This is a genomic window from Clostridium taeniosporum (assembly GCF_001735765.2).
GTDB classification, from domain to species: Bacteria; Bacillota; Clostridia; order Clostridiales; family Clostridiaceae; genus Clostridium; species Clostridium taeniosporum.
Genome location: NZ_CP017253.2, coordinates 1744629 through 1859971 on the forward strand (window position 1 = coordinate 1744629; position 115343 = coordinate 1859971).

Here is a 115343-nt window from a genome sequence, read left to right on the forward strand (position 1 = left end):
AATTATTAAAACTTATATATTAAAAATAGTATTAACACTACACACCTATTATAGGTTGCTCAATATTTCTTTTAGATATAGCTTTTAAACCTCTTAAGATATAATAAGATGAAGCAAGTCCTAATACATTCCCTATATTAATATCTACATTGGGTTTAAGAGAATAAGTAATTTCACCATTAATATATTTTTGATATAAATCATTGTATCTTATAAAACCAACTTCTGTAAATATTGATCGTGAAATAATTCCAAGATTCACCGCTTCTAATATTGGAATATCAGGATTAGGTAATGTGGTAGGATCTACTTCATTTCTATATTTACTATAAACTAGTTCAATACTTTCCAAAATTGATATATAACCAAGTATATCTGCATATATAGATATTATCTGAGCACATTTTTGTATATCTAATAATCTTAATTCCTTTATATCCTCTTGTGTAAAGTTTTCTGTACTGTTTTCTTTCGTATCTTCGTTATCCATTTTGCTATTATAGAAGTTGTTATATTTATGATTTGAATCTTGTCTCAACTCCTTTCAACTCCTCTGCTTTATTGTATTTGATTTATAATAAATAAATTTAAATATACACTAATTTATATGAATACATTCATAATTTAATGATATTTCTAATTTAAATACAATATAACTCTTTCTTTTTTAATATAATCTAAGTTTATTTAAAAAAGAAATAAATAAGTATGTACATAATAACTATACTAGTTAATAACTTAATTAAAGATAAAATAAAATCTTCTAAAGTAAACTTTTTCATCAAATAGCCCTCCATTAAAATCTTTTAATAAATATTAATCTTACATAATCAAAGTACATTATATATTACAAGGTATACATAATTATTAATTTAATATGTCATATTTTATAAGTCTAAATTTAATTAAAGTTAATACTCTAAACATAATAAAAACCACCTAAATACCCTATAGGTATTTAAGTGATTTTTATTTTATATGTTAGTATTATACTTTTAAATTAAATTCATTCATCATATCATTTAAAGTTTCTACTTGAGCAGTTAATTCTTCACTTGTTGCAGCACTTTCTTCAGCTATTGCTGAAGTAGATTGTACAACATCTGCTATTTGTTCAATTCCTTCATTTATTTGTTTTATAGACATTTCTTCATTCTCAGCTGAAATCACTATGTTATTGACTAAATTTGATGTATTTTTAATTTCTTCTACAACTTCAATTAATGACATTGCTGTGTTTTCTGCTATATCTTTCCCTTTGTTTACAGATGTTATTGAATTTTCTATTAACTCAGAAGTTCTTTTAACAGCTACCGAACAACTTTCTGCAAGTTTTCTTACTTCTTCTGCTACCACTGCGAATCCTTTTCCTGCTTCCCCTGCTCTTGCTGCTTCTATTGCTGCATTTAGAGATAAAAGATTTGTCTGGTCTGCTATTGATGCAATTGTAATTATTATATTATTTATGTCATTTGATGCACCTTCCATATCTTCCATTGCACAAAGCATTTCTGTCATTTTCTTGTTACTGTTTTCTACGTTTTTAACTAAATTGTCTGTTATTTTCTTGATTTTTTCAGCACCTTTAGTTGATTCTTGAACTTTTGTATTTATTTCTGATATATTAGCAGTTAATTCTTGTATAGAACTTGCCTCATTTGTAGCACCTTCTGATAACATTTGTGCTACTTTTGAAACTTGACTAGCTTCTCCATTTACTTCTTCAGTAGCACATTGTATTTGATTGAAAGCTATATTTAACGTTTCAATAATATCTTCTAAAGATTCTCTAATTTTAATAAAATCTCCTATGTACTCAATATCTAACTTAACATCTAAATCTTTATTAGATACTTGTTCTAATTTAGATGATATGTCATTAACATATATTTGTAAAGTTTTTATCATATTATCAAATATATTAGCAAATTCTCCAAATTCATCTTTTAAATTTAAATACTCTTTATCTATATTCTCTTTTAAATTTCCATTACCAATATTATTTGCAATATTTTTTAAATACGCTAGTGGATTTATTATAGATTTAGTAACTTTTACTGATATCCTTGAAGCAACTATCGCATTAACTACAAGTAGTATTAAAAAAATAACTATTGAAATTATAACTTTTAAATTTGCATCCCTAGCAAATTCATCTGCATTTTCTTGTGCTTCTTTTTGAATTATTTTTGCTCTATTATACATTTCTTCAAAAGCTGGATAATACTCAGCTTCTAACACTTCTTTAGCAGTATCAAATTCTCCATTTTCTATGCTACCTATTACTTTTTCCCTTACAAGTACAGCTTTGTTATAAGACTCTTCATAATCAATTATTAACTGTTTGTTATCTATTAAAGGTTTAATCTCTTCTAATTTAACCTTTAAAATATTAGTTGATTTATTAAGTGATTCCTTAAATTTATCATAATCTTTATATAATACAATACCTCTAAGTTCTCTTCCTACATTACCAAGATTATCACATATTTCAACTGCATTAACAGCTACCTTATGGCTTTCCTCTTTCATTTTATTTAAAGAATTTCCTACTGAAATCAAGCTAATAATTCCAATAGACATTATGACTATTGTAAATATAATCATTGTATTAAAGCCTTTTTTAAGTCTTTTCTCAACTGATAAATCAGCCAATTTTTTTCGCATAATAAAAATACCTCCTTGTATAATTTATTTGATGGTTTTTCTTTAATATAAAAAACTTTCCTTTATCTACTTCTTTTTACTCGTGGTATATTTTTTAAACTTTAGTTTTTATATATAGCATTTATAGATTTTATACATTTGTTAAAAATATTTATCTAAAACATAATAAACTAATCACTCTGTTTTTACTTTATAAATCCATAATTTTATCTATCTTATAGACCTTATAACATATTTATAAACAAAAAGGCACTCCTGCTTATACAAGAATACCTTTTCATATTTTTCCTGATCTTTATTTAATTAATTTATTTGCTTTCCATTACTTAATTGTTCTACTTTTTATTAAATTTAACAACTAATAATGGTCACAGATTTCTCTTATATTTCTATATTATTTTACCGATAAATATCTATCATCTATATCATCTATAAATTTAGATGGCATACCATTTGATGTTAAAAATAATTTTTCAGTAGCTCTTGTCATACCTACATAAAGTAATTTTCTTTCTCTAAATTCTAACATATCCATATCTTCTTCTTCATTTTTTACTAGACATAAAGGCATAACCTTTGAATTAAGTCCAGCAATTATAACCACCTTAAATTCAAGCCCTTTAACAGAATGCATAGTTACAAGTTTTACTGTTTCTTCTAAAAAATCTATCTCATCATTATCATCAAATATTGAACTTGGTATATTATAAGCTTGTAAAAATTTCTTAATATCTTTTAATTGTTTTTTTAGCCTTGCAATTATAACTATATCTTTCAAATTGTATCCTGATGTAAAATTTTTATTTATTAAATTAACTATATATAATCCTTCTTCTATCTTATTATCGAAGTTTTTGAAACTTGGATATTCCCCCTGCTTGTCTATTAACTTAGGTTTAACTATATTATCTTTTTGAATCATATCTTTATGTGTATCAATTAAACTAAAAGCTGCTTGTGCTATTTGAGTTGTTGTTCTATAATTTTTACTTAGTAAATTAGATTTTCCAGTCATATCATAACCAAGACTAGCAAAAGAACGATTCTTAATAAGCCATGCATGTGGATATATACTTTGAGCTTCATCAGTTATAAAAGTTATACTGGAATAGGCTTTTTTATTATATAAATTTTTTAAAAATTCTAATTCAACCCTAGTTAAATCCTGACTTTCATCAATTAATATATGAGTATACTTTTCTTTTTGATATTGCTTTACTTCCTTTAAAGCTAAAAAGGCTACATCTTGAAAATCAACTTTATTTATTTTCTGTAAATTATCATTATACTTTAATAAAACTTCAAATATTGCCCTTCTTTTGTCTGAGTTTTTTCTAAGCTTTTGTGGACCATCCTTCTTTATATTGCTTATTCTCCCTATTCTATCAACTAGTTGATATTCCTGAAGATTATTATAATTACAAGCTTTTATCCACATTATCTCTTCTTTTATAAATTGAAAATATTTTGAATCTATTATTTCAATATCTTTATATAAACTTCTAACAAAATCGATAGCATTAATTAACTGTATTTTACATTCTTTTCTCGAAGCAATATCTATATTTAAATTATTCTCTTTCTTATGTTTGTTAAAATAGTAAATAAGTATATCATCTATTCTTTCTATGAATAATTTCAAACTATTATCTTCATCAAATAAGTTCACTTGAACATTAACTTTATCTTTAATTTTGTCATATATATTTGATACATATTTTTTTAATGATTTATTATAAGTTACTATTAATACCTTATCATCTTTTTCTGGACAATAATGTCTTAATAATAATGGAATTTTATTTACTGCAACAGTTGTTTTTCCTGAACCTACCACACCCTTTATAAGTGAATGGCCATTTGGCTTATTGGCAATTATTCTTTTTTGTTCTATATTAAGTTGCATTTCTACCCCTCTTTATATTCTTTTTTCTATTTTTTGGAAATTATTTATAATAATTGTACTATAATATGTAGCCTTCTGTAAAGTTTTGATTAATTATAAATTTAAAAATAGTATTGTAATTAAGCTTTAAGAATCTTTAATAAGTATTGTTACATTTACTACTTATGTTAATTTTATATTTAGAATAAACTAAAAAACTGTACTCATTTTAGAATTAATAAATAAAATCATTCTCTTTAATTTATTTATTAACATATCTACATTCTACTAAAACAAAACCAAATAAAAATATCCCCATTAAATAGATAAATTTATATCATATATCTATTTAACAGAGATCTTATTTTAATTTTATCTTTAATTTTAAACTTTCTTAACGAATTCTGACTTTAATTGCATAGCTCCAAATCCATCTATTTTGCAATCAATATTATGATCACCATCAACTAAACGTATATTTTTAACCTTTGTTCCTTTTTTTATAGATGATGAACTACCTTTTACTTTAAGATCCTTAATTACTGTTACAGAATCTCCATCATTTAATATATTTCCATTAGCATCTTTAATCAAATTAGCTTCTGCTGCTTGTTTTTCTGATTCTAAAGTCCATTCATAAGAGCATTCTGGACAAATAAATAAATTTCCATCTTCATAAGTATATTCTGAATTACATTTAGGACAATTAGGTAAATTATTCATAAAATTCATTTCCTCCATTGTTTATTAATTTAATATATTAACCTGTTGCCTATAAGGCAAGTGCTATTTATTTCACACCTGTAAAAAAGAAATAATGCCACACATTAGGTTAAAACATTTTTGCTATATTATTATAAAAATAATAAAGATTATTCTCAATCTTATTTTTAATTGAAATAAAATTATAGATTGTTTAAAATATAATAATCTAATTTATAAATCGCAAAAATTTCTCACAGCTTTATATAATATCATAGTATTATTATATTGACAAACATTTTTAATTTAGTATTAAAATTTTTGTTATATACTATATTTCTTTAAAAACATTAATTTAATACTAAATAAATATGTTTTTATCCTTTTATCTTAAAAATCCATTTAAATCCTTTAAAATAATTATTTTTCCTCGTTCTAAATTTACATATCCATCCTTTTCAAATTTTTTTAACTTTCTACTAACCACTTCCCTAGTAGAATCAATTTCAAAAGCAATTTCTTTATGAGTACTATAAATTATTTTGCTTTTTTTGCTTATAAGCAATTTTATAATTCTAGTTTCTAAAGAATCATGAATTTTTTCTTCTTTCTTTTCTATCACAGTGTTAAATTTATTATATATATCTTTATACATATACTTTAAAAATTCACTATCTTTAAATAAATATTCTGTTACTATCTCAAATGGAATTATACATATTTTTGACTGTTGGAGTGCTCTTCCTATAATATTTAATGATTTAAAATTTAAAAGACAACTTAATGCTTCATGGCATAATTCTCCTTTTCTAATATTAAAAAGATTAGTTTCTTCACCATTCTCATTAATCCTTTGTATTTTTATTGTTCCAGTTATAACAAATATAATTCCTTCACAAGTACAATTTCCAGATGATATATACTCATCTGCACTTAATGTTTTAAATTTTGCTTTTTGACTTATTATTCTATTATTATTTTCATCAATACTCTCTAAAACTGGATAAATATCATAAAATAATTTCAAATTATCTTTTCTATTATTTATTGATTTATTATTTTCCATAATTCCTCCACATAAAATCATAATATTTTTACATTTATCAATTTAAATAATTATATAAAAGCATTGTTTTAAAAATCTAAAACTTCTCATCATTCTTATATATAAGCTTAAACTATATAATAGTTTATTAAAAATTTATATAACTTAGTCATAAATCCTTTTCAAATATTTTTATAAAAATATACTTTAATCTATAATAGTGCAAAAATGCTTGAATAATTTTACAACTGAATAAAATAAAAAAACATTTATGATAAATCCTTGTTATAATTGAGTTCCCACACAACAACGACAGCAAGGAGCTATACATAAATGTTTCAGAACACAATTATATCAGATGAACTATCAATACACAATTTTTTTAAACAACTAAATTTTGATTTATATCTAACTAAGCCACAATTAAATCATCTAGAAAGTATCATGAATGCAATGATTTCAAGAGGTTACAATGGTAAAGTGTCTGATATAGCGGAGCTTGCTTCGCATACGCATCGAACAAGTATCACAAGATTTTTATCAAAGAGTACTTGGAATGAAACACTTTTAAGCAAATCATTGAAGTCCCTAGTTTTACAACTAATATGGAATAAATCAAAAGAAACTAAAAAACCTATATATTTTATTATTGATGACACTATTTCAGAGAAAACTAAGCCCTCGTCAAAGGCTAAAAATATTATTGAAAAGTGTTCATTTCATAATTCTCATTTAAAAGGTAAAACAGTATATGGTCATCAAATTTTAGTTTCATTGCTTTCTTGTGATGGGTTAGTACTTCCTTACTCAATAGATATCTATGATAAAGATTCTATGAGTAAAATAGAATTAACTCAAAATTTAGTTGAATCACTACCTAAACCTGAAAATAAAGGTTATGTTTTGTGCGATAGCTGGTATAGTTGTAAAGCTATTTTTAATAGTTCCATAAAAGCTGGTTACAGCTATATAGGAGCTTTAAAAACTAATAGAGTTATTTATCCCGAAGGACATAAAAGATTAGGAATCAAACTTCACAAATTTGCAACAACTTTAAATATAGATGATTTTAACCTTGTCACCGTTAAAGATAAACAATACTATATTTACAACTATGTTGGTGATTTAAAAGATAGAAAAAATGTTTCAATTGTTCTTAGCTACCCTAAAGATTCATTTCAAAAAGAAGGAGCATTAAAAACATTTATTTCTTTAGATACATCACTAAATCCTTTAGATATCTTAACTCAATATACTGACCGATGGGCGATTGAGCCATTTTTTAGAGATTGTAAATCTTATTTAGGTCTTAATGGATATCAAGTAAGAAGTGAAAAGAGCATCAACAGATATCTTACAATAATGATAATAAATTATACCTATTGTAAATTGTATTCTAATAGCTCATACCACTTTAATACTGGATATAACTGTGCTAAGAAAGATTTAGAAAAATCTAAAATTATATATATCTATAAGGCTGCCGCTAACGGAAAGCCGTTAGACGAAATTTTTAAAACATTAAAAATAGCTTAGAAATCTATTTGGTTATTCAACTGTAAAATTATTCAAGTAAAAATGCACTATCATAGCTTTAATAATAGCAAATTAATAGAATAGTCCTCATTCTATGTTAAATAACTTTAATCTCATTTAAACTACTCACTCAATTTCACTTTTTGTACAATGATTATCAATATTATATCATATCCTTGTATAAATTCTTAAGATACCTTTAAATAATAAAATCGCACCAAAGCAAAATCCTTGGTGCGATTTTATTATTTAAAATTATATTCTGTAACAATACTTTCTCTATTCATAGTCTTATCATTATAATATTCATAAAAAGATAATCCCAAAAAGCTTCCAGTTATGTTATAAACATTAGTAAACCCTAAATTTTGAAGTGCTAAAGTTGCATTATAACTTCTTTGACCTGTTCTACAATGAAGATATACTGGAACATCTTTAGGAATTTCATTTGTTCTATTTCTAAGCTCACTTAATGGTATATTAGTAGAATTTTTTATATGACCATTTTCATATTCTCTTTTTTCTCTAACATCAATTATAAATGCATTACTTTCCACAAGTTCTCTAACCTTATCTATATTAACTTGTTTAAAATCATTATTTAATAGATTTGACCCAACATATCCTACATAATTTACAACATCTTTTGCTGTTGAAAATGGTGGTGCATAACATAATTCTAAATCTTTTAAATCTTCAACTGTTCCATTAAACTTTATAACTGTAGCAATTATATCAATCCTTTTAGTAACATCACCTTTTCCTATTGCTTGAGCACCTAATATTCTTCCTGTTGGTACTTCATAAAGCATTTTAAAGTGCATTGGTGAAGCCTCAGGCATTATTCCAACCTTATCATTAAGTATTACATTTACTATATCATAATTGATATTCATATTAAGTGCCTTTATTAATGATTCATTTAGCCCTGTTGACGCTCCATTGTAATTAAATACTTTTATAGCTGATGATCCTATGTACCCTTTATTTATTGTACTTTTATTATTTATATTATCAGCTACACTTCTTGCTGCTTTTTGAGCTGGACCTGCCAAAGATAATTTTGTCATAGAATTAGTAAGGGAATTATAGACTTCAATTGCATCACCTACTGCATAAATATCATCATCATTAGTTTTATAATTTTTATCTACTTTTATCGCTCCTGTTTCTCCAAGTTGAATTCCAGCTTCTTTAGCCAATTTCACTTCTGGTGCTACACCTATTGCCATAACCACAGCACTTGCTTTTATTTTCTTTCCAGATGATAAAACTACAATATCTTTTTCAAAACTTTCAACTTTATCTCCAACAATTAAATTCACACCATTATCATAAAGTTCCTTATGAAGTATTTGCACCATATCATAATCAAAAGGTTTTAAAATTTGTTTAGTAGCTTCTATAAGAGATACATTAAATCCTGCTTCTCTTAAATTTTCAGCTGCTTCAACACCTATATATCCACCTCCAATTACTGCTACATCATTACTTTCTATTTCTTTTAAATATCTATTTAACTTATCTATATCTACTACATTTCTTATTGTAAAAATTTTCACATTTTCAATACCAGATATATTAGGTACTATAGGATGTGCACCTGGAGATAAAATAAGTTTATCATATGTTTCTTTATAAACTTCTCCACTTACTAAATCTCTTACATCTACAGTGTTATTTTCTCTATCAATTGCTATAACTTCATTATTTACTCTTGCCTTAATATTATATTGTGATATAAATTTTTCCGGACTCATTAAAACTAATCTATTCGGTGAATCTATTACGCCACTTAAATGATAAGGTAGTGCACAATTTGAAAAAGATACATGTGGTCCTCTTTCAAACATTATTATTTCATCCTCTTCACTATTTCTTCTAAGCCTTGCAGCAGCTGATGCTCCTCCTGCTACGCCTCCTACTATTAGTATTTTTTTCTTCATAAGATCATCCTCCTAATTACTAAATAATATAATTTAATCTTTAATTTTACCCTATAGCTATTATAGTATTTTTAATATTACAAATTTATTTTTTTTGATTTCCTGCATAAGATCCAACTCCTCCAGAAACATTTGTAACATTATATCCTTGCTTTCTAAGACTACTACATGCTCTTGAACTTCTTCCACCTGATTGACATATTATATAGTATTCTTTATTTTTATTTAAATATTTACCAGGCTCATTTAAAAGTATACCCATAGGGATATTTTTAGCTGATTTTATACTTCCTCTTTTGTATTCATAATCTTCTCTAATATCAATAAGATTAACTTTTCCTATCAAATCATCAATATCATTTACATTGATTACTTTTCCTATATCTTTTTTTAAAAACCCAAACATATTTTTCCTCCTGTGTTTATGTAAATTTATAAAAAATCAATTCTTCTGTTATTACTTTAATTTCTGTGTTGAATTCATTATATTTAATTAATCCATTTTTTTCTGTGACTTTATCACCTACTTATATAATTAAAAACAAAAAACTCCCTTAGATATTTTGTGTATCTAAAAGAGTTTTTATTTTTAATCAACAAATTTTCTTTTATATATTAATATTAATATTAATAATTTAAATTTACCAATAAGATTCTAGTTAAAATATTTGAACCAATATTTTAGGCAATAATACAGAAATGGCCATTGCATATATTAAGTCAAGCCAAATTATTGATCCATATGCTCCAATATAGATTAATCCAATTACTGGTGTTACTAAAATTTTAACTACTATAGAAACTTCTTTATTTTTTAATATTGATTCAATCATGCTTTTTGCATCCCCTTTACTTGGAAACGCATGCATTAATATAGATATGCCAATCCATGCTAAAAATAAATTTAAAAAACTGTGATTATTCTTAAATTCAAATATTTCTATTGATGCTGGTAACATTATAAACATTCCTAAAATAGTGTTTATTAAAAATGGTCCTATAGAAATAAAAAAAGATTTCAATGGATTATCTACTGGTTCATGCATTACATAACCACATGGATTGCTTAATTGAAAATATTTTACTTCATATACAGGCACTTTCATTAAACGGCAAAAAATTTGATGTGCTAATTCATGTACAATAACACCTGGAAATGTTACTGCTGATATTAAAAAACCTGGTATAAAATACATAATTTAATTCCCCCCATTTATCCTAAATAATAATCATCAATGGTTATTTTTCCATCTAAAAAGTTTCTCATATCCTCATCAAATTCTTGACCATTAGATATATATTCCTTCTTATATTTCTCTGCTTCATCAGATTGTCCATTTGCTGTTAAAGCAATTATTAAAGTTTCTAATACATAATCTTCATTAGGATTAGATATATATGCTTTTTGGGCAAGATTTACTCCTTGCTTATTATTACCTTCAAGCATTTCTATTATAGCTAAACTTCTTAAAGCTCCAGCATTATCATTTTCTCTGTTTAATACTAAATTTAAATTTTCCCTTGCATTAACAAAATCTTTTTCTCTACGTAAAATATTAGCTAATTGTATCTTATTATCTGCTATCTTATTATCTGCTTTAATAGATTTTTTTAAATAATCTTTTGCTACACTATTATCATTAGATACAGATCCTAAATAGTAATATAATAACCCTTTATTTTGACTTGTATCATTTAATAAAAGTTTTAATTGATTTACTAAAATTTGATTTGCTTCTTCTGAATTCATATTTTTATCTAAACTGTCTAAAATTTTTCCAAAAGTATCATATGTATTGTAATATGAATCAAGATATTTAGTATATTTATTAATTTGATTATATATTGAAGTATCTACTTTTTTTCCTGATAAATAAGTATCTATTATGTATCCTGCATAATTATATTTTCCATTGCAATCTTTACACTTTTAACTGCAACATCAATTGATTCTGGATATTGTTCCAGTACATTTTTTAAATTTTCTAATGTATTATTTACATTTCCATCTTTTATATTATATTCTGCATTAAAATATTTCTTATAATTGTTAAATACTTTAGGAAACTTTGTAAGTGAAATTCCTACTAAAATAATAATTCCTATTGCAAAAACCATGAAAATTTTAGGAATTGGATACTTGATTTGTTCTTCCCTACATGTACTACATAATATTGAGTGTTTGCATTTAGAAGTATCAGCATTAACTTGGCCACATTTATGACATATATTATTCTGATAATTCTCTTCATAAGTTAAATTTTCTTGTCCAGTAACTTCTGTCATATTTACTATTCCCCCTTTAATTTTTTATATTTTGACACAATATGTTAAATTTTATAAAATTATTTAAAACATGTAAATTAAAATAATTTATATGAAATTATTTATATTTGTATGAAAGCATATTTTCCTTCAACTACCTTTGTTTCTTTATTAAAGATATAATAGAAAAATTTCACTTAGTTATTATCGTAATATTTTCTAAATAATTGATACTTATATTCTAAATATTTAATTTTAAAAACAATTAAAGCTGGAGCTATAAAAAACTCCAGCTGGTTTATTGTTTAAATAAATTATTAAATTACAATAATTTAGATTAATATTTAGCAATCACATTCAAAATTAAAATAAGCATATTCAGCAAAAGTCTTTAATTTTAATGCAAGTGGATCACATAAATCTGTTTCAAATCCAAAACAGAATCTGAAAGTATGATCTACACATGGTACTCCTGGTGTTGTTGATTCTGGCATACATGCTTCACAAACTTTAAATCTTAAAACGTCTTCTTCCTCTTCATCACATATTAATACTCCTACAGCTACCCTTCTATTTTCACATGCAGTTACTGTTACATCTACAATTAATAATCTTCCCTCACATTTTAAATCAGTAATTTCTACTGGAACATTTTTAGATTCTTCGTAACTTTCAAAGTTTACATCAACAGCTTCAGTACAGCAACAATCACATTCTGATGAGCAATCTGTATTATATCTAACTTGAGCTATAGCAAATCCACCTAAAGGTTCATCTATAGAAATTTCTACTCTATCAAAAGGGCTAGTACAGCATGTTTTAGCTGCAAAAAATGCTGTATTGGGACGTCCTGTTACAGTTTTTTGTATAGTGCCAACTAATTCTTGTCCTGAATAAAAATTAACTACAGAAGTTATAGTTATATTATTAAAATTAGGATCTAATTCAAATCCAAAAGTGCAGCATGGCTTGGATAAAGTTAATGTTAATGAACTAACCCCTGTACCTGTAAATAAAACAGGTGGTGTACTACTTTCAGTAACAGGAGGTGAAGACCATGTTGCCCAAGTAGTTGGTACTTGAAGTCTTGTTAATGGTGTACTAAAGTCCACTGTTAAATTAGCATCACTTATAGAACTATAACTTTGAAACTGAATTAACCCTGAAATATCAATTTTAGTAGTTGAATTTTGGTATTGTTGATTTGGATTGCTAATTTCTTCAAAACATTTCAATGGTAAGCTATTAGCTTTTTCTTTAATATTGGGAATTGTAATATTTTTATAATTATCAAGGTTAAAATTTTCTGGTACATAATCAAAGATATCTGAAATTTTAGTACCTTCTTCTAACTTAGTTTTTATTTTTTCAACATAACTCATATTTTATTCTCCTGTATATTTTATTTCAATATTCTATCTAATACTATATTATGTTCAAATAAAAATTAAGTTCATGTTGCTTTAAATACAAAACAGGTTTACATTAAATTTCCACTCTATACTTGTAACAAGAGACTATTTACTACATAAAATATAGTATTATATGGAGGTGAATACTAGTGCAAACAAAGGAATGTGATATTTCAAATAATGTAAAGCATATTGTATTTCCTAAATGTTGTGATTCTTTAAATGAAAAGATAAAGACATCATTAGATGACACTGGAAAACTGTTACTAGTAAGAGTACATTTAAAAAATGTTTTATATAATAAAACTTTAGCTGTAGGAGTGCTAATTTTTGAAGGACAAGATCTAATATCTTTTAAAGTAAAAAAGCTTTATACCGGATGTTGTTATGGAATGTGTAAATATCATAACATTCAAACTCCTACTTATTACTTTGTTTTTCCAAATAAAGACCATTGTTCAAAGAAAGATTTTACTATTAAAGTAGTAAAAAACTATATAATATAGATGAGTATTATTAATATTTAGATTTATTATATGCTGATTATTATTAATTTAAAAATAAAAAGTATTCTTAAATATAATTAATTTTAAGAATACTTCTTACATAAATTATTAAATAAATGATTTTTGTAATAGTTCATTTACTCCATATACTATTAATGTTAATCTTTTTTATGTATCTTTTTATTATGTTTAATTCCAGAGTTATTAGCTTTCTTTTCTTTTTCTTGCTGACTTGCACAAGAACAATCCTGTTTTTCACTCATAATATTTATCGCTCCTAAATTAAACTACTCACCTACTAAAGTAGGTGGATTTAAGGTATAAATACCTTAGACTGAAAGTCAATGCTCTTTAAGGATTAATCCTTCTGAAAGGACATTAGCTAAAGCAACCTAAAGAGCATTGACTAAAACTCATTCTTCTATCTTAAATATATTTTCGTTATTATTAAGTTCTTGACTTTCTATATATCTTTTTATTGTTTCTTCTGTAACACTTCCAACTGTTGCACAAAAGTATCCTCGTGCCCATAAATGCTGCCCCCAGTATCTCTTTTTTAATTCTGGAAATTCATCTTGTATTAATCTTGATGATCTACCTTTCAAATATTGCACAATTTTACTGGGAGCGATGCTCGGAGAACATCCCAAAAGCATATGCACATGATCTTTTCCAATACTTCCTCTAACAATTGTAATTTGCCTTGCTTCACAGCCTTGTCTTATTAATTCTCTTAATCTAGATGATATATGCTTATTTAATACTTTATATCTATATTTTGTTACCCATATTACATGATATTTTATATCATATACCGTATGACTTCTTTTATTATATTCCTCCATACTAATCACATCCTTTTTAATTAGTATGGTCACATTTATAATTTCTTAAAAGGCTAAAAGCTGATACCGTCTAAAGACGGTGGTTTTAAACCACGCGAATAGAAAATAAATTTTTATTATAATATTTACATTATTATTTTGTTCAAGAGCTAAATATTTATTCTTTATTTTTAATTGTATTATTTTTTAAAAAACTACTATTACTATTTTTAAGTTTAAAAACAAAAGTCTATTCTTAATTATAAATACCAGCAATTATTCTTAAATTTTTTAGCTTTTTATTTTATAATTTATCGGCTAAATTTTCAAGTAAAACAGAAGTATTATTTAATTTATCAATTAGTGATACTATTTCTTTTATCTCTTCTAATTGCTTATTTGACATACTATCTGTATTTTCCACTTTATTATTAATTTTTTCTATTGCACATGAAATATTTTTTATAACAGCTTCAATTTTACCTATAGATTCATTAGATGAATGTGATAATTTTCTAATTTCTTGTGCAACAACATTAAAGCCCTTACCATATTCCCCTGCTCTTGCTGCTTCAATAGATGCATTTAACCCTAAAAGATTAGTTTGAGAAGAAACTCCTTTTATAAAACTTACTATTTCGTCTGTATTATTAGCCATTTTATTAGCATTATTAGTTTCTTGGAGTATTTCATTATTCATATTAGTTAAATAACTAATATCAGAAGAAATACTCGTTATCCCTTCTGATAACTTTGATACTATAGATATTAACTCACTAGTTATACCTGTTACAGCATTTTTCTTAGAAAGACTTTTTCCAATAGCTATAGAACCAACGACAACATTATTTTCTTTTATTGGAATCATGTATGATTTAAAAGCTACTCCCATAAAATCTTCTGGAATGACCTTTATTTCAATTTTTCCCCTATTCATCGCTTCTTTCACAAATTTTCCTGCTTCTGAGCCTTCTTTTATTTTACAATCTATTTCTTTACTACCTTGATAATATAATACCTTTTCTCTATCAGTTAACATTATTTCTATATCATTATCAAAAAAAATATCAATATAAGGAATAACATTATAAACGCTTTTTAATGCATCATTTTTAAAGTCATTTTTAAACATATAACTCTCCCCTACTTAAATATGTAAATTAATTTATTATAAATATTTTAACACAAAAATATTTATAATACTTATATTCATTAAAATTAATAATTATAAAAATTATCACATAATTAATAATCGTTATAAATTATTTAAACTAAAGTAAAATTAAAGTTCCTACTAGAATATTTTCTACATATTAATAATTACTTCTAAAATATTCATTCGGAACTTTGAAAATATAAATTATATTTCGTCTATTTAATTTTAACTAATCTTACTAATAAAATCGGTTAAGTTTACTCATGGCCAATAACTTTGATACTCCTGTCTTTTCCCATTCTTCAACCTGCTCAATAGCTTCTTGAGGGGATTTCCCTAATCCTACAAGTACACCTGATAAAATAAATTCCTGATATAAATGTTCTGGATTAATTCCTGCCTTAGCCTCTGCCAATGCACGATTAACTAATGGTGTAATATATCTAACCCAATCATCTGGAGTAAAGTTAGATTTATCTTCTACCTCACCTCTAATCATAGTTAAAGTATTTATTTTTTTATTTGCTTTAAGTACTCCCACTTTAGGTAATGTACTTAAAAATTTAGGCATTCCATGACATGACTTAAATTCTTCTGTTAAATCTTTACCTGCTACAAGCCCAAAATGTGTTCCATTAGCCCAAACTTCTTTTCCACTTAAATCATAAACTATTCCTTCTATTGCTACATATGCAGGTTTTCCATTAGTTCCATCATACTCAGCTAATTCCCCTAATGTAAATTCTCTTTCTTCTCTATAATTATCTCCTACAAGTTCTCTAATAGTTTTTACATCCAAATATATAGACATATCTGCTCCTTAAATATTTTTTCATCTATAATTAATATATTTAAAACTATAAAATTAGGAACAATTTAAATTTAAAAATTAGTAAAATATTATATAAATAAATTATTATTACACATTTCTATTTACTTTTCTTATATAACAATTTTATTATTAAACATAATATGATTATCACATTTAATCCATAAGATAAAAATTTAGGTACATTTAAAAAACTTGTTATCTTTTAAATTCTAGATATCCATTTTTTCTTAACTTACATGCTGGACATTCTCCACAACCATTACCTATTATTCCATTATAGCAAGTTAAAGTTTCTTCTTTTACTATATTAAGAACTCCTAAATCATCAGCCATTTTCCAAGTTTCAGCTTTATCAATCCACATTAATGGAGTAAGAATTTCAAATTGATAATCCATAGCTAAATTCAATGTAACATTTAAAGATTTTATAAATACATCTCTGCAATCTGGATATCCACTAAAATCGCTTTGAGATACTCCAGTTATAATAGTATTTATTTCTCTTTGCTTTGCAAATACTGCAACAAAAGTTAAAAATAACATATTTCTGCCATCTACAAATGAATTAGGAACACCTTCCTTAGGTGCATCTTTATCAACATTTATATCTTGTCTAGTTAATGAATTAGGGGCTAATTGATTTAATAAATTTAAATCTAAAATATGATGCTCTACATTATATTTTTTACATATATTTTTTGCACATTCTAATTCTAATTTATGTTTTTGATTATAATTAAAAGAAACTGCTATAACTTCTTTGAATCTCTTTTTTGCCCAAAATAAACAAGTTGTACTATCTTGACCGCCACTAAATACTACTATTGCTTTTTCTTTATTCATTTATCAGTACACCATCCTTTAATTATGTAGTTAAATCTTAACTACAATTATTTTTATTATTAAACATATTCTAAAATATTGTTGACATTGTGATATAATGTTTAGCTAACATGGAAATCTACTTTATACTTCAATCTCACCATTTACTTAAATATATTATTATTGACTATAAAGCATCATTAATTTGCTATTTAACATTGGATCACTATTAAATCTTCCTCTTAAAGTAGTTGATATTGTCTTAGCACCTGGTTTTTGTATTCCTCTAGTAGTCATACAACCATGTTCACCTTGTATAATAACTGCAACATCTTCTGATTCAGTTACTTTTTGTAATATTTCAGCTATATCCGTTCCTATTCTTTCTTGAAGCTGCAATCTACGTCCTACCATATCAGCTATTCTTGCTATTTTACTTAATCCAATAACTTTCTTATCTGGAATATAAGCTATTGCAACTTTCATGTTATACATAAGCGCTAAATGATGTTCACAATGGCTAAATATCTCTATGTCTTTCATAAAAACTATATCATTATTATTTTCTTTTAATAACAAATCATCTTCAAAAGTAGTGTTAAACATATTTGCAATTTCATCATTACTGTAACACATACCTTTAAAAATTTCTTCATACATTTTCGCTACACGTTTAGGAGTATCCTTTAATCCTTCTCTATTTGGATCATCTCCTAAAGCTACTAAAATTCCTTTTATATGTTCTTCAATTGCTTTTACATCAATATCCATTTTATACACCTCTCTTGCTTGGTTCCCATATAACCTTATGAAGCTGTATTTGTAAATTGACTTTATTCATATTGTTTTCTTTCATAAATTCTACTATATCATTCATATTAATTTTTCCAAATACAGGACTAATATATACACTAGTTTTGTCTATAAGATTATATTTGTCTATTATATATTTTGCTTTTTTTAAGTCCTCAATACTGCCTGATACAAATTTTACTGTGTCCTTCTCAGTTAAATATTTAAAATTCTCTAATTCCATTTTATCTTCCATATTACTTGAAGGAAGTTTATAATCCATAGTAAAACTCGGTGGATTTTCTATAGTTAAAAACTTGTTTATCAATACGCTTCCATTAGTTTCTATTTCAACATGAATCTTTTTATCCTTTGATAATAATTCTAATAGTTCTATTATTCCATTTTGAAGAAGGGGCTCTCCTCCAGTTAAAGTTATATTTCTAACTTTTGTTGATTTAATATATTCATATATATCCTTAGAAGCCATCCATTCATAAGAAACATTTTTTTCATTTGCCCAAGTTGTATCACAATAGCTACAATCTAAATTACACCCTGCAAATCTTATAAAGACTGCTAATTGTCCACAAAGGGGTCCTTCTCCATTAATGCTTATAAATTTTTCCACCACTTTAAAATTCACTTTAACATCTCTCACTTTCTTCATATACAGCACTATTAGTAGGAGTCTCATAAACTATAGCTCTCTTTACGTTATATCCTTTATTTTTCATTGTTTTAAAGAAAAATGCTGCAAAATTTTCAGCTGTTGGCCTGAAGTTAACTTCTATCACCTTAAATCCATCTTGTTTTATACAGCCTAAGGTTTCTTCTCTCATAGTTTTTTCTTCTATGATAAGTGCATGATCATAATGATCTACCATTTCTTTAACATCTTTTTTCAAATCTCCAAAATCTATAACCATGCCATCAAGTTGACCACCTTTTACTAAAGTGTCTCCCTGTATTTCAATCTCTACTCTCCACCTATGTCCATGAATATTTCCACATTTTCCTTCATAACCTGCAAGAAAATGGGCACTGTCAAAACTATGTTCTGCTTTTAAAATATACATAATTGTTTCCTCCAAAGCTCTGTTTTTAATCTATTGAATATTTTTACAAATCTATGTTTTAACTCAATGTTGATATTATAGTATAAGGACGAAATGACCTTAAAATTTGCTTTTTAGAATTCTTACTAAAGATTAATCAATAGAACCTTACTTCCATAATAGCAACATCCAATTGCTCCATTAAACTGTGGCTCTTTTACTTCTATTACTTCTTCATAATCATTTTTTAGATATTTTTTTATTGAAGTATTATTTGCAACACCACCAGTTAATATTAATTTTTCTCCTCTAAATTTACTTAAAAGAGGGCGTAATCTTTTGTAAAGAGAATAATTAACTCCTGCACATAATCTATCTATACTTATGCCTTCTGCAATTTTTCCAATTAATTCTGATTCAGAAAATACTGCACAAGTTGAATTTAAATCAACAGGATTTTCTGAATATTTACTCATTTCATCAATAGATATTTCAAGTACATTTGCCATATTTTCTAGGTATCTTCCACACGAAGCAGCACATTTTTCATTAAGTTCTAAATCTCCAATAATGCCCTTCTCCACTTTTACTACTTTAACATCTTGACCACCTATATCTAAAAGAATGAAATCTTTCAATTTTGTTTGATAAATCCCCCCATAAATATGGGCTTTTAATTCATTTATAGGAGTAAACAGTTTTAAATCAGTATTATTCTTTCCATAACCTGTTGAAACAGCTCTATCTATTTTTCCTATATTAAGTTTTCCTAAATCAACTACTACTTTTCCATCAAAGTTACAATAATCTCTATAAAAACTCATAGTACTTATTTTTTTCTTTTCTACTATTTTATTATCTTCCATCAAGACAATTTTAACTTCTCTACTTCCAAGATCTATTCCTAGTACTTTCATCTTTTAATCTCCTTTAAATCCAATAGCATATCAAGAAAAGCTTCTAATCTTAGCTTTGTTCTTGCATCTAATGTATTTAATTTATCTCCTTCAATATTTAATATTGGAATATCCAATTGTTTTTTTAATACTATATCCTCAACTGCTCTGTGACAAAATGCTTGAGTGTAATGAATTATTCCATCTAAATTTCTATTCTTAATTTGTTTTTTTAATTCTTTAATTCTAAATTCAGTATTATAAGGATAAGTGTAATCATAATATTGATCAAATATACTTGCTGCTTTATCTGCCCTAGGAAAAGCAAATTCTCTTTGCACTTCATTGTATACAAAATGAGCATTTAAATCTTCAACAAATTCATATATATCACCCGTCATAGGTGGAACACCTATATATCCTAATCTTAATTTTTTATCGGTTGGCTTTCGTTTTTTTATATCGTAAATAATCTTTTTTAAATCTTTTTCAAAAGTATTTAAATCTCCATTAAAATCACTTAAACTTACTTGATATAAATGATTTTCAAAACCAGTAGCTTTATTATGTATATATGTTAATTCATCAATTTCTTTTGATAATGTTCTAATTTCATTTAGCCTTTTTCTAGAGTTTTCAACTTCTTCAATACTTACATTAAATATATCTATAAATTTTCTTATTTCATTTTCTACATCTTCTCTTTTATGACTATGAGGAAATGAAAATGGATAAACCTTAATTCCTTTTAATTGAAGCACTTCAATGAGAGATTTTGTATTAGAACAATCCCCTTCCATAACTCCAACTATCTCTTTAATGTCATTTTCTATACATGCTCCATAAATACCCTTTATCCAAGCACATAAACTTTTTGGGAAACCGTCTCTTTCAGCTATATCTATGTATTTTAAATAATCACTAGATGTTATAAAAAGATTATTTAAATCTATAGGTGTATATCCTGCTGCAATAAGAACTTCAACTGGAACTGTTGTTGTTAATCCTATTTTTTTCATAATTAAAATCTCCTTGCATACTTGATAATTGTTAGAAAATATTATAATTTTATTCTGTCCAACTTTACCTACTCATATCTCAATATTTTATTACAACACAGATTAATAGTTAATTTTTTGCAAATAAAAAAGGACAAAACTGCCCTTAAACAAAAAGAAACTACCTATAAGGGTAGTTATGCCCTAGTTTTGTTTATAGACAGGATGGTTACACGAACTGTCTTTATTATTTTTTTAATATGTTTACAGTTTACTATATATTACAATAGTACGTCAAATTTATTTTAAATCATATATGCTTACATTTATAAATAGAATATTTTCAAGAATTTAAATCGCAATATTTGTAGTACCAGGTTGTAAATAAATCCTAAATTTGAAAACTTTATATAAGTTATTAATCACACTAAATTTATAAATATATAAAATTTTAACAATGAATTTAAATTTATAATAAATTTAAATCTTATAAATCCAAGTGACAATTCAAGGATATTATAGTAAAATATTTTTAAATTGTCACTTTGAAACATCTATTTCTTTTATACATATTTATAAAACAACAAATTAATATACATAAAGTAAAAATCTAAATATTATCATATTTATCTTTATCTAAAATAACTAATGCTTTTGTTAATTCTTCAACATGTTCTTTTTCATCTTTTGTTATTTCTTTTATAAGCTCTATTGCACCTTCATTTTCCAAATTATCAATAAAAAATTCATATAATATTATAGCTTCTAATTCACCTTTTATAGCTTCTCTTATATGAGTAAGTAAATTATTCTTTGTTCCTTTACTATTATAGTCCTTATACTTATCTTTTGATGAAATCTTTACATGTTCATCAACTTCTGCCTGTAACTTAGCTTGCTCTTTATCTACACTTCGTAATGCTTGTAAAAATAATCCATAATGCTCTTTTTCTTCTTCCATTATATGATGAAATATATCTTTTACGTCTTTATTATCTGTTAAACTTATAAAATAACTATAATCGTTTATTGCCACTATTTCAGCTATCATACCTTCCCTAAAAAAAGTTTCAATATTTTTCAAAATACCTTGAGGTTGCCTATTTGTAGTGTAACTCATAAATCTCTCCTTTATTTAATTCCTTATTAACATTTTATTAAATTAAATATTTATTGCTACACCTAGTGAAAATATTATAAGCTAAGCTGATATTATACTATTAATATTTATATTTTTTGCCTTTTGTTAAAGTTTTTAATGACGGTCTCACACTTAATTTGACAATTTATAATTTAGTTAAGCCTATCATTTGTTTAAGAATTCATCATAAAACAAACTAAATTCATCTTTACATAAAGGCTTACTAATATAATATCCCTGTATACAATCACACTTTAAACTCTTTAAGAACTCTAACTGTGTTTCTGTTTCAATTCCTTCACAGATAACATTTAAATTTAAAATATGTGCTAATTTAATTATAGTTTCTATTATTTCAACTGTTTTATCATCATTAGATAAGTTTAATATCAAACTTCTATCAATCTTAATTACATCTAAAGGTAACCTCTTTAAATAATTAAATGAAGAATATCCTGTTCCAAAATCATCTAATGATATATGTATACCTACATTTCTTATATTACTTAATAATTCAATCATATAAGAAATATCATTAATTATTTCATCTTCTGTTATTTCTATTTTTAAGTTTTTAGGTTTTATATTATATTTATTAATATTTTCTAATATTTCATCTAAAAATGTATCCTGCTTTAATAAGCTTAATGATACATTTATAGAAACCTGAAAATCATCTAAACCCTTATCTATAAATTTTTTAACCAATTTACAAGATTCTTTAATCATGATTCTATCTATTTCTAGTATATCTCCTGTTTTTTTAACTATTGGTAAAAATTTACCAGGTAAAATAACTCCATTTTTAGATTTCCATCTTGCTAAAGCTTCTGCTCCAATAATTTTTTTACTTTTAATATGATATATTGGTTGAAAATATGCTTCAAATTCATTGTTAACTAACCCCTTTTTTATACTTGATTCTAATTTAAATGAATTTAACAATGAATCATTAAAAATACAATATGAATTTCCGCCATTTTTTTTAGCATTATACATAGAAATATCTGCATATTTTAATATGTTAACCATTCCATCTCCATTTTCAGGGAAAAAACTTATTCCTATACTTGCTTTACTTGTAAACTTAAAATTTTTAAATTTATATTCTATATTTATCTTTTCTAATAAATTTTCACAAATTTCTATTATTCTATCCTTCTTTTTATTTCCTTTTAAAATTATAATAAACTCGTCTCCACCTAATCGTCCAATATCTACATCTTCATTTATATATTCGTTTAAAAATTCTGCTGTAGTACAAAGTATACTATCGCCAACATCATGACCTAATGAATCATTTATCATTTTAAAATTATCTAAATCAATAAATGCAAGTGCAAATTCTTCGTTATTTGATATATATTCTTGTCCTATTTTTTCTATACTTCGCCTATTTAATAAATTAGTTAACTGATCATGCTCTGCTATATATTTCATATTATTAGAATAATTTTTCAATACATCAAGCATATTATTTAAATCTGTAGCAAGAGATGAAATTTCATCTTTACAAAAAATATTTTCATTTATTCTATTATTTAAATTAAATGTTTTAACAATTTCAGTAACCCAATTATTTAGTTTTAATATTCTATTGACAACAATTTTCTTTATTAAAATATATATAATTATATTCATAATTGTTGTAACCATAACAATTAATATTAATAAAATGTTTATATTATGTCTTATTCTGTTTACTACTTTTGGTTTCTCTATAAGTGAAAGATATAACTTTTCACCCTTTCCATATGTATCTAATTGAATATAGCTAATAACACTATCTTTTGTATACTTTACATAACAAACTCTTCCATGTTTTTGTATTGATTCATAATCACTAAAATCTTCATCATTTAAGGTATGAATCAAAATTGTTCCAAAAAAATCTTTTAAATCTTTATATACTTTTTTATCTAAATTTTCAACCACTAATAAATATTGTGACGAAGAATTAGAATATATAATTTCTTTACAAATTGCAATGTATTTTCCATCTTTATTAGAAACTATACCTGAAAAAACATTTTTGTTCTCTTGTTTATCTAACTCACCTTTTACTACATTAACTATTTCATAAAATTCTGATTTATTATTATACTCATACTTCTTTCTTATAATATCTGAAATATCAAAATTTTTATCTAATAAATAAATGTTAGAATTAATATTATTAAAAATCTTATTATTTTTTTGTAATTCTTCTTTAAAACCTTCTCTATTAAAATCTTCAAATATTTTTATCCAATGCGATAAATTAATAGTACTATCTCTAAATTGTTCTATTTCCTCTTCTAACCTTTCCACTGCTGCTGATGTTTTTCCTGAACTTTTTTCAACTTCACAATCAAATAATTCCTTCATTGTTATATTAGAAAAAAGGCTATTTAATAATATAGTCATAAAAGTAACTATTATCATCATAATTAAAATTTTTCTAACTATCTTCATTTTATTCCTCTTTTTTCTACATTATATCTTATATTATTCATACAATAGTATATTTTAGCAAGAAAACGTTCATATTACAAATTAATTCAGTGCAAAAAATTTAATTCCTTTAAAAATAAAATAACATTTATTTAATTTTATTATATTTTAAATTAAATAAATGTTATTTTATTACTTTGTATATACCAATTTCCCAAACATAAAAAGAGTCTATATAATTAGACTCTCTACATAACTATTATTAGATTTTTTATCACATAAAATTTATTATTTAGTTCATAAGAAAATCTAAAATATTCCATCCGCCCTTAGTGTTGCCTTTATATAATTCTGTATAACCACATTGTGCACAACTAATTGTAATGAATTTTTTGTTTTGTATATCAAATATTTTAGCAAAATTCCCACCTGTTGCTTGAAATTGATCACTTTCATAATTACTACAACCACATTTTGGGCAAACATATTGACGCTTTTCCATAAAACTCCCTCCATTTCTCATCTATATAAAGATAAAACTATATTATCATATATACTTCATTTTTTCCTTAAATACATCTTAATTTTAGTTAATACAGTCATTTATATTATTTATACATTCTTGCATATCTTTTATTGATTTTAATTGTTCAATAATACTATCTTTATTATTGGTATATTTCATTATTTCGTCTACTTAGTTCTTTAGTTCTAATGTTTTATTGTCTTTAAAAATCACTAAATAAAATTTAAGCATTTTTCACCTTAATAAATAATTAAATTAAAATTTTAATATGCAAATCATGTAAACACAATTCTTTGATAAAAGTAATCCTTTATGGTAAAATTAACTTAAACCTTACTTTAAGGACACTCCTGAGAGAAAAGGTACGTAAATGTAAAAATGTTCTGAATTACATGAGGGATTTACCCAAATGATAAGGCAAATATATAATTAAGTATATATCTATGCCTTTTTGGTATGGATTTTTTATTCTCTAATAAATTATAAAAACAAACTTGGGAATAGCTTAATTGAAGAAGGGATGAGTTATATTATGGATACAAGAATTGCTTTAATAGGCATAATAGTTCACGATACAACTGTAATTGATAAAGTAAATATTATATTGCATGATTATAATAAATATATAATTGGTAGAATGGGTCTTCCTTATAAGGAAAAAAATCTTGCTATTATAAGTATTATAGTTGATGCTAGTAATGATATTATAAGTTCATTATCTGGCAAATTAGGTATGATAAAAGGTTTAAACGTGAAAACTATGTATTCAAAAATAAATTAAATTCCTTTAACTTTATTGTTGTCAGAACAGCTTGCTAAAATTCATATAGAAAGAAGATGTTTGACATGTATAATGTAAAATCTAGTGTAGCAACCGAATTTATTAATCACGAAGAGATCTTAGATACCCTTAAATTTGCAGAAAAAAATAAAAGAAATAAAGTCTTAATTAATGAAATTTTAGAGAAAGCAAAAAAATGCAAAGGTCTTTCACATAGGGAAGCTGCAGTACTACTAGAATGCGATTTGAATGAAGAAATTGAAAAAATTCATAACTTAGCTAAAGAAATAAAGCAAAAATTTTATGGAAACAGAATAGTTATGTTTGCTCCTCTTTATCTATCAAACTATTGTGTAAATGGATGTATTTATTGTCCATATCATCACCAAAATAAACATATAAGTAGAAAAAAATTAACTCAAGAAGAAATAAAAAAAGAAGTAATTGCTCTTCAAGATATGGGACATAAAAGACTTGCTTTAGAAACAGGTGAAGATCCTATTAATAATCCAATAGAATATGTTCTTGAAAGTATAAAAACTATTTATAGTATAAAACATAAAAATGGAGCAATAAGAAGAGTTAATGTTAATATAGCTGCTACAACAGTTGAAAACTATAGAAAACTTAAGGATGCTGGAATTGGAACATATATTTTATTCCAAGAAACTTATAATAAAGAAGCTTATGAAAAACTTCACCCAACTGGTCCAAAGCATGATTATGCTTATCATACAGAAGCCATGGATAGAGCTATGGATGGTGGAATTGATGATATTGGATGCGGTGTTTTATTTGGATTAAATCTTTATAGATATGATTTTGTAGGTCTATTAATGCATGCTGAACATTTAGAGGCAGCTAAAGGAGTTGGACCTCATACTATAAGTGTTCCTAGAATAAGACCTGCTGATGATATAAATCCTGAAGACTTTACTAATGCAATTTCAGATAAATTATTAGAAAAAATAGTAGCTATTCTTAGAATAGCAGTTCCTTATACAGGGCTTATTGTTTCTACCAGAGAATCTCAAGAAACAAGAGAAAAAATATTAAAAGTTGGTGTTTCACAACTAAGTGGTGCATCTTGTACAAGTGTTGGCGGTTACGTTGAAAAAGAAAAAGAAGAAGATAATTCTGCTCAATTCGATGTAAATGATAATAGAACACTAGATGAAATAGTTAATTGGTTACTAGAGATGGGACATATTCCTAGTTTCTGTACTGCTTGTTATAGAGAAGGACGAACTGGTGATAGATTTATGAGTCTTGTTAAATCTGGACAAATAGCTAATTGCTGTCAACCAAATGCTTTAATGACTTTAAAGGAATACTTAGAAGATTATGCATCTGAGCAAACTAAAATAAATGGAGAAAAAGTTATTTCAGAAGAAATAAACAGAATTCCAAGTGATAAAGTTAAAGAGGTTGTAATTAAACATTTAGAAGAATTACATGAAGGACAACGTGATTTTAGATTCTAATATAAAATTTTATATATAAAAGGTAGATTACTTTAATCTACCTTTTATAATTTAAAAATTATAAATTCAAATTAAATAATTAATATTTTAATATAATAAAATACTTATCTTTTCTTAACTTTTGGAAAATATTTTGTATGAAGTAATTCATGAGCCTTATGACTTAATGGGTGATCTAAATATTTTTTATATAGAGCAATTACTTCAGGATTTTCATTTGATCGTCTAAGAACTTTACTTCTATCTATATCATTTAATCCTTCTGCTCTCTTTTCTAAAACTTGTTGCTTGTTTTTTCTCACCTTCGGTTGACCTCCGCCACCTACACAGCCACCTACACAAGCCATAATTTCAATTGCATGGAAAAATTCTTCACCTGATCTTATTTTATCTAACATTTTAGCTGCTTCTTTAAGCCCATGTGCAACCCCTATTCTAAGATTAAGATCGTCAACTTCAATCTCGCAAATTCTAAATCCATCCCATCCTCTAAGACCTTCAAATTCTATGTTATCAATTCTTTTTCCTGTCATATTTTCAATTGCAGTTCTAACAGCTGCTTCTATAACTCCACCAGTTCTACCAAAGATAATTCCTGCACCAGTGTATTCACCCATAATGTTATCTATTTCTTCATCTTCAATTTCTTTTAGATTTATTCCTGAATTTTGAAATATTTTTATAAGTTCTCTTGTAGTAATTACATAATCCACATCATAATTCATATCCACTGAAAATTCAACTCTTGATGCTTCATATATTTTAGCAACACATGGCATAATTGCAACTGAAGTTACTTCTTCTCTTGAAAGTCCTTTTTCTTTTGCCCATATTTCTTTTGCTATAGTAGCAAACATCTCCATTGGTGATTTAGCCGAAGAAGGTACTTCCAACATGTCTGCATAATTTTTTTCTATGAAGTTGATCCAAGAAGGACAACATGATGTAAGTATTGGTAATTTTACACTTTTATCTCCTGCTAAATATTTTTCAAGTCTTTCTTGAAGTTCTGCTGCTTCTTCCATTATAGTTAAATCTGCTCCCCACGTAGTATCAAATACATAATCTACACCTAGTTTTCTAAGGCCTGCAGCTAATTTCTTTTCTACATTTTCTCCTGGTTCAAACCCAAATGCTTCTCCTATTGCAACTCTTATAGCAGGAGCCATTTGAGTAATTACAATTTTATTAGGTGTAGCTAAATCCCTAAGGAACTTTATTGTATTATCTCCTGCTGTTATGGCATCAACAGGACATGCTGATATGCAAGCTCCACAATGAGTACATCTATTATAGTCTATATTATGTTGACTTTTGAATTCCCCTTCTATGCAATCAACAGGACATGCTCTTTTACAGTTTCCACACCCAATACATTTTTTTGTGATAGTTAATTTTATAAGATGATTACATTGAAATGTATAACACTTCTTTTCTTCTATATGTTCTTCTATTTCATCATAAAAATTTTCAACCATTTCTTCTATTATATTATGCTTTTGGTTCATTTTTTCTTTTACATTTTGTGCCATACTTCTTAAGCTATAAACATCACGCATATCAGATACGCCTTTACTTATTCTATCTAGAACCTTTAGCATCTTAGTTATTTCATCTTTAACTATTTCATAATTTTTATAAGTACCATTTTTAATTTTAGCTAATAAATATTCTATATAAAATTTTCCATATTGTATTATACAATCTTCCTCAGATAAAATAACAATTGCTCTACTAATATTTTCATAAAATAATCCAAAATCAAATACTTTATCTAGGCTATCTTTATTTATAAAACCACCAAAAGGAATACCTATTTGAACTGCTTTAAAATCACTATTATTTACAATTCCCCCACAAATATTTAAAATATCCCTAAGGGTTGCTCCTTCTGGTACTTCTATTATTCCTGGCTTATTTATTTTTCCACAAATAGCTATACTTCTCTTTTTATTTCCCTTTATTTTCTTTAATTCTTCTTCAGTAAAAGTTGAAAACACAGATCCTAATAAACTTTTCATAACCATAGTATTTTCATATGACATAATATCAACTCCTTAGCTTCAAAATTTAAAAAATAATTTAAAATATTTCATTGAAATGTATTTTATGTAAAATCAACTACCTTTTATATTATACCTCATTTTTTAATATTCAAATAAAAGTTTGAATATTTAAATTCTTATTTTTATTTGAATAATATTTAACATGATATTTGCATTTAATTTTTCAATTACTTTAGGTACTCTCTGGGAGATGGTTGAATTTTTAGGGGATTATTTATTCAAATTAAATATGGTAAATGGTGGTCTTGAAGATACAGCATCAGATCTTCTTATAAAAATTCTATTTGCTTTTATTACTTCAATAATATGTTATTATAATAATTTTAAGAGCAAAAATTGATGCTGTTTTTATATGATATGAAAACCAAAAAGCTTACAGCTATATTTTATTATATGCTTGCAAGCTTTTCAGATTTTCTTTAAAACCCTAATATAAATAATTCTTTGCTTTTCATTAATTTATAAAAATATACGATTTTTATTCTCCCCATATACTACTATCATTATAATAATTTATTCCTTGATTTTTCAGTCTTTCACCATGTTTCTTTAATCTACTCTTATATTCATTCCAATCCCTACTATCTTTTGGTGTCCAACCTATCTCAGAATAACCTAATAATCTTGGATATATCATATAGTCCATAGCTTTTGTATCAGTAATTGTTTCTGTCCATAATGGTGATTCTATACCTAAGACTAACTCTTTTGGAGCATAATCTGTAGGATCCCATTTATATGCAGTCTCAACCGGAATATAACCAGCCCATTCTAATCCGTATGGAGTGTTTTTATTATATTTCATATCTAAATAAGCTTTTTGTGCAATTGAAATAATTATTTTCATCTTTTTTTCTCTAGCTGCTTTATTAGAATCCTTCCAATTTTGCAATATCACACTTGAATTTATATTAGTAGATATATCAATTGGATCCCAACCTATTGGAGTTTTTCCATACTTTTCAACTATTTTAGATACTCTTCCTACAAAATAATTATAATCTAATTTTTTAATACTATTTGCTTCATCCCCTCCTATATGAATGTATTTTGAAGGTGATATTTCAGAAACTTCTTTTATCACATCATCAATAAATTCATATGTTTTTTCATCATCAGTCATAAGAGAACTAAACCCTACATTTATGCCTGTATATAGCGACTTCTTATTCCCATCTTTATTTAAAAATCCATAAGAGGCTAATGCTGCATTAATATGGCCTGGCATATCAAATTCAGGAATTATTTCTACATATCGCCTGGATGCATATTTAACTAAATCTTTAAACTCCTCTTGTGTATAATATCCTCCTTGACCACCACCTACTTCTGTACTTCCACCTATGGTAGTCAAATCTGGATATTTTTTTATTTCTAAACGCGATCCTTGATCATCACTAAGATGCAAATGAATCCTATTTATTTTATATTGAGCTAAATAATCTATTTGACGTTTAATTTCATCTACAGTAAAAAAGTGTCTAGCTACATCAATCATTAATCCTCTATAATTATATTCAGGCTTATCATTTATTTTTACAACTGGAATGCTCCATTCTACATTATTAACTACAGTATTTTTCTCAATACTTGGTGGCAATAGTTGTCTTAATGTTTGAACTCCTCTAAAGATACCTTCTGACTTATATGCTATAACTTTAACTTTTTCAGGAGTGCTTATAATTTTATAGCCCTCATCACCTTGATTTTCTTCTGATCCAATAGTAGTTAAATAAATATCTCTTTTTTCCCCTCTTTCCCTTTAATAATATTTAATTCAAACCCTGTTGAGTTTTTTAATTTTTCTCTTATAAATTCTGCAATTTTACTAATTTCTTCTGTTTCTTCTTCAGTGTTTCCTTTTACATAAATTGAAGCATCTTTTGTGAGTATAAATTTACCTTCACCTTCTTCATAACTTAAAGGCTTGGGGATAATAATATTGCTACTATTTTTTACAACAAAACTTGATTTTGATTTATTATTTTCTTTAAAAATCATCATAATTGAAATAGTTACTAACATTAGCATTATTATATATATAAATTTCCACTTCCTATTAGATATACTATTCATTAGTTCACCTTCCTCATATATTTTTATATAAATCATTTTTTAATATACTCTTGTACAACAAGCTAAATTAATTTTTAATGTTACTTATTATTTTATAACCTAAAATATCTAAATATATACTATGAAATTGATGATTTACTTATTCCTACTAACACTATTATCCATTATCCTTTCCCCTGCATTATATTTTTATTAGACTATGATCTTCTGGTATTTTAAACATTCATAACTAAATGTAACTAATTTAATAGTATAAAATTTATTTTAAGTTAAATAATAACTGTATATTATTTATATTAGGAGGTATAAAAAATTGAATGAAGGATTAGTAGCTTTGGTTCGTGCTATTATTGGATTCTTTTCACTACTTATTTTTGCTAAAATATTAGGCAAACAGCAAATAAGTCAATTGAGCTTTTTCGATTATGTACTTGGAATAACAATTGGATCTATTGCTGCAACCCTTACAACAGACTTATCCAGTAGAGCTTGGCCTCATTTTATAGGTCTTTTGGTCTGGGCTATTCTAGGTTATATAATGGAATTTATTACATTAAAATGGAGATATGCTTCAAAATATATAGATGGAGAACCTACAATCATAATTATGAATGGTAAAATAATGGAAAATGCTTTGCGTAAAATGAAATATAAAGTTTCTGATATTATGGCACTATTAAGAAATAAAGATGTTTTTGATTTATCGCAAGTGGATTTTGCAATTATTGAACCAAATGGACAATTATCAGTACTTAAAAAACCACAATATGAACCTTTGACACCTAAAGATATGAATATTATTAAACCACCCTCAGGTATAAGTACAGAACTTATTTATGATGGAATACTTATGCACCAAAATTTAAAACAACTTAATAAAACTGAAAAATGGCTTATGGATCAACTAAAAATGTATCAAATCAAAGATGTTTCAGAAGTATTTCTTGCAACACTTACACCTTCTGGCTCCTTGTATATAGATAAATATGATGATCATACTGTAAAAATAACTGATATTGGTGATTATAAAGGACCATATTAAGGAGGAATGTTCTCATGAGAAAATTTTTAGTCATAACCATACCTATAGTAACATTAATTTTTTTTGTAGCAATTATGCTTAGTGGTGGTATCTTAAAAAAATCATTAGTAGAAAACCATAATATTCCCGAATCAATACAATTAATTGTTCAAGATGTAGAATCTGAAAATTGGGAAAATGCTAGTGATAAAGTAAAGCTTTTATCAGATACTTGGGAAAAAATAGTCAAACGAATTCAATTTAGTTCAGAAAGAGATGAGATAAATTCTTTTGAAGCCAGTATAGCACGTCTTACTGGTGCCATAATGGCAAGAGATAAGTCTGCTTCACTTATTGAACTAAATGAAGCTTATAAGCATTGGGATGGATTAGCAAAATAAACTTTAAATCTATTGTAAAAAGTATATTATACTAAGCTTTTTATAATAGATTCTTTATATTAAAGTTTATTTCTGTAATTAATATATAGTTTAACAACTATATATTAACTGGAAATTATAACATATATAAATTTAATCCTATATCTAAATGAATTTATATTCTATAGATATAGGATTATATCATTATTTATTATATTGAGGTTCTTCTTGCTTTACGAAATCAAGTCTTGATTGAATTGTTTGTTCTACATTCTCCATTGTACTTGCAAGTTGATTAAACATTTGCTTTGCTTCTTGATTGTCTGTATCTAAAGAAAATGTCTTCATATCTGCAGCTAATCCTTTAGCACTAGCTAATGCTGTTTCAAGTTTTGTTCCTGTTGGCATAAAAATTCCTCCCTTATGATTTTTTGTTACGAGTATATTTTGTTCATAACTACTTTTAATATTCAGTTTATTATAATGAAATATTTTCCCTATAAAATTTACATATATAATTAAATTTTAGTAATCTGTATTTAATAATTTAAGTGTGTATAAAAAATGAATTAAAGTTAATCTTATTGGTTAAAGTAAGTTCAGAAACAATTTAATAAATATAAAGGAGACTTTTATATGACTGCAATTTCAAAGGTGAAACAAACATTAGCTACACTAAGAGGTGCTGAGTCCACTTTAAGAATGTATTCATTGCAAGAACGCGATAAAGAAGCTAAAGCTATTTATAATGAGGCATGTAACGAAATTAATGAAATTAAAACAAAATTAGAAAAAAGAGTAGGATTTATGGAGTTTGAAGAACCCCAATATAAGGGTAACTAGATGAGGTTGAATATGAGTTCTTGGTTAATAATATTATTTAATTCAATGATTTTGTTTTTTTTAGCATTAACTATAACAAAATATATGAAGAAAAAAACCTTATCTAGGGCTACTCCATTTGATTTTATTTCTTATGCTGTTATTGCTATTATAATTACTTTAATTTCTTTAAATATAGTTGACAATATTTACTTTGGACTAATTGCATTAGCTGTTTGGGCTCTAATGCCTCTTATCTTAGATTATGCTTCTATGAAAAGTAAATGGATTTATAATCTAATACATGGTAAAGAAAGAGTATTAGTTAAAAACGGTAAAGTTATGGAGGATAACTTATCTAAAGAAAGAATTACGGGGCAAGAATTTCTACAAGAAATGCGTTCAAAAAAAGCATTTAACTTAGCAGATGTTGAATTTGCTTTAATGGAGACAACTGGAGATATAAATGTCAGTTTAAAAGCTGATAAAAAACCTGTTACTCCATTTGATTTAGGAAAAAAAGTCGGACCTAAAACTGAGCCTCAAACAGTTATTTTAGATGGAAATATATTAAATGAAGGCCTTACTAATGCTGGATTAAATCACGATTGGCTTACAACTCAATTAGAAACTAAAGGGGTTAGCCTTGAAAATGTTTTTTTAGGTCAAGTAGATTCTTCTGGAGACTTATATGTTGATCTTTTTGATGATCTTATACAAGTACCTAAAACACAAGTTAAAGAAATGCTCTATGCTAGTATTAAAAAAAGTGAAGCAGACCTTATATCATTTTCTTTAGATTGTAACAATGAAGATGCAAAAGCTATGTACTCACAAAATGCTGAGAAATTAGAAAAAATCATAAAAAAATTAGAACCATATTTATTACGTTAGAAGGTGAAATAAATGTCAAATATGAAAAAGAAAAAAATGACCCCTATTCAACAACAATATGATGATTTAGTAAATAATATACAACCTAAAAGACCTATTTTAACTAATTGCATTAGAGCTTTTTTAGTAGGTGGTACTATATGTACAATTGGTCAAGGATTACAGTGGATGTTTATTAATTATTTTAATTTTGATGAAAAAACATCAGCAGGTCCTACTTCCTTAGTTTTAATATTTTTTGCGGTTTTATTTACTGGCCTTGGAATATATGATCATCTTAGTCAGTGGGCAGGTTCTGGAACTGCTATTCCTATTACAGGTTTTGCCAATTCAATAGCATCTGCTTCAATTGAACATAAAACAGAAGGATTTGTTCTCGGAGTAGCTGGAAATATGTTCAGTCTTGCAGGTGCAGTTATTGTCTATGGAGTTTTTGCTGCTTTTGTAGTTGCAACAATAAAAATGGCAATAACATGGTTGGGGGCGATGTAAATGCTTAAAGGACATCAATCCTGGGTTTTTGATTCTAAACCTACAATAGTGGCTTCTGCTGCTGTTGGTGGTCCTTTTGAAGGTAATGGTGCTTTAGCTGATGACTTTGATATAATTTCTGAAGATTTATGGCTTGGTCAGGATAGCTATGAAAAAGCAGAAAAAGCTCTGCTTGAGCATGCTTGTGAAAGGGCAATACAAAAATCAAAAATCCAAAAAGAAGATATTAATTTCTTTTTTAGTGGAGATTTAATGAACCAAATTATCTCTAGTAGCTTTACAGCAAGAACTTTAGGAATACCTTATTTGGGAATATTTGGTGCTTGTTCTAGTTCTATGGAAGGTTTAGCATTAGCAGCACAATTAATAGATAGTAAAGCAGCTAAATATGTTGTAACAGCTGCAAGTAGTCATAATGCTGCTGCTGAAAAACAATTTAGATATCCTACAGAATATGGTGTGCAAAGACCACCTAGTGCTCAGTGGACAGTAACTGGTGCTGGAGCTGCAGTACTTGCACAAAATGGAGATGGTCCTAAAGTAACTTCTGCTACCATAGGAAAAGTAGTAGATATGGGAATCTCAGATCCATATAATGTTGGAGCAGCTATGGCACCAGCTGCTGTAGATACTATTGAAGCTCACTTTAGAGATTTAAATATTGATGCTTCTCATTATGATCTTATTGCTACTGGTGATTTAGGAAAAGTTGGTCATGAACTTGCCAATGCTTTACTAGAAAAGCATGATATAAACATGCCAACAGATATATTCACAGATTGTGGACTTTTAATATATAAAAAAGACCAACCGAGTTTTTCTGGTGGTAGTGGATGTGGTTGTTCTGCAACTGTAACTTATGGACATTTACTTAATCGTATGCGAAAAGGAGAATTAAAGAAAATATTAATTGTTGCAACAGGTGCACTAATGTCTCCTATTTCTTTTCAACAAAAAGAAAGTATACCTAGCATTGCCCATGCTGTTTCTATAGAAATGTAAAAAAGAAGGTGTGAGTTAATTTATGGAAAAATTTATTTTTGCATTTATAATAGGTGGTTTAATTTGTGTTATTGGTCAACTTATAATGGATATTTTAAAGGTTACTCCTGCACATACAACTTGTACATTAGTTGTAATCGGTGCAATTTTAGGAGGATTTGGACTATATGATCCTTTAGTGAAATTTGCAGGTGCAGGTGCATTTATACCTATAAGTAGTTTTGGAAATACACTTGTAACAGCAGCTTTGACTGATGCTGAGCAAACTGGTTTTATCGGAATATTTACTGGTGTTTTAAAAACAGTAAGTACTGGAGTTTCTGCTGCAATAATCTTTGGATTTATTTCCGCCATTGTATTTAAACCAAAAGGTTAAACATTTAAAATAGTCTGTATACCTTTTGTCAAGATAATTTATTACATTATCCTAGCTAAAGATCACAGACTATTTTTTATCTAAAAAAATATATTCTTAATTAAGAACTCTAAATAAATTTATAAATACTATTTACAATTAAGCACATTCAAATAAATAATTAGTCAGTATGCTAGTTTATTTTGTGAACTACATCTTCCTTAGGCTTTGGTAATATCACAACTATTAGCAGAGCCTAAGTTATTATATTTTATAAAATATCGTTGTATCTTTAACTTGTTATTTATTTTTATATGCTTTAACTGCCATTCCATTATCTAATACTAAAATAAATATTTCTTCAAGTGATTCAATATGATTATCCTTAAACTTGTAAGTCTTATATGTATTAATCAATTGGTCAACTCCCTGCTCCGTCTTACAAAGTTCATCAAGTTCAGTACTCTTTTCATATAAAGTTAATGCTTTATGAACTATATTCATATTCTTTTCTTCAATAAAAACTACTTTTTTTATTTTTTTATTTTCTTGTTTAAATTTTTTAAATCTCTCTTCTCCTATGTTTTTTAGTAATGATTTTTTATTCTTTGTATGGCCCTCCTTTACTAATTTAGGTCTATCTCTATATAATCTATATATTTCTTTTGAACTAACTGTACCTCCTTTACTATATAGATATTTAAGGAACTCTAATTCATTTTTATTTATTTCAATAAATCTATATCCGGGAACGTTTTCTCCAAACTCTTTTAAAATATGATACTTACCATCTATGTATTTTGCTAATATCCAATTATTTTGTATTTCTTCCTCTGTATCAGCTAAAAGACAATGCTTGTTTCCATGAGATATAAAATTCCAATGATCAGATATTCTTAAACTTCCTTCTGGTTTATAATCCCACGAAACTCCCGGTACATTATAATAACTTAAACTATATGGACTTTTATTAATATATTCAAACTTGTTAATTTCATCTAATACTTCTTTTGGTGTAACCTTTGCACTTTGTGGTAATAGTAATTTTTTCATAACTTTTCTCCTAACTATTTTATTCAATTACTTTTTTTAATTAACTTTTATATAAAGTCAAAAATTTTCTTACTTCATTATCCATATAAATACCGATAAAAAGTTCTTCTAGTTTTCAAATGAAAAATAACTCCCATAAATAAATATAATAATTATATATAGTATGTGTATTTTTGAACTTAAAATTACCATTATATATTCCTCTTGATTTTGTATAATAATAAAGAGACTTGAAATATCAAGCCTCCTTACTATTATAGATTATTTGGTTTATTCTAAATATATTTCTAAATAGTGTTTGTATTATCTGCTGGGAATACTATTTCTGCATCTTTTCTAGCTTTTACTGCAGTTTCAACTACATTTAAAGAATGCTCTAATAATTTGTAACACATATCTTTATTATCATTATCAAAAATCTCTTTAAACTTATTTAACTCATATACCATTCTATTAGAATCTTCTTGATTATTATAGCTTTTCACTTCCCCATCTATACAAAATTCAAAAGAAGGACACTCATTAGTTGAACCATTTAATTTTAAATATCCGTTTCTACCTTGTATATAAACAAAACTTGGACTCATAGTATCTTTTGCCCCAACACATTCGCACACAAAATCTTTATATTTTAATATAACTATACCAGATGTATCAATCCCATTATAAGCAGTATTAGCTAAGTATCTTACATCTACAGGCTTTCCAAAAAGACCTATAACAAAATGCAAATTATAAATGTTTATATCATATAAAGCTCCACCTGAAAATGTTGGGTTAAATACATTAGATATTTCTCCATTAATAAAAGAATTATATCTACTTGAATATTGAGAAAAATTACATTGAACTAACTTTATATCTTGTAAATCTTTAATTTTATTTTTAATATCAATAAAATTAGGTAAATATATTGTTGTAATTCCTTCAAATAAAAACAAGTTATATTTTTTAGCTACTGTTATTAAGTGTTCACTCTCTTTTATAGTAGATGTAAATGGCTTTTCACAAATTACATTCTTTTTATTTTCTAAAGCCTTTAATGTGTAACTATAATGAAGACTATTAGGTAATGCTATATAAATAAAATCTATTGATTTATTCTCTAACATTTTTTTATAATCACTATACATAGATTGTATATTATATTTTTTAGAAAGTTCATCTGTTCTATTACTTGTTTTTCTTGAACATAACGCAATACATTCTACCCCATGAACTTTTGACATAGCTTGTAAAAAAGTTTCTACAATTGCACCTGTTCCTACAACTCCAATTTTCATATTACTTCCTCCTATAAAACACGTTTAAAAATTATAAATAAGTCTCATAAAAATATTTTTTATCTCTAACTTGTCTTTTATATTTATTAATTTACATAATTAATTAAATGTTGATTACTCTTTGTATTAATCATATCACAAATTTATATATTTAATTCTCATCAATAAATTCAAATACATCCTCTACTGTTTTATTAAATACATTAGCAATATCCATTGCAAGCTTTAATGAAGGATTATATTTTCCATTTTCTAATGCTCCTATAGTTTCTCTACGTACACCAACCAATTTAGCTAATTCATCTTGTTTTAAATTTCTTTCTTTTCTAAGTTCATGTATTTTTGTTTTTAACTTTGCCATTAATATTGCCCAGCCTTTTCATAAAAAATAAATAATAATGATTTACTCATTAAATTTAATCCAAATAAAAATGGCAATATCTTCACTAAATCTACTATCCATACATTCTTAAAAAATGATATAATTAATAAAATACTAAAAAATAATGCTAATAATATATAAGAAGTTGATTGTGCTTTTAGTTCATTTACTTTTGACATTTCATCAATTTTATCGCTTTTCATAAAATGACTACATATAGAAATTGACATCATTCCTAATAAAACAATCATTAAAACAGTTTTAAAATACTTTGGCAGTTCAATAATTTGAACAATTCCAAATACTACCCAAACTATACCCACAAATCCATAACTAAATAGTGATTTTTTTCTCAAATTAATATTTTTCTCCATATTTACACCTCTGTGTTATATATTTTTAACTTATGTTATAAATATATAACATAAGTTTTTACCTGTCAACATATAATATAAGAATCTATATTATATGTTGACAGGTAAAAACTTATACCAATGTAAATGTTCTAAATATCATTCTATTTTTATAGATCACATTGTAATAATTTTAATTTTAATTTTACCATATATTTACTGGTAAAATTATGATATAATGATAATCGGGAGAGGAATTAAAACTAAAAACTTTTAATTAATGGGAAACATAAATATCATTAATATTATGTAATTATTAGCTTAAAGTTAAAAATTATATTTGAATGTATTTACGTAATTGAAATAGACTCCCATAAATAAAAACCTCTTTATTTTCTTGTTTCTCCTTTCATATATCTATTTACTGAGATATATCCATATTCTTAACTATAAATCTTTGTAATAGTCCTTACAAGATTTAATACAAATTGTTAAGGTAGAGTATTTTAGTTTTATATAGATTATATTGGACTAGAAAGAGAGGAAATGTATATGAAGATCAAAGGACATAAAGGAAATAGTTGGTTTGAAATCTTTATTGCTAAAGAAAATGAAAGGTTCTTTGGTATTCTTATATTTTTATTTGGTATTGTTCTTGTACTACTTAAATATCTTTGAATATAAAAAGACCTTTATATAGTGCATCTCTCCCAAAGAAAACTATACAAAGATCTTAACCAAATAAAAATATTAGTTGCATCTTGAGATAGTTCCAATTAAGGAACTGTCTCATCCAAAGTTTTAATTCATATAAGTTTATTACATATCCATATAATATACCTAAATTATACCTTATATGTTACTTATTATACAAATATTTTTTTATTTTATACTTTTTCAGTTCTATCATTTATAATATATAAATTTCTCCATAAAAATTTATTCTACTAATTTTTAGAATTATTTTTTCTTTTTACTAAATCTAATATAAAAATCAATCTATTATCTTATATTTAATAATTATAGACCATTCGGTATCATTATATACTTTCTATAGGTATATTGTTAAAAATTTTGAACTTAATTATTGTCTCACATAAAACTATTTTACTCAACTTTAATGAATTTTATGCTAATTTAATTAGTTTACCACACTTATCTAATATAAAAAGTGGTTACGCTTTTTAGTTGAAAGTAGCTAATTAAGAGTTTAAACTTTAAGAATTCTATAATTTTCCGTATAACTAGAAATGAACTACACCCATAATTAAATTTTAATATTGGGTGTAGTTCTTCTTAATTTTATTGATAGCTTATATATAATATATTTTCATAGATTATATATATACAATTACATTTATTTTGCCTAAATTTCTTGGTATTATATTTCCATCAATTTTTTCTCCATTTATAATTAACTTAAATTTATCATATTTAATTTCATTTAAATTATTTGTAACTTTTGAATTAATTAAACTATCTGATTCTTTCTTTTTATCTTCACCTCTCCTTACTTTTATAGTGTAATCTTCATTATCATTTTTAATTTTTATTTCAAATTCATTCCATGATTTTGGGATACATGGTTTTACCATATAACCTTTATCTTCAATTCTTTTTAGACCTAAAATATCTTCAATACCAACTCGATACATCCAACCTGAAGCTCCAGTATACCAACTCCAGCCACCTCTTCCTCCATGAGGTTCTTTTATATACACATCTGCTGCCATTACATAAGGCTCCAACTTATATGTCATACATTCAAGTTCAGTCTTTGTGTGATTTATTGGATTTATCATATTATAATATTTTACAGCTTTATCACCTAATCCAAGCTTAGTCAAAGCTAATATTACCCAAACAGCTGCATGAGTATATTGTCCTCCATTTTCTCTTACTCCTGGCACATATCCTTTTATATAACCAGGTTCAAGATATGAATTACTAAATGGTGGTGCTAATAAAAGTATCAAACCCTTCTCCTCTTTAACTAAATTGTTATCAATAGCCTCCATTGCCTCAAATGCTCTTTCGCTATATTTTATTAATTCATTATCAGATTTAACTTTTGTCGCCCCTGAAATTATAGACCAACTTTGTGCTAAAGAATCAATTTGACATTCAGGATTTTCACGACTTCCAAGTGGTGTTCCATCATCAAAATACGCTCTTCTATACCATCCACCATCCCAAGCATTTTTCTCTAAATTCTCTCGAATAAATTCTTTTCTCTCTTCATAATAAGTTTTTGTTTCTTTATCACCTTTAATCTGTGCAATTTTAATAAAGTTCTCTAAAATAGAATACAAGAACCAACCAAGCCATACGCTTTCTCCTTTTCCTTTATTACCAACAGTACTCATACCATCGTTCCAATCACCACTACCCATTAATGGAATATTATGCATACCAAACTTTAAAGCTTTTTCTATAGCTTTTAAGCAATGCTCATATATTGTTCCTTCTTTTGAAGATTGATTTACTATTGTATATCTCTCATCTTCTCCCTCTCTTAAAGGCTCATCTTCAAGGTAAGGGGCAGTTTCTTGTAAAATTTTATAATCTCCAGTTGAATTAATATATTCAGCAGTAACATAAGGAAGCCATAATAAATCATCACTAAATCTAGTCCTTATACCTGAATTTACAACTGGATGCCACCAATGTTGTACATCACCTTCTACATACTGCCTTGAAGCACTACGCAATATCTGAGCTTTTGGTATTTCTGGATCAACAACTCCAAGTGCCATGGAATCTTGAAGTTGATCTCTAAATCCATATGCTCCACCACTTTGATAAAATGCACTTCTACTTAAATATCTACAACTTAGAGTTTGATATAAAAGCCATCCATTTAAAAGATAATTTAAAGATTTATCTGGAGTTTTAACTTGTATATTTCCTAAAAAGTCTTTCCAATATTTTTTAACCTTCTCTAATTCTTTATCTGCATTACCTCTAATTTGATATTTTTCAATAACCTTTTCTACATTTTCTTTTTCTTCCTCACCAAATAAAATTAAAAGTTCTTTCTTTTCACCCTTTTTAAGTTTAATATTTGTAGTAGCAGCCAAACAAGGATCATAAATTCCTCCACATCTATTTGATAAGTTTTTATAATCTAAAGCCTTTGGTGAAGAAACTTCTCCATTAATTCCTAAGAATTCTTTGTTATCACCAGTAAAACTTAAACATTCTCCTCCTAAAATAGTTAAATAAGAGTTGAATTTTCCAAAGTACTCACTATAAGGATTGCAACCTCTAATAAATCCACTATTATATACATATTTGGTACTATTAGAGTTTTTATTTTCTTCATTTATGCTTGCATTTCTATTTTTCTCAAGCTCTCCATGAATATATGTTGAAACATATCTAGCACTATCATACTCATAAACACCCATTACAAGCTTTGCATAATAGAATAAAGAAATTTCTCTATCATTTCCACTTAAATTTTCTAAAGTTACCTTTTGAATTTTTACCTTTTCATTTTTAGGCGCAAATATTTCTAGTTTTCCTTTTAATTCATAAGCAGTATGACTAAATTCAGAATATCCAAAACCATGTTTTATGAAATAGTCGCCATTATCCCTAACTGGTTTTGGTGTTATAGAAAAATAATTATTAGAATTATCATCTCTAATATAAAGTGCTTCTCCTAATGGATCTCTAATATAGTCATTACTCCAAGGTGTTATCTTATTTTCTCTGGAATTTCCACACCATGTATAAGATGATCCACTCTCAGTTATATGAAATCCAAAATCATCATTAGAAATAACATTAATCCAAGGTGCTGGGGTATTTTTAAAATTAGATAATTTTATTAAATAACTATTATCAACTTTGCTAAAACCACCATATCCATTAAAGAAATCTAAATTTCCCACATTAAAATCTTCATTAAAATCCTCTATATTTAAATATTTCTTATTTGTAGATTTTCCCATGTTATTTTTGGTTTTTGCAGATTCTAATCCATTAATTAAATCCTCATCTTCTATAAATTCTTCATCATGATCATATTCTTTATATTCTATTATATTATCATCTAAATCTGATACCAATTCATCTGCTGTTTCTAATTTATAGTTTATACTTAAAGGCTTAGCTTTCTCTTCTAATTTATCACTTTCTACATTATCAGGTATTTCTTCTAACAAATGTTTTTTATCTTGTAAAATATAATTTTCTTCATAATTATTTGCTAATCTATTATCACAATTATGTTTATAGGTTTCTTCATCAACAGATTTCTTATATCTTGAAAATTCATTAGTGCTAATACCATTAAACTCTTCATTTTTTTCAATTTGTTTAAAAATTGAACCTTTATTTGAATCAATATATAATCTAGCAATTCCTACTATTAAATCTTTGACTTGTGTATCCATAGTAGATTTATTGTGAACAAATATTCCTCCAGGTATATTTAAAGAGTTACCTTCTTTTGATATATGTATTGCTTGCATTATATTCTTTTGAAGTGGTTCATCATAAGAAATCTCTTCATTATTATATATAATTAAATCTAATTTTACCCCTTTAAGTTTAAGATAATAATGTAAATTCAAAATATTATATACTAAATTAATATCTTTCTCTTCTTCAATAGTTAAAAACATAATAGGCAAATCACCTGAAATTCCGTAAGGCCATAAATCTTTTTGGTGTTTTGAAATATTCTTTATATACTCTTCTCTATCCTTTCTACCACTATGTAAAAAGAATATATATGAAGCTAAATTTTGGAATATATTTGCTTGAACACTTCGTATACCTAAATTTTTAAGTTCTAACTGTGTTCTTATACTATAATTTTCAAAAACTTTTTCTAAAGTAACTACATTTTTATTTTCCTTACATATATTAATAGCTGCTTCTCTAGAATCTGTTGTTCCTGTTATAACATAAATTTCTCTTTTTGAATTTCCATCTAATCTAACCCTAGCTCTAATACTCATTATTGGATCTAAAACTGTTCCAACAGTATTATTTAATGATTTATCATTATCCATAGCCAAAGGAGACTTAAGATCTCTATTTCTTCCTATAAAATTAATTCTAGAAGTTTCATAACTTATACTTCCTTCTAATTCTCCATTTACTAAAACTTTATGGAATATATAAGGTACTTTTGCTCCTTTAACTCTACCTCTTCTACTTCCTATTAGCACATTTTCTTTATCATCATATTCTGTTTGAACAAATAAATTAGAAAAGGCTGGATGCACTGCATCCGCACTAAAAGTAGTTAAAATTACTTCCATATAACTTGTTATTTCTACACTTCTTCCCTTACTACTTAAATTATTTAAAGTAATTTTTCTAACTTCAAAGTTTTCTTCAGGAGAAACAACAACCTCCATCTGTGTTTCAATGTTTCCATCTTTTCTATTAAACTTAGCTTTATCTAAATTAAATTCAGCAATATATTTATCCCCATAATTCTTACATGGTTCAAATGTAGAACTCCAATACTCATTAGAATTTAAATTCTTTATATAAAAGAACATACCACTATCATCACTTGTAGAATTGCCTTTCCATCGATAAAGCATCATATCATCCATCTTAGAATAACCGCTTCCACTTACAGTTATCATTGATGAATATCCGCCATTAGATAATAATAAAACTTCAGTATTTTCTTGATTTGCATTTACAAATTTCCTTGAAATCAAGTTTTCTCCTTCAAAGTACATACTTCTTATAGAATAATCTTCATTTCTTTCAAAAGTTATATTATGCGGAATCTTTTCTTTTAATAAAAGTTCTGTTGCCTTAACTTCTGGCAAACTATGAAACCTATTAATTAAAATATCATTTAAAAGAAAATTATCAAGTGCCATTAAAGACATTCCTAAATGATGTACCATATATGTCATAATTTTATTAGGTTTTATTCCATCATTATATACCTTATCATTTATTTTAGAATTATTGGAATCCTCTCCATGTGTATCAGTTAAAAGATTTTCTTTATCATCATCTATTTTATTTTTTATTACATATTTATCTTCCCTTGCCTTAGTATAATCTATAGCTTCAATAAATCCATATCTTCCTAAGCAACCTAGTTTCTCTAATTTTTTAAGATTTTTTATTCCACTTTTTTTACAAAATGGTAATGTCATTAAGGTTGAATAAGGAGATATTACGATTTCATCTTCAAGTCCTCTTTTTAGTCCAATACCCGGAATACCAAAAGCCTTGTATTGATAATTTTCGTCTGCATCAAATTTATAAAATGCACATTCTGATATTCCCCAAGGAGTTTTCTTTTGTTTAGAAAAACTTTTTTGAGCCTTTATTACAGATTTGTATGTTTGACTTAACAAAGTTTTTGGATAATTCTTCATTATCAAAGAAGGCATAAAATATTCAAACATAGTACCACTCCAAGATACTAGAGAATGTGTATGAAAAGCGTTTGTCATACCTCTTCCCAATTTAAACCAATGAGATATTGGTACATTATTCTTAGCTATAGAAATAAACGATGCTATTCTTGATTCAGATGCTAATAAATCATAATAAGAATTTCCAAGAGAATCGTCTTCTACATTGTAACCAATAAAAAATAGCTGTCTAGTTTTATCATAAAGAAATCTAAAATCCATTTGTTCTGAAATCATATTAATATCTTTAATTATATTATCTATCTTCTTTGCATATGTTTTAAAATTATTAATCTTTATTTTAAATGTATTACTAAAGTTATTACTAACTTCATTCTCATATTCTTCACATCTGCTAATTAATTCTCTAATACTAGGAACTCCTTCAAAAAATTCTTTGCTATATACATTTTCTAATCCATCAAATATATAGTTATAGTATTTAATTTTATTATTAATTTCTTTAGTAAACTTTTGTATCCAATATTCGATTTCATCATCTTTTTTATTTAAATAATTTTTGTTTTTATTATCACTATTATTTTTCTCATTTTCTATAAACTTTTCAATTTCCATAAAGATTTTATTTAGAAATTCTTTATATTCTCTAATGTTAATATTTGAATCAAATAAAGCTTTAATTGAAGGTTCATCTTTTCCAATTATATTATAGATATCTTTTAATGATATAAGCTCATTTAACCTTATAATTTCTTTATCTTTTAATTCCTCCATGGCTCTCTTTAATACCCATAAATTTCCCAAGAGATTTCCACTATCAACAGTTGAAACATATCTTGGCCATAGAGGTACTTTAGTTTTTGTATCATACCAATTTAAATAGTGCCCATGAACTATTTGTAAATCTTTCATGCTATTCAATATCATCTCTGTTTTATCAATTAGTTCCATCATTGTTATATATCCTAAATCATAAGCCACTACATTTGAAACAAGCCCCATACCTATATTAGTTGGTGATGTTCTATGAGCAATTCCTTTAAAAGGTTTTTCTTGATAATTATCTGGTGCTAAATAATTATTTTCTTCATTAACAAAATCTTCATAATAAGCATAAATTCTTCTTGATATTTCTCTTAAATAAACATTTTGTTCCTCTTGTAAAGTAAATTTATTTTTATAAATATTTCTACTTATAGAATAAGCTACATATGGACTAATAATCCAAAGTGCTGATACAACTGCACTATAAACAACAATTCCAATAGGATTATAAATAGATAAATATAATACTAACAATCCCATTATTGGCGAAATCCACATTCTTTTTAAATGAGATTTTAAACTATTCTTATTATACTTTTTTTCTACAGAATCAAAAGATTGCCATTCCAAAAGATTTTTTTTAGATATACATAGCCTAAACAATGTTCTTATAATTGCATCGATCATTAACAATGATTGATAAGGAATAAATGTAAATATTAATAATATCTGCTGAAAACTTTTAAAGGTTCCCATAAGCTTATTTTTAGGAGTAACAACAAAATCTGTAACTGTAAATATCAAAGAATTCATAAGAGCTAAAAAGCAAAGTAAAGCAATTTGACTTCTTCCATTTAAAATAGTTAAAGATAAAATTAATGCTAATAATAAATTTGGCGCTAAAAGGCTTCTTCTTAAGTTATCAAATATCTTCCACTTATTAAGAGAACTTATTTTTTTAGAAAACAGCCATCCTATAAGTTGCCAATCTCCTCTAACCCATCTATGTAGCCTTTTGCAACTACTCTCATAAGAAGCTGGATATCCATCTATAAATTCTATTTGACTAACTAAAGCGCATCTTGCAACAGCTCCCTCTAAAAGATCATGGCTTAAAACACTATTGTCTTTTATTGAATCATGCAATATATTATAAAATTCATCTATATTGATTATTCCCTTACCTGTAAAAGATCCTTGACCAAATAAATCTTGATATGTGTCAGAATAAGCTATTGAATATCCATCTACACCTCCTTCTCCACCAAAAATATTTGAGAAATATGTTTGATTCTTAGCTTCCAAACTTATACTAACCTTTGGTTGCATAACACCATATCCTCTAAAAACATTATTATCTTTAACATAAGGTATATTAAGTACATGATTCATAGCACCTATAAGTTTAAAGCTACTTTCTCTTGGCATAAATGTATCTTCATCTAAAGTGATTAAATACTTGACATTCTTAAGTACTTTTATGTCAGAACTTAAAACATCATAAGTATGATCTGTTTTTCCTTTAATAAGAGCCATGAATTCCATAAGTTTTCCACGTTTTCTTTCTTTACCCATGAAAACATTTTGCTTTTTATTATAAATTCTTTTTCTACTGAAAAAGAAAAATCTTGCGTCATTATTGATACTTTTGTTATTACTTTTAGAATATTTATTATTTAACTTTCTAGCACATTCAAGTCCACATCTAATTATTTCCTTATCTTTCTCTTCAACTTCAGAATCTGAGTCCTCAAAATCACTGAGCAATGCAAAATAAACATTTTTGTCTTTATTTCCACAATAAGCAATCTCTAATTTATTCATAAGAGATTTAACTTTTTCTTTACAATTTACAATTGTGGGAATAACTACTATAGTCTTACAATCCTCTGGAATTCCTTCACTAAAATCCATTTTAGGTACTAATCTAATCTGTACAGTTTTACTTACAATCCAATTAATAAACCCAATTATAATTTCATTTATAGGAATCAAAATTAATAAAAATGAAATTATATACTCAGTCTTAGTATATTTTGCATCACCTAAACTACAAATAAATAAAAAAAGCAAACTTATAATAACTGTTCCTAAAGTATTTATAGCTAAATATGTCTTTTCTGATATTGCATTATTTATTTTTCCATTATATCCTTCTAATTCACTAACGCCACTATCAATTAAATAATATCCAACATGACACTTATAAGGTTCTTTATTATCTTTTTTATTTTTTAAAGCAAGTTTTAATACATTTTTTGCTATACTAATTTCATCTCTATTAGTTATCCTGGCTATATTTTCAAGCTTATGCCTATAATAATCTTTAGATTCAAAATCCATATTTGCATAAACGTTCTCTGGATCTTCACTCAAAATTCTATCTACTAATGATGTATTTTGAAAAAAATTTCTCCAACTTATATTTTCAATTTTCCTAATTGAAGTTATATAATCACCAATATTTTTCTCTAAAAATTCCTCATTTAAATTACTTTTAATAATATAATTATCAATATCTTCATCTATTCCAACTTTAAGTTTTATAAAATTATAAATTTTTTCATTTTCTATGGAATTATTCCTTAAAACTTTTAAAAATTCTCTTGCAAATAAAGGACTAAATTTCTTATATTTGTTATTAATATTCTCAAGTTCTTCATTAAGTTTGTTACTATTTACGGCATCTACAATTTTATCCCCCACAAATTTTCCTTGCAAAATCTCCTTCTGAATATTAACAAGTTCATTAGTATATTTTGATAAATTTATTATTATAGCAATCTTAAGCATAAGTGGAAAAGCCCAAAGCTCACCCATAGTAAAGAAACTATCTTTGTTAAAATTGTTATTATCTATTTTGCTAAAAAATTCTTCACTTAACTTATTATTTTCTAAATTCATATCTAAATTATCTTTTTGAATTTTATTAATATATTTGATAAGACTTTCATCAACAATCTCTTCCCCCATATTTATATAATTCTTTGCCATTATAAAAATACGTGGAAGATCATTTTCAAATTCATTATAATTTTCCCTTTCAATATCTCCTTTTTCATAAAAGTTTTTGTGTTCAAATGAATTATTAATTTCATGTCTACTTTTATTATCTATAAACTTTTCCATAGAAGGTAATGACTTAAAATAATCCATAGGCATTTCTTTTTTAATTGCCTTATATTCTTTTTCAATTAAATATATATTATCAAGAAGCCACTCAGCCGCTCCAATAACTTTAGTTTTCTCTTTTGATAGTTTTCTAAAGTACTTAAAATTTTCATGAATACAAGAAAATCCTTGATTAAGCTCTTTTAGAAGATTTCTTCTTAATCCATAAGAATTATTTTTCTTCAAGTAAAAAAACTCCCTTCTTAATTAAATATCCTTAATCATAATCATCCAATGAAGTTATTTTTACCATAATTACAAAAAAAATTCTTAAAATTTAAAATAATAGTATATTAATCTTGTACAAAAATTTTATATTAATAATAGTTGTGATATTATTAATATTATATTAATACATAAAAAGGATGGTAAAATTAATGAACTATATAATATATGATTTAGAATTTAATCATGAATATTCAAAAAATGATAAAACTTCAAATATTACCTTTGAAGTAATACAAATCGGAGCAGTAAAACTTAACAGTAAATTAGAAATAGTTTCAACTTTTAATAGATTAATTAAACCTACTGTTCATACAAAGATTCATCCTTTTATAAAAGATTTAACTCAAATAACAACTGAAATGGTGAATTTAGAAAAACCTTTTCCTGATGTATATAATGATTTTGTTAATTTTATTGGTAACAAAGATTTCACTGTATGCATTTGGGGAGTTTCTGATATAAAAGAATTAGTTAAAAATATAAAGTTCCATAACCTAAAAGAAGTAGACAATTTGAAAAAATATATAGATATTCAAAGTCTTGTTTCAAAATACATAAAACCGCCAAAAGGAACAAAGGTAGGATTAAAAACTGCTATTGAATTTTTTAATATACCTATTGAAAAAGAATTTCATAATGCTTTTAACGATGCTTATTATACAGCTCAAATATTTAAAAAACTTTATACTCCTAATATAAAAAGTAGTACTTATAATTCTACATATTCAAAAAGAAATTCAAAGCCTAAACAAAAAGTTGATACAAAAAAATTGTTATATCAATTTGAAAAAATGTATAATAGAAGCCTGTCAAAAGAAGAGAAAGAAATGATAAAGCTTGCATACACTATGGGTAAAACTAATCAATTTTTAATATAAATTACCACTAATATATCTCTTGTATAACAAATTAAAATATGTTATTATAATTTTACAACAAAGAACGACTATTTTACTCAATAGTGTTGGTTGTATTTTCTAAAATATTCGTTAAGCTCTTATTTTGAACCTACATTTAAATTTAGGGAGTTCAATATTTAGATGGGGAAATGTACTTTCATGTAAATACTTTTAAAGTATTGAAAGAAATTGAAACATCTGTGAGGACACCCACCTATCGAGAGATAGGCATCAAAATTAGAGTACCGGTATTTGGGATATTATAATTAGTTATTTCAAGCCAATGTTTAATGTTATTAAACATTGGCTTTTAAACTTTATTTTAAAAAATTATACAAAACTTTTTTGAATTTCAAAAGCATACTATAAAATTTACTCTCCAGTGTACTTATGTTTAGTTTAATTATTCAATTATGCTTCCATATACTTTATATAAGACATTAATTCTTATTAATTAAATTTTTTATATAATCAAATAATCTCTTTATAATATTTGTGGAATGCTTAGATGCTTCTTTATACTCAACAGGTAAAGCTTGATTTTCTATCTTAACAAGTTTATTTTTTTCATTCAAATTTGGGAAAATTTCTAATTGATTATTTTCATCTCCATATCCTATTTTATTTTCTTTTAATTGTATATCTTCAATAACTTCTTTTTCTTCTATATAAAAGTTTTTATTATAATTTTCATGATTTATTTCTTTATCATCTTTAATTATTTCTATATCTTCTTTCTTTATATGTTCTTGTGAAAAATTATTAAAATCTAAAAGGCTTTCTTTTTTAGCTAAATCATCTAATTCTTTATATAAATCTTCATTTTCTTCTTTTACAAATTCAGTATAGTAAATATTATCTCCTTTAAATTTTTCACCTGATATTCCATTTTTTCCTATAGTTTCACCACAGCCACCTTTACCTCCTTCTCCTCCAGTAAAAAATATATTTCCTATAGCAGCTTCTATTTTAAAATTATTAGAATTTATAAAATTACCACCATTACCTCCATCATTACCTAATATACTTTCATTTTCAAAATAAACACCTGAATTACCCCCATCTCCGCCTTCAGCTTGTACATAGTTATCAATTCTTATTTTTGCATGCCTTACATTTTCATCTAATTCACTTTTTGAAATAGAAATGCAATCTCCTCCATTTCCAGCCTTAGATATAACTTTTTCAGTCTTTGAATCAACACTTCCACCTTTTCCACCTTTTAAGATAGCTGGACTGGTAATATTAATTAATCCACTTTTTATCTTAATAGCATCTCCCCCATCAGCACAATTTCCACAAGCATAATTTCCTATGCTTTTACCAGCATCTCCCCCTATAAGTTCTAAATTACCAAAGCCCACCTTTTCAAAACTACTATTATCTTCTATATTTATAGCTGAACCTCCACATCCACTACATTTATTTAAAGTTATACTAGAAATACTTTGTCCATTTCCACCTATTGCCTTTAAATTTACATTCTCTAATATTTTAATTGTTGATGTATCTGTAATATTTTTATTTAAAAATCCTATAGAATAACATCCACATCTCCCTCTATGTTCTAAATTTTCGTAATATTTGCATCCAGCTCCACCCTTTACCTCAACATTTCCACATCCTGAAAATATAAGGTGACCACTTCCTGCTGTCCATTCATTGTTACCTATTGCAGGCATTTCTGTTCCACCATATATATTTAATAAGCTATTTTCTTCTCCTTTTATTTCAACAGTTTGATTATTACTTATACAAATAGTAATATTATCTTCACTAATTATAGTATTAGTTCCAGAATATAATAACTTACTCTTATAATTACACTTATTACCACCTCTAAAATCAAATGTAATTTGATTAACAGAATTTAAATATAAATTATCTATTCTAATTAACAAATCCCTATTTCTTTCCTTAATAAGTATTCCAGCATTACATTCATTTCCTTCACTTGTAAATGTAATTTCATTTATATCTGAAGTTATCATTATTATTCTATTCTTATAGTTAATTAAATTGATTATATCTTTGTCTTTAATACTATTTTCCTCATCTTTTTTCATATAAAACTCCTCTTAAATTAATAACTATTACTTCATAATATGAAATAATAACTTATTTATATTCATAAAATATCTAGATAGTTGTATATGAATATATTATGAATATAAAAAATAAGGAGATCAATATGATTAAAATAAGAAAACAGATAAAAATTAACCCCATAGAATCGTCATATATTAATGAAGATATTCCTATAGAATTTAATATTCCTCTTTATGAAAATTGCCCAAAAGAATCCTATTTTAGAATTAAAGAAGATAGTAATTCAAATTATAATACCAAAATAAAAGCTAATGATATAATACTTGTAAATTTAGTATTAAAAAATGAAAGTAACAACACTATTTATCCTCTAAGATTAAAGTTTTTAAATGATGATAATTTTAAGTTTATTCCCGGTTCTTTAATAAACTCTAATACAAAAGAAGTTTACTCCTGTGATAATCTTAATGATAATTCTGTTTGTCTATGTAAGTTAAAGCCTAATGAAACATTAGATGTTATATTTTACATTAAAGCAACTCTTAGAAATTTAGCTAGTTCATATATCAATAATTGGGTGAAACTTTTATCTCCAATATCATCTAATGAACCTTTTATTGAGGAAAATGATACGCCTTTGATTATTACCATTGAACAAGCTATATTACAAATAAATACTGATGCTACTTGTGGCAAAATAGAAATAGAAAATATTGGTTCTGAGCCAGTAGACAATTTAATTTACAAATATTCAACACCTTTAGGATTTATTTCTAATATATCTTCTATTACTGCTAAATTAAATGATAAACCTTTTAAAGTACATGCTAAAAAAATAGATAATGATATTATTTTTAATATAAGTAATATCCCAAAATGTCATAATAATATTCCTCCGAAATTAATAATCTCTTTTGATTCACAGGATTCTAAAAATATTCATTCAACTTCAATGAGCATTAAGTAAAAATCAAATTATAGTTTTTATATTGTGTATCAATATTTAATAGATAATCATATTATATATTAATAATTATCCAGATAAAATTAATTATTAATAAAACTAATTTAATATATAGGAGGATGAAACATGCGTATTTCAACCGGTTCAATATTACAATTTGATGTAATTTTTAATATCCCAGTAAATACAATATTCAATAAAATAACTATTACTGATCCATTGGTTGCAGGTTTATCTTATGACACAGTTACACAACCAGCTAAAATCTATATAGATGATAGTACTACTCCTACTACAGCTGGAGTTACTGATACTTCTACAGCTACTAATATAGAATTAACTCTTGATGATACAATAGTAGGAAATCTTATTGCAATAAAAAAGATAAAAGCTTCAATACCTGTTGTTGTAGCAAATGCTGATACTTTCTTAGCTGCTATAGCTGTAGATCCTACTTTGAAGAATATTGCAACTATAAAAGCATTTGATGTAACTGATACTGAATTATCATCAACTACTGCAGAGGCAGCTCTTAATTCTTTTGAACCATGTAATTTATTCGGATTTGGAAGTGCTTATAATGTAGAAAAATCTCCTGATAAAGATTTACTTCTTATAGCTAATATTCCTGGAATAGGTAGTATGGAAACTACTGAATTAGAATATGAAGTAGTTATAACTGCAGATAGCCACCTTGTTCCTGGTGCTGCAGGAGATATAGAAGTATTTATTGGAAATGCAGAACAAACTCCAGTTACTCCAACTGAAGCTACAATTGTTGGTAATGTTATAACTATTAAATTTACTCATAGACAAGATATGAAAAATACTACAGTTTATATTTCAGTACCAGCAAAAACAGGTGCTAATATTGTTGATGTAATTGAAAATTTTGTTATTAGTACTGGAACTGCAAAACTTGTTTATACACCAGCAGGTGGAACTGCTACAACAGTATGTACTTCACCAAACTTTACTATAACAACTGATTTAACTCCAGCACCTCCCATTCTTAGTAGTGCTCAAAAAATAATTGTATAACTTTTTTAACTTTAATTGAAACTTTCTTATTATTAAACTTTATATCATTTTTAAATTAAAATAGGATTTGAATATCTATTTTTTTACAATGTTAATATATGCAAAACAGATATAAATTTAAAAATATTAATTTAAGATTATATTAAAATATTAATTTAAGGTTATATAAGAGGTAATATTCTATATTACCTCTTATATAACCATTTTTAGTAAACATAATTACCTATTAATAATATTCATTCTTCTATATATTCTTTACTGAAATTTTATTAATTTATACAAATCTAAATATTTTATCTTAAGTTTATAATTATTAAAAAATAGACTAATATAACTTAGTCCATTTTTTATGTTTATATTTTTCACATAAACTTTTATTTAGTTATTAATAGATCTGATTTTATTAAAATTGGTCTTATAGAATTATATATAAAGCTAACTAAAATAACCGATACTATAGCATTAATAAATGTAGTAAACGCACTTAACTTTGCTAAAACAGAAGCCATTTGTTGTGGTTGTCCTAATATATATTGTTTATAAAAATATCCAACTATAGGATCAAAAATAACATTAAATATCAAACCACAAATAGCAGCAATAATGCTCCATTTAAATATATATTTTTTATCATTACTCCTATCTATTTTGGCATATTTATGAGCTATAATTCCTGTTATTAAACCAATACAAAATTTTAATACAAATGTTTTTGGTGCTCCTAAAATATATACAGGGTCTAATATATCTGCTATTGTCATCCCAACAGCTCCAGCTAGTCCACCGTACCCTCCACCAAGAAGCAATGCTGCAAGTACACAAAAAGCATTTCCTATATGTAATGAAGTAGCATCTCCCCCTGGTACTGGAATTTTAATTTGAAGAAATGTAAATGACACAAAACATAATGCTGCAAGTATAGAAGTTTGCATTAACTTCATCATCTTTTTATTTTTCATTATAATTATCCCCCCATAATTTGGTTTACTTAAAAATACTGCAGTACTATTATATGCCTTATAATAAGTTTCAGCAATTGTATGGGTACATTTTTAATGATGATTAAATAAAATTCTTCCTTTTACATAACCACCTTTATCATTTGTGACCATATTAATCAATTATTTATATTAAAGATTTCTTAAAAATAAAAGGTATTTTGTTTAATACCTTTTATTTTTTTCTAAATATTATATAATATTAACATAATAATTTTTTATGGGAGGCCTAGTTTTTTATGAATAATACATTAACAGAAGAAAATATGAAAAAATTGCAAGAAGAATTGGAATATAGATTAACAGTAAAAAGAGCTGAAATAGCAAAAGAAAAATTAATCGCTGCTGCTCATGGTGACAGATCAGAAAATGCAGAATATAAAGAAGCTTGTGCAAATTATAGAGAAAATGATAATAGAATCCAATACTTAATGACTATGATTTCAACAGCAACTGTTATAGATGATAATAGTATAAATAAATCTGTACTTGGAATAAATAGTAAAGCAAAAATTAGATTTGTAGAAGAAGATGATGAAGATACTATAACATTAGTAACTACTATGGATTTAGATCCTGAAAATATGCTTATAAGCATAGAATCAGATTTAGGAAAAGCATTAATGGGACAAAAAGCTGGTGACATAGTTGAAGTTGATGCTCCAGGTGAAAAATACACAGTAGAAGTATTAGAAATTTTATAGAAATATATTATTAGGCATATGAAAATAAATAAAAAGTCAAAGATTCCATGAATATTTTGTGAAATACAACAACTTTGGTTATGCTAATATTTGTGCTATTAGTAGGTTCCAAGGAAGTAGTAGTTCACAAAATAAACTATGATACTGACTAGTTTATTTTCATATACCTTATATGCTCTGAACTGTGACACAGTAAATAGTTTTGTATAAAACAAAATTATTTACTGTTCTTTTTTGTATAATTCTTCTGTGCTATTTTAACTAAATATTATATGCTTATAAAATCTAATTTATTGAATAATTATATAAATTCAACTTAAACTAATTTATATAAATTAAGGGAGATTGATAATATGTTTATAAATAGAAAAGATGCAGGAGAAAAGCTTTCTATAAGACTTAAAAAGTTTAAAGACCAAAATCCTATTATTCTTGCTATACCAAGGGGAGGAATAGTAACAGCTTATGACACTATTAAAAAATATGGATTTCAGTGGGATTTAATTATTCCAAGAAAAATCGGTTCCCCTAATAATAAAGAAATTGCTATTGGTGCTATCTCTTTAGACGGAACATATCTTTTAAATGAAAAATATATAGATGCTTTAAATATATCTAAAGAATACATAGAGAAAGAAATGTGTAATCAAACTGAAGAAATTAAAAAAAGATTAAATAAATATAAAGGAAATGAAAAATTCCCTAATGTAAAAGATAAAACAGTAATAATTATTGACGATGGAATTGCAACTGGTTTTACAATACAAGCTGCTATAAATTCCATAAAAAAACATGATGCAAAAAAAATCATTTTAGCTATACCAGTAGCATCGCAGTCTATAATTTCTCTATTAGAAAAAATTGTAGATGAAGTTATATGTATATTTGTACCTTATGAATTTTATGCTGTAGGCTCATATTATGAAAACTTTGAGCAAACTACTGATGAAGAAGTCTTTAATATAATACATAAATTAAATAACTTATAAGTTTATAGGATGTCTTTATTTATATATATTCTAATTAACAATATTCAACTGTCAATAATTGATCAATAAAGAAATTTCAATGAAGTTTTTAATACTATGGATATTAATTATTAGAACTTATATATAAGAAATATTTATAAGTATACTATTCCAAATCTACCATAAAACTATTCAAAAAAGATATAGTAGATTTGCTTTTACACAAATCTTACTACATCCCCAATTGATGTTTTTATAGAAATTAAATTTTTAAATTATTTTAATTTTCATGCGATTAAGTTATTGTCTCTTTAATAGTAATTTAAATTCATATGGTTTTATTAATGATTTTTCTTGTAATTTTATTATTTTATCTGAATAACAATCTATATATTCACTTTGTTTCATTTCATCAGGTAATAATAAATCTACTTCATTAGGTGAATTATTAAATACCACATATAAATTTTCTTCATCTGTTGACTTCTTATACAAAACAATATTTAGATTTTCTTTAGTATTAATCCACTTCATATTTTCTGTATTAAAAGACTTATATTTCTTTCTAAGATTAATTAATTTCTTTACAGTAGAAAATAACTCCTTATTTTGTTTACTTTCATCCCAAATCATACATTTACGATTAGAATGCTCATCACCATCTATTCCTATTTCGCTTCCATAATAAATACAAGGACATCCTGGAAATGTCATCATAAAAACATAAGCTAATTTTGCAACTTCAGTATTTTTTCCTACAATATCAAAAATTCTTGCTGTGTCATGACTATCTAATAAATTAAACATATTTTTAGTTATATTCTTTGGATAATCAGTTAAAAGCTTACTAATAGAAAGTTTAAACTTTTCTGAATCATACTTAGTTTCTTCATCACTATTGTCTCTAAAGAAATTCCAAACTGGTCTTGTAAATTCATAATTCATAACAGCATCAAATTGATCTCCTTGAAGCCAAGGATAAGAATTATCCCAATTTTCTCCTAATATATATACATCTTTATTTATGCTTTTTATTTTTTTCTAAATTCTCTCCAAAAATCATGTGAGACTTCATTGGATACATCTAATCTCCATCCATCTATATTATAATTTTTAACCCAATAACATCCTACATCAATTAGATAATCTCTTACTATTTTATTTTTAGTGTTCCATTTTGGCATACTTTGTGTGAAAGCAAATGTACGATAATTTAATTTTTCTCTAGAACACTCCTGTGGCAATCCATTTTTTAAATCTCCTTGAACTATTGGCTTTGATGGATCTAAAATATAAAAGCAATCATAATATTTAGACTTTATTCCATTTTTACACACATCTTGCCAAAAAGGATGAAGAAATCCGCAATGATTAAACACTCCATCTAACATTACCTTTATTCCTCGTTTATGGGCCTCTTCTACTAAAATTTTAAATGTTTCATTATCTCCAAATTCAGGATCTATTTTATAATAATTAGTTGTATCATATTTATGGGAACTTGGTGATTCAAAAATAGGATTAAAATAAATTCCACTAAATCCTGTTTCTTTAATATAATCTAATTTATCTATTACTCCATTAAGATTTCCACCAAATTTCTTATAGGCACCATCTATATCATCATTTCCCCATGGAATAAAATCTTTTTTACTGTGAGTTTTTCCTTTAGAAAATCTTTCTGGAAAAATTTGATACCATACTGTTTCTGAAACCCATTCTGGACATGTATATAAATCTTCTTCATTTATATATGGATAATTAAAATAATTACTTAAATCATAAAGATCTTTTTTATTTCCTTCGTACTTAATTCTATCATGACTTCCAATAATAAATTTTTCATTATTATTTTCTACAATAAAGCAATATTTAATTCTTCCCCATTGAATTCCTTTTAGTTCTGCAAACCAGCAATCATATAATTCTGTAACTTGCTCTTTTTCCATTTTATTTTTTACAATAGAATCTATTTCAAACTCATATATTTGAGGGTTTTCTTTTCTTGGAACCCAATTAAAGGGGTCTACAGCTAAAAGTAATACCTTTTTTATTTCATTTTTTGCAGTTCTTAAACGTATATGAATAGTATCATTATTATATGCATAACAGTATGAGCTTTTAGGCTCATGTATTATTGAAGATAAGTTCATGTTACTCCTCCTAAAATTAATTTGATTATATTATTATTAAATTTTAAATCCAAAATTAAGTTGTTTATATGACTATTTTTTATTCACTTTGTACAAGTGCATCAAAATCTTTTTGGATTTTTTTTGCTGCCTCCTTAGGAGTTATATTACCATCGAATACAGAGCCTAATGTGCTCTCCATTATTGTCCAAAAATATGATATTCTTTTAATTGATGGTATTGGATCTGTATTATTAAATTGATCTGCATATACTTTCATATATTCATCATCTTTAATACCATCTATATTAGATATATCCTTTCTTGAAGTTATTTTATATGCTTTGCTATACAAAAGAGCAGCTGCTTCTTTAGAAACCAAATACTGTGCAAAAAGTTGTGATGCATTTGGATATTTTGTATATGCTGAAATATGTGCATTTTGTACAACACTAAATGCTCTCATTGGTTTTCCTTTATAAGTTGGTAACTTGGTAATTCCAAAATTAACACCTGATTTTTTCAATTCCTTTATAGCATTTGGCCCTATTGGATAGTATGCTGTTTTTCCATTTTTAAAATTCTGTTCTAAAAAAGTACTTGCTTGTAATTTTAAATCCTCTGATTCAATTGGAATAATTTTTTTAAGTTTTGATATAGCTTCTAATCCTTTTTCAAATTCTTTAGTATTAAAACCTGGATTATCTCCATCGTTACCATCTTCTCCAAACAATCTAAATCCATCTACACTTAAAAATGGATAAGCTGAATAACCATCAGTAGCAATAGTTAAAAACCAAAACTTATTATTATTTTTATCATTATACTTATTAGCTTCTTCTTCAATTTGCTCAAATGTTTCAGCTGGTTTTCCTTTCACTAAATCTTTGTTATATAACAAAGCATAACTTTCAATTGAAACTGGTACTCCATACAGTTCACCATCACTGGTAACAGTTTTTAAAGCTGTTTCATTAGTTACTTCTCCTATTTGCTTTTTTACTGACGGTCTAATTTTAGCAAAAATCCCTGAATCCTTTCCTTTTGAAAAATTATCATTAGCTGCCATAAATACATCAGCTCCATTACCAGTTGGTGCATCTAGCATCATCTTGTCCATTGAATCCAATCCAACCTTTTGGACATTAACTTTTACTTTATATTTTTCTTCAAAAGATTTAGCTATTGCTTGTCCAAAGTCTAAATCATCTGTCCAATATACTAATTCTGCACCTTTTTCTGGCTTTAATTCTGATGTTTCTTCTAATTCTGAATCATCATCATCAAAAGGTATTTCTCTATTTCTACATGATATTAAAGAAACCATTAATGTAACTATCAAAAATGGTAAAAATATTAATTTTATTCTCTTCCTCATAATTTTCCTCCATACCTTATTAAAATTAACCTTTATCAGCTCCTGCTGTAACACCTTGTACCAAGTATCTTTGAAAAATAATAAATACAATAGTAATAGGTATAGCTATTAATACTGATCCTGCTGCAAACATTGTAAAGTTAATACTTTCTTTTCCATTAATTAAAGCAAATAATCCAATTGCTACTGTTCTTGTATTATCATTAGATAATAAAATATTTGGTAAAATATAATCCATCCAAGGGAACATAAATTGTGATACTGCACAATAAGTTATAATTGGCTTAGACATTGGAAGTATTATTTTAAAAAAGGTTTTAATCTTAGAACATCCATCTATATATGCCGCTTCATCTATTGACATTGGTATACCATCTAAATATCCTTTTACAAGCCATGTATTATAAGGAATAGCTCCAATGGAATATACTAAAATCAATGATATAGGTTTTCCAATCAATCCTAATGATAGAAATAAAGTATATATAGCTGTCATAGATAAAAAAGTTGGAAACATTGATAAAATCATAATAGTTAATAATCCTTGTTTCTTTCCTCTAAAGTTAAATCTTGATATAATCCACGCAGTTATTAAAATTAATATTACAGATACTACTGAACTAATAATTGCTATCTTTAAAGTATTATAGAACCATAATGCATAATTTGTTTCTGAAAATAATCTCTTATAATTATTTAATGTAAATTCAGTTTGCATCAATGATGCTGATGAAAGTCCACCATCTTTATTAAATGAAGACTTAACAATCCAGAATACAGGAATTAATATCAAAAGTGACATAATTATTAATTCCAAATGCAAAAGGACTGTTGTAATCTTTTTCTTCATACCTGTATTCCCCCTATAATTCTTTAAATGTTACAGTATTTTTAAATTTCCAAAAAGAAAATCCACCAATTAATATAAAAATTAATACACTCATAACAGCTGCCATATTATACATCTGTTGATTTAATGTTAATTTATATATCCAAGAAATTAAGATATCAGTATCTCCAGCAAATTGAAGTTCAGAATTTAATGGTCCACCTTGTGTTAAGAAATAAATTGCACCAAAAGCATTAAAATTTGCAGCCAAACTCATAATAAGATTTGGAGTTGTTGCAAGAAATATAAGTGGCATAGTGATTTTCTTGAATACTTGTATTTTATTAGCACCATCTATAGCTGCTGCATCATAAATACTATTATCTACATTAGATAATACTCCTAATATCATAACCATAAACATTGGGAAACTAACCCATAGATTAACCACTATAACCATTATCTTTGCTAGTATTGGATCTGATAAAAATGGTATCTTGTCAGAAATAATTCCCATGTTAATTAGCATCTGATTTATAGGTCCAAACTGTCCATTTAATAAATTTCTAAATACCATAAGTGAAATAATAGGTGGTATTGCCCACGGTAAAATTAAAATTGTACGAAATACTTTCTTATATTTTACTGATTTATTATTTAATATTAATGCTTGAAATACCCCTAAAAAATAACTTGAAAAGGTTGACACAAATGTCCATATTATATTCCAAATTAATACCTTAAAAAATGTTTTTGACCATATTGGCACAGTAAATAATTTTTTGAAATTTTCAAATCCTACCCAGCTTAACAAATTTCCTGGTGGAAGATGATCTCTATTATAATTTAAAAAAGCTGTTAATATAGAAAATAATATTGGCATAACTACTATAAATACAAACATTATAGCAATTGGAGTTAGTATAATATACGGAAATTTTGTACTATATAAATGCTTAAAAAACTCTTTAGATGTTATATATTTTTTTGTTTCATCGATTTTTTTGCCTGTACTATAAGCATCTTTTAAATTCCATACATAAATTAAAATAAATATTGCAATTAATATACTAGCTATAACACCGTTAATTAATAACATAGATGAATGATCTCCATATTTTCCACCCACCTTTTTTCCAAGTGTTATTAAACCCCATATCCCTTTGGTAAAAAAACCTCCATGTAATCTAATAGTAAAATTAGGAACTAATCCTTGTCCCCATTCAATCCAAAAACCACTATATAATTCAATTCCTATAAATAGTAATTGCATAACAAAAAATATTAATCCCTTTATTTTCTGTTTACAAATAAAAAATTGTCCACTTCCCCAAAAAAAGCAGGATAATAGAAGTGACTTTTTACCTTTCATATTTCTTCTTCCTTCCATTCAGTGTTTACTTAATCGCTTAAGTTGATTTTATTATAGCAACCCCTTATTTATTTGTCAATGCAATCGTTATCTTTGTGTGTACTTTGTTTATATTTATTTCATAACCCTCTCTATTTAAAAGGTTTTATAATTATTTTTTTAAAATATAGCATTTTATTTATACTCTCGTTTATATATTTAATACTTAATATTCAAAAGGTATTTTACTTAATTTATTAAGTAAAATACCCTATAATATATCCAAACTACACTTTTTATTAAGTTAAAATAATCTATAAATTTCTGCAAAACAAAAAGCGTGAATTTTTATCCACACTTTACAATGGCATATTAATTAGTATTGTATAGGTTTTATATATGATGTTTTTTCAATATTTTTATCATTTTCTAAATGAATCAATTTTTCCATAATTTCAACTGCTTTTTTAGCTTTTTCTTTATTACTAACTATGACTCTTTTAGTATCTGGTAAAAGCATTACATCATTTTCTGAATTTATCACTACAACTAAATTTCTATTATCCACAATTTTTTCCGCCTGCATACCTAATATCTCTCCAAATATTAAGCCTTTTTTATTTTCATGTCTATGTAAGAATTGAATTAAATCACTATCAAATTTATTAATAAAAATATTTTTTTCTAATACTTTATTTCTTGCAATTTTAAGAAGCTCATCATTAGAATAATCTTCTATTATCACATAAAAATCTTCTTTAAATTCATCACTTAACATATTAAATATAGCTTCATAATCTGTTAACACTTTATGAAAAATAGGATCATCTAAATAACTATCAATAAAAATAACTGGAACATAAAAATGATTTACTATCTCTTTTAGCTGATCCGAAGGCATATCTATAATAAAAACAGCATCTAAACATCTTTTCTGACTAATTTCAATATCTTTTTGAAGCTCCTTTGTTGGTAAAAAAATCAAATCATATCCTATTGAATAAAGTTTTTTTTGAATTTCCTTTACTAAACTGTATTGTTGATATGTCTTACTTTTTCTATTTTTTTCACTTAAATTAATAATTACTCCTATTAAATAACTTTTTTGACTTGCTAAAGAACGAGCTGTCATATTGGGAACATAATTTAATTTTCTAGCAGCCTCAAAAACCTTTAATCTTGTCTCATGACTTATTTTTTCTTTTTCCGAATAATTTAAAACATAAGATACTGTAGCTGGTGAAACATTAGCCTCTTTTGCAATATCTTTTAACGTTACTTTTCTACTAGCCATGTAAAACCTCCTTTAATAATTATTGTTATAAAATCTTGTTCTTTTAAGATATTACTTGATTTAACTCTAGTATTAATATTTATATACAACTTTCAATACTTACCCTTATAATACCATAAGAATATCCCTTTATATACTTATCATTCTATTTCATCCTAGAAATAAACCTTATGGCAAAAGTCGTTTTCTGATTACGGAGTATCTTTTTGTTTATTGCTCTCTTACAATATTATAGTTAATTTCATAATGTTGTTTATAGTATATTATGTAAATAAAAGTCTTAATCTTTAGTTATTTTCATCTCTTTATTAATAATATAACAACATTCATCTAACAAGGATGAATTTATTATTTTATATATTCTGTTATCTAATGCAAATTTTAATATATTTTCATAGTTGTTGATAAAAAATCAAACAATGATTGTGTTCTTCCAACTATTCTTGAACGCAAAACCAGAAATTCCATCATTAATAAAATTACATCAAAAACTGCTGAATCAATTACAGAGGCACTCAATAGCATCCGTAACATATACGGTGAGCAGTTTAGTAAAGTTTTCAAAACTATAACAAGTGATAATGGATATGAATTTGCTGATTTATTCGTATTAGAAACAAAAACTATACTCTAATAAACTGTTTAATACATTTTCATACTAAAACTCTAAATTTCTAGTTTTCTTCATTTCTTCTAAAACATATTTTGTGTCTTGTGTATGCAGAATGACCCAATTATCAATAAGCCAGTAATAATCCTTTTCGCCTAATTTATTCACCAATTTTTTTCCTGTTATCCCAAAATCTTCATACCAACTTTGAAATAAATAGCCTATCCATTCCATAGCTTCCATATAATATCTTTCTTCTTTTCCATTATATTTTCTTGTTTCTATTTTATTTTTTTCCTCTATCCAAGAAATATAGTATAAACTGCCCCTTGATAAACAAAGTAAGTCCCCGGCCTCTAATGAATCTTTATAATCTGAAGATAATATCTTTATAATAGCATCTAACCATTCTTTTTCAAACTTAATACTATCCTTAAAAATATCTGCCATTGTTTCACATCTATTTTTATTTAATATATTCCACATAATCATTTCTCCTGTAAATCAATATAATAAACATCTTTATTTGAAGTTCTTCTAGCTTTAAATACCTTATTATTTAATGTACTTAAATTTAACATTTCATTTTCTTTTATATTAAATATCTCTTTTAATGTCAATTCAACTACACCTAAAAATTTAAGATTTTTTAATGCTTTTTTAGACACTAAATTTATTTGCTTATCAATCTTCATACAATTTAATATATTTAATGTTTCATCAACGCTATATACATTATCTAAAAAATTTTGCACCGTTCTATATAACTTATCATCTGCAGTTGGTCCTATAATCACATCATAATCTTGATTTTCAATACTTATATCTATGTTTGATCTATTGTAACAAACAAATATTAACCACTCTAAATCTAAATTGTACTCCTTAACTTTTAAATTCGTTAAATCTAAATCATATTTATTTACATACTGTCCATTTCTAAGAGCACACCATGATTTTGCCATTAACAAACTTTTTGTACAATAAAATCCTGAACCAAAATCTGTTCCTTTTCTACTTCCTTTATTAATAGGTCTTTCTATCTTTTTTTCACTACCATGATATACAATCATTTATTTTCTCCTTTAATATCAAAGTTATAATCAAATTTTATATAAATATTATAACATAAGGTTTATAGATATATTACCTATCATATTTTATAATCTCGAATTGTAATACAAAAGCACCTACCTAAGCAAGTGCCTTAATCTATTAAAAATAACCATTATCTTTATTTAATTAACTTCCATTCACTACTTTTCTTTTGTAACCTTACCATATTAGCATAAATTCCATCATCATCTAATAATTCTTTTGGTGATCCCATTTCTGCTACACGTCCACCACTTAATACTACAATTTTATCAGCTCCTGAGACTGTTCTCATTCTATGAGCTATAACAAGAACAGTTTTATTCTTGATAAGTTCACTAATGGCTTCTTGAATCTTTGTCTCATTTTCTACATCAAGCGATGCTGTTGCTTCATCTAAGAGTACAACTGGAGCATCCTTTAATAATGCTCTTGCAATAGACAATCTTTGTCTTTCTCCTCCAGATAATGTACAACCATTTTCACCAATAATAGTCTTATACCCTTGTGGCATTTTAGATATGAATTCTTCACATCTTGCAGCTTTAGCCACTTTAATAACCTCTTCATCTGTAGCATTTCTTCTACCTATACGAATATTTTCCATAACAGTATTATTAAATAAAACTACATCTTGAAATACTATAGAATAATTTTTAAGCAAATGTTCAGGATCAACCTGTGCAATATCAGTACCACCTAAAAAGATCTTGCCTTTATCAATATCCCAAAATCGTGCTGCTAACTTAGTTGCAGTACTTTTACCTCCACCGCTTGGACCTACTAATGCAGTAATTTCTCCTTGCTTTGCTATAAATGATACATCATTTAACACTTGTTCATTATCATTATAAGAAAATCCAACATTTTCAAAACAAATATCATATCCATTGTATGTGGCATTATCTATTCCTGTTTGAATATTTTGACCTTCAATTTCTTGCATACGCTTTATTTGCAGTAGTGTATTAAATATAGCTGCAAGATTAGTAAGTGATGTAGAAAGTGGCTCAAAGATTCTAGAGGCAGCAATTAAAAACATAAGAAAAGTTAGTAAATCCGTCTCTCCTTTTAATAAGTTCATCCCTCCAACTAATACAACTGTTGCAATGCCAAGTTTTAAAAGCATCTGTGCTGAAATAACAAACATTGCTGTATTAAGTTCCCCCTTAATTTGGATACTCTCAGACTTTTTTAATTTTTTATCTAGTTCTTTTAGATAACTATCACTTTTATTATTAGCCTTAAGTTCACGAATGGTTTCAATACATTCTTGAATATTATCACCATAATCAAGCTTTATTTGTTTTTTTATATTATTTACTTTATCTTGCTTTGATTTGCCAATAATTACAATTATAAATGCTACTGGTATAACCCACAAAAGTGCTATTGATAATTTATAGTCCATAACAAATAAACCAATTGAAGCAATAATGACAGATAATACAGCACCTATTAATTCCGGAATATAATGAGAAAAAGCTGTTTCAAGACCTGCACAATCTCCCATTATAGTTGTTGTTAAATCTGATAAATCTTTTTTACCAAAAAAAGATAATGGTAATTTCCTTAATTGTTCTGCTAAAGATATTCTCTTATTGGCACTTTCTGTATATGAAGCAAAAAACGTTTTATTATATTGAAAATATTCAAATACAAATATAAGAATTAATGCTACTATTGAAAGTGCTATATATTTTGCCAAATTGAATGATGGAGTTCCTCCTTTTAATATAGGTACTATCATTTCTTCTAAAAGGATATATATAATTCCAATTGGAAACATTAAACTTAAGTTTGTTAAAGTGCAAGCAATACTTGCTTTAATTAAATCCTTTGCTCCTTGTTCACTTAATGCAAATTTATACTTCAGATAATTAATCATTTAAAACACCCTCCTTTCTTTTATTTTTAATATAAGAATTTTCTACTCTCCAAGTAATAGAACTTTCATAATTTTTCCACATTGAAGCATAAATTTCACCATTTTTAATTAACTTACTATGAGTACCTGTCTCTACAACTTCTCCATCTTTTAATACCATAATACAATCTGCATTTTGTATAGTTGATAACCTATGTGCAATCATAAGCACAGTTTTACCTTTTGTCAAATTTTCAAAAGCAAGCTGTATTTTATATTCATTTTCTGGATCTGCAAAGGCTGTTGCTTCATCAAGAAGTACAATTGGAGCATCTTTTAAAATCGCTCTTGCTAAAGCAATACGTTGAGCTTCTCCTCCTGATAAATATACTCCTTTAGTTCCAATAATTGTATCTATTCCATTTGGGAATTTTCCAAATATTTCTTCACACTGCGCTGCTTTTGCAGCCTCTAATACTTCTTTTCTTGTAGCATTAGGCTTTGATAATCTAATATTTTCAAAAAGACTTTCCTTAAATAACTTTGTTTCTTGGAACACAAAAGATATCATATTCATTAAATCTCTCGTCTCAATATCTCTTATATCTACACCACCAATTGTTATACTTCCTGTATCTACATCCCAAAATCTTGGAATCAAACTTGCAACCGTTGTTTTACCACCTCCTGATGGTCCAACCAATGCTACTGTTGATCCATCCTTTATCTTAAATGATAAATTCTTAACTGCTGGTTTAGCTGCATCTTTATAAGTAAAAGAAACATTATTAAATTTAATAATTGAATCTTTTGGTTTCTTAGGATTTTTTGTCTCTTCTAATATTTTTTCATTTAATATATACAAAACACGTTTAGTTGCATCTTTAGCTATCATAGTATTTTCTCCCATAAACATTATACGATTTACCATAACAGTAATAATCGGAGTAAATATAATATAAAATATAAAATTTAATAAAAATGTTTTATAATCTACTGCACTTCCAATTAATAAAATACCAGCTGGAATTAAAAATGCAAAAATTCCATTAACAGCTACAGTAAAATTACACACAGGAATTCTAAGTGATATAGTGTAATTTACTGTCCATTTTTTATATCTCATAATTGCATCATGAAAATTCTTAAATGAAAATATACTTTGTCCAAATGTCTTAACCACAGGTATTCCTCTTACATATTCTACAGCCTCATTATTCATATCCTCTAATGCATTTTGATATTCTTTTATAGATGATTTCATATTTTCTCCTATCATTCTACTTAAAAATACAAATGAAATAGCAATAGGAATTAAACTAATTAGTCCTAATCTCCAATCAAATACCAATAAAAGTACTAACATGCCAACTGGAGTTACAATTGCACCTACTAAATCCGGTAATTGATGGGCTAAAAATGTCTCTGTTTGACCTGAACTTTCATCGATTATTCTACGAAGCTTCCCACTTCCATTCTCTGCAAAATATCCAAGTGGTAATTTTACCATATGATGAAGTGCCTTACTTCTCATATTTCTTGCAATTCTAAAAGCTGATAAATGAGTACACATAAGGGCTATAAAATATATTAAAATTGCTCCAACTGAAAAAGCTACTGCCATCCAACCATAATATGCAACATTTGAAGCATTATTAATATTAGGTAATGCCATAAATATCTCATATACCACCTTCCATATATATAAATATGGCACAAGTGCTAATATTGCACTGACTCCTGACAGGATACATCCTAATATTGTTAAATATTTATAATTTCCTGCAAATGAAAGTATACTAATTTTTTCATCACTTTTTTCTTTCATGCTCACCTCTCCTTTTAATAATCTTCTACATTTTAAACAAATACTGATATTCTTTTTCTAATTCTTAATTACCATTAAAACTTACATTTCAAGTTCTATTTTTACTCCAATATCAACATCTTCTTAAAATATAGATTAAAATAAAATATGAATTAACTAGTGATTTCTCTAGCTAATTCATATTTTACTAACTCATCTATTCTTTCTCTACTCCAAAAAAATTAAAATAATCCATTTGAATTAAGGATTATTTCTATACTTAAGTGGGGTACTTCCCATAACTTTTTTAAATGTATAAGCAAACTTACTTGGATTGTCATATCCCACACATAATGCAATTTCCATAATACTTTCATTTGTCTCTTTTATCATTTTTGCTGCTTTATATATTCGAAATTCTCTAATATACTCTGCCACTGTTTTGCCTAAAATATCTTTAAATCCATTTTGCAAAAAGGTTGTACTTACATTATAAATATTTGATAATTCCTTTACTGTTATTTTTTTATTATAATGTTGAAAAATTGAATCTCTAACATCCTTAATCAAATCAACTTGTTCTTTTGTATAATAATAAGATTTTTCTTGATTTTTTACATCTCTACATTTACTTAAAAACAATAATACTTCTAACACTTTTAATTTATAAAAATATAATTTATTAATTGATGGTGTATTATATAAATCTTTAAAAATATTTTCAATTTCTGGTTTTGCTTTTTCAATAAAATACCAATTATTATTAAACAATAATCTTTTCATCTTGCCTAAATCAATGTTTAAATCATTATAATTACATAAAAAAAATTTTTTTGCTATAGAATAATCTATTAGTATTGAACATCCTTCATAATATCCCATTGGAAATCCACCTGATTCATAGTTAGATCCAACAATATTGTATGATAAATCTCCTTCTCTTAAATATTCATATTTACTGCCATCAAAAATACTTTCATACCTTCCTTTATGACAATGATTAATTTCTATCAATTCACTCTTCAAGTTATGAGCTTCTTCACAATGATAACAATGAAAATCATTGAAAATCAAATCTATTCCTGGAAAAACATGATAACATGTCATAACTCCAAATCCATCTTTACATTTAATATTACATATGGTTTTTAAATTTGTTTTTCTGGATATTTCCATATTAGAATTGAAAAAATTATATTTTTCTATAATAGCTTCTATAATTATCACCTACTTCTATATAAATTCTTATTATTACACATGGTAAATCTAAAATATTCTTTATATCCCAAATAATGATTTCAATAAATATAGATAAAAACAAATAATATTATATTGTTTTAATATGCAAAGATCACATTTTAAAATCTTATATATAGTTTTATTTGTAAATTGGATTTGGAGACATAATGAAACCTTATTTTATTGATAATAATTTTCATTATTTATTGATAATTTCAGTATATATCTATTGTAATAATCTGTCAATATAATAGATTTAGATTAATAATCACTACCTGGTCTTCTTAATTATTCTTATTGATTTTTGATATTTTATTTGATTTATTTAACAACCTTCAACTAGCTATAAATCTAAAATTAAACTAAACATTAATCTTAATAAAATTATATAAATATGGATATAATGCTATTACTATAAAATTAATGGTGGTAATAATGAAAAAATTTTAATTAAAGATTCTAATGCATATATTAAAAAAAGTAGCTATTGCACATGAAAAAAAGCTTAAAGCAGAAATTTATATTTCTACTTTAAGCTTAAGATTTGGTGGCTCACCCGGGAATCGAACCCGGGACACCATGATTAAAAGTCATGTGCTCTACCGACTGAGCTAGTGAACCAAAAATGGTGCGTTTTAAGGGATTCGAACCCCTGGCCCACGCCTTAGAAGGGCGTTGCTCTATCCAGCTGAGCTAAAAACGCATATACATAACATGTAAATATTATACATATTATAAAACGATTGTCAAATTTAACTGATTTATAAATGTGCATCACTATCAAATATAAATCCCCTACAACTTGACCGCTTGTTTATTGTAATATACACGCTACAAATTGTCAACATTATTTTTACAATTTCACTGAAAATATTCCAAGATAGTTCAAATTTAGATATTTGTTTTGACTATAGATATAGTAATCTCAAACATATTTATTATGTTTTTATCTGAAAAACATAAATTTCTTCATTTCATAAGCATCTAAAAATTCTACTAGATTTCTTCATTTAATACTTTAATATTATCTATAAAAAAACATGAAAAATGCCCAGAAATCTTTATAGGCATTTTTCATTTCATTAGATCCTATATTTTATCTAACCATTTTCCATAACCCTCTTCTTCCATTTTATTCTTTGGAATAAATTTTAAAGAAGAAGAATTTATACAATATCTAAGTCCTCCAAGCTCTTTTGGTCCATCATTAAACACATGACCAAGATGTGAATTGCTATTTTTACTTCTTACCTCTGTTCTTATAATTCCATGACTATAATCCTCAATTTCTTTTACATAACCATTATTTATTGGTTTTGAAAAAGCTGGCCATCCACACCCTGAATCAAATTTATCTTTAGATGAAAAAAGAGGCTTTCCAGTTACAATATCTACATATATCCCCTCTTCATAATTGTCATTGTACTCATTTCTAAAAGGTGGTTCTGTAGCATTCTCTTGAGTAACAGCATATTGAATATCTGTTAACCTCTGTTTTAAATTTTCTTTTTCTTCTTCATTTTTCTCTAAATGTTTTTTAATATAACACTCTCTACCTGACCCTTTATAATAAAGTTTATATCTTAAAGGATTTTTCTTGTAATAATCTTGATGATACTCCTCTGCTGGATAAAAAAACTCAGCTTTTATCAACTTAGTAGCAATATCTTTATCATAAACTCCACTATTTTCTAGTTGCTTTATATATTCTTCAACAATTCTTTTTTGATTATCATCATGATAAAATACTGCTGTCTTGTAACTATCTCCTCTATCATTAAATTGACCACCTTCATCAGTTGGATCAATACTTCCGAAGAAAGCTTCTACAAGTTCTATATAATCTATTATATCTTCATCATAAGTTATTTCCACTGCTTCATAATGTCCTGTATCCATGTTACATACTTGTTCATACGTTGGATTTATTATGTTTCCACCAGTATATCCTACAACTACTTTCAATATACCATCATATTTATCAAAAGGTTTAACCATACACCAAAAACATCCACCTGCAAAAGTTGCTAGTTTAATTGAACTCATTTTACTCCTCCTAAATAATTGTATTCTACTAATGCTTTAATTATTATGCCTCTTCCTTCATTTCTAATTGAGATGTACACTTTGGACAACGAGTTGCTTTTATATCAATTTCACTGTAGCAAAAAGGACATTCTTTAGTTGTAATTTCTTTTTCTTCTTCAACAATGTCTTTTTTACCTAAATCACTTAATTTATTCATACCTTTAACAAGTAAAAATATTAAAAATGCCATTATTAAAAAATTTATTACTGCAGTTATAAATGAGCCGTATTTAATAACTGCACCGAAAATTTCAAAAGTCAACTCACTAAAATCTTTATTAGCAAACATACCTATTAATGGAGATATTATATCATTTGTTAAAGATTTTACTATACCTTGAAATGCACCACCTATTAATACACCTACTGCTAAATCAATCACACTTCCCTTTAATGCAAATTGTTTAAATTCACTCAAAAATTTCTTCATATGATTTTATTTTTTCCTCCTTAGTTATTTTAATTTCTGTATATTTTCATATTTTATCACATTTAATCATTTTTAATCATAAAAATCTTACAATATTATTCTTTTAATACATGTTCCAAGAAATCATCTTTTCCATTAAAGAAAGACTTCGGATTTAAATTATTTCTTCATTTCCATGCATAAACTATATTATGTATAAACAGCATTTTTTTCTTCAATATATTTAAACTAATAATTACCATTAAAATTCTGTTTTGACAATTACTAATCTATTTTTAATATTAATCTAAAATAGTGTGAAATTCTAAAGCTTATTCATAATTTCTATTATACCCTATATTTTTTTCATATATAAAATAAAAAACATCAACATATTTAGCGCTGATATTTATAAATAAGCTTCCTTTTTCTATCACAAATAAAAAAAGTCTAAAGTAAAAAACTAAATTTCTACTTTAGACTATTTTGGTGGCTCACCCGGGAATCGAACCCGGGACACCATGATTAAAAGTCATGTGCTCTACCGACTGAGCTAGTGAACCAAAAAATGGTGCGTTTTAAGGGATTCGAACCCCTGGCCCACGCCTTAGAAGGGCGTTGCTCTATCCAGCTGAGCTAAAAACGCATAATCACAATACATAAATTCATATATAAGTCATAATGCAAATATCAAATCTTATTATTTTTAAAACATAATAATTATGAAATATAATGTTCTCAAAACTTGGCTGCTTGATTATTATAAGATACATAATTTAAATTGTCAACACTATTTTTTAAATTAACTTAAATAATACTAAAATAGATTAAATTTAGTTATAATTTATCTTAAAAATAGTTTTAATACTTTGTAATTATATTTTAACATATATTAGTGATTTTTTTCTTAACTTTCCACTATAAACCATGAAATTCTAACTATTTTAATTAAAAATCTATAAATTTTCATAAAATAAAAAAGTCTAAAGTAAAAATATACATCTCTACTTTAGACTTTTTTGGTGGCTCACCCGGGAATCGAACCCGGGACACCATGATTAAAAGTCATGTGCTCTACCGACTGAGCTAGTGAACCAAAAGTGGTGCGTTTTAAGGGATTCGAACCCCTGGCCCACGCCTTAGAAGGGCGTTGCTCTATCCAGCTGAGCTAAAAACGCATAATTAAAATATGTATCTTACAATCAAATCTTAATTTTTTATAACCAGGTATTTCCTAAAGAAACTGTCCTGCAACTTGACTGCTTGTCTATTATAAAATACATGATTTAAATTGTCAACACTTTTTTACATTTTATCTATAAATATTATAACAGAGTATAATTTTAGACAATAAATGATTAATTAGGACTATTTCTTTTTAAGTTTATTAACTACTAAAATATCTGCTGGAACCCACTTTTGATTATCTAACTTATCAGAAGTAATCCACTTAGCATCATTATGAGCATTTAAGCTTAATTTGCCACCAGCTATTTGGCAAATAAAACAATGCATCTTTAAGTGAAAATTAGAATAATCATAATCTATTGTAGTTAAATATTCTAATTCATTTATTTCTAACTCTAATTCCTCTTTAATCTCACGATGAAGTGCTTCTTCTCTTGATTCACCTAGTTCAATTTTACCACCTGGAAATTCCCACATATCAATAAATTCCCCATATCCCCTACGTGTAATAAATATTTTATCTTCTTTCTTAATTATTGCTGCAACTACTTCTACAGTTTTCATATGTATCTCCTCACTTTTTTCATCATGCTTCCACATTTTATCATTATATCCTTAAGTGATTATATTTTAAAATGTAAAGTGATTACTCATGTAATTCTAATGGTAACCCATCTGGATCAAAGAAAAATGTCATTTTCTTATTAGTAAACTCATCTATTCTTACAGGCTCTGTTTCTATTCCTTTTTCATTTAATTCATTAATAACCTCTTCTATACATTCTACCTTAAATGCCAAATGCCTCAAGCCACAAGCCTCTGGTCTTGATACCCTTTTAGGACTATCTTTCATTTTAAATATTTCAAGCTCACAATCTCCAAGTTTTACATCCAACTTGTAATCATCTCTATCAGATCTATAATTTTCTCTAATTACTTTAAATCCTAACTTATTTACATAAAAATCTTTGGACTTTTCATAATCTGAAACTATTATTGCTATATGGTGAATTGTACTTAAATTCATAATTTCGTCATCTCCTACCTTGGTGTACCTCTAATACTTCCAAAAAAACCTAATTATATTTTTCTATATTCATATGAGTTTCCTCTTTTGTTTTTCTATTCCTATTGGTGATAAGTTTAAATTCATAATAAACCTTCAAATTTTAGTTTATATGTTATAATAACCAATTGTATTACCTCTATTGTATCAAAAATATCCTATTATTAAACATAAAATCTTAGAATTCAATTATATGCTACATCAAAAATTAAATGACCTAACTAACTTCCCCTGAATATTAGGTTCATCACTACATTCTATTGGAACAACTATATCTTCTTCATCCTCTTCAAAAAATAGCTCTTCAATATCCTCACACTTTTTCTTAGGTTTCTTACATTTTTTCTTATTTTTAGCTTTAATATTTAATAAATTGATATTTGAATTTATATATCTAAATTTTTCATCTACTATCGAATTCTGATTACTTAAAGTCCTATTCTTGCTTTCTTTATCTTTAATATTAATAATGCTATCATCATTATCTGCATTTGCTTCAATTTTATTGTTTACATTAACTTTATTATGTTCTTTAAAATTTTTCTCTATATTATTTTTGCATATATCACTAGTTTCTGTGTAAGATTCAATATTAAACTTTTTATTTACAAGATCATCGTTATTATTATATAACTGTTTTTCACTTATATTTTTAAGTTCTCTTGCTTTGTAATCTTGATATTTTGGCTCATTTTCTTTATTCTTATTGCAAATATCATAATAAATTGAATCATTGTACTTTTGCTCAGAAATATTTTCTATATTAGTATTACCTTGTGATTTACCTTTTTGTGTTTTTAAATTATTACTTATTTCAGTTTTTTCACAAATATTATTTAACTCATTATTTTTAAAGCCAGTATTATCCTTAAGATTTTCTTTATCATCTGATTTTTCTACTTTTTTTATCTCTTCTTTAACCTTAATATTTTGATGCTTAGTAAAATTTTTAACTTTATAAACATTATCTTTTGTTAATTCAATCATTTCTAAATTCTTAAACACATCTAAAGCCATTTTAACCTTTTCTGTACTTCTATTAAATTCTATAGCTAAAGTTTCTGCTTTGTAAGGAATACTTTTTGACATATACAATTCCCCTGCTAAATTAACCTTACCAGCTAAAGTTAAAAGTCTAGTCCAAATATAATGAATAATATCTCTTTCCTCCATAGTATCTATTATCTTAAATTTAGTGTCACTATACATATCTACCCTTATTTTTACAAATTTTCTTTCTCTCATATAAAAAACCTCCCTTAAAATTCATATATACTTATTAAAAATTATGTATTTTAACTTCTAATAAATATATATGCATTAAAAGAAAAGTTTCTATAAAAATTTATATTTTTTTATTTTTGTTAGTAAATCTTTATTATAAGATATTATTATTTTTTGGATTGTTTGCATTTTTGCATATTATCCCAATACATTTCAAAGAACTTGGCCCACTTTAGAATAAAATTCATCATTAAGATTTGCAAGTAATATCCAAGTTATTAAATTATTTATTTCTCTATAAAATTCTACTTTAAAAATATATTATTTTATTATTAGATTTTTATAATTCTCTAATACTATAAAATACTTATATAAAAATTGCTTTCTAAAACTTATTTATAAATATGAATAACATAAATATGTTCCGTGAATACTAAAAATTAAGGTAAGGTGGTGATAATAATGTCTAGTTCTCAATATAATAAAAACAAAAATGATAAGAGCAATGTTGATAAAAATAGAAATAAGAATAACGAAGATAAAGGCAATAATAAAGTAAAATAAAATATTAGAGTATTTTGAGTTTCATTAATTAAAGATGAGTTCTTTCCTAAAAAAATTTAATTTTTCTACTATAACACAAGAAAGTGTTGATATTCTTAAAAATAATTTAAATAATAAACAAAGAAAAGTCTTGAATTCAAGACTTCATTAAAAATATTTAACGAATTGTTAGGCTAAGTTTACATTTAACTTAACAATTCGTTATTAATTTAATTAAGTTCTATTAGCATTTTATACTTAAAATCGTTCTTATCATACCTAAATTATCACTATCTTATATTTTGTATTTTTAAATTATAAAGTCATATATTTTACTTTAACGCCCTCAATACCAGTTAATTCATTTTCAAGATTTTTTATTTCATCTAAATTAGACTGAATATGTAAAATTATCAATCCCTGTTCAGAACAAGAATTTTCACTAACTTCATGAAGACCAACTCTAGTTTTTATAATACATCCGTGTTTAGTTAAAATAGTTTGAACTTCTGGTGCATGAATACTTCTAGGATCAATAGTTATTGCCATAATTACATTTTCCATAAATTACATCTCCTTGTTTTTATGTTTCTTCTTATTATTTCCAAAGAAAAGTAATTAATACATACTTTTATATCATGTATATTAATTTTTTATATAACAAAAGACACTTACATTTCTGCAAGTGCCTTATTTAAGTATCTTATTCTCACATTATTTTAATTTGTATTCTGGATTAGCAAGCATATATTCACCAATCTTTAGTAAATCATCATTATCTATTGCTTGATTTATTACGATGTCTGTATTATATTGTGGAAGACTTGATGTATCTTCTCCATAATGTCTTGCATCAATTGCTAAATCCAAAAGAGTAAAAACTCCATCATTATTAACATCTAAAAAAGTCTCATCTTCTATAATTATTTTTGCTTCTCCACATTGATCCTTTATTAAATCTTTTTCCATTTCTATACCATCAGATATTTTACCTTTAGTTATATTTACTAGAGCTTCACCTGGTGATATCCCTTGAAAATTAAGTTTTAATAATACTTTTTTATCATTTACTATATTAGCTAAGCCCTTACTAGCAAGAATTACTCTTAATTCTCCATCTTTTTCATCTTTTTTTACTAATTTTATTCCATTAACTTCATTAGTATTTATGAATTTTAATTTAGTACTATCATACTTTATTAACATATCTTCTGCCGCTATTTCTTTTATATTATCAATCACTATATCAGCAGTTACATTCTCTTTTAATTTAATTTTATCTTTTTCTGGATCTACATTTAATATTTTAGCTGAAGTTATTTCTGGTTCTTCTGGCTTAACTTCCTCTTTTTTAGTTACTGTAACATTACAAGTAGCTTTTATATATGTATCTTTAATTTGTACTGTTATTACTGCTTTACCCTCTTTTATTGCATTTACATTTCCATTTTGATCAACTTTAGCTATTTCTTCGTTACTTGATGTCCATATTAAATCTTTATTAGTATGAACAGTACTTATCATTGTTGGATTTAAAATTTCTGAAGTTCCTTCTGATAAAGTTATAAATGACTCATTTAAGTTTAATGATTCATTTACAATATCCTCATTATACGGTAATAGAATACCATTTTCATCTATATCTATAGCATCAAAACGTAAATAGCTACTGTCATTAGTTATTTTTGTTATCTTTACAGTGTGTACCCCATTATTCATACCAAGTTTTTCATACATAATAGTTTGAAATTTCTCAATGCCTCTTTGGCTATAATATTCTGTAATCCCATCAATTTCAATTTTTACATTATTATCACCATCAGACCATTGTGGCTGAATTAATCTAAGTTCAGTTCCAACAAAATTGAACTCAATTCTACTATTGACAGTACCTGTAAAGATCTGATTATCTTTATACAAACCTGACATAGAATATGGTGCCCAACTACCATTAACACTTATATTACTATCATCATTATCATATCTTACCCAACCATCTTCAGGTTGTAATAACTGTTCTCCAACAGTTGCTGCATTAGCTATAGTTCCATTTTGAATTATTTCTATACTTAAAACAGTTAGTACCATTACAAACATAATTATTAACTTTTTAAAACAGTTTTTCATTTGTATTATTTCTCCCTTTTATATACATTTTGACGCGTCTACTAATAATTTTAATTCAAAATCCGGTAGAAGCCAACAAATTTCGTACTACAAATTTCTTGTTTTTTGATAATTTCAGTAATTTTTTCTAATTCAAATTAATTTTGTTTAATAATAATAGTTTTTAATAACTAAATTTCACAGTAAATAGTATCATATTAAATATGATTATTACAATTTTATACAAAACATAAAAATAATAAATTAAAAATGCTAATAGAACTAAAATCTAATTAAGCTCTATTAGCATAAGATAAATTCATATTATAAATTTACATAAATATGGATATAATACTACTAATATTAATTTAATGGTGGTAATAATATGAAAAAAGTTTTAATTACAGGTTCTGGTACAGGTCTTGGAAAAGATGCAGCTATTGCATTAAGCTCTAGAGGCCATTATGTATATGCAACTACTCATACTTTAGAAGAATCAAAGATGTTAAATAAAATAGCTAAAAAAAATAATCTTCCACTTAAAAGTTTTAAGTTAGATATTTTATCTGCTAATGATAGAACTTTAGTTGATAATTTATCTATAGATGTGTTAATAAATAATGCAGCCATTGGTGATTCCGGTTCTGTATGCGAAATAAATGTTGATAGATATAGACAGACCTTTGAAACTAATGTATTTTCTAATATTGAATTAACTCAAAGAGTACTTAAGAATATGATAAAAAAAAGATCTGGTCGTATTGTTTTTGTATCATCCTTAGTTGGAAGAGTAACTTTACCATTTCTTTCACCTTATACAGCTACTAAATTTGCTATTGAAGCAATAGCTACATCTTTAAAGGAAGAACTTAAAGAATTAAAATCTGTTAATATAGATGTAGCTTTAATAGAACCTGGAGCTTATGCAACTGGATTTAATCAAAAGAATATATCAAAACAATTTACTTGGATGAAACAATGTTCCTACTTTAAAACAAAAATAAATCACCTTGAAAAGAAACAATTTAGATACTTTAAATTAACAGAAAGAAAAAACACTAGCTCCATTATTAATGAATATATAAAATCTGTTGAAGATATTGAAGTTAAAGATAGGTATGTTGCGCCTTGTCTTCAAGGTACATTTATCCAAATAAAAAGAATTTTAGGTAAATAAAAAGAAGAACCTATAGAAAATAGATTCTTCTTTTCATTTTTAAAACCAAATTACAGATACTAAAAAAGCACTACACCGAGAATGTAGAATAATTTGTGTAAATTAAATATTTTAATATATTGTATAACTGGAAATTATGTTTCCAGTTATATTTTTAATATTTTTACAAATACTAAAACTACGTGGTTTCATAATTTTAGTATGCACTAAAATAAGTATTATATACTGTAATTTTCTAATAAGTACAAGCTATATTGCTAACGCTTCCTCGATTCTATCTTTGAACATTATTTCTAATTTTAAAAGAGTTATTCCCCAATTAGCTATTGGTGAAGTCCATTTTTTCATAACTTGATCTGTTGCTAAATATAATGATTTTCGCAAAGAATCATCTGTTGGAAATACTGTTCTAATTTTAGTGAATTTTCTTAATTGCCTATTAAATCCTTCTAGTGCATTAGTAGTGTAAATCATTTTTCTAATTTCTTTAGTATATGAAAAATATGTAGACAATCTATCCCAATTTTCATACCATGAATCTATTACAGTACTATAAACATCATCCCATTTATTCTTTAGCCTATCGAGCTGCGTTAGCGCTATCTCCTCTGTATCTGCTTTATACACCAGTTTTAAGTCTTTCATAAATTCTTTTCTATTTTTATATGATACATATTTCATTGAATTTCTTATTTGATGTATTATGCAATTTTGAATACATACTTTTGGAAAAACAGCTTTAATAGCATCTGGTAATCCTCTTAAACCGTCCATACATGCAATTAATATGTCTTTAACACCACGATTATTTAAATCATTACAAACGCTAAGCCAAAATTTTGCTCCTTCGGCTTCGCCAATCCATATTCCTAATATATCTTTATAGCCTTCCATATCAACACCCATGCAAATATAAGCAGCCTTTGTAACTATTCTATGTTCGTCTCTCACTTTAAAATGAATAGCATCCATATAAACTATAGGATACACAGGATCTAACATTCTATTTTGCCATTCAGCAGCTGCAATCATTACTTTATCTGTTATTTTAGATATCATTGATGGAGATACATCTATTCCATATAATTCTTCCAGTTCGGATTGAATGTCTCTTGTAGACATTCCACGAGCATATAAACCAATTATTTTTTTATCTAATTCATTACAATCAGTTTCATATTTTCTTATAGTTCTTGGTTCAAACTCTGATTTTCTATCTCTAGGAATATCTATAGGTATCTCCCCGTAGCTGCTTCTAACATCTTTTTTTGAATACCCATTTCTATAATTCTTGTCACTATCGTTATCGGTTCTCTCATATTTTTCTCTACCTAAATGTTCTTCCATTTCAGCTTCAAGTAGTTGTTGCATAACATCTTTTAATAATCTTTGCATTAACCCATTCTTACCCACAACATCGTCCATACTTTTGCATTTCTTTATTTCTTCTTGATAATTTATATCTGGTACTCTCATTTGTAATCCTCCTCTAATATTCATAAGTATATTATTCCAAATCTACCATAAAACCATTCAAAAAAAGATGTAGTAGATTTGCTTTTACACAAATCTCACTACATCCCCACTACACCAAATATAAATTCAGTGTAGCACTTTCATTGGGTAAAGTTATACAAAAGAACTGACTTTTTTGTTATTTTTCTGTTCTAGGAAGACCTCTTGTAGGTTTATGTAATTTTTCTCCTGTTTCCATATTGCTATCTGATGTTTTATTATCATTTCTATTTTTATTAAATTTATTTTTTGACATTTTTCTCACCTCAATTTTAGTTTTTCCTTCTTATAAAATTTATATTCAACAACCTATCTTAGATTAAATTTTTATCTATAGTTCTTTAATCCTTATTTTTATTTCATGTGCCTAATATATTCCTTTATCCTCATGAAAGTTATATCATTTTCCCTAAATTACTTACTAATTCACCAATAGCTTCAACATATCTATTAACTATTCTATTAGCTATATCACTTGCTAATTCTTCATTATAAATATGAGATGTTTTATTTCTATCTTCTAATAAATTAATCCATACCTCATCATCTGAAATTAAATTATTAACATATGCTTTTTTATAGATAATTCTTGGAAATGAATTTTCTAATGTAACTCCTGAATATATTAAAAATTCTTTTAATGTTTTATGTGTTAACTCATAAGTAAATTTAAATCTTTGTATTAAACTGTCCCTTATAATTTCATCTTTACCATCATATAATTTACTTACTTCTATTAATTTGTTGTAAGCTTTTTTTAAATTCATATATTTAAAATCTATGTTTCTCATATATAATTACACCATCCTTACTAATCTGCTCTTTGAAAAATTCATCCTTTATGTTTTTCATATCAGAAAAATCAAATTCTAATAAAGTTCTAGTATTTAATTCAATATCCTCTATATACTCTCCTAAATCCTTATCTGAATATATAGCTAAATCTATATCACTCTTTAATTTATTATCTCCTCTAGCTCTTGACCCAAAAAGAATTACCTTCTCTATATAATCATATTTTTTACTTATATTTATTATTTCTTCTAATATATTTTTATCTAAATTCAAATTAATCACCTTTAATTTTAGGCTATGTTTTAAAATAATATTGATATTTAATATAAACAAAGTTTCTTAATCTCAGTGAAACTTACTTTCAGCTGGGGGTAGAAATTGTTATCTAGGAGCGTACAGATGTTATAAAATTACAGATGCTAGCTATAGAATAAAACTCATGAACATAGGAGTTTACTTAAAACATAGCGTAATTTTTTTACTATAATTATAACATAAGTAAATTATAAATCTATCCATATATAACTTTAAATAAATAAGTCTATTCTTAATTCTATCAATATCTAAAATTTTAACTTCTTTTGTGATATACCTTTTAGTATATACCTTAATATTAGAAAATTTATCCTTTAAAGTATATAATATTACTATATTTAGTAATTTGAGGTGAAAATATGGGATTAATAAAAACTTTTGATTATAAAGAAGAACTTTTTGATAGAATTAAACAAGATGATTGTACCCTTAATTGGCCAGTTGTTTATATTCTGAGAAATTCAAATGAAGCATATATAGGTGAATCTACAAGAGTTTATCATCGTTGCCAAGAACATTATAAAAATAAAGATAGAAGAAAACTTACATTAATTGATATTATTTCAGACTTTGATTTTAATAAATCAGCAACATTAGAAATAGAATCTCTTTTAATCGAATATATGGCTGCTGATGGTAAATACGCTCTTCAAAACAGTAATGGAGGACTTAGCAATCATAATTACTATAATAAAGATAATTATGAAAAAAATTTGAACTTATTTGGGAAGAATTAAAACAAAATAAGGTAGTTATTAAAGGGTTGTTTGAAATACGTAATAGTGACTTATTTAAATATTCTCCTTATAAAGCTCTTACTAATGAACAATATTCATTAGTAAATACAATTGTAAATAGCATAATAAATAACGAAAAAAGTAGTCATTTAATTCAAGGTGAGCCTGGTACTGGTAAAACTATTGTAGCTATTTATCTAATAAAATACTTAATGGAATTACAAGCAACTAAAGATTTAAAAATTGGACTAGTTATACCTATGACTTCTCTTAGAAGTACATTAAAAAAAGTATTCAAAAATGTTAAAAATCTTAAAGCAAATATGGTACTTGGTCCATCTGATGTTGCAGGTAAAAAATATGATATTCTTATTGTAGATGAAGCTCATCGTCTAAATAGAAGAGTAAATATTACAAATATGAAATCCTTTGATGATTGTAATAAAAAACTAGGTTTAGATATAAAAGATGGAGATCAACTAGACTGGATTAAACTCTCTTGCAAACATATGATACTATGTTACGATAAAAATCAATCTATTAAACCTTCTGATGTAAGACCTGAAAAATTTAATAAAATTAATTTTGAAAAACATATAATTAAATCTCAAATGAGAGTTTTAGCTGGACAAGATTATATTAAATACATAGAAAATATTTTAAATGAAACTCAAGATACAATAAAGTCCTTTGGAAATTATGAATTATTTATTTTTGATACTATAGATGAAATGCATAAAAAGATAAAAGAAAAAGAGAAAGAATTTGGTTTGTGTCGTATGATAGCAGGATATGCTTGGCCATGGAATTCTAAAAAAGATTCAACCAATTATGATATTATAATTGATAACTCTAAATTTAAATGGAATTCTCAAAATAAAGATTGGATTAACTCACCTAATGCTTTAAATGAAATTGGATGTATTCATACAACCCAAGGTTATGACATCAATTATGCTGGTATAATCTTAGGAAATGAAATAAGCTATGAAAATGGGCAAATTAAGATTAATCCTAATAATTATTATGATATGAATGGGAAAAAAACTATTAAAGATCCTAAAGAACTAAAAAAGTATATTTTAAACATATATAAAACACTTTTAACTAGAGGAATTCGTGGAACTTATATTTATATTTGTGATAATAACTTACGAAACTATTTTAAAACATATATTAAAACCTTCAATTATGATTTTGATATTAACTATAAAGAAATCGATAATCCTAAAATAACTTCTATGGAATAACTATATGAAATAGAAAATTACCCATGTAAATCAAAATTTTGAATTTTAAACTGCCCCCTGTTATGTAGACATGGGGCAGTTCGTTTTTTAAGATTTTCATGGGTTTTATGGTAAAATGCTTAGTATCAAATCTATGTTCAAAAGTAGATTGATTTATCTTTCTCTTAGTACAGACTAACTTTTAAGATTTCCCCAAAGTATCATCATTAGATAAGATATACTAATTCAAAAACTAATAATTACTATAAATACAAAGTAGTATTTTTTTAGCTACAAACACTTATTTATAAAGATTTAAAAATCTTTCATTTTGTATATAAGCATATTATATTTCCATTTCAATAACATTATCAGCTATTATTAAATCAGCATCAGTAATCTTTACTACTTCATCAACAGTTACACCTGGTGCTACTTCTATTAATACTAATCCCTTATCTGTAACCTTCATAACCGCTTTATCAGTAATTATAAGATCAACGCACTTTTTAGCTGATAAAGGTAATTTACATTTCTTTAGCACCTTTGGATTCCCTTTTTTATCATTATGAGTTAAAGCAGCTATTACATATTTTGCTCCTACTAAAAGGTCCATTGCGCCGCCCATACCTGGTGCAAAAACTCCTGGTATCTTCCAGTTTGCAATGCTTCCTTCTTGATCCACCTCTAAAGCACCTAGTACAGTTATATCAACATGTCCACCTCTTATTATTGCAAAAGATAAATCCATTTCAAATGTTGATGCCCCTTTTAATAAAGTAATTGGGGCTCCACCAGAATTAGCTAAGTCAGGATCAGCTTTCCCTATGCTTGGAGTTTCGCCAAACTTCAATGCACCATTTTCACATTGTAATGTTATTTCCATTCCTTCTGGTAAATAGTTTGCAGCCATATTAGGTATACCAAATCCTAAATTAGCAACCATTCCTTCTTTAAACTCTTTTGCGATTCTTCTTGCAATTATCTCTTTACTATTCATAATTTCTCCCCCTATTTCATTTGGTTAGTTCTTGTCCATAAATCTTCAAAATATTTTATTCTATTATCAAAAGAGTCGCCTTGAACTATTATATCTACCAATATTCCTGGTGTTCCAACACTATCAGGTGAAATTTCACCCACTTCTACAATTTCATCTACCTCAGCTATAACTAAATCAGCAGCAAGTGCCATACTTGTATTTGTTCCTTTAGTTGTTCCTCTATATACAATATTTCCAAGTTTATCAGCTTTATACCCCTTGATTAGTGCAACATCTGCTTTTATTGCTGGAAATACTAAATATTCCTTTCCATCTATAGTAAGTTTATCTCTTCCCTTTTCAATTTCAGTTCCAAGACCAGTTGGAGTTACAACTGCACCAAGTCCAGCTCCCCCAGCTCTTATACATTCTACTATAGTCCCCATAGGTATAAATTCTACTTCTAATGTACCTGAATTATATTGTTTTTGTATTTCAGGACAAGTTCCAATATGTGAACCTACAAACTTTTTTATTTGTTTATTTGCTACAAGCTTACCAACATCATGAGTTTCTCCTGGATGAGCTGATACAGCTTGAATAAGTGTAAGATCTTTAACATTTGTTTCTGCTAATGCATCTATCATCTTTAATGGAGCACCTATTCCTAAAAAACCTGCTGTCATAATTTTCATTCCATCTTTAATATTTTTTACTGCTTCTTGTATTGTCTTAATCTTTGTCATTTCTCTATACACCTCCAAAGTTTTATAATCTAATATGGACTATTTGTTTTAAAACCAATCTTCTATCTTAGAAGTTTAACTCTTAAATTATTATTATTCTTATTTAATAATTTTTATTCCAATTTCATCCAATATTCCTAAATAATTTATTATATATCTCATATTTACGTTAATCTTAAATTTCTATTAAAAAACCTCATAATTAAAAATGCTGGACAAAATAGCTGCTTTTATTCAGCCATCTTATCCAGCATATATTAATGTTTTATTACACTTGCTAAAATATCTTTTATCATTTCTAAATTATCTGTAAGTCCATTTAAAGCTAAAACAGCTTGCCCTAATTTGTCATCACCTTTTACCAACTTATTTTTAATAAATATAGTTTTAATTTCTTCAAAACGTATTTTTTCTTCTTCTGTTATACATCCAGCTATTTCTTTCCATTTAAGCATATTTGCTTCTGCCCCAGTTGTTAATGTTTGTGAGTCATTTTCATAACTTGCAATTATTCTTTTGAATAATTCATTATCATTCATTACAGGAATAATCTTCTCTGCTATTTTATTCATATTTCTATAAGATCCCTGTAGCTTAAATGGTGGCTCTTTTCTATACTCTTCTGCTTGAGCAGCTGAATAAATATATTCAAGATTAACCTTTAATACTATATCTCTTACCTTAAATAATTTATCAATAACACTAATATATTCATTTATTTCTTCTACTGAGTAATTGCCATCTAAAGATACACTTTCCCTTTCTGCTCCCTTAGCCATTTCAACAAATCCATATAAATCCTTTGGATTATTATTACTTAACTTAGATAAAACAGAGTTTGATGTTAAAGCATTTTCTATATAACTTAATTTAAAGGCTTCTTCATTTTCCATAAGCATATCTCCAAGATTATATACATCTGCTCTATTTGCAAGCATATCTGGAATCTTAAACTTTTCTCCACTTTCAGTATATGGATTACCAGCCATAACAATAGCTACCTTTTTACCTCTTAAATCATAAGTTTCACTAACTCCATTATATACACCTTCAATTTTTCTTTGTCCATCACATAAAGAAATAAACTTTTGTAAAAATTCTGGATTACAGTGTTGAATATCATCTACATATATCATTACATTGTTACCCATCTTTAATGCAATATTAAGCTTTATTAGTTCTTCTCTAGCACTATTATTCTTAGCCATTTCTGGATCTAAAGAGGTTACTTCATTTCCTAAACAAGGACCATTTATTTTAACTAAAATTAGTCCCAATCTACTTGCAACATATTCAATTAATGTTGTTTTACCATAACCTGGTGGAGATAAAAGTAATAATAATCCCATTAAATCTGTTCTTTTATTTTCTCCAACAACACCAATTTGTTTAGCTAGGTTATCTCCTATTAAAGGCAGATAAACCTTATCTATTAATTTATTTCTTACAAAAGAAGTAAGCACCTCTGGTTTAAAATCATCTAAATGAATTTTAGCTTTGAAATCTTTTATCAAATTCTTTTTAATTTCGTAAAACTCTATAAAGTCATTAACTTCTCTACATTTAAATTCATTTAGCTTATCCATAAATCTCATATAGGATAATATATATTCTCCCCCATTTATTACAGGATGACTTCCAATAAGACCTGTTACTTTCACCTTTGAATCAACATAAATTACTCGTCCTAAATCCGTTTTATTTCCTATTAATAAAACAATAACTTCTTTAAGAACTCCTATTATTTCTTCACTATTTAAAGTTTCAAATATAGTTATATTTATATCCTCTTTGTTTTTATCATTTAAAACATTATCTTTATAAGCATTTATACATTCACTAATTAAATAATAAAGTCCTTCTATATCATTTTTACTACTATTTACTGAAGATAAAAATTCATTTAAAACATTCTTATCTCTTAAATATTTTATAAAACCATCGTATATGCTTTTAGCCTCTTTACTAACTATAAACTCTTCACCTTCCATTATTTCAAGACAAAGATACTCTGAAGCTTCCTTTATATATTTTTTTCCAAATAAGCTTATTAGCTTATTTTCCTTTTCCATATTTTCAACTATATATGGAATGTATTTTTCTAAATTAGGTGATGAATTAAAGTATAAAGTAACCTTAGCTACTTCTTTTAATCGCTTCCTTAATACTGACTTTATCTCCTCATCAGCTAAAGAATCCCAATAAACCCTGGCTAAAGCTCTAGCCTCACTTTTATATACTAGCAAATCAATTTTTTCATGTAATTGTAACAATGTTTTTAAAATTTTTGCTGCATCAATATCATGTACTCCCTTAGTATATCCCTCTTGATACCTAGACACCATAAATTTTTGCACTACTTCAACTAATTGTGCTTCTGACTTAGCTTCTAACTTTTCTAAGGTTTCAAATCTTTTATTATTTGCTTCTTCAAAAACTAAATAAGCTAAATACTCTCCCCTATAAACATTGTTATTTTCTGATACAATACTTTGATTAAAAACATTGTTATATTTTTCAATACCATCTTTATTTATTTTTTCCCAAAAATCTGTGCCTGTTATGTGATAATATAAAATATCATCCTTTTGTACTATAGATAAATCAATAGCTTTTGTATTAACTGAAAAATTATGCTTTCCTAGCTTAATTACATTTTCACCATTAACATAAAGGTCCTGCCTATCATTTAATTGACGAACAGCTTCTTCCTTTATCTTTTTCAATCTAGAGGTAATTTCATCAGCCTTAATAGAATCACCAAGGTCATTTAATGTTGACATTACATCTCTAACCTTTTCTACCATAATATCCGTAGCTAAATATCCATTAATCTCTGCAACAGATTGGAAATTATTTAATCTATTTTTAATTCCACTTAAAATACGCTCTGCTGAATTAAATAACCCCAATATTCTCTTATTCTTCTTATCTAATATAGATTGCTTCTTACTCTCGAAAGCATTATAAAGTTCTTCTCTTTTTTCATTTAACTGTAGTATATAATCATCAAACTCAGCAAATCTTCCTTCTAATTCCTGAATCATAATCATAACCTTATTTAAATACTCATCACATTTCTCTTCAGTATCAGAAATATCTAAATAATTTACTACAGATTGACTAAGTAGCTTTATTTGTGAATAAAATTGAGTTGTCATTTCATTTTTTGTAAACTCTTCAATTTTATTATTTAATCTTGCCTTACCATTATTTATTAATGAAAATAATGCAGATATTTTCTCTATTATCTCTGTTGTCATAGTTGGATCTTCAATTTTAAAGTTACTAATAATATCAATAAGAAGCTCTAAATCACTTGAAGTTTCATTGATTTTTTCCTGAAGCTCTTTACCTTCATTTGATTTATTTATCTTATCAATTTCACCTTGTAGCTCTTTAACCTTTTCTTCATAAGGCATTAACCCTTCAGGTGCTAGTAAAAACTCAACACACTTTTTAGAGAATTCATCATACTTTTCCTTTACATCCTTATCAAGAGTATTAACAATATTAAGGTCTGTATATCTTAAATCCTTTAATGAAGCTATTTGCCCCCTAAGATTTCTTATATCTGCTAAAGCCCTTACATATTCATCAATAGTATCAAAGGTTCCATACTTTAATTTTTTTAATAACTCCTCTGATGTTTTGCTTGCATCCTCTATTTGCTTTTTAGTTGTCGCCTTTATTCTTAATACTTTTTCAAACTCACCAATAGCAAAAGTTGCTGATTCCTTTAAAGATAAAAGTACTTCCCTTAAATTAAAGGTTTCTTTCTTATCTAACCAAAAATAAGAATCAATTATTCTTTCACACTCTTTTACAATATCAACATAAATACTTTGATAGCCTTCCTTTTTATCAATGAGCTTACATACTGCCCTACAATCTGCCATTGCAGTAACAATATCCTTATTACCTATTTTAAAAAGAACAGATTCCTTATCTCCTTCACTTACATAGTTTTTCCCTACATAAGGTGTTTGCCATATTTGTATCATATGATTTTTTCTTGGTTCATTTTCATGTTTAACAACTATCATTTCTCCATTATTAAAATGAGAATATCCACTGCAAACTATGGGAGCATCAATTTTTTGCTCAATAATATTATAAGAATATACTTGGTATTCCCCATTATTAGTATTGTAGAAAATATACTGATAATCTTCTCCATTAGATGAAGTAACTCTTTGATCAAAAATTGAACCTTCAGCTTCTATATCAAATATTTTGTGTTCACCAGTTTGGAGATAATATCCCTTTGGGAATATTAATCCATGATGTCCTGGTAAAAGAATGCATGTATCCTTTATTGAGTCTACTCTAACAACATTTTTTAATTTGTTATTAAAAATAAAATACCTAAAATCATTTTCCTTATATGGTTTAATTTTTAGTATTATTAGTTCATCTAAATTTGCATAATATATTTCAGCATCATCAAGACTTTGATCCATATCCTCCACAGGTTCAGAATATATTCCCTTTCCTGTTTCAGTATTATCCTCAACCTTAATAGTTAAATCTCCTCTTATTGTTTCAACAAACACCTTGTCCAATATTGAAATATGAGCATACAAGCCACTTCTTTGGTCATCTCTTGTAGCCTTAATAAATTCAAATTCACTTTCCTTCTTAAACTTAACCTCATGCTCACTTCTACTATCAACATAAATTAACTTATTGCCTTCAATTGCCCACTTAAATACTTTAATATCTGTAGGACTTTTTCCTGTTTGAAATATCATATAAAAATAAGGTTCTATTATAGTAAACTTTGCAAAAAAAGTATTTTTATAATACTTATATAATTCATCAAAATCCTTTATAAATTCCTCATTATTTATTAAATCAAGTGATTGCTTTACAAACTTTTTTTCACTGTACTTATAAATTGAAAAAACATCACTTAACTCCACCTTAGATTTTAAACCAATATGAACATTGTACCCAAAGATAAATGAATCTTCTACTGGAGCCATATCTCTTGGTATACAGTTATGTTCTGTTATTATTCTTTCACTTCCAAGTAGCTTAGTCTCAATTGAACCAAAAGCCTCTTTTCTTACATCATTAAGCTTACTAACACGCTCTCTTAAATCTTCTCCTTGCTTAATAAGACGATTTTTAATAATCTCGTAGGTACCCTTTTCCATATCTTCAATATGATTCAAAACTATTCTCCTTGTTTATGTGCAAATTCTATAGTTTTTGCTGGTAAATTAGCTACGCCTGCCTTATTTACTGTTTCTAATAGCTTACTTAATGCCATTTTATCTGTACCTTGTGAATTACTCATCATCTTATTAATAGCACCTGCAATTGAAAGATTCTTAATATCCTCTGATGTTAAATTAAACCTATCCATAAAGTCACCTAATTGTTTCTTAAAGTACTCAGCATCACCAGTTATAAATGTTTTTTTAATGTCTGTAAGAACATCACTATTATTAACTAGGCGATCATATGATTTACCCTTTGTTACTGAACCAATAATTTGGTCAAAGAACATTGTTTCTCCACCAACAATATCGATTTTAGCTGCCTTAAGAGCTTCTCTAATAACTGATGCTTGAGATTCTGCAATTTCTTTTTGAATATGAATATTTGCAAGATCAATTTCTTTTTCTTTTTCAAGTTTAAGCTTAAATTCTTCATGTTCTCTACCAGCTTCATCAAGAGCCTTCATACTAGTAGCTTTTTCCTTAATTCCATCAGCCTCTGCTATGTATTTCTTCTTTAAGATATCAGCTTCCACTGTTCCTTCCTTCTCCTTAACTTCAACCATTGCACTATCACCCTTAGCTTGTGCTAATGCTCTAGCCTCAATAGCCTTAGCCTCTGCAGCTGATTTAGCTTCAATAACCTTAGCTTCTGCTATACCTGAAGTAGCTTCATCTTGAATATTAGCATCTGCAAGAACCTTAACTGCATCTGCTTCTTTTTGTGATGCCTTATACTTAGCATCTGCATCAATAATAGTTTTTTCTGCAATTCTCTCTGCTGCTTCTTTAGATGCCTCTGCAGTTTTAACTTCAATGATAAGCTTAGTTTCTGCCTCTTCCTCTGCCTTTTTAATAGCTACAGACTTAACTCTGTTAGCCTCTGCAAGAACACGAGTATCCTTAATCTTTTCTTCTTCAATAACAGTCTCCTTCTCAACTGCCACTCTTTCTCTAATAATTGTTTGAATATTTTTCTTTTCTACTTCAACTTCTTTTTGCTTATCAATAGTGGCAAGCTCTACAAGCTTTTCTTTTTCTGTTCTTTCAAGTAGTTTTTTCTTATCTACTCTTTCAGCTTCAACTGCTTCAGTGCTTTCCTTTGACTTCATTGCAATAATAACTTGTCTTTCTTTATTTTGCTCAGCAACTTCAATTTCTTCATCAGACTTAACTCTTGCCATTTCAGCCTTATATCTTTCTTCTTGTCTTACCTTTTCAGCCTCTGTCGTTTCTCTTGAATTTACAATTGAAATCTCTTTTTGTTGCTTAGCTTCAGCCTCTGCATTTTGCTTTTCAAGCTCTAATATAGCTTCTCTTGCTGATACGTCTTGCTTCTTAATAGTCTTTTCTCTATCTCTTTCAATTTGATTTGCTAAAATAAGTTGTTCTGCAGTAAGTTCAGTTATTTTCTTAATACCTTCTGCATCTAAAATGTTATTACTATTTAATAGCTTAATATCAGTTTGCTCAAGATAGTCTATAGCTGCATCATCTAAAACATAACCATTTAAATCTGTACCAATTATTTGAAGAATCTCATTTTTAAAAGTTTCTCTTTCAGTATAAAGTTGAACAAATTCAAACTTCTTACCTACTGTTTTTAACGCTTCTGAAAACTTAGCATCAAAAAATTCCATTAAAGTTGTTGGATCTGATGCCTTTGCACAACCTAATAATTGAGCTACCTTTAATACATCTTCTCTTGTTTGATTAACTCTAACAAAAAATGCAACTCTTATATCTGCTCTTAAATTATCTTTGCAAATTAATCCATCTTTACCCACTCTAGCTATTTCAACTCTCTTAACTGAAATATCCATAACTTCGTGTTTATGTAGTATAGGTAATACAAAAATCCCCCCAAAAGATACTACTGGCCCTCTTACACCATTTCTTACAATAACTTTTCCTTGATCAATCTTACGATAAAACTTAGCAAACATAGCTAATAATCCACCAACAATAATTACTACTGCCACAATACTACTTAATAAAACTTGCGTTTCATAAGACATTCTTATCACTCCTTAATTTTTATAATATAATAAATATTTTTATCATCATCTTTTCTATAAACGTATGCTTCTTCATGTTTTTCAAAGACATCCTCTTCATTTTCAGCTTTTACATTTATTAACAAAGAAGCTCCATCTCTTTCTATTTCCCCTTGACCTAATCGCCCCTCCTTAATATTTGATACCAAGATTACTAGCTGTCCAACTACGCCTCCTTCCTGAGCTATCTCCTCTTCATAATCTCTTTTAAACAATACCTTAAGTGGTTTTGTTATTATCTTAGTAATTAATAAACTAATTATTAATGTTGGAATTAACAATAAACCATTTATAAATCCCCCAGGCTCTACTGGTAATCTATATAACATCATTGATAAAATCCAAAAAACTAAAGACAAAATACTTAAAACCACCATAAAAGGTATCTCCCCTAAATTTAGAAAAACTAATATTCCCTGAAAGACCTCAGCATGGCTATCTACCTGAAAATCAAACTCTAATAAGTCCAAGTCAATTACACCTATAATTACAGTTATCCAGTACAATAAAACTAATCCTAATATTACGGTAGGTATAATATTCACACCTGTTAAAGCATTTTTTATCAATTCATTCATTTTATTCCTCCCAATTTAAATACTACCATTTTTTCATATTAACAACAATATATTCTATAACACATTTTTCCTTTTTTAAAACCTTATCTATTGAAATCCTCTGTGTTTATATTGCTTCTACTTTTAAGTAACTTTTAAAATATGTTAAAAATATTTTTTTCACTAAAAAGATTAAATATAAAATGGGCTGTTGCTCAAATTAACTAATCAGTTAATTTAAGCAACAGCCCATTCTGTAATCTACTTGTTTAAAATTACAAAAGCATTTTTGCAAATTCCATATTATCAAAACTATTTTCTTTAATGTATTCTAAAATTTCACTTCTGTAGTTCTTATCGTGCTCTACTGCTTTTACAAATATTTGAATAAACTCTAACATATCTTCTACAGAATCTTTTCCATTGTATATGTATTTCCCAACTAGATAAAATCTCATTAATGAATATCTAAATAAAAGCATAATATATCCTTCAAACATAAAATCGCTTTCTGAAAAAGGGAATAAATTATTATATATAAAATTAACTATATAATTTTCAAATATGTAACTGTTGTTTTCTATATACTCCTTTGTATATTTTTCAAATGCCTCTATATATTCTTCCTTATTTTCAATTATATCCTGATTATTTTTAATATTATATCCCTGTAAAAGTTCTTTAGTGTACCTTTTTAATTTATCACTATCACTTTCATTTACTATATCTAAAGAATCAACTACATTCTTAAAAAACGAAACCTGAAGCGCATAATTCATACTCTCTCTTTTATAATACTTAGCTTCAGTTTCTATGTCATATTTACTTATAAATTCTTTTATTTTATTACTTTCTATATCTTCTAGCTCATTTAAAAAATCACCTAGAACATATAATCTAGAACTGAAATTTAAATTTCTATCTTGCATTATTTTTATTGAGAATTCTCGTATCTCTTTAAAATACTCTATAGGTGTATCTTTAAATTCAGATGATCTAGTATCAAGTATACCTGTCATAGTATACTTACCTAAGTTCTTTTCACTTTCCTTAAATTCTATTTTCTCTTTACTTCCAAGAATAATTCTTGCTGCCTCTGGACATGCTGAATCAAGGCATATCTCATAATGATCATCTACTTTATTTAGTACTCTAGGAAATTGAGTACAAACACTAGAAATATAATCTTCACCAAATTTTCCTTGAATCAAACAGTAATTTTCATCATCTAAAAAGGGACATCTTTTTGCTTCATTTAATTTAATTCTTCCATAATCTAAATCTTTATTAGTACAATATTTATTGTTATGAACATTTTTTTGGAACATCTTTTTCATTGTTTCATCTGTGACTTTATGATATTTTTTAAATGTTTCTTTATCAATATCTATATCCCATCCAATGCAACAGTTATCTTCACATTTTCCTCCAATACACTGAAACTTATCTATATATGATGGATATATCATTCTAACATTTTTCTTCATATTTATCTTCCTTACCTTTTACTATTTTATCTAACAGCTAATTATATCATCAACATAACATATATTTAAAATTATTTTTACTAAATTATCTTTTTCCAACGCAATAAAAATAACTCCTAATACTTAAATCATGAGCTACTTTTTATGATTAATTATCTTATTGATAATAATTTTTAATATAATTTATCCATTCTTTATATATATCTTCATCAGATTTTCCAAATACTTTTTCATAATCTTCTGTTCTAATTATCATCATTAATTTTTCCCATCCATATTCTTGATCTATATACTCTATATAAGTATTAGCAAAAGTATAACCTCCCATATTGGAAAATTTAATTGGATTGCTAGTTTTCATTTCTGAAAAAGTTGGAATATGCATATTACATGTATATTTTTTATAAAAAGATTCTGCATTAGATAAATATAAAGCCATTCCTTCAGTTAACCATAATCTTATCTGTGGATTTATTATACTTACATAAGCATGAACCATTTCATGTAAAACTGCCTGCTTATTATTATCATAACTATGAACTTTTCCTGGATTTGCAGGTGATGTCAATATAACATCTGTTCCTATATTATCACCAATATACCAGTCTAGACCTAACATTGGTCCTATTAACCCATATTTTTTCATTTGCATGGTAGATTGATGATCATAAATATAAATATTAATATTTTGCTTTTCACTAAATCCTAATTTTTTAGCTAATTCACCTGCTCTTACATTAGCTAACTGAAATACATCCTTAGCTGCAACTTCTTCCTCTTCATAATAAACATTCACCCATTCCCCTTCAATAATATGCATATTTGATATTTTTAATTCAAAGGTTGGAATAAAATTAATAAAAATAAGTACTGCAGCCACCACAAAAATAACTCCAAATACTTTAACTGATTTATTTTTTTTCATTTACTCTTCCTCATTCTTCCATAATAATTCATCAAACTGGCTCATTTTATCCCTATTGTCTATAATATGAATTGCATAAAAATATCCTTAACCCAAAATCTTTATTTCCACATCTTGTAATTATTTGAAGTGATTTCTATAAATTTACTTATAGCTAATTTTCTGTATCTTTTCCATCAGAAATTGCTTTAATAATTGCAACATCATCTACATACTCTTTGTTATCTTTTATGTGAGATTCTAAAATTTCAAACTTTACAAATTGGTTAGGATATAATTCTCGTACTTCTTTCCATTTCATGCAGAATCACTCCTTATTTTTCAGTTCCATCTAACATGATATAATTTAATTACTATTCATTAAAGTTGTTGCAGAACCAGTGTCTACTAATACATTTTTTAAATGTAAATCCTCATTATTAAGCTTTAAGTTCAATGAGCAAAGGATTAATCAATGTTCATGCCTTAACTTTATCATCTTAGTAAACCAATCCTTTCAATTTCATATGATAATTCTTCTTGCTTACTATCAGCAATGTTCAAATTTCTTGTTTTATCTTCTTTATTAAAATTATATCATACTATACTAAAACAATTTATTAACATATATTATTTTTAATTATATTAACATTCTTATTAGGAATGTGATAAAAATTATTTAATACATTAGTCTTTAACTGTTCTTTAATGTTCCCACTAATACATTTCTGTTATTGAAATATTCATCTTTTAGATATTGATCTTTATTAACAGTCTCTAATGTTCTTTCAAAAGTTGAATCTGAAGATTCATTTACTAATTCATCTAAGAATTCTTCCATTAGCTTTGTTGTTGAAGGTAAAAATGGAATTGCTCCAATATTTACTTCTTCAATACTTTTATAAAAAGTGTTATTTTTAAACTTTTCTTCATTATTATGTATTTGTTGATGCATCTATTTTATATTTAGCATCAAATATAAACTCATAACACTTTATACTGCTATCTTTATTCATCGATAATATATTATCTGGCTTTTGTGATACTGTTTTGGAATTTCTTAAAGAATTATAATAAACTTTAAATTTTTCATTTGTCTCAGTATTTAAATATGTAAGAGAAGGTTCTCCTCCTTTTTAAGGCAAACTGTAATATCTTCTTATTAATCTTTAAAAAATCAGAGCTTACTAATCTATATTTCTTTTGAAGTAAAGAATTAATTTTTATAAAACACCAATATTCATATAATAATGAAAGCTCTTTTATAGAAAGTTCAAATATATTAGATTTTATGCTTAATCCCTTTTGTAGCATAATATAATATTTATACACTTCCTTATAACCATTCCCCCTAGAAAATACAAGTAAAAGATTATCTTCATTAATATTCATATGATATATTTCTCAAAATTTAAGCATTAATAATTTTAATTATTTTCTTTTTAAATATAGTTAATTTCTCTATAACCTTAGACCTCGCATGTGATAGTTACGAGCTACTTGCTATTTTCATTTATAAATTATTAAAAATACTACATTCTATACACTAGGTAGATATTTTAACCATCCAATACCTTTCTATACAATTCTATAAACCATATTATATCTCGCAAAAATTTTTCCGGATATTTTTCTAATTTATCTATATCGTAAAAAACAGCTTTTATATTTCCTTGTTCATATGATCTTGGTCTTTTTAAATTTCCACATATATTATTTGTTAAATTTATCTCGTCAATTAAATTGTTCTTATATTCAATTCCATAAGATGCTATTTTATCATTTACTTTACGCCTATATGTATTTTTATCATTTAATATACAACGTTCTGCCTTATTTTCTGTTCCTTGATTTAAAGAAATATAGATTCCCTCATTTCGCTTTATTAATAATGCCACATATATTCCCTGTGTCATATATTTAGAATACTTTGGATTTCTTATTGCAAATAGAGGTATAAATGGTATATGTGGTTTACCTTTTATAGTATTATATTCTATTTCGTACTCTTTAAAGTATTTATTTAATTCAACACATACATTATCAAATTTATATTTTATATTTTCTAATTCCAAAGCATGCTTAGAATACAAATCATAGCTTTTTATAATAAAAATTATGTCATTACATAAATCATTCATTAAAATAATACCTCCTATAAAATATCTATAATATTTAACAAAAGGTATTTTATCCAAAATTAGTTTAAATTATAATTGATTTATTCTTTTATTAGCTTGTTCAGTATATTTTTTAGATAGTTCAAATCCTATATATTTTCTTCCTAGTTTTTTTGCAACCATACAGCTTGTCCCACTTCCGCAAAAAGGATCTAATATTATATCTCCTCTATATGAGAATAACTTTATTAATCTGCTTGGTATTTCTTGTGGAAAAGGTACAGGACAATTATCTTTTTTAGCTTTTACGCCTTTTATAATCCAATGTCCATTTGAAATTTCTTGAAACTCTTTGTCTATCAATTCATTCAAATTACCATTTATCTTTTCTTTTTTCTTAGTACCTTTATATAATACTATTATTTCTTCAAATGGTAATAATATATTTGGATTTGATGCTGATTCATAACTTCCCCAAGCTGTCCTACTCCTAAAATTTTGTTTATCCCAATATATTTTATCTCTATATTTAAAACCCGTTTTATAAAATATATCTTTAATCATATATGAAATATCACACTTTACCTTTTCTATGTTATTCAAATTCATTTTTCCATCACACGGAATATTTATACATACTCTTCCATTTCCTTTTATCACTCTAAATAATTCATTTGAAACTTTACTAATAAACTCAATGTATTCTTTAATTGTTTTATTATCATTATATTCATCATAAAGTATGTTTAAATTGTATGGAGGTGAAGTTACTACCAAATCTATACTGTTCTCTTGTATTTTATTCAAACCTTCTAAACAATCAATATTTATTATTTTATTAATTAAATTTTCCATTTGAACCTTCCAGTTATTAATATAGTAATATATATTATATATCTTATATTTTATTCATAATTTTTTCTAAGATCCTATATTCTACATGTATCTCATAATCCATTTTTATTTTAGTTTTAAACGAACTTAAGTTCCCCTTTTTCTGTCAAATATCTTTACTTTTTTCTACGTACGTAATATAATAAAACAATGTATAAATACGTACGTAGGAGGTTGCATTATGAATAGTAATTTCTTTTATACATTTCCTGCAATCAAAGGAAAACAGGCAACTAGGGACTTTTTCATAATAATGTGTCCTTTAAAAATATTATCAAAATTATTTATATTTAATGAAGAAGATTTACCACCAGAACATAGAGCTCAAAGAATTTTAAACAAAACTCGTATTCCAGAAATGGCTTCATATATTGTTAATAATCCTAAAGACTATGTATTTTCTTCATTAACTGCATCAATTGATGGTGATTTTGAATTTTCACCTATTGATAAAGATTTTGATGAAAAAATAGGAACTCTTAAAGTTGCTATGGATAGCCGTTTACTTATTAATGATGGTCAACATAGAAGAGCTGCTATTGAAGAAGCTTTAAAAGCTGATTCTTCTCTTGGTAATGAAACTATATCTGTTGTTTTATTTATAGATGAAGGATTAAATCGTAGCCAACAGATATTTGCTGACTTAAATAAGCATGCTGTTAATGTCTCTAAGTCAATTGGAATTTTATACGACTCTCGTGATCCAATTGCAATGATTACTAAATCATTACTTGAAGAAAATAATTATTTGAAACATTTTACCGATAAAGAAAATCCATCTTTATCCAAATTTTCACCTAAATTATTCACTTTAAGTAGCATAAATGAAACTAATAAAAAATTATTAAATAAATTAAACACTAATGATCACAAAGTAGTTTCTTTTGTAAATGAATTTTGGAATGTTTTATGTGAAAATATGAAAGAATGGCAATTTGTATTTAATAAAGATACAAATCCTACTTTATTTAGAAAAGATTATATAAGTTCAAATGGAGTTGTACTTGAAGCACTAGGTCTAGTTGGTAACTACTTATATAAAAATAACGCTTATGATTGGAAGAAAATTCTTTCTAATATAAAAAATATTGATTGGCACAGAACTAATTTAGATGATTGGCAAAATAGAGTTATAGGTCCAACGGGTAGAATTGTTAAAAGTGCTACTTATGTAAGACTTACAAATAATTTAATAAAGACAAAATTAAATATTCCTTTATCAAAAGACGAGCAAAAATTAGAAAATGACTGTAAAAGGAAGGTTAACTAATGAATACTGAATTACAACAAAAAGTAAATGATATTATAGATGAAATGAAAATGGTCTATAAAAATGATAATAGACCTTGGGTTATAGGGTACAGTGGTGGTAAAGATAGTACTGCTGTAGTACAACTAGTTTTTACCATGCTTCAAAGTCTACCAATTGAAGAAAGACATAAAGATATTTATGTAGTTTCTTCTGATACGTTGATTGAAAACCCTATTGTTTTAGGATACTTAAAACATAACTCCGAATTAATTAATGAAGGTGCAAAAAAAGCTAACATACCACTATATACTTACATGGTTCATCCAGACTATAACAATACTTATTGGACTAATATAATTGGTAAAGGACTTCCAACTCCTACTTCTATTAGATTTAGATGGTGTACTGAGCGTTTAAAAATTAAACCATCTAATAAATTTATTGAAGAAAAGGTTAAAGAAAATGGAGAAGTTGTTGTTGTTTTAGGTGTTAGAAAATCTGAAAGTATAGCAAGAGGTATAAGAATTAGAAATAGAGAAATTGAAGGATATCTTTTAACACCTCATGTAACTTTAGAAAACACTTATGTTTATAATCCTATTGTAGAATTAACCACAGATGATGTTTGGGGTATACTTCTTGCAGATAATGGTGCTACTCCTTGGGGTGCTAGCAATAATGATTTATTTACATTATATACAGGTGGTGAAGGTGGAGAATGTCCTTTTACTACTACAAGTAACAAGGATACTCCATCATGCGGTAATTCAAGATTTGGATGTTGGATTTGTACTGTTGTAAATAAAGATAAATCTCTAACTGGATTTATTCAAAGTGGTGAAACCTGGCTTCAACCTTTACTTGATTTTAGAGATTGGGTTATAAGTATTCGTAATAAACATGAGTATAGAATGCAGTATAGAAGAGATGGAAATCACTACTATAAAAAATTATACTTAGATAAATTACCTTTATTAAATGATTATACTATTAATCCAGATTATATTTTTTCTAATAAAGATAGTGAAGGTTATATAGATCTTAAAAATTGCCAATCTGAAATAGACAAAGGAAATATCTATTCTTCTGATGATAAAAATAAGATTTATTTAGAATTGTTACCGCTTAAAAGTATTAACAATTCTAATGATATAAAATTAGATGAATCAAAAATACAAAAAGATGATACAGGTTACTATATAAATGTACTAGGCTATGGTCCTTTTAATTTTAAAGGAAGACAATTGATATTAAAAAGATTACTAGAATTACAAAAATATATTAATCAAGAATATGAAATTGAACTTATTACTAAAGAAGAACTTGAAGTTATTGATAGGATTTGGGATGAAGAAGAAGATTTAACGAGAAGAACACTAGTTGATTTATATTATGAAGTTATGAATGAAAGACTTCCTTGGGATGATTATAAAAAACCTATGTTTGATGAAAATACAAGAGAAGAAATTAAAAACTTATGTTCTGTTCATAATATTGATCAAGATTTAATTAATAAACTTTTAATTGAAACTAATAAATTTAAACATTTTACAAACAAAACGGTTTTAGATAAATCAATTAATAAAATTCTTAATCAAAGACATTTACACAAATCAATTGTTGAGGAGATAGAAAATGATAATTAACAATATAACATTAAAAAACTTTAGATCATACGAAGATGAAACTACCTTCTCCTTTACTCCTAAAGGGAATAAAAATATTGTTTTAATAGGTGGAGAAAATGGGGCTGGTAAATCTACCTTATTCGAAGCCATTAAATTATGTATTTATGGTCCAATTACTTATGGTTATCTTGGATTAAACCATAATTATTTAACTAAGATTAAGAATAATATAAATGATAATGCATTTAAAAATGAAAATATTGAATGTTATTTAGGTTTAAATATTTCTTTTGAAGAAGGCACACAAATTAAAGAATATTATTTAAAACGTTCATGGAATTATATAAATCAAAAAATACATGAAGATTTTAAAGTTTATCTAAATAATGAAGAATTAAATGATGAAGATAAATTATACTTTGATAAATATTTAAAATCTGTAATTCCACCATCGCTATTTGATTTCTTCTTCTTTGACGGTGAAGAATTAAGTGATTTCTTTACTGGGAAAAGTGCAAGTTCTAATTTAAAAGAATCAGTACTTGAATTATTCAATTATGATACATTCGAAGTATTAAAGAAGCAATTATTAGCTCATCAGAGAGCAAAATCAAAGTCAAATGTTAAATTAGAAGATACTCAAAAGAACTTTGATTTACTTAACTCTAATGTTAAAGATTTAAACTCTGAAATTGAAAATTTGGAAAAAACTTTGATTTTAGATGAAGAGTATCTTGATAATTTACTTGTAAAAAGAAATCAAGTTGAAGATGATTTTAAAAACAGTGGCGGACTTTTAGAAGGTGAAAAAGCAGCTTTAAGTTCTGAAATATCAAAATTTGAAAATGATCGTACTAATATTAATACGGAAATCAAAGATTTCTGCAATGAGACTCTACCCTTTTTATTAGTTACTGATCTCTTAGAAGAAACTAAAATTCAAATAGAAAAAGAAGATTCTTTAAATTCATATAATGCAATAAGTAAAAAATTATCTGGAGATATTGTAGAAGATGCATTAGTTAAACATATTCCATCTAAAGTAAAAAATATTAATTTTAATGAAATTGCAGTAGATCTTCTTAACAATATGTTTAATACTATTGAATTAAATAATGTAGCTAATATTTTAGAATTATCTACAGAACAAAGAAATACTATTAATCATACTATTGATAATATTTTAAATAAAAGAAATACTTTAACTAAATCTATCTTTTCTAAATTTAATAGTATTTCTCAAATTGGAGATAAGTTGAAAAAATTAAGAGATAAATTAAATTCATCTATTTCAGATGATATTTTAAATAATTATCTAGAAAATCTTCATTCTACAAATGAACAAATTAATACAATTCAAAAAAATATTGCTGTTAAAAAAGCGACAATTGAATCAAAACATAATGAGCTTAAAAACAAAGAATATCATCTTACTAGAGCAAGAAATGAGTATACTACTCTACTTCAAAATATTAATGTTTTAGATATGTCTACACAACTTATTGAATATTTAAATGAACTTCTTATTAATTTAACTAAAGATAAAATTAAATTAATAGAAAATGAATTCATAAAAATCTTTAGCACAATAATTAGAAAAGCTAATTATGTGAATAGTATCGTAATTGATGATAATTTTAATACTACTCTTTATATAAATAAAGAGTATAATACAACTGAAATACTAAATGTAATAAACAATCTTGGATTTAACGGTTTAAGTAAAAAATATGGAGATAAATTCTTAGAAGATTTATTAAAACATTATAATGTAGAGGATACTAAAGAACTTAAAAATCTTATATCTAATGATATTTCTTTTGATTATATAAGTTTAAGTACTAAAATTAATATAAATGATTTTTCAAATGGTGAAAAACAAATTTACATACTTTGCTTAATTTGGGCTATCATAAAAAGTTCAGGTGTTGAAATACCATTTATAATTGATACGCCTTATGCTCGTATAGATGAAACACATAGAAATTCATTAACTACTACTTATTTACCAAACATAAGTAAGCAAGTTATAATTCTTTCTACTAATAAAGAAATTGATAAAGAATTATATAAAGTTGTAAAACCTTATGTATGTGATGAATACTTACTTCTATACAATACAGAATTACGTAAAACTGAAGTTAAAAATGGATATTTTGAGGTGTAATAATGGGATTTAGATTAAAAACATCAAAGAAAACAAAAGAAATATTTGAAGAGGTAGGAAAAAGTGCAAATCTTAAACCATTTGCTTTAAGTAAAATAGCAGTTTCATTATCTTTAAAAGATCCTACTTCTATATTAGAATATGAGAATAATGACACAAACGGCCTTGAACTTCAAAGAGCCACAGTTACAGGTGAATTTGATGCAATATTTAAAGCACTTATCGAAGTAAACCTTGGTCGTAATATAAATGATGATGAATATTACCCACACTTTATGAAACTTCATATGGATAGAGGTGCTGAACTTCTATTAAATCAGTATAAATATAGTGGTGGAAATTTAGAAAAATTCTTAAAGAATGCATTAAAAAAGGGAGATGCTAATTTATGATATATTTAGATAATAGTGCTACTACTCCTATTGATCCCGAAGTATTAGATGCAATGTTGCCATATTTAAAAGAGGAATATGGCAATCCCTCTAGCAGATATTATACATTAGCTGTAAATGCTAGTAATGCTGTAGAAAAAGCTAGAGAACAAGTAGCAAGCTTAATAAATGCAGAACCTAAAGAAATAATATTTACTGGTGGTGCATCTGAAAGTAATAACTTTATAATAAAAGGTGTGGCAGATTATAAAAAGTACTATGAAGAAAGTGGAAACCATATTATAACTTCTACCGTTGAACATAAATCTGTACTTCAAACATGTAAGTTCTTAAACGGTGAAGTATTTTGGAATAAATCTGAAAAATCCGTAGCAAGTAAATTTTTAAAGAAAAAAACAGAAACAAAAAAAATTGATCGTGGATACGAAGTTTCTTTTCTTACTGTAAACAAATATGCACAAGTGGAAGAAGATACTTTTAGAAACTCAATTAAAGATAATACAATCCTCGCTTCATTTATATGGGGTAATAATGAAATTGGCTCTTTAAATGACATTGAAAAATTATGTGCTATTGCAAAAGAAAAAAATATACTGTTTCACTCTGATGCTACACAAGTATTAGGTAAAATTGATTTAGATGTAAAAAAAATTCCTTTAGATTTTCTTTCTATGTCAGCTCATAAGATTTATGGACCTAAAGGTGTTGGAGCTGCTTTTATAAGACAAACTGGATTATCAGATTATAAAATGACATCATTAATACATGGTGGATTACAAGAAAGTGGATATAGAGCTGGAACTTCTGCTGTTCATAATATTGTAGGTTTCGGTAAAGCTTGTGAAATTTCTAAAAGAGATATGAATGAATATATAAAAAAAATATGTGAATTAGAAGTTGAAATTAAAAAAATGCTTACACAAAAATATCCTGGTGTTGAATTTTTAGGTGACCCAGACAATCATATTCCTGGAGTCATTGGCATGCTTATTCCTGGTATTGTTAATGATATGTTTATTAAGGATATGGCTGATAAATGTGCTATTTCTTCTGGGTCAGCTTGTGGGATTGGTGAACCTTCTTATGTTATTAAGGAAATTGGAGTTGCAGATAGAAGTTCTCAATTTATTAGAATTACATTATCTAAATTCTGTGATATGAATTCTTTTTTTTAATAAGAAACTTTAAAATACTTAAGTATGCATATAATTGCTTACTTAAGTATTTTCACAAGAAAATCTTTTTAATTAAAGATTCAAATCATCTATTAATAAAATGTCATCAGGCAATGCATCTATATCAAGATTTCTCCCATCTATAGTAGATTCAAAAAATTTTTTAATATTTTCCATAGATTCCAATGGCGTAATTCCTATCAATTCAACCAATTTTGTAACTCCGTAATTAGCAAATTGAACTAAATAACTAATTTTATTAAAATCACACTTATCCCCAAATGCAAGTTCTAATCTTTCATTTTCTGTAAGTCTTTCAGTACACGTAGATAGAATAGATGCTTGAAAATAAAAATCTAATTTACCGTTATCATTATTTCCAATAACATTTCTTGGAACACTTCTAGTATCTTCACCATTATCAATTGGTTTTTCAATACGCTTATCATACATTATTCCTATAGAAAGACATAACACAAAAATACTATAATGGGTTTTATTTGTAAAAATGCATGATAGCTCATCAATAGCTTTATTCCAACATGTACCACGTAAAAGAATATCTGAGGTTATTTCCATAATATTCCCTCCTCAACTCTAGCAACATTCTTCTCATTATTACTAATAATCGTCCAAACTCTTCCTATTTTATCTTCTGCTATAATATCTTGTAAATTATCTTTTGAAAACAAGATAACTTGTGGTGCAAATTGTGGTATTGAATCAACTACATTCTGTCTTTGATCTGGATCAAGCTTTGAAAATGGTCCATCCAAAACTAATGGATATTCCCTTTTATTTAATCTTTGATCGTTTTGAAGCATTTTTAATATCCCTCCAATATATGCAAATGATACAACAGCGAACTGCCCCTCTGATTTTGATTCATCATTAAAACTGTCAGTTACTCTTACTGAAAATTCATGTGTAACTGATACCTTTCTTTTACTAGTCAGCATTTCATTTAATAATTTTTGTATATTTTCTTCTAAATTTTTACTATATTCCAAAGATGCATCTTCTAATTTTTTCTTAAAATAATCAGCTACCAATTGCATAATATTAATCTTTGATTGAATCTTAAGATTTTCATTATTTTTCTTTGTTAAATCATCAAAATCTTTCATATTCTTTTTTAAGTAAATTTTAAACTTGTTAAGTTCTTTTTCATGATTAATAATATGCTCATCCAATTCTAATATAGAATCTTCTGCCTGTTTCCTTGCTATGACTAAATTTTCAATATCAGGGCTTTTCTTCTCTTGCTCATCAAGTTCTCTAATTTTTTTATCATCTTCTTCAGCACTTTCTTTATTTTCTAAAATCAATTTAATATATCTCTCAAACTTTTCTTTATTATATCCCTTCCCCCACTGCGAAGCTGTTCTTTTAAATTCATTGTACATACTGGTATAAGACTTAGGCGGCAACATATTTAAATACGCTTTAATATGTTCTCTCTCTTCATTAGAAATTGAATTTCCACATATACATTCCTTAGTAGAACTATCCAATAAATATTCAATAAGCCTTTTGCCTAGTCCTTGTGGAAGATTATTATCGGCTATTTTTAGCTTAATTTTATTCTTAGCATCCAATACAGTTTTCGATATTAATAATTGAGGAAATGTAGAAAACATTTCATCACCAAAAATTCCCTGAGTACTAGTTACAGTACTTAAACTCAAATCTCGATGTCTTTTAAGTATCTTCCTTTGCTTCTCATATTCTACTTTTGATTTTGTACTACCTATTTGTTCAGACACAGTACGAATTAATTCCTTCATTTTTTCTTTCTTTTGACTATATACTTTTAATTCCTCATTATATTTTTCAATCTTGTTTTGTGCATTTTCAATATTAGTTTTAACTGCAGATATTTGACTTCCGCTTTTTACAGTTCCTTTGCTCATATAAAGCTTACCCAATACAGTTGTTGGTGAAGTTATATTACCCACATGATCTTTTGCTAATTCAATAACATCTAGATCAAACATGGAGTATAATGCTTTTTTTAATTTATTTGCCGAATCCTTACCCTTTACACGCAAATCAGCAATCATGTTTTCTCCATCAAAAAAGAAATAATCTGATAACCCAGATGGTAGTAACTTTTCAATAATTTCTGAAGGCCTATCTATTTTCTTCCAATTATTATCTTCATCCATTCTAATGAGTGATATTTCTTCGCCTAATTTCTTTGAGTAATCCAATTCTTTTCTGTATGTGTATTTTCTTGTCAATGAATAATGATTGCTATTATGTTCAAAATCTATTCTTCCCATAACTTCAAAGCTATTTCCATATTCAAGATTGCTTTCAAACTCAAGATTATATAAATAATCTGAAGTTGTTTTATTAAAATGAACTTGTCCATAAAAAATCCATTGAAACAATTGATGTAATGTTGTTTTCCCATCTCCATTTTTTCCATACACAATAGTAATTTTGCCATCAGTAGAACACCTTATAATTCCACGTTCTTTAAAATTTCTAAAGTTTTCATACTCAATAGTTTTAATTTTCATCATTAACCTCTCTATCTAACTGAAATATAATACTGTTTACAATATCACTTTTTGCTCTTGAATTATTCACAAATTTTGCCACTTGAAGCTGTCGCTCTTTTTCTTCTATAAAATCTATCATTTTCTTTACAACTTCATCATTATTCATCTTCATCCCCCAAAATATCCTCATAATCATATACATCAATATCTTCTATTTTAATGTTATATTCTTTTATTACATCATTTAACTTAATCTCAAGATCATTCCAATTCAAAGCAAGACGTCCATATTCCAAAAATCTTCTTAATTCAATTTTTGCCCACTGGCACATATCAGAACTTGGTAATACAATAACATCATAAATAGTCGCATTTTTCTTGCCTTCATATGTCCTAAGTATACGACCTCTTCTTTGAACAAATTCACGATAGTCATCATTACTTGATAAAATAAGAGCACTTTTTATTGATGGAATATTAATTCCTTCATCTAAACAACGTATCGCAACTAATGAAGAAATCTCACCTTTATTAAATGAATCAACAAGTTGCATACGCTCATCCATATTTTCTTTTGCAGTAAACTGACTAGTTTTAAAACCATGATCTGTAAGAACTCTTTTTATAGATTGGATATGACGTATCTCTTCTCCAGAATTATTATCGAATAGACGCCCATCACCACAATATACAACAAAATGATCTGGATCATTTATTTCGTTAATAATTTCATCAATTCTACTTTGTTTTTCTTCTGACATTGAAATAATTCGTAATCTATTTCTAAGAGACTTTACGAGTAAATCAGGATTTATACAAATATTATTTTTAAAACAACTTGCAATTTTCATACTTTGTTCATTAAACTTTTTTTCTTCATAATCAGTAGAATTTACAAAAATAGGTTTATAATAATAATGCACCAAAAAACCTTTCTGTAAAGCAGTTTCAATAGGTAAATTAAATACCTGTCCTCCGAAAAATTTCATTAATTCCCTTCCCTTTTCTGCCGAAGAACCACTATACGGTGTTGCACTTAACCCAAGCATATAATCAAATATTTCATGTAATCTTTCTGATCTATTTGTAAATCTATGCGCTTCATCAACAATTAATAATTTGTCATTATCTGATTTATTAATTAAATTAATAAACCTATCCATATTAAATGATGCAATTGTAGATATGATTATAAGTTGCATATCAGAATTATATTTTTTTCTAATAATCTCATTCATTATTTGTTTTTCCCATCCTGGATTTTCAGATGACACCATTATTATCTTTCCGTTTATAAATGTTTTTTCAACATCCTCCGCCCACTGCTTTATAAGATGCTTATATGGTGCACAAATCACAACTATTGGTGAATGATTTTTCATTAGCTCAACTGTTGAATAAATAGCCGTCCATGTTTTTCCTGTACCAGTCGCCATAACATAAAATCCATGATAATCATTATCTACCCATGCCTTTATTGCTTGTTCTTGATAATCTCGTAACTCAATAGTTTTCTTATCTTTTTGACTGTTTTTTCTCTTTTTTATGACTTCAAGGAGATTTAATTTGGCTGTTTCAGAATATTGGTATACTTCAACAAACTCATTCTTTCCTTTCCACAAAGTATCAAATTCTAGCTCTTCTTCGATAATAATTTCCTTATTACCTTCATCCCATCCTTTTACAACCCTAATTTTTTCATAATTACTTCTATACCCTCCATAACTAGAATTAGATGAACCATAAAAAACGATAGTGTTATTATCAAAATCCCTTAAAATACCAAGTTTATCATGATACATTCCTTCATCATTGGTAATAGCAATTTTAATATCAAGTACACCACGACTAATCAATTCACATAACATTCGAAGCTTATTGTCATTCAATTTTTCCACTTCCATTAAGAAATCTCTTGTAAAGTAATCATATATCATATCCTTACGCATTTTATATCCCAAATTTATTGCATTAATATCCTCTTCATTAAGTTTAGGACTGGCTATAAGTTGAATTATGCCATTATTTCTAACCATAACAACAATTCCGTCTAAAATAAGTTCTAATACTCCAGATGAGAAAAAACCTACACTTCGTTTATAAATCTTGGTAAATTTTAAAGCTGGTATCAAAAATGCTTCAGCAATATTATTATTTCCGCGACTTATGTAACTTCTTTTTATATCTAAATCTTTATAATTCATTAACTCACTCCCTATTCTAAATCAATATATTCGGAAATTAAATCATCTATATTTTCTAAATTATCAATTTCTCTTATTATTCCACTACCTTTATTTGAAATTTGATTTATCATTTCACTTATATCAACATCTTTTAATGCTACAATAGGAATAGATTGCCTAAACTGATTTGATGTAGTTGCTACAATAAGTTTATCTGACCATTTATACAAAATACTGTATATTAACCACTCGCTCCAAGGAATTGATAACATTGGAAATTTGCTAATACACTGTAATTCAAAAATAGCTTTAGCATCTGACAATTCTTTATAAATTAAATTTTCAATATATATTGCTACCTCCAGATTTATCTCAATATAATCAATCGAAGCAATTTCATTATCACTAATCAGTAAATGTGTATCATTAAATGAATTCATAAAGTCTAATATGCTACCAATATAAAAATGATATTCTTTTGCAAGTGATTTAATGTAAGGAATAGCTATTCTCTCAGTACTTGATATTATTTCACTCAATATTTCCAATGGCCTATCAATAATAGTTCCCTTCATTGCTACAAAAGGTCTTGAAAACGAATATTTATCTCTAAAAAAATGTTCTAATAAACTATACATACCAAATGGTTGAAAAACACTATTGTTAGTCAATAAATCTAAGTTATCATTTAATATATACTCATAAATTTCTTTGCTATGGCATACTTCTTTATTTGACAAAAATTCTATAATTATTTTTTCCAAATATTTTATATCACTCATAGTTATTTTCAAATTATCTACATGTATATATTCTCCAAATAAATTAAGTATATCAAGGTCACTTACAGATATTGAAATAACTATTTCAGTCACCCCACGAAACTTATCATATATTTGCTGTTTACTAACTGGATATTTAAATTTCTTTATATAATTAACAATCTCCATATACATAGAAGTTATTGTCTCATCTTTAGATACATAATCCCTTGTAAATATAAACTTATCTCCATAAATTTCTCTTAAAATTCCTTGTAAATAATATTTATTATCTATTCCTTCATAAATCAACTTATTTTCAAACTCAGCAAAAATTATATTAGTCATTAAAATTGGAGATTCGTTTCCGTTAATATATTCAAAGATCTGTTTTGCTAATTCATCAGATATATATTTTTCCTTTTTAGGTCTATAAATTCCTCTACCACAAAGAACACCAATGTCACTTAATCTTGCACTTATTGCCCTATTATTAGTTGGAAGTTGGATATTTCCATATTCTTTTATTAATGTATTCTTAAATTTTAATAATTCATCATCATCATATATATATAGTCCTTCTGTATAGAAACGTTTCATAATATCTGTATACATGGAAGTAAGAGTTAACTTCATTCTATGATATATTTCACCTGTTAGAGTATAATTATCTTCAATCGCCTTAGAAATTAATTCAGCAGAAAGTCCTTTTTCTTCTACTCCTTTCTTAACATAATCTTGAAATTTATTCACCTTAAAATTATCAGGTAATTCTTCAGTATATTCCTGTACCTTATTGGGTAAAGAATCATCTCCTAAAATGAAAACTTCAAGTTTGTTATCATATATTGCATCACTTAATTTATTATTTTTTAAAAAGAATAACATTTCAGTATAATAATCACCCATATAATCCATTATTTCTGACAATGTTAATACATAATCACCATTACGATCAGCTGATACTTTTGATAAAATATTACACGAATTCTGCCAAATCAAAAATTTATTATTTGCCTTCATTTCAATTTGTCTTGCACGTTCCCTTGATACATTTAGTTTATCTCCAATTTCTTGTAATTTACTTCCTCTCGATCTCATGTAAATTACTATTCTAACATTATCTCTTTTAAATAATTCATCAAAAAATCCACTAATTTCTTGTATCAAATCAAAGGAACACCAATTAACAAATCTATTAAATATATCATTTCCTTTATTTTTATCACAAATATTATGTCTAATAAAATCATCAAGAGTCATTAAATCATAATTACAGTATGACAATAATTCATTTCTTTCAATATCATTCTTAGAAAATGCATTTATATAACCTAGGACATAATTTTTCAATCTAAATTCAGGAATTTTTTTTAGAACTTTATGTAATTTATCATTAATTTTAACAAACAATTGAAACATATTAATTATGTCATCTAAAAAACTGTCATTGTTATAACATAATTCAATTAATTGAGGATCGAATAAACAATATCCTCTCTTCAAAATATCCAACTGCTCTATTGAAATTTTAGATAACTCGCAAGTTTTTTCAAAAGAAAAATCATTATTAATAATATTATTTTTGTATAATTTTAGTTCTTTAGTAATAGAGAATTTATTTTTTATTTTATCATCATTACTACTATTTCTTACCTTTAAGCTTTGTATATAATTATCTATTTCGTTTATACACCCTGATCCAAATCCTTTTATCTTTGATAGTTTTTCTGAATTAGAATACAACAATTCTTCCACTGAAAAAATCGATGCTTCATATAATCTTTTGTATAACCGTTTTGAAAAAGAAATATCTTTAATAAATATATCCTTAAAATCATCTGGATCACAATTATATGTTATATAAAATGGTGTGTCACATATTCCAATCATACTCTCACCTCATTAGTAAATTAATTCTTAAATTAACCTCAATTCCTATTTAACTATTTCCCAAAAAGCCCTATCTTTCATAAACACAGCCCTATCACTATCACCCATTTTAACTAAGCTGTAATGTTTATTAAGACTCTTTATTTTACTATAAATATTCTCTTCTTCACTCTTACTTTGAGTATTAAATATATACTTAACATCCTTGTTATTTAAATCAGCCACATTATGAACTACCCAAGTTAATATATAATTAGCATATTCATTCTCTCCAGTAGAAAAATGACTTAAAAGTTGAGTTGAAAGTATTGTTCCAACACCAAATTCCCTTCCTTCTTTAAGAATCTTCTTTAATGATGAGAAATT

At 26.2% G+C, this 115343-nt stretch carries 96 protein-coding genes, 6 tRNA genes, 1 other RNA gene and 3 pseudogenes (1 of these 106 only partly in view); 28 read left to right on the forward strand and 78 right to left on the reverse strand.

The genetic code is table 11. The features are described 5' to 3' along the window. Positions 1-37: 37 nt before the first annotated feature. From BGI42_RS08075 to BGI42_RS08095, 5 genes are all read right to left on the reverse strand, one after another. Positions 38-538: a hypothetical protein gene (locus tag BGI42_RS08075; protein ID WP_069679834.1), complete on the reverse strand. Its 501-nt coding sequence runs from the start codon at positions 536-538 to the stop codon at positions 38-40. Between the two features lie 449 nt (positions 539-987). Then, a complete protein-coding gene (locus BGI42_RS08080) occupies positions 988-2667 on the reverse strand; it encodes a methyl-accepting chemotaxis protein (RefSeq protein ID WP_069679835.1) in 1680 nt (559 codons plus the stop codon). Positions 2668-3061: 394 nt separating this feature from the next. After that, positions 3062-4573, reverse strand: coding sequence for a 3'-5' exonuclease (locus BGI42_RS08085; protein WP_069679836.1), 1512 nt, complete (start codon positions 4571-4573; stop codon positions 3062-3064). Positions 4574-4936: 363 nt separating this feature from the next. Then, on the reverse strand, positions 4937-5275 hold the full coding sequence (locus BGI42_RS08090) for a zinc ribbon domain-containing protein YjdM (protein ID WP_069679837.1): 339 nt from the start codon (positions 5273-5275) through the stop codon (positions 4937-4939). Between the two features lie 364 nt (positions 5276-5639). Further along, positions 5640-6320 (reverse strand): Crp/Fnr family transcriptional regulator, encoded by a 681-nt coding sequence (locus tag BGI42_RS08095; protein WP_069679838.1) that lies wholly within the window; start codon positions 6318-6320, stop codon positions 5640-5642. Positions 6321-6632: 312 nt separating this feature from the next. Between BGI42_RS08095 and BGI42_RS08100 the strand changes: the two genes are divergently transcribed. After that, a complete protein-coding gene (locus tag BGI42_RS08100) occupies positions 6633-7835 on the forward strand; it encodes an IS701 family transposase (RefSeq protein WP_069678787.1) in 1203 nt (400 codons plus the stop codon). Positions 7836-8080: 245 nt separating this feature from the next. Here BGI42_RS08100 and BGI42_RS08105 read toward each other — a convergent pair whose 3' ends face one another. The 6 genes from BGI42_RS08105 to BGI42_RS08125 form a co-directional block, all read right to left on the reverse strand. Next, entirely contained in the window at positions 8081-9781 is a 1701-nt protein-coding gene (locus tag BGI42_RS08105; protein WP_069679839.1) for an FAD-dependent oxidoreductase, read from the reverse strand. A gap of 85 nt (positions 9782-9866) precedes the next feature. Continuing rightward, on the reverse strand, positions 9867-10187 hold the full coding sequence (locus BGI42_RS08110) for a rhodanese-like domain-containing protein (protein WP_069679840.1): 321 nt from the start codon (positions 10185-10187) through the stop codon (positions 9867-9869). Between the two features lie 253 nt (positions 10188-10440). Next, on the reverse strand, positions 10441-10977 hold the full coding sequence (locus tag BGI42_RS08115; RefSeq protein ID WP_069679841.1) for a metalloprotease family protein: 537 nt from the start codon (positions 10975-10977) through the stop codon (positions 10441-10443). A 17-nt stretch (positions 10978-10994) separates the two neighbouring features. Further along, positions 10995-11531, reverse strand: coding sequence for a tetratricopeptide repeat protein (locus BGI42_RS16400; RefSeq protein ID WP_242984708.1), 537 nt, complete (start codon positions 11529-11531; stop codon positions 10995-10997). A gap of 134 nt (positions 11532-11665) precedes the next feature. Then, positions 11666-12067 (reverse strand): hypothetical protein, encoded by a 402-nt coding sequence (locus tag BGI42_RS16405; protein ID WP_242984709.1) that lies wholly within the window; start codon positions 12065-12067, stop codon positions 11666-11668. 323 nt (positions 12068-12390) lie between these two features. Then, complete coding sequence (locus BGI42_RS08125) at positions 12391-13428, reverse strand: hypothetical protein (protein ID WP_069679842.1); 1038 nt, start codon at positions 13426-13428, stop codon at positions 12391-12393. A gap of 179 nt (positions 13429-13607) precedes the next feature. Here BGI42_RS08125 and BGI42_RS08130 point away from each other — a divergent pair, with 179 nt between their 5' ends. Beyond that, positions 13608-13964, forward strand: a complete 357-nt coding sequence (locus tag BGI42_RS08130; protein ID WP_069679843.1) for a hypothetical protein — start codon at positions 13608-13610, stop codon at positions 13962-13964. A 413-nt stretch (positions 13965-14377) separates the two neighbouring features. Here the strand turns inward: BGI42_RS08130 and tnpA are convergent, their stop codons facing one another. The 12 genes from tnpA to BGI42_RS08190 form a co-directional block, all read right to left on the reverse strand. Then, positions 14378-14809, reverse strand: a complete 432-nt coding sequence (gene tnpA, locus BGI42_RS08135) for an IS200/IS605 family transposase (RefSeq protein WP_069679164.1) — start codon at positions 14807-14809, stop codon at positions 14378-14380. Between the two features lie 283 nt (positions 14810-15092). Beyond that, entirely contained in the window at positions 15093-15920 is an 828-nt protein-coding gene (locus tag BGI42_RS08140) for a methyl-accepting chemotaxis protein (protein WP_069679844.1), read from the reverse strand. Between the two features lie 262 nt (positions 15921-16182). Next, a complete protein-coding gene (locus tag BGI42_RS08145) occupies positions 16183-16755 on the reverse strand; it encodes a cytochrome b5 domain-containing protein (RefSeq protein ID WP_069679845.1) in 573 nt (190 codons plus the stop codon). 216 nt (positions 16756-16971) lie between these two features. Further along, positions 16972-17619: a 7-cyano-7-deazaguanine synthase QueC gene (gene queC, locus BGI42_RS08150; RefSeq protein ID WP_069679846.1), complete on the reverse strand. Its 648-nt coding sequence runs from the start codon at positions 17617-17619 to the stop codon at positions 16972-16974. A 159-nt stretch (positions 17620-17778) separates the two neighbouring features. Beyond that, on the reverse strand, positions 17779-18369 hold the full coding sequence (gene folE / locus BGI42_RS08155) for a GTP cyclohydrolase I FolE (RefSeq protein ID WP_069679847.1): 591 nt from the start codon (positions 18367-18369) through the stop codon (positions 17779-17781). A gap of 1 nt (position 18370) precedes the next feature. Further along, positions 18371-19036 (reverse strand): putative 7-carboxy-7-deazaguanine synthase QueE, encoded by a 666-nt coding sequence (queE, locus tag BGI42_RS08160; protein ID WP_069679848.1) that lies wholly within the window; start codon positions 19034-19036, stop codon positions 18371-18373. A gap of 1 nt (position 19037) precedes the next feature. Continuing rightward, the gene (gene queD, locus BGI42_RS08165) at positions 19038-19469 is read right to left on the reverse strand and encodes a 6-carboxytetrahydropterin synthase QueD (protein ID WP_069679849.1); all 432 of its coding nucleotides are present in this window, start codon (positions 19467-19469) and stop codon (positions 19038-19040) included. 125 nt (positions 19470-19594) lie between these two features. Beyond that, on the reverse strand, positions 19595-20365 hold the full coding sequence (locus BGI42_RS08170; RefSeq protein WP_069679850.1) for an acyl-CoA dehydratase activase: 771 nt from the start codon (positions 20363-20365) through the stop codon (positions 19595-19597). Then, complete coding sequence (locus BGI42_RS08175; protein WP_069679851.1) at positions 20362-21363, reverse strand: 2-hydroxyacyl-CoA dehydratase family protein; 1002 nt, start codon at positions 21361-21363, stop codon at positions 20362-20364. Before BGI42_RS08175 ends, BGI42_RS08170 begins: the two co-directional genes overlap by 4 nt. Positions 21364-21952: 589 nt before the next feature. Further along, positions 21953-22462: a ferritin family protein gene (locus tag BGI42_RS08180; protein WP_069679852.1), complete on the reverse strand. Its 510-nt coding sequence runs from the start codon at positions 22460-22462 to the stop codon at positions 21953-21955. A 186-nt stretch (positions 22463-22648) separates the two neighbouring features. After that, entirely contained in the window at positions 22649-24937 is a 2289-nt protein-coding gene (locus tag BGI42_RS08185; protein ID WP_069679853.1) for a putative bifunctional diguanylate cyclase/phosphodiesterase, read from the reverse strand. A gap of 271 nt (positions 24938-25208) precedes the next feature. Next, a complete protein-coding gene (locus BGI42_RS08190; protein ID WP_069679854.1) occupies positions 25209-25418 on the reverse strand; it encodes a zinc ribbon domain-containing protein in 210 nt (69 codons plus the stop codon). A gap of 556 nt (positions 25419-25974) precedes the next feature. Between BGI42_RS08190 and BGI42_RS08195 the strand changes: the two genes are divergently transcribed. Further along, positions 25975-26223: a TM1266 family iron-only hydrogenase system putative regulator gene (locus BGI42_RS08195; RefSeq protein ID WP_069679855.1), complete on the forward strand. Its 249-nt coding sequence runs from the start codon at positions 25975-25977 to the stop codon at positions 26221-26223. 65 nt (positions 26224-26288) lie between these two features. Then, positions 26289-27707, forward strand: a complete 1419-nt coding sequence (gene hydG, locus BGI42_RS08200) for a [FeFe] hydrogenase H-cluster radical SAM maturase HydG (protein ID WP_069679856.1) — start codon at positions 26289-26291, stop codon at positions 27705-27707. A gap of 104 nt (positions 27708-27811) precedes the next feature. Here the strand turns inward: hydG and BGI42_RS08205 are convergent, their stop codons facing one another. Further along, positions 27812-29752: a [FeFe] hydrogenase, group A gene (locus tag BGI42_RS08205; protein WP_069679857.1), complete on the reverse strand. Its 1941-nt coding sequence runs from the start codon at positions 29750-29752 to the stop codon at positions 27812-27814. A gap of 163 nt (positions 29753-29915) precedes the next feature. Between BGI42_RS08205 and BGI42_RS08210 the strand changes: the two genes are divergently transcribed. After that, a complete protein-coding gene (locus BGI42_RS08210) occupies positions 29916-30113 on the forward strand; it encodes a DUF2238 domain-containing protein (RefSeq protein WP_192875367.1) in 198 nt (65 codons plus the stop codon). Between the two features lie 138 nt (positions 30114-30251). On the opposite strand, the pseudogene BGI42_RS08215 reads toward BGI42_RS08210, so the two are convergent. Further along, positions 30252-31849: pseudogene (locus BGI42_RS08215) on the reverse strand (beta-N-acetylhexosaminidase). Between the two features lie 313 nt (positions 31850-32162). Between BGI42_RS08215 and BGI42_RS08220 the strand changes: the two are divergent. Both BGI42_RS08220 and BGI42_RS08225 read left to right on the forward strand, forming a co-directional pair. Further along, positions 32163-32891 (forward strand): DUF421 domain-containing protein, encoded by a 729-nt coding sequence (locus tag BGI42_RS08220; RefSeq protein WP_069679858.1) that lies wholly within the window; start codon positions 32163-32165, stop codon positions 32889-32891. A 14-nt stretch (positions 32892-32905) separates the two neighbouring features. Then, positions 32906-33271: a DUF4363 family protein gene (locus BGI42_RS08225; RefSeq protein WP_069679859.1), complete on the forward strand. Its 366-nt coding sequence runs from the start codon at positions 32906-32908 to the stop codon at positions 33269-33271. Between the two features lie 183 nt (positions 33272-33454). On the opposite strand, the gene BGI42_RS08230 is transcribed toward BGI42_RS08225, so the two are convergent. Then, a complete protein-coding gene (locus tag BGI42_RS08230) occupies positions 33455-33658 on the reverse strand; it encodes a DUF1657 domain-containing protein (RefSeq protein ID WP_069679860.1) in 204 nt (67 codons plus the stop codon). A gap of 228 nt (positions 33659-33886) precedes the next feature. Here BGI42_RS08230 and BGI42_RS08235 point away from each other — a divergent pair, with 228 nt between their 5' ends. From BGI42_RS08235 to spoVAE, 5 genes are read left to right on the forward strand one after another with little or no spacing between them, the layout of a single operon-like run. Further along, the gene (locus BGI42_RS08235) at positions 33887-34093 is read left to right on the forward strand and encodes a DUF1657 domain-containing protein (protein WP_069679861.1); all 207 of its coding nucleotides are present in this window, start codon (positions 33887-33889) and stop codon (positions 34091-34093) included. Positions 34094-34105: 12 nt separating this feature from the next. Continuing rightward, positions 34106-34966, forward strand: a complete 861-nt coding sequence (locus BGI42_RS08240; RefSeq protein ID WP_069679862.1) for a DUF421 domain-containing protein — start codon at positions 34106-34108, stop codon at positions 34964-34966. A gap of 12 nt (positions 34967-34978) precedes the next feature. Further along, positions 34979-35458, forward strand: coding sequence for a stage V sporulation protein AC (gene spoVAC / locus BGI42_RS08245; RefSeq protein ID WP_069679863.1), 480 nt, complete (start codon positions 34979-34981; stop codon positions 35456-35458). Beyond that, a complete protein-coding gene (spoVAD, locus tag BGI42_RS08250; protein ID WP_069679864.1) occupies positions 35459-36460 on the forward strand; it encodes a stage V sporulation protein AD in 1002 nt (333 codons plus the stop codon). A 22-nt stretch (positions 36461-36482) separates the two neighbouring features. After that, positions 36483-36836: a stage V sporulation protein AE gene (gene spoVAE, locus BGI42_RS08255; protein ID WP_069679865.1), complete on the forward strand. Its 354-nt coding sequence runs from the start codon at positions 36483-36485 to the stop codon at positions 36834-36836. A gap of 279 nt (positions 36837-37115) precedes the next feature. Here spoVAE and BGI42_RS08260 read toward each other — a convergent pair whose 3' ends face one another. The 4 genes from BGI42_RS08260 to BGI42_RS08275 all read right to left on the reverse strand — a co-directional run bounded on the left by BGI42_RS08260 (position 37116) and on the right by BGI42_RS08275 (position 39907). Beyond that, positions 37116-37868 (reverse strand): hypothetical protein, encoded by a 753-nt coding sequence (locus BGI42_RS08260; RefSeq protein ID WP_069679866.1) that lies wholly within the window; start codon positions 37866-37868, stop codon positions 37116-37118. A 287-nt stretch (positions 37869-38155) separates the two neighbouring features. Beyond that, on the reverse strand, positions 38156-39151 hold the full coding sequence (locus tag BGI42_RS08265; RefSeq protein ID WP_069679867.1) for a Gfo/Idh/MocA family protein: 996 nt from the start codon (positions 39149-39151) through the stop codon (positions 38156-38158). Positions 39152-39302: 151 nt separating this feature from the next. After that, positions 39303-39512: a helix-turn-helix transcriptional regulator gene (locus BGI42_RS08270; RefSeq protein ID WP_069679868.1), complete on the reverse strand. Its 210-nt coding sequence runs from the start codon at positions 39510-39512 to the stop codon at positions 39303-39305. After that, positions 39512-39907, reverse strand: a complete 396-nt coding sequence (locus BGI42_RS08275) for a hypothetical protein (protein WP_069679869.1) — start codon at positions 39905-39907, stop codon at positions 39512-39514. Before BGI42_RS08275 ends, BGI42_RS08270 begins: the two co-directional genes overlap by 1 nt. Before the next feature lie 531 nt (positions 39908-40438). On the opposite strand from BGI42_RS08275, the gene BGI42_RS16520 reads away from it, so the two are divergent. After that, the gene (locus BGI42_RS16520; protein WP_275542676.1) at positions 40439-40564 is read left to right on the forward strand and encodes a hypothetical protein; all 126 of its coding nucleotides are present in this window, start codon (positions 40439-40441) and stop codon (positions 40562-40564) included. A gap of 659 nt (positions 40565-41223) precedes the next feature. Here BGI42_RS16520 and BGI42_RS08280 read toward each other — a convergent pair. Further along, positions 41224-50379, reverse strand: a complete 9156-nt coding sequence (locus BGI42_RS08280; RefSeq protein ID WP_069679870.1) for a glycoside hydrolase family 94 protein — start codon at positions 50377-50379, stop codon at positions 41224-41226. Positions 50380-50570: 191 nt separating this feature from the next. Here BGI42_RS08280 and BGI42_RS08285 point away from each other — a divergent pair, with 191 nt between their 5' ends. Together BGI42_RS08285 and ssrS are read left to right on the forward strand one after the other, a co-directional pair. Next, positions 50571-51299: a 3'-5' exonuclease gene (locus BGI42_RS08285; RefSeq protein WP_069679871.1), complete on the forward strand. Its 729-nt coding sequence runs from the start codon at positions 50571-50573 to the stop codon at positions 51297-51299. 93 nt (positions 51300-51392) lie between these two features. Then, positions 51393-51584, forward strand: a non-coding RNA gene (ssrS, locus tag BGI42_RS08290) — 6S RNA. A gap of 176 nt (positions 51585-51760) precedes the next feature. Here ssrS and BGI42_RS08295 read toward each other — a convergent pair. Continuing rightward, a complete protein-coding gene (locus tag BGI42_RS08295; protein ID WP_069679872.1) occupies positions 51761-53386 on the reverse strand; it encodes a hypothetical protein in 1626 nt (541 codons plus the stop codon). A 125-nt stretch (positions 53387-53511) separates the two neighbouring features. Between BGI42_RS08295 and BGI42_RS08300 the strand changes: the two genes are divergently transcribed. Together BGI42_RS08300 and BGI42_RS08305 are read left to right on the forward strand one after the other, a co-directional pair. Further along, positions 53512-54336 carry a hypothetical protein gene (locus BGI42_RS08300; protein ID WP_069679873.1) on the forward strand — a complete coding sequence of 275 codons (825 nt, stop codon included), beginning with the start codon at positions 53512-53514 and terminating at the stop codon, positions 54334-54336. A 123-nt stretch (positions 54337-54459) separates the two neighbouring features. Further along, positions 54460-55374: a hypothetical protein gene (locus BGI42_RS08305; protein ID WP_069679874.1), complete on the forward strand. Its 915-nt coding sequence runs from the start codon at positions 54460-54462 to the stop codon at positions 55372-55374. A gap of 374 nt (positions 55375-55748) precedes the next feature. Here BGI42_RS08305 and BGI42_RS08310 read toward each other — a convergent pair whose 3' ends face one another. Next, positions 55749-56333, reverse strand: a complete 585-nt coding sequence (locus BGI42_RS08310; protein WP_069679875.1) for an ECF transporter S component — start codon at positions 56331-56333, stop codon at positions 55749-55751. A 278-nt stretch (positions 56334-56611) separates the two neighbouring features. Here BGI42_RS08310 and BGI42_RS08315 point away from each other — a divergent pair, with 278 nt between their 5' ends. Further along, on the forward strand, positions 56612-57076 hold the full coding sequence (locus tag BGI42_RS08315; RefSeq protein ID WP_069679876.1) for a GreA/GreB family elongation factor: 465 nt from the start codon (positions 56612-56614) through the stop codon (positions 57074-57076). A 353-nt stretch (positions 57077-57429) separates the two neighbouring features. Then, on the forward strand, positions 57430-58065 hold the full coding sequence (locus BGI42_RS08320; protein ID WP_084023862.1) for a phosphoribosyltransferase: 636 nt from the start codon (positions 57430-57432) through the stop codon (positions 58063-58065). A 279-nt stretch (positions 58066-58344) separates the two neighbouring features. On the opposite strand, the gene BGI42_RS16525 is transcribed toward BGI42_RS08320, so the two are convergent. The 6 genes from BGI42_RS16525 to BGI42_RS08345 form a co-directional block, all read right to left on the reverse strand. Beyond that, positions 58345-59079, reverse strand: coding sequence for an alpha-amylase family glycosyl hydrolase (locus tag BGI42_RS16525; RefSeq protein WP_338028398.1), 735 nt, complete (start codon positions 59077-59079; stop codon positions 58345-58347). Beyond that, the gene (locus BGI42_RS16530) at positions 59076-60197 is read right to left on the reverse strand and encodes an alpha amylase N-terminal ig-like domain-containing protein (RefSeq protein WP_275542677.1); all 1122 of its coding nucleotides are present in this window, start codon (positions 60195-60197) and stop codon (positions 59076-59078) included. The genes BGI42_RS16525 and BGI42_RS16530 overlap by 4 nt, the downstream gene beginning before the upstream one ends. Positions 60198-60276: 79 nt before the next feature. After that, complete coding sequence (locus BGI42_RS08330; RefSeq protein WP_069679879.1) at positions 60277-61554, reverse strand: sugar ABC transporter substrate-binding protein; 1278 nt, start codon at positions 61552-61554, stop codon at positions 60277-60279. A gap of 25 nt (positions 61555-61579) precedes the next feature. Further along, positions 61580-62404, reverse strand: a complete 825-nt coding sequence (locus BGI42_RS08335) for a sugar ABC transporter permease (protein WP_069679880.1) — start codon at positions 62402-62404, stop codon at positions 61580-61582. A gap of 13 nt (positions 62405-62417) precedes the next feature. Continuing rightward, positions 62418-63755: a carbohydrate ABC transporter permease gene (locus BGI42_RS08340; RefSeq protein WP_069679881.1), complete on the reverse strand. Its 1338-nt coding sequence runs from the start codon at positions 63753-63755 to the stop codon at positions 62418-62420. Positions 63756-64110: 355 nt separating this feature from the next. Continuing rightward, positions 64111-65028: a LacI family DNA-binding transcriptional regulator gene (locus BGI42_RS08345; protein WP_069679882.1), complete on the reverse strand. Its 918-nt coding sequence runs from the start codon at positions 65026-65028 to the stop codon at positions 64111-64113. Between the two features lie 397 nt (positions 65029-65425). On the opposite strand from BGI42_RS08345, the pseudogene BGI42_RS16625 reads away from it, so the two are divergent. Further along, positions 65426-65644 (forward strand): annotated as a pseudogene (locus BGI42_RS16625) (IS30 family transposase); the annotation flags it as partial. A gap of 42 nt (positions 65645-65686) precedes the next feature. Here BGI42_RS16625 and BGI42_RS08355 read toward each other — a convergent pair. The 18 genes from BGI42_RS08355 to BGI42_RS08440 all read right to left on the reverse strand — a co-directional run bounded on the left by BGI42_RS08355 (position 65687) and on the right by BGI42_RS08440 (position 80291). Then, positions 65687-66124, reverse strand: coding sequence for a hypothetical protein (locus BGI42_RS08355; RefSeq protein WP_069679883.1), 438 nt, complete (start codon positions 66122-66124; stop codon positions 65687-65689). 2 nt (positions 66125-66126) lie between these two features. Next, a complete protein-coding gene (locus tag BGI42_RS08360; protein WP_069679884.1) occupies positions 66127-66711 on the reverse strand; it encodes a DUF3990 domain-containing protein in 585 nt (194 codons plus the stop codon). A gap of 161 nt (positions 66712-66872) precedes the next feature. Next, complete coding sequence (locus tag BGI42_RS08365) at positions 66873-68621, reverse strand: ABC transporter ATP-binding protein (RefSeq protein ID WP_069679885.1); 1749 nt, start codon at positions 68619-68621, stop codon at positions 66873-66875. Next, positions 68614-70428 (reverse strand): ABC transporter ATP-binding protein, encoded by a 1815-nt coding sequence (locus tag BGI42_RS08370; RefSeq protein ID WP_069679886.1) that lies wholly within the window; start codon positions 70426-70428, stop codon positions 68614-68616. Before BGI42_RS08370 ends, BGI42_RS08365 begins: the two co-directional genes overlap by 8 nt. A 240-nt stretch (positions 70429-70668) precedes the next feature. After that, the gene (locus tag BGI42_RS08375; RefSeq protein WP_125461017.1) at positions 70669-71583 is read right to left on the reverse strand and encodes a helix-turn-helix transcriptional regulator; all 915 of its coding nucleotides are present in this window, start codon (positions 71581-71583) and stop codon (positions 70669-70671) included. A gap of 608 nt (positions 71584-72191) precedes the next feature. Beyond that, positions 72192-72267 (reverse strand) — tRNA-Lys (locus BGI42_RS08380). Positions 72268-72272: 5 nt separating this feature from the next. Further along, positions 72273-72349, reverse strand: a tRNA-Arg gene (locus BGI42_RS08385). 386 nt (positions 72350-72735) lie between these two features. Next, entirely contained in the window at positions 72736-73692 is a 957-nt protein-coding gene (gene msrB / locus BGI42_RS08390; RefSeq protein ID WP_069679887.1) for a peptide-methionine (R)-S-oxide reductase MsrB, read from the reverse strand. A 43-nt stretch (positions 73693-73735) separates the two neighbouring features. Further along, on the reverse strand, positions 73736-74164 hold the full coding sequence (mscL, locus tag BGI42_RS08395) for a large conductance mechanosensitive channel protein MscL (protein WP_069679888.1): 429 nt from the start codon (positions 74162-74164) through the stop codon (positions 73736-73738). A 466-nt stretch (positions 74165-74630) separates the two neighbouring features. Then, positions 74631-74706, reverse strand: a tRNA-Lys gene (locus BGI42_RS08400). 6 nt (positions 74707-74712) lie between these two features. Beyond that, a tRNA-Arg gene (locus tag BGI42_RS08405) sits at positions 74713-74789 on the reverse strand. Positions 74790-75163: 374 nt separating this feature from the next. After that, a tRNA-Lys gene (locus tag BGI42_RS08410) sits at positions 75164-75239 on the reverse strand. A gap of 5 nt (positions 75240-75244) precedes the next feature. Next, a tRNA-Arg gene (locus tag BGI42_RS08415) sits at positions 75245-75321 on the reverse strand. A 190-nt stretch (positions 75322-75511) separates the two neighbouring features. Beyond that, complete coding sequence (locus BGI42_RS08420) at positions 75512-75895, reverse strand: (deoxy)nucleoside triphosphate pyrophosphohydrolase (protein WP_069679889.1); 384 nt, start codon at positions 75893-75895, stop codon at positions 75512-75514. 82 nt (positions 75896-75977) lie between these two features. Further along, positions 75978-76358, reverse strand: a complete 381-nt coding sequence (gloA2, locus tag BGI42_RS08425; RefSeq protein ID WP_069679890.1) for an SMU1112c/YaeR family gloxylase I-like metalloprotein — start codon at positions 76356-76358, stop codon at positions 75978-75980. 240 nt (positions 76359-76598) lie between these two features. Beyond that, positions 76599-77642, reverse strand: coding sequence for a phage replisome organizer N-terminal domain-containing protein (locus BGI42_RS08430; RefSeq protein ID WP_069679891.1), 1044 nt, complete (start codon positions 77640-77642; stop codon positions 76599-76601). Between the two features lie 837 nt (positions 77643-78479). Further along, the gene (locus BGI42_RS08435; RefSeq protein ID WP_069679892.1) at positions 78480-78728 is read right to left on the reverse strand and encodes a CPF_0552 family protein; all 249 of its coding nucleotides are present in this window, start codon (positions 78726-78728) and stop codon (positions 78480-78482) included. Positions 78729-78878: 150 nt separating this feature from the next. Further along, positions 78879-80291: an Ig-like domain-containing protein gene (locus BGI42_RS08440; RefSeq protein ID WP_069679893.1), complete on the reverse strand. Its 1413-nt coding sequence runs from the start codon at positions 80289-80291 to the stop codon at positions 78879-78881. A gap of 364 nt (positions 80292-80655) precedes the next feature. Between BGI42_RS08440 and BGI42_RS08445 the strand changes: the two genes are divergently transcribed. After that, a complete protein-coding gene (locus tag BGI42_RS08445) occupies positions 80656-81447 on the forward strand; it encodes an SDR family NAD(P)-dependent oxidoreductase (protein WP_069679894.1) in 792 nt (263 codons plus the stop codon). A gap of 249 nt (positions 81448-81696) precedes the next feature. On the opposite strand, the gene BGI42_RS08450 is transcribed toward BGI42_RS08445, so the two are convergent. From BGI42_RS08450 to BGI42_RS08460, 3 genes are all read right to left on the reverse strand, one after another. Next, positions 81697-82923, reverse strand: coding sequence for an IS256 family transposase (locus tag BGI42_RS08450; protein ID WP_069678411.1), 1227 nt, complete (start codon positions 82921-82923; stop codon positions 81697-81699). Between the two features lie 434 nt (positions 82924-83357). Further along, complete coding sequence (locus BGI42_RS08455) at positions 83358-83753, reverse strand: HI0074 family nucleotidyltransferase substrate-binding subunit (protein ID WP_069679895.1); 396 nt, start codon at positions 83751-83753, stop codon at positions 83358-83360. Then, a complete protein-coding gene (locus BGI42_RS08460; RefSeq protein WP_242984711.1) occupies positions 83734-84039 on the reverse strand; it encodes a nucleotidyltransferase domain-containing protein in 306 nt (101 codons plus the stop codon). Before BGI42_RS08460 ends, BGI42_RS08455 begins: the two co-directional genes overlap by 20 nt. Before the next feature lie 392 nt (positions 84040-84431). Here BGI42_RS08460 and BGI42_RS16325 point away from each other — a divergent pair, with 392 nt between their 5' ends. Together BGI42_RS16325 and BGI42_RS08465 are read left to right on the forward strand one after the other, a co-directional pair. Then, the gene (locus BGI42_RS16325) at positions 84432-84809 is read left to right on the forward strand and encodes a GIY-YIG nuclease family protein (RefSeq protein ID WP_069679897.1); all 378 of its coding nucleotides are present in this window, start codon (positions 84432-84434) and stop codon (positions 84807-84809) included. Positions 84810-84835: 26 nt separating this feature from the next. Beyond that, positions 84836-86059, forward strand: a complete 1224-nt coding sequence (locus BGI42_RS08465; protein WP_069679898.1) for a DNA/RNA helicase domain-containing protein — start codon at positions 84836-84838, stop codon at positions 86057-86059. Between the two features lie 325 nt (positions 86060-86384). Here BGI42_RS08465 and BGI42_RS08470 read toward each other — a convergent pair whose 3' ends face one another. From BGI42_RS08470 to BGI42_RS08525, 12 genes and pseudogenes are all read right to left on the reverse strand, one after another. Continuing rightward, positions 86385-87038, reverse strand: coding sequence for a 3-oxoacid CoA-transferase subunit B (locus BGI42_RS08470; protein ID WP_069679899.1), 654 nt, complete (start codon positions 87036-87038; stop codon positions 86385-86387). Between the two features lie 11 nt (positions 87039-87049). Continuing rightward, the gene (locus BGI42_RS08475; protein ID WP_069679900.1) at positions 87050-87766 is read right to left on the reverse strand and encodes a CoA transferase subunit A; all 717 of its coding nucleotides are present in this window, start codon (positions 87764-87766) and stop codon (positions 87050-87052) included. Between the two features lie 257 nt (positions 87767-88023). Next, positions 88024-92946: a DNA repair ATPase gene (locus BGI42_RS08480; protein WP_242984712.1), complete on the reverse strand. Its 4923-nt coding sequence runs from the start codon at positions 92944-92946 to the stop codon at positions 88024-88026. 2 nt (positions 92947-92948) lie between these two features. Beyond that, positions 92949-95012: a flotillin family protein gene (locus BGI42_RS08485; RefSeq protein WP_069679901.1), complete on the reverse strand. Its 2064-nt coding sequence runs from the start codon at positions 95010-95012 to the stop codon at positions 92949-92951. Positions 95013-95017: 5 nt separating this feature from the next. Then, complete coding sequence (locus BGI42_RS08490) at positions 95018-95629, reverse strand: OB-fold-containig protein (RefSeq protein WP_069679902.1); 612 nt, start codon at positions 95627-95629, stop codon at positions 95018-95020. Positions 95630-95883: 254 nt separating this feature from the next. After that, positions 95884-97095 (reverse strand): flagellin lysine-N-methylase, encoded by a 1212-nt coding sequence (gene fliB / locus BGI42_RS08495; RefSeq protein WP_069679903.1) that lies wholly within the window; start codon positions 97093-97095, stop codon positions 95884-95886. Positions 97096-97252: 157 nt separating this feature from the next. Further along, entirely contained in the window at positions 97253-98020 is a 768-nt protein-coding gene (locus BGI42_RS08500) for a hypothetical protein (protein ID WP_069679904.1), read from the reverse strand. 154 nt (positions 98021-98174) lie between these two features. Then, entirely contained in the window at positions 98175-98321 is a 147-nt protein-coding gene (locus BGI42_RS16060) for a hypothetical protein (RefSeq protein ID WP_158523398.1), read from the reverse strand. A gap of 372 nt (positions 98322-98693) precedes the next feature. Further along, complete coding sequence (locus BGI42_RS08505; protein WP_069679905.1) at positions 98694-98954, reverse strand: hypothetical protein; 261 nt, start codon at positions 98952-98954, stop codon at positions 98694-98696. Continuing rightward, positions 98935-99391 (reverse strand): annotated as a pseudogene (locus BGI42_RS16630) (nuclease domain-containing protein). Before BGI42_RS16630 ends, BGI42_RS08505 begins: the two are co-directional and overlap by 20 nt. Before the next feature lie 167 nt (positions 99392-99558). Continuing rightward, positions 99559-100140 (reverse strand): MrcB family domain-containing protein, encoded by a 582-nt coding sequence (locus BGI42_RS08520; protein WP_069679907.1) that lies wholly within the window; start codon positions 100138-100140, stop codon positions 99559-99561. A 69-nt stretch (positions 100141-100209) separates the two neighbouring features. Next, positions 100210-100974 (reverse strand): DNA-methyltransferase, encoded by a 765-nt coding sequence (locus BGI42_RS08525; protein ID WP_069679908.1) that lies wholly within the window; start codon positions 100972-100974, stop codon positions 100210-100212. Between the two features lie 220 nt (positions 100975-101194). On the opposite strand from BGI42_RS08525, the gene dndB reads away from it, so the two are divergent. The 5 genes from dndB to BGI42_RS08550 are packed head-to-tail and all read left to right on the forward strand — an operon-like array spanning position 101195 to position 107627. Further along, positions 101195-102283, forward strand: coding sequence for a DNA sulfur modification protein DndB (dndB, locus tag BGI42_RS08530; protein WP_069679909.1), 1089 nt, complete (start codon positions 101195-101197; stop codon positions 102281-102283). After that, positions 102283-103911 carry a DNA phosphorothioation system sulfurtransferase DndC gene (gene dndC, locus BGI42_RS08535; protein WP_069679910.1) on the forward strand — a complete coding sequence of 543 codons (1629 nt, stop codon included), beginning with the start codon at positions 102283-102285 and terminating at the stop codon, positions 103909-103911. The genes dndB and dndC overlap by 1 nt, the downstream gene beginning before the upstream one ends. Then, on the forward strand, positions 103901-106060 hold the full coding sequence (gene dndD / locus BGI42_RS08540) for a DNA sulfur modification protein DndD (protein WP_069679911.1): 2160 nt from the start codon (positions 103901-103903) through the stop codon (positions 106058-106060). The genes dndC and dndD overlap by 11 nt, the downstream gene beginning before the upstream one ends. Before the next feature lie 2 nt (positions 106061-106062). Continuing rightward, on the forward strand, positions 106063-106452 hold the full coding sequence (locus BGI42_RS08545) for a DndE family protein (protein WP_069679912.1): 390 nt from the start codon (positions 106063-106065) through the stop codon (positions 106450-106452). Then, positions 106449-107627 carry a cysteine desulfurase family protein gene (locus BGI42_RS08550; protein ID WP_069679913.1) on the forward strand — a complete coding sequence of 393 codons (1179 nt, stop codon included), beginning with the start codon at positions 106449-106451 and terminating at the stop codon, positions 107625-107627. Before BGI42_RS08545 ends, BGI42_RS08550 begins: the two co-directional genes overlap by 4 nt. Before the next feature lie 72 nt (positions 107628-107699). Here the strand turns inward: BGI42_RS08550 and BGI42_RS08555 are convergent, their stop codons facing one another. The 6 genes in view from BGI42_RS08555 to dptH are tightly spaced (at most 45 nt apart) and all read right to left on the reverse strand, a layout consistent with a single transcriptional unit that may run on beyond the window. Continuing rightward, on the reverse strand, positions 107700-108206 hold the full coding sequence (locus tag BGI42_RS08555) for a hypothetical protein (protein WP_069679914.1): 507 nt from the start codon (positions 108204-108206) through the stop codon (positions 107700-107702). Beyond that, positions 108197-110155: an AAA family ATPase gene (locus tag BGI42_RS08560; protein ID WP_069679915.1), complete on the reverse strand. Its 1959-nt coding sequence runs from the start codon at positions 110153-110155 to the stop codon at positions 108197-108199. Before BGI42_RS08560 ends, BGI42_RS08555 begins: the two co-directional genes overlap by 10 nt. Beyond that, positions 110145-110303, reverse strand: a complete 159-nt coding sequence (locus tag BGI42_RS16065; RefSeq protein ID WP_158523399.1) for a hypothetical protein — start codon at positions 110301-110303, stop codon at positions 110145-110147. The genes BGI42_RS08560 and BGI42_RS16065 overlap by 11 nt, the downstream gene beginning before the upstream one ends. Beyond that, positions 110296-112341, reverse strand: a complete 2046-nt coding sequence (locus BGI42_RS08565) for a DEAD/DEAH box helicase family protein (protein WP_069679916.1) — start codon at positions 112339-112341, stop codon at positions 110296-110298. Before BGI42_RS08565 ends, BGI42_RS16065 begins: the two co-directional genes overlap by 8 nt. Positions 112342-112352: 11 nt before the next feature. Continuing rightward, on the reverse strand, positions 112353-114977 hold the full coding sequence (locus tag BGI42_RS08570; RefSeq protein WP_069679917.1) for a DNA-directed RNA polymerase subunit alpha C-terminal domain-containing protein: 2625 nt from the start codon (positions 114975-114977) through the stop codon (positions 112353-112355). Between the two features lie 45 nt (positions 114978-115022). After that, positions 115023-115343, reverse strand: partial view of a DNA phosphorothioation-dependent restriction protein DptH gene (gene dptH, locus BGI42_RS08575; RefSeq protein WP_069679918.1) — the 3' portion only. It continues 4884 nt past the right edge of the window; 321 of the gene's 5205 nt are visible here — the last part of the coding sequence; its start codon lies beyond the right edge, outside the window — the gene reads right to left on this strand; its stop codon occupies positions 115023-115025.

What these genes read in the sequence shown, in the direction of transcription:
- BGI42_RS08295 (WP_069679872.1), bottom strand. Translation starts at nt 53,386, where the DNA reads ATGAAAAAAGATGAGGAAAATAGTATTAAAGACAAAGATATAATCAAT.
- BGI42_RS08440 (WP_069679893.1), bottom strand. Translation starts at nt 80,291, where the DNA reads ATGAAAAACTGTTTTAAAAAGTTAATAATTATGTTTGTAATGGTACTA.
- BGI42_RS08340 (WP_069679881.1), bottom strand. Translation starts at nt 63,755, where the DNA reads ATGAAAGGTAAAAAGTCACTTCTATTATCCTGCTTTTTTTGGGGAAGT.
- BGI42_RS08355 (WP_069679883.1), bottom strand. Translation starts at nt 66,124, where the DNA reads ATGTGGAATATATTAAATAAAAATAGATGTGAAACAATGGCAGATATT.
- BGI42_RS08470 (WP_069679899.1), bottom strand. Translation starts at nt 87,038, where the DNA reads ATGAATAGTAAAGAGATAATTGCAAGAAGAATCGCAAAAGAGTTTAAA.
- dndC (WP_069679910.1), top strand. Translation starts at nt 102,283, where the DNA reads ATGAATACTGAATTACAACAAAAAGTAAATGATATTATAGATGAAATG.
- BGI42_RS08365 (WP_069679885.1), bottom strand. Translation starts at nt 68,621, where the DNA reads ATGATTAATTATCTGAAGTATAAATTTGCATTAAGTGAACAAGGAGCA.
- BGI42_RS08080 (WP_069679835.1), bottom strand. Translation starts at nt 2,667, where the DNA reads ATGCGAAAAAAATTGGCTGATTTATCAGTTGAGAAAAGACTTAAAAAA.
- BGI42_RS08090 (WP_069679837.1), bottom strand. Translation starts at nt 5,275, where the DNA reads ATGAATAATTTACCTAATTGTCCTAAATGTAATTCAGAATATACTTAT.
- spoVAC (WP_069679863.1), top strand. Translation starts at nt 34,979, where the DNA reads ATGTCAAATATGAAAAAGAAAAAAATGACCCCTATTCAACAACAATAT.
- BGI42_RS08240 (WP_069679862.1), top strand. Translation starts at nt 34,106, where the DNA reads ATGAGTTCTTGGTTAATAATATTATTTAATTCAATGATTTTGTTTTTT.
- BGI42_RS08170 (WP_069679850.1), bottom strand. Translation starts at nt 20,365, where the DNA reads ATGAAAGTACTAGGAATAGATCTTGGAAGTAGAGAAGTTAAAATTGTC.
- BGI42_RS08145 (WP_069679845.1), bottom strand. Translation starts at nt 16,755, where the DNA reads ATGTCTATATATTTGGATGTAAAAACTATTAGAGAACTTGTAGGAGAT.
- BGI42_RS08195 (WP_069679855.1), top strand. Translation starts at nt 25,975, where the DNA reads ATGGATACAAGAATTGCTTTAATAGGCATAATAGTTCACGATACAACT.
- BGI42_RS08305 (WP_069679874.1), top strand. Translation starts at nt 54,460, where the DNA reads ATGCGTATTTCAACCGGTTCAATATTACAATTTGATGTAATTTTTAAT.
- BGI42_RS08505 (WP_069679905.1), bottom strand. Translation starts at nt 98,954, where the DNA reads ATGCATCAACAAATACATAATAATGAAGAAAAGTTTAAAAATAACACT.
- BGI42_RS08485 (WP_069679901.1), bottom strand. Translation starts at nt 95,012, where the DNA reads ATGTCTTATGAAACGCAAGTTTTATTAAGTAGTATTGTGGCAGTAGTA.
- gloA2 (WP_069679890.1), bottom strand. Translation starts at nt 76,358, where the DNA reads ATGAATTTAAGTACAATTCACCATATAGCAATAATAGTTTCAGATTAT.
- BGI42_RS08315 (WP_069679876.1), top strand. Translation starts at nt 56,612, where the DNA reads ATGAATAATACATTAACAGAAGAAAATATGAAAAAATTGCAAGAAGAA.
- BGI42_RS08320 (WP_084023862.1), top strand. Translation starts at nt 57,430, where the DNA reads ATGTTTATAAATAGAAAAGATGCAGGAGAAAAGCTTTCTATAAGACTT.
- folE (WP_069679847.1), bottom strand. Translation starts at nt 18,369, where the DNA reads ATGGATATTGATGTAAAAGCAATTGAAGAACATATAAAAGGAATTTTA.
- BGI42_RS08180 (WP_069679852.1), bottom strand. Translation starts at nt 22,462, where the DNA reads ATGAGTTACACTACAAATAGGCAACCTCAAGGTATTTTGAAAAATATT.
- BGI42_RS08335 (WP_069679880.1), bottom strand. Translation starts at nt 62,404, where the DNA reads ATGAAGAAAAAGATTACAACAGTCCTTTTGCATTTGGAATTAATAATT.
- BGI42_RS16405 (WP_242984709.1), bottom strand. Translation starts at nt 12,067, where the DNA reads ATGACAGAAGTTACTGGACAAGAAAATTTAACTTATGAAGAGAATTAT.
- BGI42_RS08085 (WP_069679836.1), bottom strand. Translation starts at nt 4,573, where the DNA reads ATGCAACTTAATATAGAACAAAAAAGAATAATTGCCAATAAGCCAAAT.
- BGI42_RS16325 (WP_069679897.1), top strand. Translation starts at nt 84,432, where the DNA reads ATGGGATTAATAAAAACTTTTGATTATAAAGAAGAACTTTTTGATAGA.
- BGI42_RS08225 (WP_069679859.1), top strand. Translation starts at nt 32,906, where the DNA reads ATGAGAAAATTTTTAGTCATAACCATACCTATAGTAACATTAATTTTT.
- BGI42_RS16060 (WP_158523398.1), bottom strand. Translation starts at nt 98,321, where the DNA reads ATGAAATGGAAAGAAGTACGAGAATTATATCCTAACCAATTTGTAAAG.
- BGI42_RS08285 (WP_069679871.1), top strand. Translation starts at nt 50,571, where the DNA reads ATGAACTATATAATATATGATTTAGAATTTAATCATGAATATTCAAAA.
- BGI42_RS08310 (WP_069679875.1), bottom strand. Translation starts at nt 56,333, where the DNA reads ATGAAAAATAAAAAGATGATGAAGTTAATGCAAACTTCTATACTTGCA.
- msrB (WP_069679887.1), bottom strand. Translation starts at nt 73,692, where the DNA reads ATGAGTTCAATTAAACTAGCAACTTTTGCAGGTGGATGTTTTTGGTGT.
- BGI42_RS08300 (WP_069679873.1), top strand. Translation starts at nt 53,512, where the DNA reads ATGATTAAAATAAGAAAACAGATAAAAATTAACCCCATAGAATCGTCA.
- BGI42_RS08330 (WP_069679879.1), bottom strand. Translation starts at nt 61,554, where the DNA reads ATGAGGAAGAGAATAAAATTAATATTTTTACCATTTTTGATAGTTACA.
- BGI42_RS08140 (WP_069679844.1), bottom strand. Translation starts at nt 15,920, where the DNA reads ATGTTTAAAAATGACTTTAAAAATGATGCATTAAAAAGCGTTTATAAT.
- BGI42_RS16065 (WP_158523399.1), bottom strand. Translation starts at nt 110,303, where the DNA reads ATGAATAATGATGAAGTTGTAAAGAAAATGATAGATTTTATAGAAGAA.
- BGI42_RS08230 (WP_069679860.1), bottom strand. Translation starts at nt 33,658, where the DNA reads ATGCCAACAGGAACAAAACTTGAAACAGCATTAGCTAGTGCTAAAGGA.
- BGI42_RS08275 (WP_069679869.1), bottom strand. Translation starts at nt 39,907, where the DNA reads ATGGAGAAAAATATTAATTTGAGAAAAAAATCACTATTTAGTTATGGA.
- BGI42_RS08475 (WP_069679900.1), bottom strand. Translation starts at nt 87,766, where the DNA reads ATGACAAAGATTAAGACAATACAAGAAGCAGTAAAAAATATTAAAGAT.
- BGI42_RS16400 (WP_242984708.1), bottom strand. Translation starts at nt 11,531, where the DNA reads ATGAATTCAGAAGAAGCAAATCAAATTTTAGTAAATCAATTAAAACTT.
- BGI42_RS08205 (WP_069679857.1), bottom strand. Translation starts at nt 29,752, where the DNA reads ATGTCATATGAAAATACTATGGTTATGAAAAGTTTATTAGGATCTGTG.
- mscL (WP_069679888.1), bottom strand. Translation starts at nt 74,164, where the DNA reads ATGAAGAAATTTTTGAGTGAATTTAAACAATTTGCATTAAAGGGAAGT.
- BGI42_RS08260 (WP_069679866.1), bottom strand. Translation starts at nt 37,868, where the DNA reads ATGAAAAAATTACTATTACCACAAAGTGCAAAGGTTACACCAAAAGAA.
- dndB (WP_069679909.1), top strand. Translation starts at nt 101,195, where the DNA reads ATGAATAGTAATTTCTTTTATACATTTCCTGCAATCAAAGGAAAACAG.
- BGI42_RS08545 (WP_069679912.1), top strand. Translation starts at nt 106,063, where the DNA reads ATGGGATTTAGATTAAAAACATCAAAGAAAACAAAAGAAATATTTGAA.
- BGI42_RS08115 (WP_069679841.1), bottom strand. Translation starts at nt 10,977, where the DNA reads ATGTATTTTATACCAGGTTTTTTAATATCAGCAGTAACATTTCCAGGT.
- BGI42_RS08560 (WP_069679915.1), bottom strand. Translation starts at nt 110,155, where the DNA reads ATGAAAATTAAAACTATTGAGTATGAAAACTTTAGAAATTTTAAAGAA.
- BGI42_RS08360 (WP_069679884.1), bottom strand. Translation starts at nt 66,711, where the DNA reads ATGATTGTATATCATGGTAGTGAAAAAAAGATAGAAAGACCTATTAAT.
- BGI42_RS08455 (WP_069679895.1), bottom strand. Translation starts at nt 83,753, where the DNA reads ATGAGAAACATAGATTTTAAATATATGAATTTAAAAAAAGCTTACAAC.
- BGI42_RS08550 (WP_069679913.1), top strand. Translation starts at nt 106,449, where the DNA reads ATGATATATTTAGATAATAGTGCTACTACTCCTATTGATCCCGAAGTA.
- BGI42_RS08185 (WP_069679853.1), bottom strand. Translation starts at nt 24,937, where the DNA reads ATGAAGATAGTTAGAAAAATTTTAATTATGATGATAATAGTTACTTTT.
- spoVAE (WP_069679865.1), top strand. Translation starts at nt 36,483, where the DNA reads ATGGAAAAATTTATTTTTGCATTTATAATAGGTGGTTTAATTTGTGTT.
- BGI42_RS08095 (WP_069679838.1), bottom strand. Translation starts at nt 6,320, where the DNA reads ATGGAAAATAATAAATCAATAAATAATAGAAAAGATAATTTGAAATTA.
- BGI42_RS08445 (WP_069679894.1), top strand. Translation starts at nt 80,656, where the DNA reads ATGAAAAAAGTTTTAATTACAGGTTCTGGTACAGGTCTTGGAAAAGAT.
- BGI42_RS08175 (WP_069679851.1), bottom strand. Translation starts at nt 21,363, where the DNA reads ATGAAAAAAATAGGATTAACAACAACAGTTCCAGTTGAAGTTCTTATT.
- queC (WP_069679846.1), bottom strand. Translation starts at nt 17,619, where the DNA reads ATGAATAAAGAAAAAGCAATAGTAGTATTTAGTGGCGGTCAAGATAGT.
- BGI42_RS08105 (WP_069679839.1), bottom strand. Translation starts at nt 9,781, where the DNA reads ATGAAGAAAAAAATACTAATAGTAGGAGGCGTAGCAGGAGGAGCATCA.
- BGI42_RS08430 (WP_069679891.1), bottom strand. Translation starts at nt 77,642, where the DNA reads ATGAGAGAAAGAAAATTTGTAAAAATAAGGGTAGATATGTATAGTGAC.
- BGI42_RS08520 (WP_069679907.1), bottom strand. Translation starts at nt 100,140, where the DNA reads ATGAATGATTTATGTAATGACATAATTTTTATTATAAAAAGCTATGAT.
- tnpA (WP_069679164.1), bottom strand. Translation starts at nt 14,809, where the DNA reads ATGGAGGAATATAATAAAAGAAGTCATACGGTATATGATATAAAATAT.
- BGI42_RS16520 (WP_275542676.1), top strand. Translation starts at nt 40,439, where the DNA reads ATGAAGATCAAAGGACATAAAGGAAATAGTTGGTTTGAAATCTTTATT.
- BGI42_RS08490 (WP_069679902.1), bottom strand. Translation starts at nt 95,629, where the DNA reads ATGAATGAATTGATAAAAAATGCTTTAACAGGTGTGAATATTATACCT.
- BGI42_RS08420 (WP_069679889.1), bottom strand. Translation starts at nt 75,895, where the DNA reads ATGAAAACTGTAGAAGTAGTTGCAGCAATAATTAAGAAAGAAGATAAA.
- spoVAD (WP_069679864.1), top strand. Translation starts at nt 35,459, where the DNA reads ATGCTTAAAGGACATCAATCCTGGGTTTTTGATTCTAAACCTACAATA.
- BGI42_RS08370 (WP_069679886.1), bottom strand. Translation starts at nt 70,428, where the DNA reads ATGAAAGAAAAAAGTGATGAAAAAATTAGTATACTTTCATTTGCAGGA.
- BGI42_RS08565 (WP_069679916.1), bottom strand. Translation starts at nt 112,341, where the DNA reads ATGAATTATAAAGATTTAGATATAAAAAGAAGTTACATAAGTCGCGGA.
- BGI42_RS08100 (WP_069678787.1), top strand. Translation starts at nt 6,633, where the DNA reads ATGTTTCAGAACACAATTATATCAGATGAACTATCAATACACAATTTT.
- BGI42_RS08210 (WP_192875367.1), top strand. Translation starts at nt 29,916, where the DNA reads ATGATATTTGCATTTAATTTTTCAATTACTTTAGGTACTCTCTGGGAG.
- BGI42_RS08555 (WP_069679914.1), bottom strand. Translation starts at nt 108,206, where the DNA reads ATGGAAATAACCTCAGATATTCTTTTACGTGGTACATGTTGGAATAAA.
- BGI42_RS08125 (WP_069679842.1), bottom strand. Translation starts at nt 13,428, where the DNA reads ATGAGTTATGTTGAAAAAATAAAAACTAAGTTAGAAGAAGGTACTAAA.
- BGI42_RS08110 (WP_069679840.1), bottom strand. Translation starts at nt 10,187, where the DNA reads ATGTTTGGGTTTTTAAAAAAAGATATAGGAAAAGTAATCAATGTAAAT.
- BGI42_RS08345 (WP_069679882.1), bottom strand. Translation starts at nt 65,028, where the DNA reads ATGGCTAGTAGAAAAGTAACGTTAAAAGATATTGCAAAAGAGGCTAAT.
- BGI42_RS08435 (WP_069679892.1), bottom strand. Translation starts at nt 78,728, where the DNA reads ATGGAAAATGTAATTATGGCAATAACTATTGATCCTAGAAGTATTCAT.
- BGI42_RS08500 (WP_069679904.1), bottom strand. Translation starts at nt 98,020, where the DNA reads ATGAAAAAAAATAAATCAGTTAAAGTATTTGGAGTTATTTTTGTGGTG.
- BGI42_RS16530 (WP_275542677.1), bottom strand. Translation starts at nt 60,197, where the DNA reads ATGAACTTATCTTCAATAATACATGAGCCTAAAAGCTCATACTGTTAT.
- BGI42_RS08570 (WP_069679917.1), bottom strand. Translation starts at nt 114,977, where the DNA reads ATGATTGGAATATGTGACACACCATTTTATATAACATATAATTGTGAT.
- BGI42_RS08375 (WP_125461017.1), bottom strand. Translation starts at nt 71,583, where the DNA reads ATGGAAATATCCAGAAAAACAAATTTAAAAACCATATGTAATATTAAA.
- BGI42_RS08450 (WP_069678411.1), bottom strand. Translation starts at nt 82,923, where the DNA reads ATGAGAGTACCAGATATAAATTATCAAGAAGAAATAAAGAAATGCAAA.
- fliB (WP_069679903.1), bottom strand. Translation starts at nt 97,095, where the DNA reads ATGAAGAAAAATGTTAGAATGATATATCCATCATATATAGATAAGTTT.
- BGI42_RS08265 (WP_069679867.1), bottom strand. Translation starts at nt 39,151, where the DNA reads ATGAAAATTGGAGTTGTAGGAACAGGTGCAATTGTAGAAACTTTTTTA.
- dndD (WP_069679911.1), top strand. Translation starts at nt 103,901, where the DNA reads ATGATAATTAACAATATAACATTAAAAAACTTTAGATCATACGAAGAT.
- BGI42_RS08270 (WP_069679868.1), bottom strand. Translation starts at nt 39,512, where the DNA reads ATGGCAAAGTTAAAAACAAAAATACATGAACTTAGAAAAGAAAGAAAT.
- queD (WP_069679849.1), bottom strand. Translation starts at nt 19,469, where the DNA reads ATGTATATTTTAAAAGCAGAACATAGTTTTGACAGTGCCCATTTTCTT.
- hydG (WP_069679856.1), top strand. Translation starts at nt 26,289, where the DNA reads ATGTATAATGTAAAATCTAGTGTAGCAACCGAATTTATTAATCACGAA.
- BGI42_RS08190 (WP_069679854.1), bottom strand. Translation starts at nt 25,418, where the DNA reads ATGGAAAAGCGTCAATATGTTTGCCCAAAATGTGGTTGTAGTAATTAT.
- BGI42_RS08235 (WP_069679861.1), top strand. Translation starts at nt 33,887, where the DNA reads ATGACTGCAATTTCAAAGGTGAAACAAACATTAGCTACACTAAGAGGT.
- BGI42_RS08525 (WP_069679908.1), bottom strand. Translation starts at nt 100,974, where the DNA reads ATGGAAAATTTAATTAATAAAATAATAAATATTGATTGTTTAGAAGGT.